Origin of the sequence: Enterobacter sp. 301B (assembly GCF_003850715.1) — a bacterium.
GTDB classification, from domain to species: Bacteria; Pseudomonadota; Gammaproteobacteria; order Enterobacterales; family Enterobacteriaceae; genus Enterobacter; species Enterobacter intestinihominis.
This window is the reverse complement of sequence record NZ_PQTC01000003.1, coordinates 1-115,088: the sequence shown is the minus strand read 5'-3', so window position 1 is coordinate 115,088 and position 115,088 is coordinate 1. Positions and strand designations below refer to the sequence as shown.

Annotated in this window: 108 protein-coding genes, 1 rRNA gene, 2 pseudogenes and 1 other annotated feature (1 of these 112 running past the window's edge); of the genes and pseudogenes, 45 read left to right on the top strand and 66 right to left on the bottom strand. The window is 55.5% G+C overall.

The genetic code is table 11. The annotated features are described in order from the left end of the window. From C3451_RS04760 to C3451_RS04745, 4 genes are all read right to left on the bottom strand, one after another. Positions 1-467 carry the 5' portion of a fimbria/pilus periplasmic chaperone gene (locus C3451_RS04760; protein WP_022646582.1) on the bottom strand. It extends 211 nt beyond the left edge of the window, so the window shows 467 of its 678 coding nt (coding positions 1-467); its start codon is at positions 465-467; its stop codon lies off the left edge, out of view. A 45-nt stretch (positions 468-512) separates the two neighbouring features. Next, positions 513-1,136, bottom strand: a complete 624-nt coding sequence (locus C3451_RS04755) for a common pilus major fimbrillin subunit EcpA (protein WP_003860995.1) — start codon at positions 1,134-1,136, stop codon at positions 513-515. Between the two features lie 227 nt (positions 1,137-1,363). Next, a complete protein-coding gene (locus tag C3451_RS04750) occupies positions 1,364-1,834 on the bottom strand; it encodes a hypothetical protein (RefSeq protein ID WP_045621005.1) in 471 nt (156 codons plus the stop codon). 18 nt (positions 1,835-1,852) lie between these two features. Continuing rightward, entirely contained in the window at positions 1,853-2,665 is an 813-nt protein-coding gene (locus C3451_RS04745; RefSeq protein WP_022646580.1) for a winged helix-turn-helix domain-containing protein, read from the bottom strand. Between the two features lie 374 nt (positions 2,666-3,039). On the opposite strand from C3451_RS04745, the gene C3451_RS04740 reads away from it, so the two are divergent. From C3451_RS04740 to C3451_RS04725, 4 genes are read left to right on the top strand one after another with little or no spacing between them, the layout of a single operon-like run. Continuing rightward, positions 3,040-3,624: a fimbrial protein gene (locus tag C3451_RS04740; RefSeq protein ID WP_045621004.1), complete on the top strand. Its 585-nt coding sequence runs from the start codon at positions 3,040-3,042 to the stop codon at positions 3,622-3,624. A 52-nt stretch (positions 3,625-3,676) separates the two neighbouring features. Further along, positions 3,677-4,369 (top strand): molecular chaperone, encoded by a 693-nt coding sequence (locus tag C3451_RS04735; protein WP_001223973.1) that lies wholly within the window; start codon positions 3,677-3,679, stop codon positions 4,367-4,369. Positions 4,370-4,384: 15 nt separating this feature from the next. Then, positions 4,385-6,877, top strand: coding sequence for a fimbria/pilus outer membrane usher protein (locus C3451_RS04730; RefSeq protein WP_045621003.1), 2,493 nt, complete (start codon positions 4,385-4,387; stop codon positions 6,875-6,877). Between the two features lie 15 nt (positions 6,878-6,892). After that, on the top strand, positions 6,893-7,957 hold the full coding sequence (locus C3451_RS04725; protein ID WP_124304240.1) for a fimbrial protein: 1,065 nt from the start codon (positions 6,893-6,895) through the stop codon (positions 7,955-7,957). Positions 7,958-7,963: 6 nt separating this feature from the next. On the opposite strand, the gene C3451_RS04720 is transcribed toward C3451_RS04725, so the two are convergent. Beyond that, a complete protein-coding gene (locus C3451_RS04720) occupies positions 7,964-8,599 on the bottom strand; it encodes a LuxR C-terminal-related transcriptional regulator (RefSeq protein WP_032622107.1) in 636 nt (211 codons plus the stop codon). A gap of 569 nt (positions 8,600-9,168) precedes the next feature. On the opposite strand from C3451_RS04720, the gene C3451_RS04715 reads away from it, so the two are divergent. Both C3451_RS04715 and C3451_RS04710 read left to right on the top strand, forming a co-directional pair. Next, entirely contained in the window at positions 9,169-9,789 is a 621-nt protein-coding gene (locus tag C3451_RS04715; protein WP_015570093.1) for a LuxR C-terminal-related transcriptional regulator, read from the top strand. Positions 9,790-9,865: 76 nt separating this feature from the next. Continuing rightward, positions 9,866-10,546 carry an EAL domain-containing protein gene (locus C3451_RS04710; RefSeq protein ID WP_045621001.1) on the top strand — a complete coding sequence of 227 codons (681 nt, stop codon included), beginning with the start codon at positions 9,866-9,868 and terminating at the stop codon, positions 10,544-10,546. An 18-nt stretch (positions 10,547-10,564) separates the two neighbouring features. Here C3451_RS04710 and nlpA read toward each other — a convergent pair. Together nlpA and C3451_RS04700 are read right to left on the bottom strand one after the other, a co-directional pair. Beyond that, positions 10,565-11,366 (bottom strand): annotated as a pseudogene (gene nlpA, locus C3451_RS04705) (lipoprotein NlpA). Between the two features lie 229 nt (positions 11,367-11,595). Beyond that, complete coding sequence (locus C3451_RS04700) at positions 11,596-13,080, bottom strand: MDR family MFS transporter (protein WP_223862221.1); 1,485 nt, start codon at positions 13,078-13,080, stop codon at positions 11,596-11,598. A 93-nt stretch (positions 13,081-13,173) separates the two neighbouring features. Here C3451_RS04700 and C3451_RS04695 point away from each other — a divergent pair, with 93 nt between their 5' ends. After that, a complete protein-coding gene (locus C3451_RS04695; RefSeq protein WP_045621037.1) occupies positions 13,174-13,821 on the top strand; it encodes a TetR/AcrR family transcriptional regulator in 648 nt (215 codons plus the stop codon). Here the strand turns inward: C3451_RS04695 and C3451_RS04690 are convergent. Beyond that, the gene (locus C3451_RS04690) at positions 13,818-14,237 is read right to left on the bottom strand and encodes a GNAT family N-acetyltransferase (protein ID WP_022646571.1); all 420 of its coding nucleotides are present in this window, start codon (positions 14,235-14,237) and stop codon (positions 13,818-13,820) included. The genes C3451_RS04695 and C3451_RS04690 overlap by 4 nt on opposite strands. 185 nt (positions 14,238-14,422) lie before the next feature. Between C3451_RS04690 and C3451_RS04685 the strand changes: the two genes are divergently transcribed. The 5 genes from C3451_RS04685 (at position 14,423) to C3451_RS04665 (ending at position 21,152) form a co-directional block, all read left to right on the top strand. Beyond that, a complete protein-coding gene (locus tag C3451_RS04685) occupies positions 14,423-14,992 on the top strand; it encodes a TetR/AcrR family transcriptional regulator (protein WP_022646570.1) in 570 nt (189 codons plus the stop codon). Between the two features lie 147 nt (positions 14,993-15,139). Beyond that, entirely contained in the window at positions 15,140-16,261 is a 1,122-nt protein-coding gene (locus C3451_RS04680) for an efflux RND transporter periplasmic adaptor subunit (protein ID WP_038414997.1), read from the top strand. After that, positions 16,261-19,371 carry an efflux RND transporter permease subunit gene (locus tag C3451_RS04675; protein WP_038414996.1) on the top strand — a complete coding sequence of 1,037 codons (3,111 nt, stop codon included), beginning with the start codon at positions 16,261-16,263 and terminating at the stop codon, positions 19,369-19,371. Before C3451_RS04680 ends, C3451_RS04675 begins: the two co-directional genes overlap by 1 nt. After that, positions 19,371-20,735 (top strand): TolC family protein, encoded by a 1,365-nt coding sequence (locus C3451_RS04670; protein ID WP_022646568.1) that lies wholly within the window; start codon positions 19,371-19,373, stop codon positions 20,733-20,735. The genes C3451_RS04675 and C3451_RS04670 overlap by 1 nt, the downstream gene beginning before the upstream one ends. A 120-nt stretch (positions 20,736-20,855) precedes the next feature. After that, positions 20,856-21,152: a YicS family protein gene (locus C3451_RS04665; protein ID WP_003861030.1), complete on the top strand. Its 297-nt coding sequence runs from the start codon at positions 20,856-20,858 to the stop codon at positions 21,150-21,152. Between the two features lie 50 nt (positions 21,153-21,202). Here the strand turns inward: C3451_RS04665 and C3451_RS04660 are convergent, their stop codons facing one another. Further along, positions 21,203-22,153, bottom strand: coding sequence for a LacI family DNA-binding transcriptional regulator (locus tag C3451_RS04660; protein ID WP_045620998.1), 951 nt, complete (start codon positions 22,151-22,153; stop codon positions 21,203-21,205). A gap of 293 nt (positions 22,154-22,446) precedes the next feature. Here C3451_RS04660 and C3451_RS04655 point away from each other — a divergent pair, with 293 nt between their 5' ends. The 6 genes from C3451_RS04655 to C3451_RS04630 all read left to right on the top strand — a co-directional run bounded on the left by C3451_RS04655 (position 22,447) and on the right by C3451_RS04630 (position 28,371). Beyond that, positions 22,447-22,761, top strand: a complete 315-nt coding sequence (locus tag C3451_RS04655) for a PTS sugar transporter subunit IIB (protein ID WP_003861034.1) — start codon at positions 22,447-22,449, stop codon at positions 22,759-22,761. A gap of 11 nt (positions 22,762-22,772) precedes the next feature. Next, positions 22,773-24,098: a PTS sugar transporter subunit IIC gene (locus tag C3451_RS04650; RefSeq protein WP_022646565.1), complete on the top strand. Its 1,326-nt coding sequence runs from the start codon at positions 22,773-22,775 to the stop codon at positions 24,096-24,098. A 17-nt stretch (positions 24,099-24,115) separates the two neighbouring features. Then, positions 24,116-25,492: a glycoside hydrolase family 1 protein gene (locus C3451_RS04645; protein WP_045620997.1), complete on the top strand. Its 1,377-nt coding sequence runs from the start codon at positions 24,116-24,118 to the stop codon at positions 25,490-25,492. A gap of 5 nt (positions 25,493-25,497) precedes the next feature. Beyond that, positions 25,498-25,800, top strand: coding sequence for a PTS lactose/cellobiose transporter subunit IIA (locus C3451_RS04640; RefSeq protein ID WP_014168006.1), 303 nt, complete (start codon positions 25,498-25,500; stop codon positions 25,798-25,800). A 138-nt stretch (positions 25,801-25,938) separates the two neighbouring features. Continuing rightward, positions 25,939-27,318, top strand: coding sequence for a carbohydrate porin (locus tag C3451_RS04635; RefSeq protein ID WP_045620996.1), 1,380 nt, complete (start codon positions 25,939-25,941; stop codon positions 27,316-27,318). A gap of 147 nt (positions 27,319-27,465) precedes the next feature. Further along, entirely contained in the window at positions 27,466-28,371 is a 906-nt protein-coding gene (locus tag C3451_RS04630; RefSeq protein WP_023305152.1) for an EamA family transporter, read from the top strand. A gap of 109 nt (positions 28,372-28,480) precedes the next feature. On the opposite strand, the gene nepI is transcribed toward C3451_RS04630, so the two are convergent. The 12 genes from nepI to C3451_RS04565 all read right to left on the bottom strand — a co-directional run bounded on the left by nepI (position 28,481) and on the right by C3451_RS04565 (position 40,336). After that, the gene (gene nepI / locus C3451_RS04625) at positions 28,481-29,671 is read right to left on the bottom strand and encodes a purine ribonucleoside efflux pump NepI (protein WP_023298972.1); all 1,191 of its coding nucleotides are present in this window, start codon (positions 29,669-29,671) and stop codon (positions 28,481-28,483) included. A 100-nt stretch (positions 29,672-29,771) separates the two neighbouring features. Next, positions 29,772-30,224: a DUF1198 domain-containing protein gene (locus tag C3451_RS04620; RefSeq protein WP_014830062.1), complete on the bottom strand. Its 453-nt coding sequence runs from the start codon at positions 30,222-30,224 to the stop codon at positions 29,772-29,774. Between the two features lie 151 nt (positions 30,225-30,375). Next, positions 30,376-31,380, bottom strand: coding sequence for an alpha/beta hydrolase (locus C3451_RS04615; protein ID WP_045620995.1), 1,005 nt, complete (start codon positions 31,378-31,380; stop codon positions 30,376-30,378). 161 nt (positions 31,381-31,541) lie between these two features. Then, entirely contained in the window at positions 31,542-32,933 is a 1,392-nt protein-coding gene (uhpT, locus tag C3451_RS04610; protein WP_023298970.1) for a hexose-6-phosphate:phosphate antiporter, read from the bottom strand. A 132-nt stretch (positions 32,934-33,065) separates the two neighbouring features. Further along, a complete protein-coding gene (locus tag C3451_RS04605) occupies positions 33,066-34,376 on the bottom strand; it encodes an MFS transporter (protein WP_023298969.1) in 1,311 nt (436 codons plus the stop codon). After that, complete coding sequence (gene uhpB, locus C3451_RS04600; protein WP_045620994.1) at positions 34,369-35,874, bottom strand: signal transduction histidine-protein kinase/phosphatase UhpB; 1,506 nt, start codon at positions 35,872-35,874, stop codon at positions 34,369-34,371. Before uhpB ends, C3451_RS04605 begins: the two co-directional genes overlap by 8 nt. Next, positions 35,871-36,464, bottom strand: a complete 594-nt coding sequence (gene uhpA, locus C3451_RS04595; protein WP_022646555.1) for a transcriptional regulator UhpA — start codon at positions 36,462-36,464, stop codon at positions 35,871-35,873. The genes uhpB and uhpA overlap by 4 nt, the downstream gene beginning before the upstream one ends. Positions 36,465-36,589: 125 nt before the next feature. Continuing rightward, the gene (gene ilvN / locus C3451_RS04590) at positions 36,590-36,877 is read right to left on the bottom strand and encodes an acetolactate synthase small subunit (protein ID WP_010426528.1); all 288 of its coding nucleotides are present in this window, start codon (positions 36,875-36,877) and stop codon (positions 36,590-36,592) included. 3 nt (positions 36,878-36,880) lie between these two features. Beyond that, a complete protein-coding gene (gene ilvB / locus C3451_RS04585) occupies positions 36,881-38,569 on the bottom strand; it encodes an acetolactate synthase large subunit (protein WP_045620993.1) in 1,689 nt (562 codons plus the stop codon). 171 nt (positions 38,570-38,740) lie between these two features. After that, complete coding sequence (ivbL, locus tag C3451_RS04580) at positions 38,741-38,839, bottom strand: ilvB operon leader peptide IvbL (protein ID WP_057979964.1); 99 nt, start codon at positions 38,837-38,839, stop codon at positions 38,741-38,743. A 107-nt stretch (positions 38,840-38,946) separates the two neighbouring features. Further along, entirely contained in the window at positions 38,947-39,426 is a 480-nt protein-coding gene (gene tssD / locus C3451_RS04575; protein WP_045620992.1) for a type VI secretion system tube protein TssD, read from the bottom strand. A 196-nt stretch (positions 39,427-39,622) separates the two neighbouring features. Continuing rightward, a complete protein-coding gene (locus tag C3451_RS04565) occupies positions 39,623-40,336 on the bottom strand; it encodes a hypothetical protein (RefSeq protein WP_038414986.1) in 714 nt (237 codons plus the stop codon). Between the two features lie 720 nt (positions 40,337-41,056). Here C3451_RS04565 and tisB point away from each other — a divergent pair. The 4 genes from tisB to emrD all read left to right on the top strand — a co-directional run bounded on the left by tisB (position 41,057) and on the right by emrD (position 43,913). Continuing rightward, positions 41,057-41,146 (top strand): type I toxin-antitoxin system toxin TisB, encoded by a 90-nt coding sequence (tisB, locus tag C3451_RS04560; RefSeq protein ID WP_022646551.1) that lies wholly within the window; start codon positions 41,057-41,059, stop codon positions 41,144-41,146. 64 nt (positions 41,147-41,210) lie between these two features. Beyond that, positions 41,211-41,657 (top strand): GNAT family N-acetyltransferase, encoded by a 447-nt coding sequence (locus C3451_RS04555; RefSeq protein ID WP_023298965.1) that lies wholly within the window; start codon positions 41,211-41,213, stop codon positions 41,655-41,657. A gap of 62 nt (positions 41,658-41,719) precedes the next feature. After that, the gene (locus tag C3451_RS04550) at positions 41,720-42,553 is read left to right on the top strand and encodes a DMT family transporter (RefSeq protein WP_023305144.1); all 834 of its coding nucleotides are present in this window, start codon (positions 41,720-41,722) and stop codon (positions 42,551-42,553) included. A gap of 175 nt (positions 42,554-42,728) precedes the next feature. Next, a complete protein-coding gene (gene emrD / locus C3451_RS04545; RefSeq protein ID WP_063139104.1) occupies positions 42,729-43,913 on the top strand; it encodes a multidrug efflux MFS transporter EmrD in 1,185 nt (394 codons plus the stop codon). Here emrD and C3451_RS04540 read toward each other — a convergent pair. Then, positions 43,819-44,904: pseudogene (locus tag C3451_RS04540) on the bottom strand (cellulase family glycosylhydrolase); the annotation flags it as partial. The gene emrD and the pseudogene C3451_RS04540 sit on opposite strands and share 95 nt — an antisense overlap. A gap of 97 nt (positions 44,905-45,001) precedes the next feature. Between C3451_RS04540 and dsdA the strand changes: the two are divergent. Continuing rightward, a complete protein-coding gene (dsdA, locus tag C3451_RS04535) occupies positions 45,002-46,288 on the top strand; it encodes a D-serine ammonia-lyase (RefSeq protein WP_045620991.1) in 1,287 nt (428 codons plus the stop codon). A 32-nt stretch (positions 46,289-46,320) separates the two neighbouring features. On the opposite strand, the gene C3451_RS04530 is transcribed toward dsdA, so the two are convergent. The 4 genes from C3451_RS04530 to C3451_RS04515 all read right to left on the bottom strand — a co-directional run bounded on the left by C3451_RS04530 (position 46,321) and on the right by C3451_RS04515 (position 50,039). Further along, positions 46,321-46,668, bottom strand: coding sequence for a DUF202 domain-containing protein (locus C3451_RS04530; protein ID WP_022646545.1), 348 nt, complete (start codon positions 46,666-46,668; stop codon positions 46,321-46,323). Next, complete coding sequence (locus C3451_RS04525) at positions 46,658-47,005, bottom strand: YidH family protein (protein ID WP_022646544.1); 348 nt, start codon at positions 47,003-47,005, stop codon at positions 46,658-46,660. Before C3451_RS04525 ends, C3451_RS04530 begins: the two co-directional genes overlap by 11 nt. A 92-nt stretch (positions 47,006-47,097) precedes the next feature. Then, entirely contained in the window at positions 47,098-48,420 is a 1,323-nt protein-coding gene (locus C3451_RS04520; RefSeq protein WP_045308261.1) for a 6-phospho-alpha-glucosidase, read from the bottom strand. Then, on the bottom strand, positions 48,417-50,039 hold the full coding sequence (locus tag C3451_RS04515) for an alpha-glucoside-specific PTS transporter subunit IIBC (protein WP_022646542.1): 1,623 nt from the start codon (positions 50,037-50,039) through the stop codon (positions 48,417-48,419). Before C3451_RS04515 ends, C3451_RS04520 begins: the two co-directional genes overlap by 4 nt. A 221-nt stretch (positions 50,040-50,260) precedes the next feature. Between C3451_RS04515 and C3451_RS04510 the strand changes: the two genes are divergently transcribed. Continuing rightward, on the top strand, positions 50,261-51,007 hold the full coding sequence (locus C3451_RS04510) for a GntR family transcriptional regulator (protein ID WP_022646541.1): 747 nt from the start codon (positions 50,261-50,263) through the stop codon (positions 51,005-51,007). On the opposite strand, the gene C3451_RS04505 is transcribed toward C3451_RS04510, so the two are convergent. The 3 genes from C3451_RS04505 to ibpA form a co-directional block, all read right to left on the bottom strand. Next, positions 50,975-52,636, bottom strand: a complete 1,662-nt coding sequence (locus C3451_RS04505; RefSeq protein WP_022646540.1) for a putative transporter — start codon at positions 52,634-52,636, stop codon at positions 50,975-50,977. The genes C3451_RS04510 and C3451_RS04505 overlap by 33 nt on opposite strands. 172 nt (positions 52,637-52,808) lie before the next feature. Next, the gene (gene ibpB / locus C3451_RS04500; protein ID WP_022646539.1) at positions 52,809-53,237 is read right to left on the bottom strand and encodes a small heat shock chaperone IbpB; all 429 of its coding nucleotides are present in this window, start codon (positions 53,235-53,237) and stop codon (positions 52,809-52,811) included. Between the two features lie 136 nt (positions 53,238-53,373). Next, positions 53,374-53,784, bottom strand: a complete 411-nt coding sequence (gene ibpA, locus C3451_RS04495) for a small heat shock chaperone IbpA (protein WP_003861094.1) — start codon at positions 53,782-53,784, stop codon at positions 53,374-53,376. After that, positions 53,778-53,852: a sequence feature (ROSE (Repression Of Heat Shock gene Expression) occurs in the 5'-region of heat shock genes and acts as an RNA thermometer to modulate expression.), on the bottom strand. Its footprint overlaps the gene before it by 7 nt. A gap of 247 nt (positions 53,853-54,099) precedes the next feature. Here ibpA and C3451_RS04490 point away from each other — a divergent pair. Beyond that, entirely contained in the window at positions 54,100-54,432 is a 333-nt protein-coding gene (locus C3451_RS04490) for a YceK/YidQ family lipoprotein (RefSeq protein ID WP_032622035.1), read from the top strand. Here C3451_RS04490 and C3451_RS04485 read toward each other — a convergent pair. From C3451_RS04485 to C3451_RS04450, 8 genes are all read right to left on the bottom strand, one after another. Next, the gene (locus tag C3451_RS04485) at positions 54,429-55,658 is read right to left on the bottom strand and encodes a DUF3748 domain-containing protein (RefSeq protein ID WP_074142895.1); all 1,230 of its coding nucleotides are present in this window, start codon (positions 55,656-55,658) and stop codon (positions 54,429-54,431) included. The genes C3451_RS04490 and C3451_RS04485 overlap by 4 nt on opposite strands. Before the next feature lie 51 nt (positions 55,659-55,709). After that, positions 55,710-57,047 (bottom strand): MFS transporter, encoded by a 1,338-nt coding sequence (locus C3451_RS04480; RefSeq protein WP_161177384.1) that lies wholly within the window; start codon positions 57,045-57,047, stop codon positions 55,710-55,712. A gap of 117 nt (positions 57,048-57,164) precedes the next feature. Further along, complete coding sequence (gene dgoD / locus C3451_RS04475) at positions 57,165-58,313, bottom strand: galactonate dehydratase (RefSeq protein ID WP_017694024.1); 1,149 nt, start codon at positions 58,311-58,313, stop codon at positions 57,165-57,167. Then, positions 58,310-58,927, bottom strand: coding sequence for a 2-dehydro-3-deoxy-6-phosphogalactonate aldolase (locus tag C3451_RS04470; RefSeq protein ID WP_022646535.1), 618 nt, complete (start codon positions 58,925-58,927; stop codon positions 58,310-58,312). The genes dgoD and C3451_RS04470 overlap by 4 nt, the downstream gene beginning before the upstream one ends. Beyond that, positions 58,911-59,789, bottom strand: coding sequence for a 2-dehydro-3-deoxygalactonokinase (locus tag C3451_RS04465; RefSeq protein ID WP_045620989.1), 879 nt, complete (start codon positions 59,787-59,789; stop codon positions 58,911-58,913). Before C3451_RS04465 ends, C3451_RS04470 begins: the two co-directional genes overlap by 17 nt. Further along, the gene (gene dgoR / locus C3451_RS04460; protein ID WP_003861109.1) at positions 59,786-60,475 is read right to left on the bottom strand and encodes a D-galactonate utilization transcriptional regulator DgoR; all 690 of its coding nucleotides are present in this window, start codon (positions 60,473-60,475) and stop codon (positions 59,786-59,788) included. Before dgoR ends, C3451_RS04465 begins: the two co-directional genes overlap by 4 nt. Before the next feature lie 226 nt (positions 60,476-60,701). Beyond that, the gene (gene yidA, locus C3451_RS04455) at positions 60,702-61,514 is read right to left on the bottom strand and encodes a sugar-phosphatase (protein ID WP_023305134.1); all 813 of its coding nucleotides are present in this window, start codon (positions 61,512-61,514) and stop codon (positions 60,702-60,704) included. Positions 61,515-61,627: 113 nt separating this feature from the next. Next, a complete protein-coding gene (locus tag C3451_RS04450; RefSeq protein ID WP_045620988.1) occupies positions 61,628-62,653 on the bottom strand; it encodes an NAD(P)-dependent alcohol dehydrogenase in 1,026 nt (341 codons plus the stop codon). A 110-nt stretch (positions 62,654-62,763) separates the two neighbouring features. On the opposite strand from C3451_RS04450, the gene C3451_RS04445 reads away from it, so the two are divergent. Further along, the gene (locus C3451_RS04445; protein ID WP_124304239.1) at positions 62,764-63,690 is read left to right on the top strand and encodes a LysR family transcriptional regulator; all 927 of its coding nucleotides are present in this window, start codon (positions 62,764-62,766) and stop codon (positions 63,688-63,690) included. Between the two features lie 43 nt (positions 63,691-63,733). On the opposite strand, the gene gyrB is transcribed toward C3451_RS04445, so the two are convergent. From gyrB to dnaA, 4 genes are read right to left on the bottom strand one after another with little or no spacing between them, the layout of a single operon-like run. Next, complete coding sequence (gyrB, locus tag C3451_RS04440; protein WP_023298951.1) at positions 63,734-66,145, bottom strand: DNA topoisomerase (ATP-hydrolyzing) subunit B; 2,412 nt, start codon at positions 66,143-66,145, stop codon at positions 63,734-63,736. A gap of 28 nt (positions 66,146-66,173) precedes the next feature. After that, the gene (recF, locus tag C3451_RS04435; RefSeq protein WP_022646527.1) at positions 66,174-67,247 is read right to left on the bottom strand and encodes a DNA replication/repair protein RecF; all 1,074 of its coding nucleotides are present in this window, start codon (positions 67,245-67,247) and stop codon (positions 66,174-66,176) included. Beyond that, positions 67,247-68,347 carry a DNA polymerase III subunit beta gene (gene dnaN / locus C3451_RS04430; RefSeq protein ID WP_003861122.1) on the bottom strand — a complete coding sequence of 367 codons (1,101 nt, stop codon included), beginning with the start codon at positions 68,345-68,347 and terminating at the stop codon, positions 67,247-67,249. The genes recF and dnaN overlap by 1 nt, the downstream gene beginning before the upstream one ends. Positions 68,348-68,351: 4 nt before the next feature. Further along, positions 68,352-69,746, bottom strand: a complete 1,395-nt coding sequence (gene dnaA / locus C3451_RS04425) for a chromosomal replication initiator protein DnaA (RefSeq protein ID WP_003861124.1) — start codon at positions 69,744-69,746, stop codon at positions 68,352-68,354. Between the two features lie 638 nt (positions 69,747-70,384). On the opposite strand from dnaA, the gene rpmH reads away from it, so the two are divergent. The 9 genes from rpmH (at position 70,385) to C3451_RS04380 (ending at position 77,904) form a co-directional block, all read left to right on the top strand. Next, positions 70,385-70,525, top strand: a complete 141-nt coding sequence (rpmH, locus tag C3451_RS04420; RefSeq protein ID WP_000831330.1) for a 50S ribosomal protein L34 — start codon at positions 70,385-70,387, stop codon at positions 70,523-70,525. 16 nt (positions 70,526-70,541) lie between these two features. Then, complete coding sequence (gene rnpA, locus C3451_RS04415) at positions 70,542-70,901, top strand: ribonuclease P protein component (protein WP_006808764.1); 360 nt, start codon at positions 70,542-70,544, stop codon at positions 70,899-70,901. Further along, positions 70,865-71,122, top strand: coding sequence for a membrane protein insertion efficiency factor YidD (yidD, locus tag C3451_RS04410; protein ID WP_001307474.1), 258 nt, complete (start codon positions 70,865-70,867; stop codon positions 71,120-71,122). The genes rnpA and yidD overlap by 37 nt, the downstream gene beginning before the upstream one ends. Before the next feature lie 2 nt (positions 71,123-71,124). Continuing rightward, positions 71,125-72,768, top strand: coding sequence for a membrane protein insertase YidC (yidC, locus tag C3451_RS04405; protein ID WP_023298949.1), 1,644 nt, complete (start codon positions 71,125-71,127; stop codon positions 72,766-72,768). A gap of 72 nt (positions 72,769-72,840) precedes the next feature. Further along, a complete protein-coding gene (gene mnmE / locus C3451_RS04400; RefSeq protein WP_045620986.1) occupies positions 72,841-74,205 on the top strand; it encodes a tRNA uridine-5-carboxymethylaminomethyl(34) synthesis GTPase MnmE in 1,365 nt (454 codons plus the stop codon). A gap of 111 nt (positions 74,206-74,316) precedes the next feature. Continuing rightward, a complete protein-coding gene (locus tag C3451_RS04395; protein ID WP_032622027.1) occupies positions 74,317-75,492 on the top strand; it encodes an MFS transporter in 1,176 nt (391 codons plus the stop codon). Next, positions 75,461-76,432, top strand: coding sequence for an HTH-type transcriptional regulator YidZ (gene yidZ / locus C3451_RS04390; RefSeq protein WP_022649883.1), 972 nt, complete (start codon positions 75,461-75,463; stop codon positions 76,430-76,432). The genes C3451_RS04395 and yidZ overlap by 32 nt, the downstream gene beginning before the upstream one ends. A gap of 122 nt (positions 76,433-76,554) precedes the next feature. Then, positions 76,555-77,301 (top strand): 4'-phosphopantetheinyl transferase, encoded by a 747-nt coding sequence (locus C3451_RS04385; RefSeq protein WP_045620985.1) that lies wholly within the window; start codon positions 76,555-76,557, stop codon positions 77,299-77,301. Between the two features lie 36 nt (positions 77,302-77,337). Further along, positions 77,338-77,904 carry an NADPH-dependent FMN reductase gene (locus C3451_RS04380; RefSeq protein WP_038414971.1) on the top strand — a complete coding sequence of 189 codons (567 nt, stop codon included), beginning with the start codon at positions 77,338-77,340 and terminating at the stop codon, positions 77,902-77,904. Positions 77,905-77,995: 91 nt separating this feature from the next. Here the strand turns inward: C3451_RS04380 and adeP are convergent, their stop codons facing one another. Then, positions 77,996-79,333: an adenine permease AdeP gene (gene adeP / locus C3451_RS04375; RefSeq protein WP_139152660.1), complete on the bottom strand. Its 1,338-nt coding sequence runs from the start codon at positions 79,331-79,333 to the stop codon at positions 77,996-77,998. A 165-nt stretch (positions 79,334-79,498) separates the two neighbouring features. Here adeP and yieH point away from each other — a divergent pair, with 165 nt between their 5' ends. After that, on the top strand, positions 79,499-80,164 hold the full coding sequence (gene yieH, locus C3451_RS04370) for a 6-phosphogluconate phosphatase (protein ID WP_022649879.1): 666 nt from the start codon (positions 79,499-79,501) through the stop codon (positions 80,162-80,164). Positions 80,165-80,250: 86 nt separating this feature from the next. Here the strand turns inward: yieH and phoU are convergent, their stop codons facing one another. From phoU to asnC, 20 genes are all read right to left on the bottom strand, one after another. Next, on the bottom strand, positions 80,251-80,976 hold the full coding sequence (gene phoU, locus C3451_RS04365; protein WP_003861153.1) for a phosphate signaling complex protein PhoU: 726 nt from the start codon (positions 80,974-80,976) through the stop codon (positions 80,251-80,253). Positions 80,977-81,002: 26 nt separating this feature from the next. After that, positions 81,003-81,776 carry a phosphate ABC transporter ATP-binding protein PstB gene (gene pstB / locus C3451_RS04360; RefSeq protein ID WP_003861154.1) on the bottom strand — a complete coding sequence of 258 codons (774 nt, stop codon included), beginning with the start codon at positions 81,774-81,776 and terminating at the stop codon, positions 81,003-81,005. 47 nt (positions 81,777-81,823) lie between these two features. Further along, positions 81,824-82,714 (bottom strand): phosphate ABC transporter permease PstA, encoded by an 891-nt coding sequence (gene pstA, locus C3451_RS04355; protein WP_022649878.1) that lies wholly within the window; start codon positions 82,712-82,714, stop codon positions 81,824-81,826. Next, a complete protein-coding gene (gene pstC / locus C3451_RS04350) occupies positions 82,714-83,673 on the bottom strand; it encodes a phosphate ABC transporter permease PstC (protein WP_022649877.1) in 960 nt (319 codons plus the stop codon). The genes pstA and pstC overlap by 1 nt, the downstream gene beginning before the upstream one ends. A gap of 127 nt (positions 83,674-83,800) precedes the next feature. Then, entirely contained in the window at positions 83,801-84,841 is a 1,041-nt protein-coding gene (gene pstS / locus C3451_RS04345; RefSeq protein ID WP_022649876.1) for a phosphate ABC transporter substrate-binding protein PstS, read from the bottom strand. A 278-nt stretch (positions 84,842-85,119) separates the two neighbouring features. Then, positions 85,120-86,949: a glutamine--fructose-6-phosphate transaminase (isomerizing) gene (gene glmS / locus C3451_RS04340; RefSeq protein ID WP_045620984.1), complete on the bottom strand. Its 1,830-nt coding sequence runs from the start codon at positions 86,947-86,949 to the stop codon at positions 85,120-85,122. Between the two features lie 240 nt (positions 86,950-87,189). Continuing rightward, the gene (gene glmU / locus C3451_RS04335; RefSeq protein ID WP_045620983.1) at positions 87,190-88,560 is read right to left on the bottom strand and encodes a bifunctional UDP-N-acetylglucosamine diphosphorylase/glucosamine-1-phosphate N-acetyltransferase GlmU; all 1,371 of its coding nucleotides are present in this window, start codon (positions 88,558-88,560) and stop codon (positions 87,190-87,192) included. Between the two features lie 138 nt (positions 88,561-88,698). Next, the gene (locus C3451_RS04330) at positions 88,699-89,118 is read right to left on the bottom strand and encodes a F0F1 ATP synthase subunit epsilon (RefSeq protein ID WP_006177560.1); all 420 of its coding nucleotides are present in this window, start codon (positions 89,116-89,118) and stop codon (positions 88,699-88,701) included. A gap of 20 nt (positions 89,119-89,138) precedes the next feature. Then, positions 89,139-90,521 carry a F0F1 ATP synthase subunit beta gene (gene atpD, locus C3451_RS04325; protein ID WP_003862362.1) on the bottom strand — a complete coding sequence of 461 codons (1,383 nt, stop codon included), beginning with the start codon at positions 90,519-90,521 and terminating at the stop codon, positions 89,139-89,141. A gap of 31 nt (positions 90,522-90,552) precedes the next feature. Then, complete coding sequence (gene atpG / locus C3451_RS04320) at positions 90,553-91,416, bottom strand: F0F1 ATP synthase subunit gamma (protein ID WP_003862364.1); 864 nt, start codon at positions 91,414-91,416, stop codon at positions 90,553-90,555. Between the two features lie 51 nt (positions 91,417-91,467). Beyond that, entirely contained in the window at positions 91,468-93,009 is a 1,542-nt protein-coding gene (gene atpA / locus C3451_RS04315) for a F0F1 ATP synthase subunit alpha (RefSeq protein WP_006808751.1), read from the bottom strand. A gap of 12 nt (positions 93,010-93,021) precedes the next feature. Further along, on the bottom strand, positions 93,022-93,555 hold the full coding sequence (gene atpH, locus C3451_RS04310; protein ID WP_003862369.1) for a F0F1 ATP synthase subunit delta: 534 nt from the start codon (positions 93,553-93,555) through the stop codon (positions 93,022-93,024). A 14-nt stretch (positions 93,556-93,569) separates the two neighbouring features. Continuing rightward, a complete protein-coding gene (atpF, locus tag C3451_RS04305; protein WP_003862370.1) occupies positions 93,570-94,040 on the bottom strand; it encodes a F0F1 ATP synthase subunit B in 471 nt (156 codons plus the stop codon). A 48-nt stretch (positions 94,041-94,088) separates the two neighbouring features. After that, the gene (atpE, locus tag C3451_RS04300) at positions 94,089-94,328 is read right to left on the bottom strand and encodes a F0F1 ATP synthase subunit C (protein WP_000429386.1); all 240 of its coding nucleotides are present in this window, start codon (positions 94,326-94,328) and stop codon (positions 94,089-94,091) included. 49 nt (positions 94,329-94,377) lie between these two features. Continuing rightward, complete coding sequence (gene atpB / locus C3451_RS04295) at positions 94,378-95,193, bottom strand: F0F1 ATP synthase subunit A (RefSeq protein ID WP_022649873.1); 816 nt, start codon at positions 95,191-95,193, stop codon at positions 94,378-94,380. An 8-nt stretch (positions 95,194-95,201) separates the two neighbouring features. Continuing rightward, on the bottom strand, positions 95,202-95,582 hold the full coding sequence (gene atpI / locus C3451_RS04290) for a F0F1 ATP synthase subunit I (protein WP_003862375.1): 381 nt from the start codon (positions 95,580-95,582) through the stop codon (positions 95,202-95,204). A gap of 616 nt (positions 95,583-96,198) precedes the next feature. Further along, positions 96,199-96,822, bottom strand: coding sequence for a 16S rRNA (guanine(527)-N(7))-methyltransferase RsmG (gene rsmG, locus C3451_RS04285; protein WP_022649872.1), 624 nt, complete (start codon positions 96,820-96,822; stop codon positions 96,199-96,201). A 105-nt stretch (positions 96,823-96,927) separates the two neighbouring features. Beyond that, entirely contained in the window at positions 96,928-98,817 is a 1,890-nt protein-coding gene (mnmG, locus tag C3451_RS04280; protein WP_022649871.1) for a tRNA uridine-5-carboxymethylaminomethyl(34) synthesis enzyme MnmG, read from the bottom strand. A gap of 374 nt (positions 98,818-99,191) precedes the next feature. Then, positions 99,192-99,641: an FMN-binding protein MioC gene (gene mioC, locus C3451_RS04275; protein WP_032626719.1), complete on the bottom strand. Its 450-nt coding sequence runs from the start codon at positions 99,639-99,641 to the stop codon at positions 99,192-99,194. 90 nt (positions 99,642-99,731) lie between these two features. Then, positions 99,732-100,190 carry a transcriptional regulator AsnC gene (gene asnC / locus C3451_RS04270; RefSeq protein ID WP_003862383.1) on the bottom strand — a complete coding sequence of 153 codons (459 nt, stop codon included), beginning with the start codon at positions 100,188-100,190 and terminating at the stop codon, positions 99,732-99,734. A 151-nt stretch (positions 100,191-100,341) separates the two neighbouring features. Here asnC and asnA point away from each other — a divergent pair, with 151 nt between their 5' ends. Further along, positions 100,342-101,334 (top strand): aspartate--ammonia ligase, encoded by a 993-nt coding sequence (gene asnA / locus C3451_RS04265; protein WP_003862385.1) that lies wholly within the window; start codon positions 100,342-100,344, stop codon positions 101,332-101,334. Here asnA and viaA read toward each other — a convergent pair whose 3' ends face one another. Both viaA and ravA read right to left on the bottom strand, forming a co-directional pair. Then, positions 101,335-102,786 (bottom strand): ATPase RavA stimulator ViaA, encoded by a 1,452-nt coding sequence (viaA, locus tag C3451_RS04260; RefSeq protein ID WP_045620982.1) that lies wholly within the window; start codon positions 102,784-102,786, stop codon positions 101,335-101,337. Continuing rightward, entirely contained in the window at positions 102,780-104,276 is a 1,497-nt protein-coding gene (gene ravA / locus C3451_RS04255) for an ATPase RavA (protein ID WP_022649869.1), read from the bottom strand. The genes viaA and ravA overlap by 7 nt, the downstream gene beginning before the upstream one ends. 222 nt (positions 104,277-104,498) lie before the next feature. Between ravA and kup the strand changes: the two genes are divergently transcribed. The 7 genes from kup to rbsR all read left to right on the top strand — a co-directional run bounded on the left by kup (position 104,499) and on the right by rbsR (position 112,419). Then, a complete protein-coding gene (gene kup, locus C3451_RS04250) occupies positions 104,499-106,367 on the top strand; it encodes a low affinity potassium transporter Kup (RefSeq protein ID WP_006808744.1) in 1,869 nt (622 codons plus the stop codon). A gap of 197 nt (positions 106,368-106,564) precedes the next feature. Further along, positions 106,565-106,984, top strand: a complete 420-nt coding sequence (gene rbsD, locus C3451_RS04245; RefSeq protein ID WP_003862392.1) for a D-ribose pyranase — start codon at positions 106,565-106,567, stop codon at positions 106,982-106,984. Positions 106,985-106,991: 7 nt separating this feature from the next. Then, on the top strand, positions 106,992-108,497 hold the full coding sequence (rbsA, locus tag C3451_RS04240; RefSeq protein ID WP_022649867.1) for a ribose ABC transporter ATP-binding protein RbsA: 1,506 nt from the start codon (positions 106,992-106,994) through the stop codon (positions 108,495-108,497). 4 nt (positions 108,498-108,501) lie between these two features. Further along, positions 108,502-109,467 carry a ribose ABC transporter permease gene (gene rbsC / locus C3451_RS04235; RefSeq protein ID WP_022649866.1) on the top strand — a complete coding sequence of 322 codons (966 nt, stop codon included), beginning with the start codon at positions 108,502-108,504 and terminating at the stop codon, positions 109,465-109,467. 27 nt (positions 109,468-109,494) lie between these two features. Continuing rightward, positions 109,495-110,385: a ribose ABC transporter substrate-binding protein RbsB gene (rbsB, locus tag C3451_RS04230; RefSeq protein ID WP_003862397.1), complete on the top strand. Its 891-nt coding sequence runs from the start codon at positions 109,495-109,497 to the stop codon at positions 110,383-110,385. A gap of 108 nt (positions 110,386-110,493) precedes the next feature. After that, on the top strand, positions 110,494-111,423 hold the full coding sequence (rbsK, locus tag C3451_RS04225) for a ribokinase (RefSeq protein ID WP_045620981.1): 930 nt from the start codon (positions 110,494-110,496) through the stop codon (positions 111,421-111,423). 3 nt (positions 111,424-111,426) lie between these two features. After that, entirely contained in the window at positions 111,427-112,419 is a 993-nt protein-coding gene (gene rbsR / locus C3451_RS04220) for a ribose operon transcriptional repressor RbsR (protein WP_074142893.1), read from the top strand. Here the strand turns inward: rbsR and mdtD are convergent. Together mdtD and C3451_RS04210 are read right to left on the bottom strand one after the other, a co-directional pair. After that, positions 112,385-113,818, bottom strand: coding sequence for a multidrug transporter subunit MdtD (gene mdtD, locus C3451_RS04215; RefSeq protein ID WP_023305119.1), 1,434 nt, complete (start codon positions 113,816-113,818; stop codon positions 112,385-112,387). The two genes, rbsR and mdtD, sit on opposite strands and share 35 nt — an antisense overlap. Further along, positions 113,815-114,522 carry a FadR/GntR family transcriptional regulator gene (locus C3451_RS04210; RefSeq protein WP_045620979.1) on the bottom strand — a complete coding sequence of 236 codons (708 nt, stop codon included), beginning with the start codon at positions 114,520-114,522 and terminating at the stop codon, positions 113,815-113,817. Before C3451_RS04210 ends, mdtD begins: the two co-directional genes overlap by 4 nt. 452 nt (positions 114,523-114,974) lie before the next feature. On the opposite strand from C3451_RS04210, the gene C3451_RS04205 reads away from it, so the two are divergent. Next, positions 114,975-115,088 (top strand): 16S ribosomal RNA (locus C3451_RS04205); the annotation flags it as partial.

Genomic DNA, 115,088 nt, shown 5'->3' with positions numbered 1-115,088 from the left:
GCCACATAGACGAAGTCGATCTTCTTATCACGGGGCTGAACCACCAGAATGGTGCTCACCACCGCGCGCGTCATCCCGGTACCGTTTTTTGGTGAACCGCTGTCCACCTCTTCGCTCACCCCTTCATCCGTGAAGGTAATGCGGTAGTAACGCTCTTTGTTATCGGCGTTTCCGTGATAGTAAAATTTGACAATATTGCTGGTACCGGCGGGCATTACCATGCGCGTGGGCGTCAGCAACAGTTCGTCCACTTTCTCCGGATTAATGACGATCCCTTCATCCATTGGGCTGCTGATCCGCTGTGCGCGAACAGAAACAATACGCACGCTGTCTGCTTCGTTTTTTATTTCCTTGGCGGTGGAGTCAGCATCCGCAGGAATAATGGTGGTGACTTTTCCCACATTAATGGCCAGCGCGGAGGAAGAGATAAATAATAAAAATAAGAAGGCGGATTTGAGGTTAAACATGCTATTTCCCTAAACAGGGGCTTGCGCCCCTGGATCGATCAGGCCTTAGCCCCAGGTTGCGCGGAACGCAACAGATACGGTCCCTTCCCACAGGCTGTTGGTCAGGTCTTTGAACTCTTTCGCAGTACCCGCGTTGTCCTGAGCGGAGTCAACGTAGAAGACGAATTTGTCCTGGCCGGTAATTTCGGTATCTGCCGCCGCGCCTGCGCTGGTGGTCAGGTTCCACAGGCCAGAAGAGACGCCGGTGTTAGAAGAAGAATCAACCAGCGTGGTCCATGCGGTTGATTTCGCCCCCACGGTGCCACCGATAGAGCCCAGGTCGTTACCGCCCCAACGCGCACCCACTTTCAGCTTGGTCGCTTCACCGCCCACGCTGAACAGCGTGTTGTTTGAATCGTCGAGGATAGCTTCGAGTTTGAAGCTGGTCGCCGTAGAGTGATCGCCACGGATAGCCACATCAAACAGACCGGTATCGGTGTTGAAAGATTTGGTATTGGCGCTGTAAACGAAGTTCAAAGCACGCGTTGGCGTAACAACCAGGTCGGATTCGCTGTCTTTGGTCGCGGTTGCCTGCCAGGTGGCAGAAGCCGTCGTTTCTGCTGCATTAACTGCGCTCAGGGCAGAAACAGACAGCAGGGAGCCCAGAACGATAGCGTTCAGTTTGTTCATTTATTTAGTCCTTCAAAAAAGAATCCACGTGTATAAAAAGGGGAGCCCCTTTTTCGAGGCGGAGTATAGACAGCCGCAAAATAACGAGGCAATACAGAAAAATTCACTCGCCGGAGAATAACAATAAAAATATAAATAAATTTCTCGTATCTTATTGTTACGTATTGAGTAAATCACTCAATTTCCCGAGCAATAGATAAATATCGATTTTTCAATAAAGAGAAATATCAGGACGTCGGAACAGCCACACACATCATTACAGGCAAAACCAGCCCCTTAATTAACCAGGCGTGCGGTTTAACGCGGGTAATATAGAAGAAGTTGATATTATCAAGTAACATTTCGTTTACAACGCCATCCGGTGCCGCATCATCTTCAGATTTATTCAGCTTTTTATTCTTAATATAAAAGATATTGCTTCCGTCGACTTTTTCCACGCTGAGCGTGTAATTTCTGTCAATCAGGTAGCTTTTGCCCTCTTTCTTGAGTACGCCTTTATGAATAACCGTCACAACATCTTTGTTGTTAAACAGGAAAAGCGTGGTTAGCGACATATCGGTTAACTCACCCGTGGAATAGGTTTTCCAGGAAATGGTATCTGACTGGCAGCCAAACCCCTCATCCTGCGTTCTGGTAAAATAGATCCACAACAACGCGATGGCAGACAGCGCCAGTACGATACTGAACAGTACACTCATTTTAGTCCTTGACATATTTTAACTCCCGGTCAGGCTTCTGTAAGAAATGCAGTTCTTATAATCGTCGATACTGTCCTGCTGATAACAGATGGCCAGGAAATAATTTTCTATCTGCGACTTTTTAAACCTGGAATAGTAAGCATCTGCAACCTGGTGTTGACAGTCGATATGTTGACTGGCAATGACCTCTTTTACGTGATTAAAGTAGTGCTGTCGCGGCTGATACATATTCTTATCGATCAGGTATACCGTACACCGGTCCACTTTACCGAGCAGATGCATATCAGAATCTTTCAGGCTCTCGGCATAGGAATCCCTTTGGTGCAACAGTAAAACAGCGGTGCCGATAACGGTAATCAGTAATAACGTGCAAAGAGAAATAAAGAGTCTGTGCAGCGATATTAATTGTTTAGGCGGATCGGCATCTTTCTTATGCGCTAGCGTATCGAATGCTTCAGAGGCAGATTGCTCACTAAGCGTTGAAACGACCGGCGGCCTGACCGTGTGATGTTCAATATGCGCGGCAAGGCTAAATCCCTTGCCACGTATCGTTTTTATCAGTAAAGGATCGCATCCTAAAGTACGAAATGCTTTTCTGATTTCACTTATGGCAACATTCAGACTTACCGAAGAACCAGAGAAACCATGATCCTCCCAGACCTTCTTTATCAGGTCGTCTCTGTCGAGAGTTTTACCATTATTGATGATAAGTTCATAAAGCAGACGACCCGCCTGGTTAGATAACTTAATGGATGACTCTTCCTCTCCATTAATCATGATCATACCGGTGTCGACTTCATAAAGCATTGTAAGATCAATGAGATACTTCATATTATTATTACGCCATTGTTAAAATTATGTGCATTTGCCAGGCAATAATAAGTCTAAAGTTTGTGTGGTCAAGTCGCGTGATATTAATTGAGAGATGAATTCATAAAGCTTCATTAATTAACAATTATTAAATCATTAATAAAAATATTCGAACTAACGCATTTAGGTTAAAACATTAAAAAAAACTAACTCGCAAGATTATAATCTTAAACTTTAGAAGTTGTTGGAATAATGTTTTGTTATGTACTTTTTTAGTGCAACATAATATCGTCAAAGCATTCTCCCGAGTCGCCATGCGTCTAGCCGGTACATCAGGGACATGTGTAGCCGATTAACATTCATTTTAAATAACACAAATCTTCATGGAGTTTATCATGTTCAAATCGATCATGACCGTATCACTGCTGGCCGCCGCTATTGCTTCTACCAGCGCAGTTGCCGCAGACAATTCAGCGGGTGGTATCATTAACTTTACCGGCGCTATTACCGATACAACCTGTACCATTAACGGCGGTAAAAGCGCGGACTTTACCGTTGCGCTTTCCCCTATTTCGGTAAAAGATGCAGGCACCACGGTTGGCCTGATCACTAAGAATAAAAAATCCATTGCGCTGACGTTCTCAGGTTGTTCACCAGCAGCCGGAACAACCGGTACCCCGCTGAAAGTGTATTTCTCCAGCGCGGATAATATTTCCACTGACGGTAAATACCTGCTGAATAACAGCGTGAACGAAAGCGATGCCAGTGTGGCACGTAATGTCGGTTTTGCGTTAGTGGAGCCAGGTTCGTCTACGCCAATTACCCTGAACCAGCCTTACACTACGGATATTATGGGTACAGCGACCGCGCCAGATTCCGAGACGCTGACGCTGGATGTTTATTACTATAAAACGAACGCCACTGCCGCCACCGTGGGCGAGTTAAGCTCCAACGTAACGTATACCATTTCCTACCTGTAATAATGATTATTCAGGCTCTGTTTTCGCAGAGCCTGTATTTAAGGTTGCAATCATGCGCAAGGCAATTTTGCTGGCAGGCTTACTGCTAAGCACCGGTCACTCATGGGCCAATATTGTCATTAATGGCACCCGTGTCCTTTATCCTGAAAATAACAAAGAGGTGATCGTCCAGTTAATGAATACGGGCGATGCGCCCGCTCTGGTGCAATCCTGGATAGATGACGGTGATATTAATTCCACGCCGGAAACAGCCAATGTGCCGTTTCTGCTGTCGCCGCCGGTGATAAAAGTTAACGAACATAATGGCCAACAGCTTCGTATTAAAAAGCTGCCGTCCAGCTTGCCTGCGGATCGCGAATCCGTCTTTTTCCTGAATGTCCTCGACATTCCGCCCAGACCTGAAAATCTGCAAAATCAGAATACCGTTCAGCTGGCGATTAAATCCCGTATCAAACTTTTTTACCGGCCCGCTGCGCTGAAAGGCACGCTGGATGACGCGGTGGCGAAACTGACGCTCGCCGCCGAAGGCGATCGCTTTCGCATTACAAATAACAGTCCGTTCCATATTACGGTCGCCAATATTTCGCTGGGTAAAACGAAATTGCTCCAGGAGTCCCCGATGGTTTCCCCGTTTGGGCAGCTGACGGTCGCCGCAAAAAATACGGTTAAGCGCGGACAAACCTTCCAGCTGATGTATGTGGACGATCTTGGCGCGTATAAAACCCGGACTTTCACCAGTCAGTGATCGGAAAGACTCACCATGAAAATGAAACAAAACAGACTCTGTCTGCTGGCAGTCTGCACGCTTCTGCTTTCGCATAAATCAGGGGCCGTCTCGTTTGATCCCTCCCTGCTTGCTGGCGCATCCGGTGAGTCCGATCTGTCTCGCTTTTCCGAAAACAACGCCATGCCTGCCGGCAATCAGGAGATGGATATCTACGTAAACGGCAGCTGGAAGGGACGTTATACCGTCATCTACGGCGAGCAGCGTGACGACATCCGCCTTGCCTGGAAAGATGCCCGGTCGCTTGGCATCAACACCACGTCCGTACCTGCGCCCGCCATTGCGCACGGGCAGGTGCAGCTGCGCGATCTGGTTCAGGGCGGTGAAGTCAAAACCAATACCAGCACCCTGAGTCTGGCGCTTACCGTTCCGCAGGCGGCCGTGCTGCGTACTGAAGAAGGTTACATTGCCCCCCAGTTTTGGGACGAGGGGATCCCGGCGCTGATGCTCTCGTGGAACACGACCTGGTATAACACCCACGCAAAAGGCGCTGCGAAAGACACAAATGATGATTTTTATGCCGGGCTGGATTCCGGCGCCAACCTGTTCGGCTGGCAGTTTCGTGACAGCAGCGCCTGGCGGAAAACGGCCAGCGGAGAGAGTAGCTGGCAGAATAATACCCGCTACCTGCGCCGTCCCCTGGCCTCGCTGAAATCCAACCTGACGCTGGGTGACTTTTATATTCCTGGCGATCTGTTTGATTCCCTGCGCGTGCGCGGCGTGTCGCTGGCGTCGGACATGAAGATGCGCCCAAATTCACAGCAGGGTTTTTCACCGGTGGTTCACGGCGTGGCACGGACGAACGCCCTGGTGAAAGTTATCCAGAATGGCAACGTGATCTATCAGGAGAACGTACCGCCGGGCCAGTTTACCCTCGACAGCATTCAGCCTACCGGCTCCGCGGGCGATTTGCTGGTGGTGGTGCGTGAAGCGGACGGTTCACAGCAGTCCTTCACGGTGCCGTTTTCCGCCGTGCCCGGGATGCTAAAAGAAGGGGTGAGTCAGTACAGCGTGGTGGCGGGTAAAGTGCACCAGAACACGCTCGATGCCGAACCCGCATTCATGCAGGCCACGCTGCGCTACGGGTTTAATAACCTCATCACCGGGTATACAGGAACGATTATTAGCGATAACTACCAGGCCGGGCTTGTCGGTACCGGGTGGAACCTTCCGTTTGGCGCGGTCTCGTTTGATGTCACCCACGCCAAAACCACCCTCCAGGATCGCACCAGCAGCGGTCAGAGTTATCGCGTGTCGTACAGCAAATTTATCGATACCACCGCCACCAACTTCACCCTGGCGGCCTATCGCTATTCCACTAAAGGCTATTACAGCTTCAGCGACGCGCTCTATTCGCGCGAAGGGTATCAGCGCCTGAGAGCGCAGTACGACGACTATGAAGATCGGTTTGGCGTTGCGCCCGACATGTCGCTAAGCACCTGGGATGCCCTGCGCGCGGCGCAGCCCAAGAATACCTTTACGCTTAACCTTAATCAGCGCCTGCTCAATAACTGGGGCACGGTATTTGTCTCCGGCACACAGCGCGATTACTGGAACTCACAGCAAACCACGCGCGAATACCAGATGGGCTATTCCAACGCCATCGGCCGCGCCAGCTATACCCTGTCGGCCAGCCGGGTACGGAACAGGGACAGTGAAGAAGAGACGCGCCTTTACCTCTCCCTCAGCCTGCCGTTCTCGCTGTTTGATAATAATGCCTGGATCACCTCCAGCCTGACGGCCAGCGATTCGCATTATGAGCAGAGCAATATCAGCATGAGCGGGAACGCGCTGGCATCGAACCGACTGAGCTACACCCTCTCCGGCAGTAATGCGCGGGGGGGTAAAAATGCGGCAAGCGTTAACGCCGCGTACCGTTCGAACTTCGCGACACTCGGTGGCTCTTACAGCGAATCCTCCGACTACCGCCAGACCGGGCTCAGCGGACGGGGAAGCCTGGTGGCCTACCCGTGGCACGTTCTCGCCTCAAACGAAACCGGCACAACCATGACTATCGTCGATGCGCCAAAAGCGGAGGGACTGATGGTGAACGGCGATGAAAGCATTATGACGAACCGCGATGGCGTGGCGCTGGTGCCTTACGCCACCCCGTATCGCAAAAACGCCATTACGTTATCGCAAACGGAAAACAGCGCTGGCGCGGAGGTGATCGGCAACATGGCTAACGTGGCCCCTTACGACGGGGCGGTGAGCTACATCCGCTTCGAAACCGACAAACGCCAGTCATGGGTACTTCATGCGACGCGTGCCGACGGCAAACCGCTGCCTTTTGGCACTGAAGTGCTTGATGAACACGGTGAATCTGTCGGGTATGTCGGCCAGGCCAGCGTACTGTATATCCGCGCTGAACAGCCGCCACGCGCGCTCAACGTGCATCTCCGGGGCGGGAAGTGCGAAATCTCCGCCCCAGCCTGGGGGCTGAACAGCCCCTCATCGGTTTGCCATTAATTACGGATTATCAAAATGTTACGATCATTCATATTCCTGCTCCTCTCCAGTATTAGTGGGATGAGCTATGCCACCTGCTCCGGCAGCAGCATCGTTTATGGCACACCGATTACCATTGATTTATCGGATAAGCTGAGCCCGGCCACGCCCACATGGACCGGCAGCTTCAGCACCCAGTACAGCGGCTCATTCAACTGTACGACAGGTAACAGTGAATTTTCTTACACGCCGATCCTCTCGACCGACAGCAAATACGCGACCATCCTCGGATTCAGCAATAACAAGTATATGGTGCGGGCGGAGATCACCAATCCCCCGGCCAATAAAACCCTGACTGCCAGCGGTAGCCATACGGCGTCTGAGCTGAACACACCGTTTACGGTTCGCTTCACCCTCGTTAACCAGAGCGGCACTACCCTGACGGGGGATACAGCGAACATGAGCGACGTTCTGTTCGTCAGCGACATGAGTGGGCTATCCTTCTGGGAAATCATCACCTGGCCAATCAATCAGGTCATCAAGATAGCGCAGTGGTTATTCAGCGGGTTCAAGTGGCCTTACGACAACCGCGATATGTTTGGTCAGCCGATGATCATCAAATACGCGCCAAAACTGACTACCTGTTCCTTTGATAATGCGGGGCTGACCGTAGCGCTGCCGACGCTCGGCATTCCCCAGCTCAGTGCATCCTCACAGCCGGGGCTGACGCTTTTTTTACTGAACATGAGCTGTCAGAACGTCGGGGTTAACGGCAATTCCGATCGGGCAATTGAGATGTTTCTGTCCAGCACGCAGCTGCTCTCAACCGACAGCTCAGTGCTGATCGACAGCAGCAGTAGCGCGGCGCAGGGCGTGGGGCTACGCCTGATAAAACGTGACGCCCCGCAAACGCCGGTGACCTTCTCTACCTCAACCACCAGCCGTGGCAACGCCACGATGATTTTCAGCGTGGCGGCTGGCGCGGCGCTGGACGAACATTTCACCCTTCCGATGGCGGCGTACTATTACGTGTGGGCGCCCGCCCAGGTGAGCCAGGGTAAGATCAATACATCGGCTACGCTGAATATTATCTATCCCTGATGTGAGCTATTTCTCCATCTTTCCAACCGCTTGCACATACTTAATCAGTTCGCTGTGGTTGGAAAGATTCAGCTTTTTCATCGCATTGTGCTTCTGCGTCGCAATGGTACTGACCGAACGGTTTCGATGACGGGCAATCTCCGTCGTTGAAAATCCTTCCACGATAAGATGGAGCACCTCCCACTCTCTGGCCGAGAGGATGGAGCGCGCCCGGGAACCGGACCGCATTACCCGCCTGAGCCACGAAGAGATCGACGGTGTTTGCCCGTCCGCCATGAGCAACGCGGGTAATTCCTTTTTCAGTTCAGTCAATTCATCCTGCTGACTGATGGTTAATTCAAATTTCATCTCCAGAACTTTTTTTAACAGCCCGTAAGGCAGCTCGGGCACCAACAGAACACGCCTGACGTGATGGGTTTTACATAAAGATGTAAAACGGCTGCTGACCTCCGCACTCCACTCTTTATGATTAAGCAGATAATTAAATTCAGTGAAGAAAACATCCACGTTATTATCCGCGACCGCCGCCAGCGCCTGTTCAGTGGAATCGACCTGAGTAATGTTCAGTACGTAATCGGGTAAAAGATCATGGAGCGCCCGGAATATTATCTCTTTAAATATATTTATTTTGTAAAACACCATTACCCTTACGATACGTTCAGTATTATTCATGTCTTTTCTAAATTCTCGTGACCGGAGGAAAATGATAATAGTTTATGTACTCACCACTCACAACCTCTTCGCGCCAGGATTTTATCCTTCTCAGGCTTAAAAATCTGAACAAGGACATTAAATTTATAGAAAAAATTCTATTTTATTCTGCACGCCGTTTCCTCTTGCAGATAAAGCCTTGTCGATAACCCTGCCGCGATCACAATTTTTCTTTCAGGAATAGCAGTAAACCACTGAAAAAACGGTGGATAAACCCCATCAATCAACCTTCTGATGCTTATTAACCGCCCATTCACAGAATAAAAATCTGGCATGAATATTATTAGAAGATTAAAACAATTGCATATACCATTAAAACCATTTTTCAATTTTATCTTCCTCTAATAATTGGCATCGGCTTTACTCGACGGTTTGTATTGGCTTACATTGATGCCATCGCATCGCGTTATTTAAAAAGTGCTCGCCATTCTTTTAATAAGAGAGTGCGAACCGCCATTTTCTCTTATATGGACTGTTTACTCAGCGAAAGGAGAATGCCAATGCAAAATAAAAAAACAATTCACGTTGCCGTTGTTGACAGCTGCGAATTCACGATGATTGGCCTGCAATCGCTCGGAAAGCGTGAGCCTGATGAAAAACACGACGTTATTTTCCATGGGTTTACCCATATCGAAGAACTTGCTATGAGTGAACAACTCTTTGATATCATCATTTATGATCCGTTGAATACGCGTCATTTCCGGGTGACGACGAATGACGACATTCTCTGTATTAAACAGAAACAAGTGACGGCGAAGATCTATATCTATTCGTTATCCGCTGGCTATTTGAAATTCAAACATGTTGATGGAGTAATCAGCAAAAGAGTCTCCCTGGGGGATATCAAAGCGCTGTGGCAAATACTGATGAGCCAGACGCCGCAAGAGTCTGGTCGTTACAACGTAGGCATGACTACCCGCTTACGCACCCCGGCGAGGCTGTCCAGCGAGGAGGCCAGCGTATTGCGCGGCTATTCCTGTAATCTCAAAACCAAGCAAATCGCCCGTCAGCTGGGGTGTAACGTCAGGCTGGTTTACTTTTATAAAAACAACGCCATGAACAAGCTTAAGGCCGTGCGTGGCCCCTCGTTTTACCAGAGCATTCGCTGGATCCTGAATTAAGAATTTGACCGTGTGTCGTTTGCCTTTTGTTCCCGTGTCCGCGGGAACCTTTTTTTCATTTCCTGAAGGCTGTTCCATGTATACCGTTCTTCCCTCTCCCCTGTTGCAACGTATCTCAGGGCTGCGATTCCAGCCGCTTGTCGATCTTCATTCGGGCCAGATGTTCGCGCATGAAGTTCTCGTGGAGATCCATAACGTCAATCTGGAGATATTGTTTGCTTCTCTGCCTTCCCGCAGCACACTGCAAATCTTCTTCTGGCAGGCCAACACCCTGTTACAGATACCCGCCCGGGACGCTTACTGGCTAAACCTTCCGGCAGAACACCTTCTCGACGAACGCGCTATCCGGTTGTTGCTGGCGTTACGCCATCAGCAGCGGTTAACGATTGAAATTCAGGATCCTCTCACCATCACACGGCTGAGCGAGGCTGAGCAACATCGTCTTCATGCCATGCTTGTTCGGTTAAAAGAGGCGGGATGGCAAATCTGGCTGGACGATTTAACCCGGGAGTTGGCTGAGGCGTTCGCGCGGCTTGCGCTGCCGCTGGATGGGGTAAAAATTGACCGTTCAGCGCTGCGCGAGCGCGCGCCGCTTGCCCCGTTTGTGCAGGAGGTCAGGGCAGGTATCGCGCAATCAATTCTTATCGAAGGCATCGAGAATTCGCGGGATCTGGCGCGCGCCCGCACGTCTGGCGCACAGTCTGGCCAGGGTTTTCTGTGGCCCGAAAGCCGCACCGATGCCCGCGTAACGCTGTGAGGGCCAGCTTACCGTGGCCTACCAGCCCGGCACCGCACCGCCGTTAAAAAGGGTCTCTGCCGCTTTCGCCACTTCCGGCGACTGATAGGACTGGATAAATTCCTTCACGTTTTCGGCGTCTTTGTTGTCTTCACGCGTGACCACTATATTCACGTAAGGCGAGTTTTTGTCCTCAATAAAGACGCTGTCATGTACCGGAGACAGCCCCGTTTGCTGAAGATAGGTGGTACTGATGATGGCCACATCCACTTTCGGATCGTCCAGCACGCGCGGCAGCTGCGCCCCTTCCAGCTCCATAATCTGTAAGTTTTTTGGGATTCGCGGTAATATCCAGCGCCGTTGGCAGCAGGCCAACATCTGGTTTAAGGGTAATCAGCTTCTCTTTTTGCAGCAGCAACAGCGCGCGGCCGAGGTTGGTGGGATCGTTTGGAATCGCAATGGTTGCGCCATCCTTCAGCTCCGACACCGATTTAATCTTTCGGGAGTAACCCGCCATCGGGAAGACGAAGGTATTGGCCACGGCGACCAGCGTGTAATTGTGCGCCTTGTTATCTTGTGCAAGGAACGGGCGATGCTGGAAGACGTTGGCGTCCAGTTCGCCCTGGTTGGTGGCATCGTTGGGTAGCAGCGAGCCACTAAAGCCCACCAGCTCAACATCCAGACCGTATTTCTCTTTTGCCACCTTTTTGGCGACTTCCGCCACGTCCTGCTCAGCGCCATTAATCACGCCGACTTTAATGTGTTTGGCATCATTGCCGCCTTGATCGCAACCTGCCAGCAGCAGGGCCGCGAGCACCAGAGCACTCAACTGAAATTTCACGAGACAGTTCCTTTCGACAGTGGTTTTGAAGACTATATCGACAACGAGACGGCAGGCTAAAAAACGAAAAGGAATCAGTAAGACGGTTAAGTTATATGCGGCCTGTTGCCGGGTGGCGCTGCGCTTACCCGGCCTACGTAACGGGCGAAGTGTAGGCCCGGTAAGCGTAGCGCCACCGGGCGATGGGCATCAGGCTACGGTAGTCCAGGCGCAAGCAGAACCGCTAACCTCACGCCTGCCGACGCAGCGGCGCTTCGCGCAAAAACCACGACAGCACAAACGCCAGCACCATAATCCCCGCCGCCAGCATAAACACCGCATGGATAGCCGAGCCGAACGCATCCAGATAGTCCAGACGCAGGGCATCAGGCAGATGGTGAATGGCAACGGGATTAAGTTCGCGCGGCAGTTCCGCCCCTTCCGGCAGCCTGTCGATCAGCCCTGATTGCAGAATATGGGTGAACACCGCGCCAAACAGCGCAACGCCAATCGCCCCGCCAATGGAACGGAACAGCGTCACCCCAGAGGTCGCTACGCCGTATTGATCGGCTGACACGCTGTTCTGCACCGCCAGCACCAGCACCTGCATCACCAGTCCCAGCCCCATGCCCAGCACGCCGGTAAACAGGTACAGCTGCCAGGTTGGGGAGGTGATTGAAATGCGCGTCAGTAACACCATCCCCACCACGCCGAGCAGCGTGCCGAGGATCGGGAACAGACGGTATTTCCCGGTGCGGCTGATGATGCGCCCGCTGATGATGGAGGTGAGCAACAGCCCGCCCATCAGGGGGATCAGCTGCAAGCCGGCCTGCGTTGGCGTGGCGTCTTTCACCACCTGTAAATAGAGCGGCAGGAACGTTACCGAGCCAAACAGGGACATGCCGATGATAAAGCCAATCAGGCTACAGAGCAGGAAGCTGCGGTCGCGGAAGAGCGACAGCGGAATAATTGGCTCCCACGCCAGCCGCTCTTCGTAGATAAACCCGGCGATCCCCGTCAGGCCGAAGGCCAGAATGCACCACAGCTGCGGGTCGTTCCATTGGCGGATCGTACCGCCCTCGGTGGTAAACAGAATGATGCACAGCAGCGCCATGCTGAGGTAAATCGCCCCCAGGTAATCAATCTCATGCTTGCTGCGCCGCGCGCTGCCGTGGAATACCGCGCCAATCACCAGCAGCGCAAACAGCCCCAGCGGCAGGTTGATGTAGAAAATCCAGCGCCAGGATGCATGCTGAACGATAAACCCGCCGATCAGCGGGCCTATCACCGTCGCCAGGCCAAACACGCCGCCAAACAGCCCCTGATAGCGACCCCGATCGGCAGGCGGGATCACGTCCGCCACGGCGGCCATGCTGATCACCATCAGGCCGCCGCCCCCCAGCCCTTGCAGGGCGCGCATCAGCACCAGCTGGGTCATGTTCTGCGCCAGGCCACACAGCGCAGAGCCCACCAGGAAAAGCACTATTGCGATTTGCAGGACGATTTTACGGCCAAACAGATCGCCGAATTTGCCATACAGCGGCACCACGATGGTCGAACTGAGGATATAGGCTGTCACCACCCAGGAGAGCTTATCCAGCCCGCCCAGCTCGCCGACGATGGTCGGCAGCGCGGTGGAGACAATGGTCTGATCCAGCGCCGAGAGCAGCATCACCAGCAGGAGTGCGCTGAACAGCAGCTTAATCGACGGCGCCTTTTTCGCAGGTTGAGTCATTACGTCAGACTCCATAAGAGATCGCTTGAAATTAATTAATCGAATAATTAATATTCAGGTAAGTTATGGATAAGATCAAGAGACAGCGTGACCGTGCCAGCACTAAAAGACAATTCTGAACCCCGCCGTCCCGGACGTCCGCGCGGCGGCAAGCGCGTTACCGCCAGCCGCGAACAGCTGCTGGACATCGCCCTGAACCTCTTCTCCCGCCAGGGGATCGCCAATACGTCGTTGAACGCTATTGCCCGCGAAGCCGGCGTGACGCCCGCCATGCTGCACTACTACTTCAACTCCAGAGAACAGTTGCTGGATGCGATGATTGAGGAGCGCTTCCTGCCGTTACGCGAGCGGATCGGGGCGATTTTCGCCGACAACCGGGATTCGCCGGTGCATGCCCTGACGGAAATGGTCAGGGTGCTGGCCGAACTGGCGGAAAAGTATCGCTGGTTTGCCCCGCTGTGGATGCAGGAGGTGATCGGCGAGATGCCGGTACTGCGTACGCATTTGCAGGAGCGCTTTGGCGATGAGAAATATCACACCACGCTGGCAACCATCAAAGGCTGGCAGCAGGAAGGAAAGCTGAATCCGGCGCTGGCCCCCGAACTGCTGTTCACGACGCTGCTGAGCCTGGTGCTGGTGCCTTTCTCTCGCATGCGCAATGACGAGAGGCTTAATGCCCTCTCGCCGGAGATCGTTGTGCGCCACGTGTTAGCCGTGATCGGCAACGGGATCGGTGGTTAAAGATCCCTGGTCAGATAGTGTCTCTGCATTCCCTGATAAGGGTAATCCTGCAAGGACATCTGCACCTGATAACCCTGTTTTTCATAGAACGGACGCGCCTGGAAGCTGACCGTATCCACCAGCGCGTGACGACACCCTTTACGACGGGCCTCCTCTTCAGCCGTTTTGATCAGCTGGCTGCCGACGCCCGTTCCCCTCACCCTGTCGCTGACCCACAGAAAGTCGATATTCAGCCAGTCGCCTTTACGTACGCCGATTAACCCGCCCAGCATGACGCCGTTGTCGTCCCGCACATATACGCCAATATCGCCACTAAACGTCGCCAGATCTAAATACTGCGCGTTATAGGCTCTTAGCCCCGTTAATAATTCTTCTTTTTCTTCAGCCGTGACTTTATCTGTAATGCTCAGGTGCATAAATCTCTCCTTATTTTCAGCGCAATCTGAATATCTCACAGCTTAACCTTCATAAAAACTCCTTATTTCCTCCATTGTTTAAACAAGGAAATATTCATTCAGTATGTAAATAAAAAAAACCTTTCCAATAGGCTCCGAAAACGTATAATGAGAACGATCATTCTCACTTTTTACGGTAGCCGACGATGAGCACAAAGCTGGAAGAACGACAAAAACTACGGCAGGACGAAATCATCACCGCCGCGCGCCGCTGCTTTCGCGCCAGTGGATTTCACGCTGCCAGCATGTCGCAGATCGCCAGCGAAGCCAGGCTCAGCGTCGGACAAATCTATCGCTATTTCAGTAACAAAGACGCGATCATTGAAGAGATGATCCGGCGCATTATCGACTCACGTATTGAGGAGATGCAGGGCAAAACCCTGGTTGAAGGGATGCCGCAGGCGCTTGCCTGGCGCCAGACGCTTAACGAAGATGATGACGCGCTAATGCTCGAAATGTCCGCAGAGGCCACACGTAATCCGCTGGTGGCAAACATGCTGATCGAAGCCGAAGCCCGCATGTTCGCCAACGCCTGTGAGCACCTGAAAAAGCAGTTCCCCCACCTGAGCGATGAGCATATTCGCTGCTGCGTGGAGATTACCGCCGTGATGATCGAAGGCACGATTTACCGTCGACTCACGCCTTTAAAAGTACCGTCAGAACAATTAGAGCCCATATACCAGAATATTTTAAATATGCTTTTCTCTGCGAAGTAATCGCATGTGAATAATTAGCGGAAATAAGTAATTTCCCTTTTTTCATTTCTGGCTCTGCCGGAGATGCGGGATCGCTGTGCTTTTAATTAGCCCTCCTCCCTGTTAAGCGATTAACAGGGCAGGCTTCGTTCACCCTGGAAAAAGATTATGAAAACCATAACAACCTCCATCGCAGCATTACTCCTCCTGACAGGGTGCGATAATGCGCAAACATCTGCTCCCCAGCGTCCTCTTCCGGAAGTGGGGATTGTCACACTCATGAGCCAGCCGGTGTCCGTGGTCAGCGAGCTGACCGGCCGCACCGCCGCCGCGATGAGCGCCGAAGTGCGCCCTCAGGTGGGCGGCATTATTCAGAAACGGCTCTTCACCGAAGGCGATACGGTCAAGGCCGGGCAGGCGCTGTATCAGATCGATCCTTCCAGCTACCGCGCCGCTTATGATGAAGCTGCCGCCGCACTGAAACAGGCGCAGGCGCTGGTGCAGGCCGACTGCCAGAAAGCCCGGCGCTATGCGCAGCTGGTTAAGGATGACGGCGTATCACGTCAGGATGCGGAAGACGCGAAGTCCACCTGCGCGCAGGACAAGGCCAGCGTCGAGTCAAAGAAAGCCGCGCTGGAAAGTGCCCGCATTAACCTCAACTGGACCACCGTCACCGCGCCGATTGCCGGACGTATCGGCATCTCCTCTGTGACCCCCGGCGCGCTGGTGACCGCCCAGCAGGATACCGCGCTGGCCACTATTCGCGGGCTGGACAGTATGTACGTCGATTTAACCCGTTCCAGCGCCGATCTGCTGCGATTACGCAAGCAAACCCTCGCCAGCAACAGCGATACGCTGAACGTGTCGTTGATCCTCGAAGACGGCAGCAGCTACAGCGAAAAAGGCCATCTGGCGTTAACCGAAGTGGCGGTGGATGAGTCTACCGGCTCAGTCACCCTGCGCGCCGTCTTCCCGAACCCGCAGCATCAGCTTCTGCCGGGCATGTTCGTCCGCGCCCGAGTGGATGAAGGCATCATGAATGACGCGATCCTCGCGCCGCAGCAGGGCATCACCCGCGACGCCAAAGGTACCGCCACCGCGCTGGTGGTGAACGCCAGCAACAAGGTCGAGCAGCGTCAGCTGGAGACGGGCGACACCTACGGCGATAAATGGCTGGTGCTGAATGGCCTGAAGGCGGGCGATAAGCTGATTGTGGAAGGCACCGACAAAGTCACCGCCGGGCAGGAAGTGAAAGCTGAAGAGATGAAAACCAACGGAGGAAACGCCTGATGTTTTCCCGTTTCTTCGTGCGTCGCCCGGTCTTTGCCTGGGTTATCGCCATTCTCATCATGCTCGCCGGGATACTGGCGATCCGCACGCTGCCCGTTGCGCAGTACCCGGACGTTGCCCCGCCGTCGATCAAAATATCCGCCACCTACACCGGCGCCTCCGCACAAACGCTGGAGAACAGCGTGACGCAGGTGATCGAGCAGCAGCTCACCGGGCTGGATAACCTGCTCTACTTCACCTCCACCAGCAGCTCGGACGGTTCGGTGAGCATCAACGTCACGTTTGAACAGGGAACCGATCCGGACACCGCTCAGGTACAGGTGCAGAACAAAGTCCAGCAGGCGGAATCACGCCTGCCGACCGAGGTGCAGCAGTCCGGGATCACCGTCGAAAAATCCCAGAGCAACTTCCTGCTGATCATGGGCGTATATGATAAAACCGACACCGCCAGCAGCTCGGATATCGCCGACTGGCTGGTGAGTAATATGCAGGATCCGCTGGCGCGCGTGGATGGCGTCGGCAGCCTGCAGGTGTTCGGTGCAGAATACGCGATGCGCATCTGGCTCGACCCGGCTAAGCTGGCGTCGTACTCGCTGATGCCCTCCGACGTGCAGAGCGCGATTGAAGCGCAGAACGTGCAGGTCTCCGCCGGTAAAATCGGTGCGCTGCCCTCGTCGAACGCCCAACAGCTGACCGCCACCGTTCGCGCTCAGTCGCGTCTGCAAACGGTCGATGAGTTCAAAAAAATCATCGTCAAGAGCGAGTCCAACGGTGCGGTGGTGCGCATCAGCGACGTCGCGCGCGTGGAGATGGGCAGCGAAGACTACACCGCCACCGCGAAGCTGAACGGCCACCCGGCGGCGGGTATGGCGGTGATGCTCTCGCCGGGCGCCAACGCGCTTAACACCGCCACGGCGGTAAAAGACAAGATCGCCGAGTTCAAAAAGTCGATGCCGGAAGGCTACGACGTGGCCTACCCGAAAGACAGCACCGAGTTCATCAAGATCTCCGTTGAGGACGTGATTCAGACCCTGTTCGAAGCCATTATCCTCGTGGTGGTGGTGATGTACCTGTTCCTGCAAAACATCCGCGCGACGCTGATCCCGGCGCTGGCGGTGCCGGTGGTGCTGCTGGGCACCTTCGGCGTGCTGGCGCTGTTCGGTTACTCCATCAACACCCTGACGCTGTTTGCCATGGTGCTGGCGATAGGACTTTTGGTGGATGACGCCATCGTGGTGGTGGAAAACGTCGAGCGTATTATGCGCGACGAAGGGCTGCCCGCCCGGGAAGCGACCGAAAAATCGATGGGCGAAATTTCCGGCGCGCTGATCGCCATTGCGCTGGTGCTCTCTGCGGTATTCCTGCCGATGGCCTTCTTCGGCGGCTCTACCGGGGTCATTTACCGTCAGTTCTCGGTCACCATTATTTCGGCGATGTTCCTCTCCGTAGTGGTGGCGCTGACCCTGACGCCCGCGCTGTGCGGCTCGATCCTGAATCACACCGCTCCGCACAAAAAGGGCTTCTTCGGCGCGTTTAACCGCTTCTACAGTAAGACCGAGCACGGCTATCAGAATAAGGTTCTGCGCGCCCTGCGCCGTTCCGGCGGCATGCTGGTGATCTTCGCCCTGCTCTGCGGCGCGATGGGGTTCGCCATGCTGAAACTGCCGGGCAGCTTCCTGCCAACCGAAGACCAGGGTGAAATCATGGTGCAGTACACCCTCCCTGCCGGCGCAACCGCAGTGCGTACCGCAGAGGTAAGCCGCCAGGTACGCGAGTGGTTCCTCACCAAAGAGAAAGCCAATACCGACGTGATCTTTACCGTTGAAGGCTTCAGCTTCAGCGGCAGCGGCCAGAACGCCGGGATGGCGTTCGTCTCCCTGAAAAACTGGTCAGAGCGTAAAGGCGAGGAAAACACTGCGCAGGCCATTGCCCTGCGCGCCACGCAGGAGCTGAGCGCCATCCGCGATGCCACCATCTTTGCGATGACACCGCCGGCAGTGGACGGTCTGGGCCAGAGCAACGGCTTTACCTTTGAGCTGATGGCGAGCGGCGGCACCGACCGCGACGCGCTGCTGAAACTGCGTAACCAGCTGATTGGCGAAGCGAATCAGGACAGCTCGCTGCACGCCGTGCGCGCCAACGATCTGCCGCAGATGCCGCAGCTTCAGGTGGATATCGATAACAACAAAGCCGTGTCGCTGGGGCTCTCCCTGAGCGACGTCACCGACACCCTGTCCAGCGCCTGGGGCGGCACCTACGTGAACGACTTCATTGACCGTGGCCGCGTGAAAAAGGTCTACATCCAGGGCGACAGCGACTATCGCGCGGTACCGTCGGATCTCAACAAATGGTATGTGCGCGGCAGCGACAGCACTATGACCCCATTCTCCGCCTTCGCCACCACCCGCTGGGAGTATGGCCCGGAAAGCCTGGTGCGCTACAACGGCTCGGCGGCGTATGAAATTCAGGGCGAGAACGCCAGCGGCGCCAGCTCCGGTACGGCGATGAGCAAAATGGAGCAGCTGGCGAATAACCTGCCGTCCGGCAGCACCTGGGCGTGGAGCGGTTTGTCGTTGCAGGAAAAACTGGCGAGCGGTCAGGCGATGAGCCTTTATGCCCTCTCCATCCTCGTGGTGTTCCTGTGCCTGGCGGCACTGTATGAGAGCTGGTCGGTGCCCATTTCGGTCATCCTCGTGATCCCGCTTGGGGTGCTGGGCGCGGCCATTGCCGCCTCCCTGCGCGGCCTGAGCAACGATGTCTATTTCCAGGTGGCGCTGCTGACCACCATCGGTCTGTCGTCGAAGAACGCCATTCTGATTGTCGAGTTTGCCGAAGCCAAAGTGGCCGAAGGCTACTCCCTGACGCGCGCCGCCCTGCGGGCCGCCCAGACGCGTCTGCGTCCGATCATCATGACCTCGCTGGCGTTTATCGCAGGCGTGACGCCGCTGGCGATTGCCACCGGCGCGGGGGCCAACAGCCGCGTGGCGATCGGCACCGGCATTATCGGCGGGACGCTGGCCGCGACGCTGCTGGCGATCTTCTTCGTTCCTTTATTCTTTGTACTGGTGAAACGTCTGTTCTCCGGTAAGCACGCAAACCGGAGGTCATAATGTTTCGTGTAACTGTTTTAGCGTTAGCACTGCTGAGCGCAGGCTGTGTGTCATTAGATCCCACGTATCAGCGCCCGGACGCACCCGTTCCGGCCACACTGCCCGGCGCGCACGGCGAAGCCAGCGCCGTGGTGAGCCAGTGGCAGCAGGTGATGAATGATGCGCGGCTGAAAAGCGTGGTGACGATGGCGCTCAACAGCAACCGCGACGTGCAAAAAGCGATTGCGGATATCGACGCCGCCCGTGCCCAGTATGGCGAAACGCGCTCGTCCCTGTTCCCGACGGTGGACGCGGAACTGAGCCACACCCGCAGCCGCACGCTGGCGAGCGGCGTCGCGACGAGCGACGAAGCCAACGGCACGGTCTCCAGCTTCGAACTGGATCTGTTTGGCCGCAACCAGAGCCTGTCGCGCGCCGCGCGTGAAACCTGGCTTGCCAGCGAGTTCACCGCGCAGAACACGCGCCTGACGATGGTCAGCGAGCTGACCACGGCCTGGGTGACGCTGGCGGCGGATAACAGCAATCTGGCGCTGGCGAAATCCACCCTGGAGAGCGCCGCGAACTCGCTCAAAATCGTCAAACGTCAGCAGGAAGTAGGTGTGGCAGCGGCCACGGACGTCAGTGAAGCGATGGCGGTTTACCAGCAGGCGCGCGCCAGCGTGGCGAGCTACCAGACGCTGGTGATGCAGGACAAAAACGCCCTTAACCTGCTGGCGGGCGATACGGTGCCCGAGAACCTGCTGCCCGGCACGCTGGAGAGCCTGAGCGATAACGCCATCACGCTGATCCCGGCGGGCGTCAGCTCCAGCGCGCTGCTGCGTCGCCCGGACATTCAGGAGGCGGAACATAACCTGCTGAGCGCTAACGCCAACATCGGCGCGGCACGCGCCAACTTCTTCCCGACCATTTCACTGACCGCCAGCGCGGGCGTCGGCAGCGATTCGCTGTCATCCCTGTTCAGCCACGGCATGAAGGTCTGGTCGTTCGCGCCGTCCATCACCCTGCCGCTGTTTAGCGGGGGCAACAATATGGCGCAGCTGCGCTATGCGGAAGCGGAGAAAAAAGGGTTAATTGCGACCTATGAGAAAACCATCCAGAGCGCGTTTAAGGACGTGGCCGACGCGCTGGCGCGGCGCGAAACGTTGAGCGAACAGCTTGATGCCCAGCGTGAATACGTGGCGGCGGAGCAAAAAACGCTGGATGTGGCGACGCGCAGTTACAAGGCTGGCGCGGGCGATTATCTGACGGTGCTCACCGCGCAGCGATCGCTGTGGTCGGCACAGGAATCACTGATTGCCTTGCAGCAAACCGACCTGGAAAACCGCATCACGCTGTGGCAATCGCTGGGTGGAGGGGTTCAGTAACGGCCTGAGAGGGCGATTCTCATACCAGGTGAAAAGTAAATTCATACTTTCGGCTGGAATCGCCTGCCTGAATGTAACGATACATTTCAGAGAAAGCCTGTGACTTTACCGGAGGTCTCAATGAAATCTGCACACCTGGTTTGCCTGCTCGTTTGCCTGATTTTCGCTGCGTTTGTTCACGCGCAGGAGAAGAGCGCTCCGGAGAAAGAGGCCCAGATAAAACAGCAGGTCCTGAAAGATGTGAAGAAAACCTGTACCCCGCAGAAAAAGCAGAGCGATAAGGCCTGGCAGGCGATGATTTTGTCGTCTGAGGCCAATCAGCTGCTGATCAAAAATGCCATCACCGCCGTGAAGCGTGACAACCTGGACGCCTACTGGGATGCAGTAAGTCAGGTGGATTGTATGGAAGATTACTGAGGGTTGAGCGCCGGGTGGCGGCTGCGCCTTACCCGGCCTACATCACATGTTTAACGCTTCCGCACATCCGGAATAATCAAATCCCCACGCAGAACGTAGGACCCGAGCATCTGCGTTTTCGCTGTCAGCCAGCTCACGATGCGCGCCGCCATGGCGTCCATGGAATACTCAATGGCCGGGATCACCGGAATACCCGGGAGATGCAGCGAACCGCCGAGGCTGAAGACCATGATATCTTCCGGTACCGATTTATTAAACGCCTGTAACTGCGGGATCACCCGCTGGGCTTCCTGCTCGTCTGCCACCAGCAGCGCGTTGAAATTCAGCGTGGACGCGTTGTTGAGTAATTCCTGAAGCGCAACGGACGATGAAGTCGCGTCCATAAACACGAGGTTGCGATTAAAGGGCAGGAAGTTTTTCTCCAGCGCATGTTTGTAACCCAGCAGCACCTGATCGGCAAAGCCGCTGCCGTGCGGGTGGATCAGTGCTATCTGGCGACGCCCCTGGCTGGTGAGATAGTTGCAGGCCGTTTCAGCCGCGAACGCGTGATCGAACTGAATGCTGTGGGCGTTATCGGCTTCCATACAGTCGACCAGAATGACGTTGTCCATGTCCACGTCCAGCGGGAAACGCGCGCCAATCACCAGAATGTCATCACATAAGCCGCAGGAGAGTTCTTCAAGGGCGTTCATCACTTCTGTTTTCGTGTGTGCGAAACGCAGCAGCAGATGTTTTTGATGCTGGCTGAGGTGTTTTTCCAGCGCGTACAGGTAACCGGTGGTCTGGTTAATGTTCTCCTGCGCGCAAATCACCCCAATGCAGCCCGTCGACTGGCTGAGCAGCGACTGGGCGATCACGTTGGGACGATAGTTCAGCTCATCCACCGCTCTCAGAACAGCCTGTCGGCTGGCTTCTTTAACGCCACGCGACCCGCTCAACACCCGTGATACCGTGGCTTTGGACACCCCGGCCAGACGCGATACATCGTTGATTGTAGACATCTCTCTCCCCTGTCAGACGCAACTGGCGTCTGTAATTTCCATCACCGCTACGGCTCACATTATAGCCAGAACGGAGTATATCCGTTTCCGTTTTCCATGGAAACCGATTTTCCGTTTCCACTCAATTTGATGTCAAAACAGCCAAATTATGTGACCCACATCCGGTTAATTAGCGTCATAAATAGTGGATATTGATGGTTGTCACACTTCTGTCTTTTATGAATGGAAACCGGTTTCCGTATCATGTCCAATCATCATCGCAATAACTTTTTACATTTTGAGGATGGTCGTCGATGTTCAAGATTATGCTGTGCTGCTCTGCCGGGATGTCCACCAGCCTGCTGGTCAGCAAAATGATCGATGTAGCAAAAGAACGGGGCTTGCCCGTGAAGATAGATGCGTATGGCGTATCCGAATTTGATACGCAGTTTCCGCACTATCAGGTGGTGCTTCTCGGACCGCAAGTGAAATACATGTTAAAGACACTCTCAGACAAGGCAGCGACGCAAGGCATACCGGTGCAGCCCATCGACATGATGGATTACGGCATGCAGCGTGGCGATAAAGTACTGGACTATGCTCTGTCGCTCATCGAAGCGGCACACTAAAAGGTGTTCACATGAGTTCGTTATATCAATCCATGGTCGCGGTGATTGAACAGTCAATTACGCCGCTGGCCGCGAAGCTCGGTCAGCAAAAGTATGTGATTGCCATCCGCGACGGCTTTACCGCCGCGCTGCCGTTTATGATCATCGGCTCGTTTATGCTGGTGTTTATCTTCCCGCCGTTTTCGGCGGATACCACCAACAGCTTCGCCCGCGGCTGGCTGGATTTCTCCGAGACCTACCGCGAACAGCTGATGCTGCCCTTTAACCTCAGCATGGGCGTGATGACCTTCTTCATCTCGGTGGGGATTGGGGCGAGCCTGGGACGTCAGTTTAACCTCGATCCGGTGATGTCCGGTCTGCTGGCCTTTATGGCCTTCCTGCTGGTCGCCGCGCCGTATGCCGACGGCAAAATTTCGACGCAGTATCTGTCGGGTCAGGGCATCTTCACTGCGCTTATCACCGCGATCTACTCCACCCGTGTGTACGCGTGGCTGAAGCAGAACAACGTCACCATCCGCCTGCCGAAAGAGGTGCCGACCGGCGTGGCGCGTTCGTTTGAGATCCTGATCCCGGTGATGGTGGTGATTGGTACCCTACATCCGCTGAACCTGTTCATTGAAGCGCAGACCGGGATGATCATCCCGCAGGCGATTATGCACCTGCTGGAGCCGCTGGTGTCTGCGTCTGACTCGCTGCCCGCGATTCTGCTCTCCGTTCTGCTGTGCCAGATCTTCTGGTTTGCCGGTATCCACGGGTCGCTGATTGTCACCGGCATCATGAACCCGTTCTGGATGGCGAACCTCTCTGCAAACCAGGCGGCGCTGGCGGCGGGCGCGGCGCTGCCGCACGTTTATCTGCAAGGTTTCTGGGATCACTACCTGCTGATTGGCGGCGTAGGCTCGACCCTGCCGCTGGCGTTCCTGCTGCTGCGCAGCCGCGCCACTCACCTGCGCACCATCGGCAAAATGGGCGTTGTGCCAAGCTTCTTTAACATCAACGAACCGATTCTGTTCGGCGCGCCGATCATCATGAACCCGATGCTGTTTATCCCGTTCGTGTTTGTTCCGCTGGTCAATGCCTGCCTGGCGTACGGCGCAACCAAACTCGGCTGGCTGGCCCAGGTGGTTTCGTTAACCCCGTGGACCACGCCCGCGCCGATTGGCGCCTCGTGGGCGGCGAACTGGGCGCTGAGCCCGGTGGTGATGTGCCTGGTCTGCATGGTGATGTCCGCCCTGATGTACCTGCCATTCCTGCGCGCCTATGAGCGTACGCTCATCAAAAATGAAGAGCAGAAAGCCCAGGCAACCGTCGGCACCGCTGAAACAGTTAGCAATTAAGTCAAAGAGGAAGGGTCATGAAATACGCATTTCCCTATAACTTCTGGTGGGGCAGCGCAAGCTCCGCTCTCCAGACGGAAGGGACACGAGAGGGTGAAACCACGTGGGACTACTGGTTTGCCCGCGAGCCGAACCGTTTTCACAACGGCGTGGGACCGCAGCACACCTCCACGTTTTATCAGCACTGGAAAACGGACATTCAGCTGTTGAAGCAGCTGAACCACAACAGCTTTCGCACCTCGATTAGCTGGGCGCGCCTGATCCCCGACGGTATCGGTGAAGTGAACCCGGACGCGGTCGATTTTTATAATCAGGTCATTGATGAGCTGAATGAACAGGGCATCACGCCGTTTATCACCCTGTTCCATTTCGACATGCCGATGGCGATGCAGGAGATAGGCGGCTGGGAAAACCGTGACGTAGTGGACGCCTACGCCCGCTATGCGCAGATCTGCTTCGAGCTGTTTGGCGACCGCGTGCTGCACTGGTTTACCTTCAACGAGCCGATCGTGCCGGTGGAAGGCGGTTATCTGTACGATTTCCATTACCCGAACGTGGTGGATTTTCGTCGGGCGGCGACCGTGGCGTATCACACGGTGCTGGCCCATGCGAAGGCCGTTCAGGCTTACCGCGCCGGGCATTACGCGGGGGAGATCGGCATCGTGCTGAACCTGACGCCGTCATACCCGCGTTCGCAGAACCCGGCGGACGTGAAGGCGGCGCATATCGCGGATCTGATGTTTAACCGTAGCTTCCTCGACCCGGTGCTGCGCGGGGAGTATCCGGCCGACCTGGTGGCATTGCTGAAATCTTACGATCATCTACCCGCCTGCAAGCCGGAAGACGGTTTCCTGATTGCGGAAGGGAAAATCGACCTGCTCGGCGTTAACTACTATCAGCCGCGTCGCGTGAAGTGTCGCGACAGCGCGGTGAACCCGCAGGCGCCGTTTATGCCGGAGTGGTTCTTTGATAGCTACGAGATGCCGGGCCGTAAGATGAACCCGTACCGCGGCTGGGAAATCTACGAGCCGGGTATTTACGATATTCTGGTTAACCTGCGCGACAATTACGGTAACCCCCGCTGTTTTATTTCTGAAAACGGGATGGGTGTCGAAAACGAGCAGCGCTTTATTGAAAACGGTCAGATAAACGATCGGTACCGCATCGAATTTATTTCTGAGCATTTAGCGTGGCTGCATAAAGGTATTAGCGAAGGCTGCAATTGCCTTGGCTACCATATGTGGACGTTTATTGATAACTGGTCGTGGTGCAATGCCTATAAAAACCGCTACGGTTTTATTCAGCTCGATTTGGAGACGCAGCAGCGCACCATTAAAAAAAGCGGAGAGTGGTTTGCCGCTACCGCCTTAAATAATTGCTTTGATAAAGAGTAAAAATGATGATCGCATTAGAAGAAGCCGTAATGGAAATTATCGTCAACGCCGGTCAGTCCCGCAGCCTGTGCTTCGAAGCGCTGCATGCGGCGCGCCAGGGCAACCTTGACGAAGCCAAAAGCCTGCTGCGTGAAGCCGATGGCTACGCGCGCCAGGCACACAAGATGCAGACCAAACTGATCGAGCAGGACGCGGGCGAAGCCCGCCAGCCGATGACCTTAATTATGGTGCACGCGCAGGATCATTTAATGAATTCGCTATTAGCGCGTGAATTATCTGAAGAGATTATTCATTTATATCAGAGATAGTCTATGGCGATATAATTTAATGTAATACCTCTGTACCTAAAACTAGAAATCCACTTGTTCTGATGATAGCGACATATTCTGTCAGATCGGAGCGGGATGGTTATTGTCTGAATAAAATTAAACTATATTGAGATAACCATGAATACGATTAAAAAACTTCCATTAACCATGGCGGTTATCGCCGCGCTTTGTCCAATTTCCGTGCTCGCGCAAGAATTTACGCAGGAGCAAATTGACGCCATTGTGGAGAAAGCGGTGGATAAAGCCCTGGCCGAGCGTCAGGCGAAAATGGATGCGGCGGTCGCGAAAAAAGCGGACGTCATCACCGAGCCGCAGAGCGCAGCGCAATCCCCGGACATGGCGATTCCGTTTGGCATCAAATTTACCGGCTACGCCCGCTACGGCGCACACTTCCAGGCCGCTGACCAGAAGTATGTGGCGGTGGACGGCTCCTACAACGGCGCATCCGCGATTGGTCGTCTGGGTAACGAAGGCAACGGCGGGGAATTCCAGCTCTCCAAGGCCTTCAAGGGTGATAACGGCGCCATCTGGGACATCAACGTGATGATCGACCACTGGGGCGACGAAGTTAACCTCAAAAAAGCTTACGCCGGGGTGACCAACATTATGGCCTCCAACCCGAACGCCTACTTTTGGGCCGGTCGTGACTTCCACCAGCGTCCGCAGCAGGGCATCAACGATTACTTCTGGATGAACCACGATGGCCAGGGCGCCGGGGTGAAGAACTTCAACATCGGCGGCGTGCAGTTCGACGTGGCTGCCGTGGCGGCGGTGGAATCATGTAGCCCGGAAGTGATGGAAGATGAAGCCAACCCGTCGCGCATCACCTGTACCGGCGGCTCCGGCACGGGTGACAAGGGCAACTACGCTGCCACCTCAAAAATCCACGGCATGAAGCTCGGCCCGATCGACCTGGAGCTGTACGCCAACTACGGTTTTGACTCCAAAGCCGTTGAGAGCGACGAGCGTCTGAACGCCTGGCAGGGCGGCGTGGTGCTGAGCCACACCAACGACAGCGGTGTGAACAAGGTGATCGCCCGCTACTCCGATAATTCGGACAACAGCGTGTTCAACAAAACCGAAGATCTGACCACGGTCTACGCCAGCTTCGAAGGGCTGTATAAATTCACCCAGGCCACGCAGGTGGAGTACATCCTCGCCTTCCACGACTATGACAACAGCCGTGATGACACCGACAACCGTAAGAACTACAACGCCATCGTGCGCCCGATGCACTGGTGGAACGACGTTCACTCCACCTGGCTGGAAGCGGGCTGGCAGCACGTAGATTACGACAACGGCGGCGACAACAAGGGCTGGAAGCTGACCCTGTCGCAGAACATGTCTATCGCCATGGGGCCGGAGTTCCGTCCGATGCTGCGCTTCTACGTGACCGGCGGCAAAGTGGACAACGAACGCACCGCGCGCGTGAACAACACCAAAGACGAAACGCTCGATGACTTCAACGTCGGCGCGATGTGGGAGGCGTGGTTCTAAGGTCAACAACATGCCGGGTGGCGCTACGCTTACCCGGCCTACGGTTTTCCCCCTCTCCCCGTGGGAGAGGGCCGGGGTGAGGGCATCAGGCCGCACACAACCATGCTATGCTGTTGGCCAATTAACGACAACATAACAGGGGAGAACATGGGTTCCACACGCAAAGGGATGCTCAACGTCCTGATCGCCGCCGTTTTATGGGGCAGTTCCGGGGTTTGCGCGCAGTACATCATGGAGAAAAGCCACATTTCTTCGCCTTACCTGACCATGGTTCGTCTGCTGTTTACCGGCGTGATCCTGCTGACGCTCTCCTTCGTTCACGGCGACAAGATTTTCTCGGTCATCAAAAACCGCAAAGACGCCCTCAGCCTGCTGTTTTTCTCACTGGTTGGCGCGCTCACCGTGCAGCTCACCTTCCTGCTGACGATTGAAAAATCCAACGCTGCGACGGCCACCGTGCTTCAGTTCCTGTCGCCAACCATCATCGTGGCGTGGTTCGCCCTGGCGCGGAAAACGCGTCCCGGCATATTTGTCTTATCCGCGATTTTGACATCGCTTGTGGGTACCTTCCTGCTGGTGACCCACGGCGATCCGACGTCGCTCTCCATCTCGCCTGCCGCACTGTTCTTCGGTATCGCCTCGGCGTTTGCCGCGGCGTTTTACACCACCTATCCATCAACGCTTATCGCCCGCTACGGCACGCTGCCGATTGTCGGCTGGAGTATGTTGATTGCGGGACTAATGCTGACGCCGTTCTACGCCGGACGCGGCACCACCTTCGCCATTGACGGCGGCCTGCTGCTGGCGTTTTTCTACCTGGTGGTGATTGGCACCGCGCTGACGTTCAGCCTGTATCTGAAGGGCGCGCAGATGATCGGCGGGCCGAAGGCAAGCATTTTGAGCTGCGCCGAACCCCTGAGCAGCGCGCTGTTGTCGGTGGTTTTGCTGGGGGTGGCATTCACCCTGCCGGACTGGCTGGGAACGCTGCTGATTGTGTCGTCGGTGGTGCTGATTTCGATGGATTCACGCAGAAGGGTTAAGGCATCGGCGTAGCCTGATGCCCTCACCCCGGCCCTCTCCCCAAAGGGGCGAGGGTGAAAAGACAGCACCGAGCAGTCCCCTCTCCCCTGCGGGGAGAGGGTTAGGGTGAGGGGAGAATTGACTACTTCGCCTTAACCTTCCCCGCCACCAGCAGCGCGGTCAGCAGCATCAGCGTACCGGAGATCACCAGCGGTGACGTCAGCCCCAGATGGTCGAGCGCTACGCCGCCCACCGCCGCGCCGCAGGTGTTCGCCAGCTGGATCACCGCCACCTGAATCGACCCGGCTTTTTCCGCCTGATCGGCAAGCGAGCGGGTGATCCACGTCGACCAGCCCACCGGCACCAGCGCAAAGGCAAAGCCCCAGACAATCGCAATCGCCGATGCGACCCACTTGTCGCTGCCCCACAGCACCAGCACCGCGGCACTGATCGCCAGCACCAGCGGCGCACCCGCCAGCGCCACCTTCAGGGAGCGCTTCAGGAACTGAGACGACAGTGAGGTGCCGACGAAGCTGGCGATACCGAAGCTCAGCAGCACCAGCGTCAGGCCATCCACGTCAAAGCCCGCCATGGTCATATACACCGGGCGAATATAGGTAAAGAAGGCAAACTGCCCGGCAAAGGCCATGAAGATGGCGGTCATCCCCGCCAGCACGCCCGGACGCTTGAGCAGCGCGAACATGTTCTGTTTGTGGTGCGCCGCTTCACCCGGCAGAGACGGTAGCGCTTTCCACACCCAGATAATGCACAGCACGCCCATCACTGCCGCCGCGTTAAAGACGTTACGCCAGCCGATAATCCCACCAAGGAAGCTGCCCAGCGGCGCGGCAATCACCAGCGCAATAGAGACCGCGCCGAAGATAACGGACAGCGCTTTTGGCACGGTGCGCGCGGGCACCAGGCGCATGGTCAGCGAGGCCGACATCGCCCAGAAGCCGCCTAACCCCAGCCCCAGGCAGGCGCGACCCAGCAGCAGCAGGGTGAAGCTTTCAGCGAAAGAGACCAGCAGGCAGGAGAGCGTCAGCAGCACGCTGAACAGAATGACCACTTTACGACGGTCAATGGTGCCAATCGCCTGGGTGATAAACAGGCTGGCGAACATCGCCACAAAGGCGGTGACGGTAACGGACTGCCCCGCCACGCCTTCGGAAATGCCCAGATCCTGCGCCATCGGCGTCAGCAGGCTGACCGGCAGAAACTCAACGGTGATCAGGCAGGCGACGCAAAATGCCACGGAGAAAACCGCCGACCAGTTGGGGCGAGACACCTCTTTGGCCTGCGGCGGAGTCGTGGGCTGGATATGTTCTGTCATGGCATCACCTGAGATAAAAACGTGCGGAAAAGTCGCGCAGTTTATCATCAAAAGTGTGACGGATTTAACGATTTGACAACTTTTGTGGTTTTAGAGGGGATCAGTGCAGATAAAACACACCTTCTTCCGGCAGAAATAGCTGGTTATAGCGCAGCTGGAAGGCGTTCAGCTCCTGCGGATCGGGCTCCATTTCGCGCATAAAGCCAAGTGCCAGTCGAATTTGCGCATCGGTAATGGGTGCGGCAAGGCGGGCTTTGCGCAGCATGCGGTGCCAGGTATGCAGGTTTTCTTCGCTGCCGTCGACAATGCAGACCTGCCAGATGAGCAGCACCTGCGCCGCATTTTGCAGATGTGCCTCGTCGGGGCGCTCAAGGTAGCGGATAAACTCATTGCCCGGCGTTTTACCGAACTGATCGATCATCGACTCGACTGGCATCGGGGTGATGCCCAGCCGCTCGCTTAAACGTTTGATGGCGCGGCGGGAGTCTGAGGTCAGGACACGAAATCCAACCACAAATACCACGGCAAGCGTTGCCAGCATTATCCAGACCATGCGTTCTCCTTAGACTAGCCGCCCATCATAGCGGGAAACGCAGCGCGTCAACAGCGGGAACGGCCAGAATAGTGAACCGAAAAAAGCTGGATAATTGCGATGAAAGCAATCCCGCGCAGGCGTGGCTGCGCGGGCTGTTGCTGGAGACCCGTCAGCGCGCCTGAAGCCCTTTCAGCAGCGCGTCGTGGAAACGTTCAGGATCCTGCATCTGCGGCGCGTGGCCCATGTCGTTAAACTCGACCAGCGTCGCGTGCGGAATGCGGTTCGCCGTCTCTTTGCCCAGCACCGCGTAATTGCCGAGCGTCTTGCGGATCTCCGGTGGGGCGAGATCTTTCCCGATGGCGGTATTGTCCTTCGTGCCGATCATCAATAATACCGGCATCTTCAGCTCGCTAAATTCATAGACAACCGGCTGGGTATAAATCATGTCGTAGAGCAGCGCCGAGTTCCACGCCACGCGCGCTTTACCCGGCCCGTTGTTCAGCCCGGCGAGCATGGTGACCCAGCGCTCGTACTCCGGCTTCCAGTCCCCGGCGTAGTAGGTGTTTTTCTCGTACTGACGAATACCGTCGGCGCTAACTTTCAGCTCGCGCTGGTACCACTGGTCGACCGTAATATGCGGCACGCCGCGCGCTTTCCAGTCTTCCAGACCAATCGGGTTTACCATCACCAGCTGCTCCACCTGCTGCGGCCACATCAACGCATAGCGGGTTGCCAGCATGCCGCCGGTCGAATGTCCTATAACCGTCACGCGCTCGACGCCCAGCGTTTTCAGCAGCGCGTGGGTGTTATCCGCCAGCTGCTGGAAGGTGTACTGGTAATGCTCCGGCTTGGTGGATTTACAAAAACCAATCTGGTCAGGGGCGATCACGCGATACCCACCAGCCGACAGCGCGCGGATAGTGCCGTCCCAGGTGCCAGCGCAGAAGTTTTTGCCGTGCATCAGCACCACGGTGCGGCCGTTGGGTTTTTCCGGTTTCACGTCCAGGTAAGCCATATCCAGAGGCTGGTTCTGCGAGGTAAAGGTAAAGTGTTTTACCGGCCAGCCGTAGTCAAAACCTTCCAGCTTCTCGCCGTAGGTGGGGGCATCTGCGGCCATTGCGGGGGACGCCAGCGCTATCAGCAGCGCCAGGCAGGACAATCGTCGGGTTAACATGCAAGCTCTCCGTTAGCAAAAGGGCTAAGGCTGCACGAAAGGCGGCAGCAAAAACACTGTAGAGCATAGAGAGGAGCGAGTGTGTAAAGCGGAGTAAAGGTAGGCCGTGCAAAATAAAAAAGCCCGGCATCACACACCGGGCAAAGAAGTTACCTGCACACTCAGGCTACTTTTAATTTCTGCGCACGATTCTCACGTCGGATCTTACGCTCTTCCAGCACCGCAACCATCGCCATCAGGACGATACAGCCAATCGCGGCGGCATCCAGCGCGGCGAAGGTGCCCGCCCAGCCGGTAAGGCCGAAAATCGGCGTGCCGTCGGCGATCATCCCCAGACCCAGCTTGGCGAAGCTGTCGCCGATCAGGTAGGCGAAGGTGCCCTTAATCCCATCGGCGGCGCCGATCGCTTTTTTCGGGACGAAGCCCACTGCCGCCACACCGATCAGTAATTGCGGACCAAACACCAGGAAGCCGAGCGCGAACAGGGACGCCAGGTAAATGTACTGGTTGCTGGCGTGCTGGTAGACGCCAAGGGTGGCGATAATCAGCGCCAGCGCGACGCAGGCCACCAGCGCGCGGCGGCCATTGGCGAGGTCGGAGAGCCATCCCCACAGCAGCGTGCCGACCAGCGCGCCCACTTCAAACAGGGTGAAGCCCTGAATCGCCACTTCTTTAGAAAGCTTCAGCTCCTGGAAGGCATACACGGTGGACCACTGGTCGATACCAATGCGCACCACGTACAGGAAGATGTTCGAGAAACAGAGCAGCCAAATCACTTTGTTTTTCAGCACGTACTCAACAAAGATCTGCCATTTGGACATCTCGTTTTCTTCGGTCTCTTTGTCCTCTTCGCTGATCTCTTCCCCGAACAGCTCTTCGGCTTTGCCGAGGCCGTACGATTCCGGGGAATCGCTGCCGTAGCGCAGGCCGATAAAGCCAACAATCAGGGCAATAATCGACGGGAAGATAAACATGCCGATGACGTGACCGTCGAACAGGTAGTTCGCGCCGAACAGCGCCACGCCTGCCGCACCCGCTCCGCCGAGGTTGTGGGAGATGTTCCACATGCCGAGGTACGACCCCCGCTTGCGGCGCGGCGTCCATTTGGTGATGGTGGAGTAGCTGCACGACCCGCCGGTGCTCTGGAAGAAACCGCTCAGGGCGTAAAAGGCGATCATCAGGAACAGGCTGACGGAGCCCGCGCCCATGCTGGCGCTGAAGCCGAGCATACAGATGGCAGAGAGGATCAGCATAAACGGCAGGAACTGCTTGGTGTTTTTGCCGTCCGCATAGTAGGAAACGACAGTTTTCCCCACGCCATAGGTGATGGAGAAGCCCAGGCCAATCATCCCCAACTGCGTCATGCTCAGCCCGTAGGTGGAGATCATGTCGTTCTGCGCGATGTTAAAGTTTTTGCGGATCAGGTACATGGTCAGGTAGCCGATGAAGACCACCAGATAGGACTGCATGAACGGTTTGAACCACATTTTGCGCCGCACATCGAGCGGCAGATCCAGGGTCGGCTTGCGCACCTGATTTAAGAAGGCCAGCATGACTGAGTTACTCCTGAGCTGATTTTTGCAGCATTGTAAAAACCAGCCAGGAGAGATGCCTGAGACAGCGTCCAGGTGAAACCGGGAAAATTTCTTAGTTTTGCGCGACTCGGCAGCAAAAGGTGAGGCGCGTCACGCTTCGCGCGGTGCCTGCGCGTGCAAAAACGGCAGCAACAGCAGGGCGGAGATGCCCGCCGCGATAGCGATCACCGCGAAGAACCCGCTCCAGTGCCAGATGTCGATCACCCGCGCCAGCGGCCAGCCGGAGAGCGATGCGCCGAGGTAGGCAAACAGCCCGACAAAGCCCGTCGCCGCGCCTGCCGCCTCTTTGTGGGAGCACTCTGCCGCCGCCATGCCGATCAGCATCTGCGGGCCAAAGACGAAAAAACCGATGGTGAAGAAGCACGCCGCCTGCATCACGTAGCTGGCGAACGGCATCAGCCACAGCGAGCCGACGGAGAGCAAAATTCCGGCGGCGAAAATCAGGTTCATCGGCCCGCGGTTGCCGTTGAAGAGCTTGTCCGAGCCCCAGCCCGCCACCAGCGCGCCGATAAACCCGCCCAGTTCAAACATGGTCACCGCCGAGTTGGCGGTCACCAGATCCACACCGAGCGTCTCGGACATATACAGGTTGCCCCAGTCGTTGATGGCCGCGCGCACCACGTAGACCAGCACGTAGCAGAGCGACAGCAGCCAGATGTAGGGGTTTTTCAGTACGTATTTGGTGAGGATCTGCTGGCGGGACAGCCCGGCCCCCTCCTGCTGCTGGGCGATCTCCATCTCGTCGTGCCGCCAGTCGCCCACTGGTGGAAGGCCGACGGTTTGCGGCCTGTCGCGCAGGCGCCAGCAGAGGAACAGCCCGGCGACAATCGCGAGGCCACCGGCAATCATCATCCCCGCACGCCAGCCGTAGTGCAGCGCGGCAGCCCCCACCACCATCGGGATCAGCGCCCCGCCGACGTTATGCGCGGTATTCCAGACGGCCCACCAACCGCCGCGCTCATTGCGCGAATACCAGGCGGTCAGCAGACGGGCGCAGACCGGCGCGCCCCAGCCCTGGAAAAAGGCGTTCAGCGCCCACAGCAGGGCGAAGGCCCACAGCGACGTCGAGAAGCCAAACAGGATGTTCACCACGCCGGTGGCGATCAGCCCAACGCCCATGAAATAGCGCGCATTGGAGCGGTCGCTGACGATGCCGGAGAAGAACTTCGACAGACCGTAGGTGATGTAAAACAGCGTCGCCAGCAGGCCGATATCGGTGCGCGCCATCACGCCGCTGGCGAGGATCTCCGGCGCGGCGGCGTTGAAGCTTTTGCGGGTGAAGTAGAACAGCGCGTAGCCGAGCCAGATAGTGACCAGGATATGACGTCGCCAGTAGCGGTAGCGGGCGTCGATTTCCGCTTTGTTGCCTAGCGGGGCGGCGCTGGCGGGGGTTTTAAACATGGTGCGTCCTTAACGGCAAACTGACGCTGACGCGCGTCCCGTGGGTGCAGGAGATTGTCAGCGTGCCGCCGAGCGCCTTCACGCGCTCGCGCATGCCCGCCAGGCCAAAGCCCTGTTGGCCGGATCCCGGCGGCAGGCCGCAGCCGTCGTCTTCAATCACCAGCATCAGGCGCTCGTCCTGATGCCAGCCCTGGATCGTGACCGCGCTGGCACTGGCGTGTTTGACGATGTTGTTCAGCCCCTCCTGACAGACGCGGAACAGCGTCACGCGCTGACCTTCGCTCAGGGTAGCTTCATTGATGCGCCAGTCGAGATGGCTGACTATCCCGCGGCTTTCCAGCTCCATCTCGCGCATCAGGGAACGCACCGCCTGCTCCAGGGACAGATCGTCAAGCTGGCGCGGGCGCAGCCGCCCTAACAGGCGGCGAACGGAGTCATAGACACCCAGCGAAAGCTGTTCGATATGCGCCCCGCCCTGCTTCACACCCGCGTTTTCTGCCGCCAGGCGCTGGACAATGCCCGCCTGGGTGCGGATGGCGGTGATGGTCTGGCCGATGTCATCGTGCAGCTCGCGGGCAACCTCCTGGCGCACGCTCTCTTCCGTCTCCAGCAGACGCTCCGCCAGACGGCAATTGCGCGCCAGCTCGGCTTGCAGAGACTGGTTCAGCTCGCGCAGGCGCTGGATGCCCGCCCCCAGCAGCAGCCCGGTCAGGCTCTGGGCCAGCAGCGAGAGCAACAGATCTACCGGATGATCGTGCCAGGTCTGGCTGGCGATCAGCGCGATGGCGTTCATTAGGGTCGCGATCAGCGCCCCCTGCCAGCCGTAGTGCCAGGCGAGGGCGATGATCGGCAGCGCCAGACAAAACGGCGTGAAGCGTGATAATTCAGCGGGCAGACCAAGCTGGAGCCACAGGCTCACTACAAACAGCAGCAGATACCAGATCAGGTGCCGGGCGCGCCAGTTCACCGGCTGGGAGACCAGCGCCGGGCCGAGCGGCTGCCAGACGGTGCTGGTGAGGTAATGCCAGAAAACCAGGCAGGTCGGGGCCAGCGTCAGGCCGCCGGTGAGGGTCAGCAGCAGGGCGTTGAGCACCTCCTTTTCGCCCACCCACGGCAGGGACTGCAACAGCGCGGCGGCAATCAGCGCTGCCCCCTGACGCAGCAGCGTGCGCCAGTCGCGCTGGTGACGGTAGCGGGAAATCAGGGCGACCGGGATAAGCGTGAGCAGGCTTCCGGTCATCAATAAAGGCAGATGCGCCAGCGCCACTTCCTGCGCCAGCCAGATCAGCATCAGCCACTCTGCGCCCAGCAAAACGGGCCAGTAGCCGCGCGGGCACTGAAGCATCAGTCCCAGACGCAGGCCAAAGGGGAACAGCAGCACCGCCAGCTCCGGGCGTTCCACCAGATGCAGGCTGATGCTCCACAGGCAGAACCATGCGGCGGAGAAGATAAAAAAGCTGGCGACGACGGCGATCAGCCGTGAAAAAACGGGACTCATTGCCAGCTGTCAAACATACGGCGCGCCAGCTCGACATCGTTACTGACGTTGAGTTTTTCCATCAGGTTGGCGCGATGAACGTGCACGGTTTTCGGGGACAGATCCAGCTCCGCGGCAATCTCTTTTACCGACATGCCCTGGGCAAGTTTCTCTGCCACCTGACGCTCGCGTCTGGTGAGCGGATCCTGCCGTCCCGCCGCCAGCTTGATGGCGATATCCGGCGTCAGGTAGCAGCCGCCGGTGGAGACGGTGCGCACGGCGGCAATCAGCTCGTCGGGGCTACAGCGTTTAGAGAGGAAGCCGCGCGCGCCCGCGTTGAGCGCCTGCTCGACCAGCGCCGGGCTGTCGTGGACCGAGAGCATAATGGTCGCCATCCCTTTCGGCAGCTGGCTTAACAGCTCCAGCCCGGAGAGATCCGGCATTGAGATGTCGCAGATACAGACCTGCACCCCGCGTCCCGGCAGGCCCGCCAGCGCCTCGCGACCGGAGCCAAACTCGGCCACGACCTGAAAATCCGGTTCGAGGTTTAAAAGCTGGGCAAAGCCGGAGCGGACGATAAGGTGGTCGTCGATAAGGGCGATGGTGGTCATGGTTTGATCCTGATGCGTGAACACGCCGGATGGCGGCGTAAACGCCTTATCCGGCCTACGTGTAACGTCCTTGCAGGCTGGATAAGCGCAGCGCCATCCGGCAAAAGCCTTTTACCTTAAGTGATTTACTCGAAAAACACCGCAATTTTGTTAAACATGGTGGGATCGGACTGGTTGCGTGCCACTTTGGTGACATCTTCCAGCTTGTCGATCTGCGCCATCATCTGCTCCAGACGCTGATCGTCGTTCACCAGTAGCCAAATGCGGCTGTGCTCGCTGCCCTGAATCGGCAGGCACAGAATGCCTTCCACGTTAAACGCACGTCGGGCAAACAGCCCACAGACGTGGGTCATGACGCCAGGGTGGTTGCGGACGGTGAGTTCCAGAATGACGTTATCATGTTGTTTCTGCATGGTTTATTCTCCCACCATCTCAGTATTTGCCGCACCCGGCGGCACCATCGGATACACTTTTTGTTGCGCGTCGATACGCACGTGGATCAGCGCCGGGCCCGGACGAGAAATCGCATCCTGCAACGCCGCGTGGGCATCTTCTTCGGCGTTCAGATCGCAGGTGTGCAGGCCAAAACCAGCGGCAATCTGCATGAAGTTGATCATCCCCGGATAGGTCGCCGCAAACACGCCCTGCTTATAGAACAGGCTCTGCTGCTGGTGTACCAGGCCCAGCGCCTCGTTGTTCATCAGAATGATTTTGACGTCTAACTGGTTTTCGGCTGCGGTGGCCATCTCCTGAATGTTCATCATCAGGCTGCCGTCACCGGAGAAGCAGATCACCTTACGGTCCGGGTTGGCGAGCGCCGCGCCAACCGCTGCTGGCAGGCCGAAGCCCATGGTGCCAAGGCCGCCGGAGGTCAGCCACTGGCGCGGGCGGTTAAGCGGATACGCCTGGGCAGTCCACATCTGATGCTGGCCGACGTCGGTGGTGATAATCGCGCTGTCATCCACGCAGGCGGCAACGGCGTTGATAAGGCCATAGTGGCTCAGCGGGTCGCCCTCGGTTGGGATAGCGCCCGGGAACTCGCGTTGCAGATCGGCCACCAGCTGGCGCCAGTCGGCGCGGTCGTTTGCCTCCGTCTGTGGGATCAGCTGTGCCAGCACCTCGGCCACGTCGCCCTGAATCGCCACGTGCGGCTGCTTGATTTTACCCAGCTCGGCGCGGTCGATATCCACATGAATGATTTTGGCGTTCGGGCAGAACTCCTCGGTTTTGCCAATCGCACGGTCATCAAAACGCGCCCCCATAACAATCAGCAAATCCGCCTCTTGCAGGATGTAGTTGGTGCTGCGCGCGCCGTGCATGCCCAGCATCCCTAAAGACAATGGGTGCGCTTTTGGCAGCATGCCGAGCGCCATCAGGGTCATGGTGGTAGGCAGGCTGGATTTTTCAGCGAACTGACGGATTTCATCCGCGGCGTTGATCGCCCCGCCGCCCAGATAGAGCACCGGGCGTTTCGCCGCGTTAATCATGGCGGCGGCATCGCACACGCTCTCAACCCTGAATTCCGGCGCCGGGGCACGCTTGCCCGGCTCGGGCAGGACGTCGATCTCAATTTCTGCGGTCTGGACATCCTTAGGAATGTCTATCCACACCGGACCCGGGCGGCCAGACTGGGCAATGCGAAACGCATCGCTGATCACCTGAGGCAGCTCGCTGATATCGCGAACTAAATAGTTATGTTTGGTGATGGGGATAGAGATACCGTAGGTATCCACTTCCTGGAACGCATCGGTACCGATCATCGAGGACGGCACCTGGCCGGTAATGCAGATCAGCGGAATGGAGTCGAGGCGCGCATCGGCGATGGCGGTCACCAGGTTAGTGGCGCCCGGCCCGCTGCAGGCCATACAGACCGCCGGTTTACCCTGGGTACGCGCCATGCCCTGAGCGATAAAGCCTGCGCCCTGCTCGTGGCGCGCCAGCACGTGGCGGATCTGTGTGCTTTGGCTTAACGCATCATACAGCGGCAGCACGGTCCCACCCGGGATGCCCGCAACGGTGGTGATGCCCTGTCGTTCCAGTAAATGAACAATCAGCTGCGCGCCTGTAAAACGCGTTTTTGTGGATGTTGTGCCCGAACTTGCCATGCTCCAGTCCTTTTCTTCTGAGCCAGCTTTACGCGTCGTAGTTCAGGTTGCAGATGCGTTGGCTGCGTTCCTGCAACCCGAACTACTTAGCGTATCCGGGAGGGGTCCTAAACGAAAAACCCCGCCCGGTTTGCGCCGGCGGGGTTTTGGATTCGTGTGTTGATCCAGTCCCTACGGCGCATTGCCGACGACCACCACCACACGCACGACGACCACTGCGGCAGGTTGCGCAGTTTTTAGTAGGGTCGAAGTGAAGATGGATGAAGTCATTGGGGACCTGTGTTTGGAATCATTGATAGAATTTATACAAACACAGGTTTTCGGATGTGACAATGGAAATATTTTCAACTGCGCAAAAATGCGTCAGGGATCACGTTTCAGTACGTTGCTCGCTCATTCCAGGCATCACTATAGATGACATTGCCGTCACAATGCTTCCAGGTGATTTTCTCGTAGCGTATAAGAACCGTTTCAAGGTGTGTTCCGGTGTTTGCGCCGGGATACAGGTCTGGTGTTATTGAGGTTATTTTCACATTCTCCAGAAGGATATTAAAATATTCCTGTTCTAAACCCGCCTCATTAATCTGATACATCTTAATAGTGGCTGACTTGAGCATTCTTCCCGTACTCAGCGCCCGAAATAAAATCGGGGTTACACGATCAAATTCCTTCTGAAACATGACGGGCATGTGTATGCGCGTGCCCGTTAATTTCCCGGTATTTCCGTCGACTGGAATGTTGACATTATGAGTGAACGATTTGAGTTCAATTGCACCTTCACGCTCTGACACAAGGCAAGGGCCAACCATGGGAGAACCATTTTCATCTGTTAAAAACAAATAAGCTGGGTTTGACATAAAAAATCCTTTTTATATGATTTAATCGTACTTATCAAGGTGGCCGAAAATTATCGGATGAACAATAATAAATACAATGATAGAAATGAATGTTAGTAATACCCAGCGGTCAGGCACCAACCACAGGAACAAGGAGGCGCACGCAAAAATATAAACAGGAAATAAAATATCCGTAAATAGAATTGATAACAGACTCTTAAACATGCTCCTTGCCCTTTAAGTCTTTATAAATTGCATCGAAATCCTTATAGAATCCCAACTGCACCTTCTTAATGAGTTCAGACAGGAAAGGCTCAAAAAAGTAGTAAAGCATCTCCAGTTGTGCGGCATAGAGGGTGGCGTAATACTTAGGGTCCAATGTTTTCAGGCGACGAGCAGCAAGAGCGCACTTCTGTTCCGTTCCAATCAATTGAAGTGCCATGACAACGTTAGGTACGCGGCGTGCAAGCCGTTCGACGACGATTTCAGATAGCAGGCCTGATTCGGAAAGGGATTTGGCCAGACCCCATGCTATTGCTAAACGTGCGGCCTTGCTGGTCGGTATGTTATTAACAAGCCCTGTTACTTTTGAATCTATCTTACGAACGCGATTGTGTTCATTCCCATTTTCTGAATCGGAAATAACACGTTCAAAATAAAGATAGAGCATGTGTGCTATTACATCGCGATAACGGTAAAGCGAGAGAATTGAGAGGTACATTCTCTTTTCTTCTGAGAGAAGCTCGTCACATACATCGTGATAGCTGGGGATTAAGCATGATGAGTACCAACTTACACGCTCAATTCCTGAGTAAATATCAGAGCCGATCCCCTTTAATGCTCTCCATGTTCCTGCAACACCTTGCTGTCCATAAATAGCCAACTGCCTGTCACTCTGGAACTTCATCTTTAAATAATCAGATGCTTGCATAATGTATCCACACAATTATTGCGGCTATAGGAATATACATTGAAAAGTCCAGAAATTCAAACCAGTAAAATTGCTTTACATAAACATTCACATAAATAATAAGTCAGTACGATTTTATTTATTAAGGTTATATACGAAACAACTTAATTACTTGAAGGGCATTAGCGGTTTATATTAGTTCACACACTTTTAGTTTAATCATTGCAAAATGAGTCTAATACCTATTTCTATAAAAAGAGTTGCATAAGCGATGCTATCCCGTTCACAACGAAGCTAAATAGCAGAAACCTCGCTTTTATAGCAGCCTTTTTATGGGCAGACCAGAAAACAAAAAACCCCGCCTAAGCGAGGTTTTTATCAGGGTTTTGCGGTTGGTTGCCGCAGAACACACTGTGTTACGTCAACGCGAAAAGTATACGCGATCGAAGACGAACGCGCAATTCCGGCACGGATTTTGACGTTTTTGAGTATGGATCGCCTTCCAAAATTTGTCCATAAAATACTGTTCATGCATACAGTATTTATCTATACTGAGGGTGTTCGCAGTGAGCGAGGGGGCCGCAGTTTACCGGCGCAACGAAGTCCTGGCTGAAACGGGTGGTGCCGTCAGTGCCTTAACCCCTGAAGTGAGCACACTGTGTTACGTCAATCCAGGTGCTGGCCACAGGCGGCGGAAAGGTACGCCAGCATCGTGCTCCTTTTAACCAAAAGGAGACGCGTATGAGCGTCGTGGATATGGTCATACTTGTCCTCAAACTCATTGTTGCTGTATTGCAACTGCTTGATGCTGTCCTGAAATACGTTAAGTGATTCAGGTTCAAGTCGCACCTGAGAGGGGCGGGCAACCGCCCCTCTTTAATAACGAGGGAATGCTATGTCGCGTCTGTTAATTGAGCCTGTTACGCCTGATGAACCGGGCTATATCGCCCTGAAGGCCGAGAGTATCGCGTTAAATTTCAATATGCTGCGCAGGCTGGAAGAGAACTGGCAGCGCGGTGAGAATCGCTTTAACGCGCCGGGTGAAAAGCTGCTGGGGGCGTTTCTTAACGGCAGGCTGGTGGGCGTGTGCGGTCTAAATCGCGACCCATTCAGCCAGCAGCCGCGCGCCGGACGTATTCGTCATCTCTACGTCAGCGAAAAGTGCCGTGGGCTGGGGATTGGAAAACAACTTTTGACCGTGGTGATGGCGGATGCCAGCATCTGGTTTGATTTTCTTAATACCCATGCGCCGGAAACCGCGTACGGATTTTATCATCGGGCGGGCTTCAGGCTGGTGTCAGACGAGCCCCGGGTGACGCACCGCCTTTTTTGCGCAGTGTAAGCGGCTGGCAGCCTCGACGGGGGAATGTTACAGTTGGATGACATTTCACCAACCGATCCGCCATGTCCATCACCGTTTTCTGCATTTTACTGTTCGCCGCACTGCTACATGCCAGCTGGAACGCCATCGTTAAAGCCGGAACGGACAAGCTCTACTCGGCGATCGGGGTCAGCGGTTCAGCCGCGCTTATTGCGCTGATTTTACTGCCTTTCTCTCCCCAGCCGACGGCTGCAAGCTGGCCTTATTTGTTCGTCTCCTGCGCGTTACAGGTGGTGTATACGGTACTGGTGGCAAAAACCTATCAGGTCTCCGACATGAGCCAGACCTATCCGCTGATGCGCGGTACCGCCCCGCTGCTGGTGGCGCTGATCAGTGTGCTGGCGCTTGGCGACCACCTCTCCTGGCTTGCCTGGTCCGGTATCGGCGTCATTTGCCTGTCAATTCTGGCCATGGCGATGAATGGCCGCATGCAGTCGCGCAAGGGGATCTGGCTGGCGCTGCTGAACGCCTGTTTTATCGCCGGGTATACGCTGGTGGACGGCACCGGCGTGCGGTTATCAGACTCGGCGCTGGGCTACACGCTCTGGACCTTCTTCATGAACGGCTTCTGCCTGCTGAGCTGGGCGATGGTAGCCCGCCGCCGCGAAGCGTCAGCCTATCTGCGCTTGCACTGGAAAAAAGGGCTGCTCGGCGGCGTCGGGACGATGGGATCTTACGGTCTGGCACTCTGGGCGATGACTCAGGCGCCGCTGGCGGTGGTCGCCGCACTACGTGAAACCTCTATTCTCTTCGGCGCATTCATCGCATTTGTGCTTTTAAAAGAGAAGGTTGTGGGCCTGCGCATCGCGGCGGCGCTGGGTATTGCAGCCGGTGCGGTCCTGCTGCGCCTGGCGTAATTCGCTGGCAACATTAGTTGCCGATCTTGTTTACAAATCCTGCCTTCACGCCTTCTGTCATTCATCACAGTAATGCTTAAATTGTCATCTCTCTGTGGTAGATTCCTCGCGCATTTATGGGAATGCGTAGTCACTTATTCTTTATTTATCTCTTTTGGCAAAAGTATTCAGCGACATGAAAAAGCAACGGAACGTGAACTTATTGTTGATGCTGGTGTTACTGGTGGCCGTCGGGCAGATGGCGCAAACCATCTACATTCCGGCGATTGCCGATATGGCAAAAGATCTGAGCGTCCGCGAAGGTGCGGTACAGAGCGTGATGGCAGCCTACCTGCTGACCTATGGCGTTTCACAGCTGGTTTATGGTCCCCTGTCCGATCGCGTCGGGCGTCGTCCGGTCATTCTGGTGGGCATGAGCATTTTCATGGTGGCGACGGTGATTGCCATTACTACGCACAGCCTGACCATCCTGATTGCCGCCAGCGCCCTCCAGGGCGTGGGCACCGGCGTCGGCGGGGTCATGGCGCGTACCCTGCCGCGTGATAAGTACCAGGGCACCCAACTTCGCCACGCCAACAGTCTGTTAAATATGGGCATTCTGGTCAGCCCGCTGCTCGCCCCGCTGATTGGGGGTCTGCTGGACACCGTCTGGTCCTGGCGCGCCTGTTACGCCTTCCTGCTGGTGCTGTGCATTATTGTCACCTTCAGCATGGCGCGCTGGATGCCGGAAACACGTCCGCAGGACGCGCCGCGCACGAAGCTCATCGCCAGCTACAAAACGCTGTTCGGTAATGGGTCGTTTACCTGTTATCTGTTGATGCTAATCGGCGGCCTGGCGGGCATTGCGGTGTTTGAAGCCTGTTCCGGCGTGCTGCTGGGCGCAGGTCTTGGCCTGAGCAGCATGGTGGTGAGCATTTTGTTTATTCTGCCGATCCCGGCGGCGTTCTTCGGCGCATGGTTCGCCGGACGTCCGAACAAACGCTTCTCTACGCTGATGTGGCAGTCAGTGATCAGCTGTCTACTGGCCGGGCTGATGATGTGGATCCCGGGGCTGTTTGACGTGATGTCGGTCTGGACGTTGCTCATCCCGGCGGCGCTGTTCTTCTTCGGCGCGGGCATGCTGTTCCCGCTCGCCACCAGCGGCGCAATGGAGCCGTTCCCGTTCCTCGCGGGCACGGCAGGCGCGCTGGTCGGCGGTTTACAGAATATCGGTTCCGGCGCGCTGGCCTGGCTTTCGGCTATGATGCCGCAGACCGGGCAGGCGAGTTTGGGCCTGCTGATGACCCTGATGGGGCTGCTGATTTTGCTGTGCTGGCTGCCGCTGGCGTCGCGCGTCCCGCATCACGAACAGCCGGTTTAACCGCATGATGGCCCGGCTTCTCGCCGGGCTTTTCACACACGGGCGCAATCATCGCCTGTAATAACGGCTCTGGCGCAGGCCGCCAGGCGCCCTCTTCCCCGTCGTAAAACTGGAAGTCCGCGTTAAGCGCATACGGGATTTTCGCCTTTTGCAGCTCGCAGGCCATAAAGTTGGCGAAGGCCATTTGCGAAGCGGTTGGCGTGAGGTGGTTTGACTCCCCCACGCCCCAGCCCCCGACCCAGCTAACGTGCCCGGTTTTTTGCTGCCAGTGCAGCGCGGCATTGATTCGGTTACGGATAGCCGCTTTCTCAGCCGCGGTTCCGGACGTCCACGGGTATTTGCCGTTCGTTTTCAGCGGACCCCAGGGGAAAATATGCCATTCCGCCAGCAGGTAATTCTGGCTGTGTGCGGGCAGCTTCAGGCTGGATAAATCCTCCGGCGCGGCGCGCAGACGAGGGGCGATAAAAATCATGCGGCTGGCATCAATGGCGTGAATGTCTTTGATCGCTTTCTCATACACCCGGTTGAGCGAAGCAACGTTGTGGTTGAGCTTGTCCGCCGGTTCGTAGATCAGGTCAAACCCCAGCAACGGCGAGCGCTGACCAAAATAGTGCGCCACGGCAATCCACCAGTTGATCACCGCTTTTTCGGTATCCGCTTTCGGATCGTTTTTATATTCATCGGCCTGATAGGCGATGATGGGGATGACGCCGTATTGCTCGCAGGCCTCCACCAGCTTACGCAGGTGAATCAGCCGCGCTTCCGTCGGTTCGCCCGCCACCCGAATACGGACATGATGTATGCCTTTCGCCTGGAAATCACGGACCACCAGCGGGTCGAATTCGCGTATACCGCGCTCGGTGCGGGCCCAGTCGACATCCATTCCGACGCCCAACATCTGCGCGTAATGGGCAGCCGTCAGGGGTGGCTCAGCGGCACAGGCCCAGCCGGAAGCGAGCGCTAACACGGTGACAATTAACGGCTTTAACACGACGCCCCTTGCAAATAATCAAATGCTTTACTCTGTATTTAGCATGCTTTTTCACAATTGGTGTAGAGTCAAAACGAACTAAATTCTGAGACAGATTATGAAAACGACTGACCTGACCGGCCTCATTGACCGGTTTCCGCTGCTGGCGGATTTGATTGCCCTGAAAGAGATCACCTGGCTTAATCCGAACACCACGACGCTGGCGGAAGGGTTGCCATATGTCGGGCTGACCAAAGCCGACGTGGACGACGCGCATGCACGCCTGAAACGCTTCGCGCCGTATCTGGCGAAAGCCTTCCCGGAAACGGCGGCAACGGGCGGGATTATCGAATCCGAACTGGTCGCTATCCCGGCGATGCAAAAGCGGCTGGAGAAAGAGTCCGGCAAGGCCATTCCAGGCACGCTGCTGCTGAAAAAAGACAGCCATCTGCCGATTTCCGGCTCCATTAAAGCGCGCGGCGGTATCTATGAAGTGCTGGCCCACGCGGAAAAACTGGCGCTGGAAGCCGGGTTGCTGAGCGTTGAAGATGACTACAGCATCATGCTGGAGCCACGCTTTAAAGCCTTCTTCAGCCAGTACAGCATCGCGGTGGGTTCAACCGGCAACCTGGGGGTGTCCATCGGCATTATGAGCGCGCGCATCGGCTTTAAGGTCACGGTGCATATGTCCGCCGACGCCCGCGAGTGGAAGAAAGCCAAACTGCGCAGCCACGGCGCGATCGTCGTGGAATATGAGCAGGATTATGGCGTGGCGGTGGAGCAAGGGCGCAAAGCGGCGGAAAGCGATCCAAACTGTTTCTTTATTGACGATGAGAACTCACGCACGCTGTTCCTGGGCTATGCGGTTGCAGGTGAGCGCCTGAAAGCGCAGTTTGCCGCGCAGGGGCGCGCGGTGGATGCTGAACATCCGTTGAATGTCTATCTGCCGTGCGGCGTCGGCGGCGGCCCCGGCGGCGTGGCGTTTGGCCTGAAGCTGGCCTTTGGCGATAACGTCCACTGTTTCTTCGCCGAGCCCACGCACTCCCCGTGCATGCTGCTGGGCGTTTACACCGGGCTGCACGATGAAATCGCGGTGCAGGATCTGGGTATTGATAACGTGACGGCGGCGGACGGTCTGGCGGTAGGTCGCGCGTCTGGCTTCGTGGGCCGCGCGATGGAGCGTCTGCTTGACGGGTTCTATACCCTCGCCGATCAAAGCATGTACGACCTGCTCGGCTGGCTGGCGCAGGAAGAAGGCATTCGTCTGGAGCCGTCGGCGCTGGCGGGGATGGCCGGGCCGGTACGCATAACGGCGAATGCTAACACTACACACCTGGTCTGGGCGACCGGCGGCGGCATGGTGCCGGAAGACGAGATGGCGAAATATTTAGCGAAAGGGAAGTAAATATGCCGGGTGGCGGCTGCGCCTTACCCGGCCTACAGGTGCAAAATTTGTTGAATGTGGGTGACCGCAAACAGCAGTGACAGCGACAGCACGGCCAGGGCGATAAGGAACTTATCCCGCACCGCCTTCGGCTGTACAAAGTCGCTCTGCGCCACGTCCATCAGGTTACGACTGCGGGTGTAGCGCCATAAAATGATGGCTACCAGCGCCAGCACAACAATGGAGATCCAGAATGGCGCCCCCGTGCGGTGCCAGTTGTGCTTAATGGCAAGCGCGATCAACGCACCATACCCAAGCAGCGTGCGCAGCCAGGCCAGCGAGGTTCGCTCCGGCTGAAGCCCGGGGTCCGCTTCCCGCCGCGCTTTGCGGCTATCCGGCATACAGCACCAGTAACATCACTACGCCCGCAACCATCAGCAAAATCGTACTGATGATGATCAAACCGCGCGTGTAGGGGAGATCCTGCTTCAGACGCATCGCCTTTTCATTTCTCAGCCAGCGCAGATAGCCATAAATCGCCAGCACGCCGGCAATCAGGCACAGCAGCAGGGCCAGCACTTCGCGAATCAACGGAGTGGCAAAATCGGGGGCGAGCTGATCAAGGCCGACGCCTGCGGCCAGAAAGCCCAGGGCGGTGCGGATCCACGCTAAGAACGTGCGTTCGTTAGCCAGTGAGAAGCGGTAGTCCGGCGCTTCACCGAGGCGGGAAATGTTCATGAAGGTTCCTTGTCGTGCAGCATGCAGGCTTCAGCATAGCGTAATTCAGCCAGGACAAGGAGACCGGCATCTGGCGATGCCGGTCAGAAAGATTAGTGCAGCTCTGGCCAGTAATCCTTATTAGCTTCAATCAGATCGTCCAGAATCGCCTTCGCCACCGATGCGCTCGGTACGGTTTTCGACAGGGTAATCGCCTGCCAGAGTTTCTGATACGAGCGCTGCTCCCAGGCGTCCACCACCAGTTTTTCCACCGCCACCTGCTGGCTCATGAGCCCTTTCTGGAAGTGAGGAATATCACCCACGGTCAGCGGCTCCGGTCCGTTGTGGCCGACCAGACACGGAATTTCTACCATCGCGTCGGCGTCAAAATTATGGATAGCCCCATTGTTAGGCACAATCAGCAACATGCGTTCCTGGGTATTAAAGGCAATCGCGGTCGCCAGATCGACGATGTACGATGCATGTTCGTCGATTTCCAGTTCACCGGCAGAAGAATGACCGGCTTCGATAATCGCCCGGCATGAACTGAATACATGCTTCTCACGGTGATCCATCACTTCATTGGCGCGGGTACGCTCCGGGTTGGAATGGGCGACCACATAGTCCGGGAACAGGTAATACTTCAGGTAGGTGTTCGGCATGGTGTCCGGATCCAGCGCCTGTACGTCTTTGGCCTTGGCGAAGGTATCGTTCCAGCTCGCTTCAGTATGCACATCTTCCGAAGGCGGAACATAACCGTTTTTCGCCACGTATTCGCGCAGCTTCGGCATCAGATCGTTTCCGTTCAGATCTTCAATCGACGTCCACCAGCCGAAGTGGTTCAGACCGTAGTAGCGCACGCGCATCTCTTTGCGGTCTTTCAGGCCGACGATTTGCGCCATACGGCCTTCAATGCCGATCGGCATGTCGCAGATGTTGAGGATTTTCGCGTTCGGACGCAGGCGGCGCGTGGCTTCCGCGACAATCGCCGCCGGGTTGGAGTAGTTCAGCATCCACGCGTTCGGGGAGTACTGCTCCATATAATCTACCAGCTCAAGCACGCCGCCGATGGAGCGCATGCCGTAGGAGATGCCGCCCGGCCCGCACGTTTCCTGGCCCAGCACGCCGTGGCGCAGCGGGATTTTTTCATCTTTTTCACGCATCGGGTATTTGCCCACGCGAATATGCGCCATCACGAAATCCACATCGGTAAAGGCTGCTTTCGGATCGGTGGTGTAACTAAATTCAATCTCAGGCGCCTGCTCCCTGAGGATGATTTTGCACGCCTCGGCGATAACCTCCTGACGTGCTCCGTCATTGTCATAGAACTTCAGCGCACGTAGCGGGAAACGGTCACGGTTGGCTAACAGCATCAGGACGATACCAGGCGTGAATGTACTGCCGCCGCCTGCAATAACAACTGAGAATTTTTTCATGATATAGCCTCTGTCAGAGTGGTTTGTTCGTTTGTTAAAGGGGTTTTCATCAGCGATTCCAGCTGGTCGCGCACCTGAGGAACGTGCAGACCGACAATCACCTGAATGCCGTTGCCGCGTCGCACCACACCGTGTGCGCCCAGGGCTTTGAAGACGTCGTCGCTTTGGGTTTTCGTCATATCCACCAGGGCGATACGCAGGCGGGTGGCGCAGTTATTGATACTTTCGATATTTGCTGCGCCGCCGAGCGCCTGTAAGAACCCAGCGGCCTGTCCGACCTGCTGGCTGGCTGCTGCCGGGGCGGTGGTTTGCCCACGCGCCGCCTTATAGTCGGCCTTGCTGTAGAGCTTGATTTCGCTCTCTTCCCGGCCCGGCGTTTTCAGATTCAGACGTTCGATAAGCGTCCTGAAGACCACGAAATAGAGAGCGGTGAAGCAGAGGCCGATGCCAATCTGGGTGAATACCGTCGAGGCGTGGTTATGGAACATCGGGATCCAGTTTTGTGGCAGGAACTGGTCCAGCAGACCGCCCCCCATGTTCCCCACCACCCCGAAGGTATACATCACCGTCGCCATCGTTGCGGCCAGCACGGCGTGGATAGCAAACAGCAACGGCGAGATAAACAGGAAGGTGAACTCCAGCGGTTCGGTAATACCCACCAGCACGGCGGTAAGCGTGGCCGGAACCAGCAGCCCCGCAACCTTGACGCGGTTTTCCGGCGACGCGGTGTACCAGATCGCCAGCGCAATCCCGACCGAGCCAAACACTTTCGAATTGCCGTGCAGGGCGAAGCCGCCTTCAGGGAACAGTGTTTTTAGCGGCACAGTGCTCTGGCTGAATTCCTGCAGGTGCTGCGCCCAGTAGACCTGAATGCCGCCCTCTACCGCCGCCGGGCCGAAGATAAACGGGCCGTAGACAAAGTGGTGCAATCCGGTTGGGATCAGAATGCGTTCCAGGAAGGTATAGACCCATACGCCTAGCGCACCGGCAGAGCGCAGGAACGCCTGCAGGGACTCAATGCCCATCTGCACTTTCGGCCAGCCCAGCAGCGTCAGCCAGGCGCAGGGGATCATCACGAAGAACGCGAGGATAACGACAAACGAGGTGCCCTGGAAAATCCCCAGGAAGACTGGCAACGGCTTGTCGAAAAATCGGTTATGGATGGCGGTGACGAGCCCGGAAATGATAATCGCCCCGATGATGCTGGTATCAAGCGTTTTGATTCCGGCAATCATCGCCAGCCCGCTGCCAGCAGTGGGTTCAGCAGAGAAGTCGACGCCAAAGAAGTGACCCCAGGTCATCCCCATCGCGTTGATAAAGTAGTTCCAGGTCAGAAAGCTAATCAGCACTGCCAGACAGGCGCGGCCCTGCGCCTGCTTTGCCAGGCCAATCGGTAAGCCGACAGCAAAAATCAGCGGCATATTGCGGAACACCGCCCAGCCGCCCTCTTCGATGATGTGAACAATCTGCGCGAACAGATGATCGGGGGCCGTTAAAGCTTCGCCGACAAACAGCGGGTTGCGAAGCATGATGGCGATTCCGACCACGATCCCGGCAAAGGGAAACAGTAAAACCGGGGTGAACATGGCGCCGCCAAAACGTTGTATTTGACTGAGCATTTTTAAATCCTCATGAAACAACCTGTAGGGGTAGAGGCCTTTATGATTTTTTACTGGCCTGAGGTGAGCATAAGAAGTTACTGATGCGGGAACATGGCGTGCCGCTGCGATTCGTGATCGCATTCATGGTTTTAATTTGACCAATCAGGTCTACTTTTGATAGCAAATATGGACAAGTTAAGACGTAATCCACGCCATAACGGGCGAGCAGAGGTCTACAGGTGATCTACAAATCTATTGCCGACAGATTGCGGCTACGGCTCAATTCGTCGGACTACAACATTGGCAGCCCGTTACCCGGCGAAAAAGCGCTGGCAAAGGAGTTTGGCGTAGCCCGGATGACCATCCGCAAGGCATTGGATCTGCTGGTAAGCTGGGGGCTGGTTGAACGTCGACACGGCAGCGGGACGTTCGTGGCGCGCAAAGACGTTCATCATGAAACGACTAACCTGACCGGGCTGGTGGAGGTACTGCGCCAGCAGGGGAAAGAAGTGCAGAGCAAGGTGTTGCAGTTTGAAGTGATGCCCGCGCCGCCCGCCATCGCCAGCCAGTTGCGGATTCAGGTTGATGAGCGGATCTATTTTTCAAGGCGGGTGCGTTACGTGGACGGAAAACCGCTGATGCTGGAGGACAGCTTTATGCCGGTGAAGCTGTTCCGCAATCTTTCCCTGGCGCATCTCGAAGGGTCTAAGTTTGATTACATCGAGAAGGAGTGCGGGATCACCATTAGCGGCAACTACGAGAGCCTGACGCCAGTGCTGGCAGATAAACAGCTGGCCGGTTATATGAATCTGCCGGAACAGACGCCGCTGCTGCGCATCACCTCTCTTTCCTACAGCGACAGCGGCGAGTTCCTCAACTATTCCGTGATGTTCAGGAACACCAGCGATTACCAGGTGGACTACCATCTGCGGCGTATCCACCCGGAAGACTTATTAGCCCATCCCCCAGAACAGCACCGCCAGTAGTTGCGGGGTGATAATGCGCAAAAACATCACCAGCGGATAGACCGTGGCGTAGGACAACGCCGCCGCGCCGCTGGTGGCGTGCAGGTTATTGGCGAACGCCAGGGCGGGCGGATCGGTCATGGAACCGGCCAGCATGCCGCACAGCGTGAGATAGTTCATTTTAGCGAACATACGCGCCAGTAATCCGACCGTTATCAGCGGGATGGCGGTAATGAATATGCCGTAGCCTACCCAGCTCATCCCTTCGCCGTTAACCAGGGTATCGACAAAATCGCCGCCGGATTTCAGTCCCACCACCGCCAGAAACAGCACGATGCCCAACTCCCGCAGCGCCAGGTTAGCGCTCGGCGGCATAAACCAGTAGAGCTTACCGATGGAGCCGATACGCCCGAGGATCAGCGCCATAATGAGCGGCCCGCCTGCCAGCCCCAGCTTCAGTGCTACCGGGAAGCCGGGCACGTACAGGGGGATGGAGCCAAGCATGACGCCAAGCCCGACGCCGATAAAGACCGGCAGCATCTGCACCTGCTGGAGTTTTTGCTGGGCGTTGCCCACCATGTTCGCTACGGCATCAATAGATGAAGGACGCCCGACGAGATTGAGAATATCACCGAATTGCAGGCTGGCATCCTGGCTGGCCACCAGCTCGACACCGGCGCGGTTAAGCCGGGAGATCACCACGTCATAACGCTCTTTAACCTGCAAATCGCGTATTTTCTTGCCCAGGACCTTCTCATTGGTCACTACCACGCGCTCCACGCGCATGTCCGTTCCACGGGTTGAGAGCGAGGTATCCACCTCCTGACCAATCACCAGCCGGGCATTGTTTAAATCCGCCGGTTGCCCTACCAGATGCAGGAGATCGCCGTGCTGAATGAGTGTGTCAGGTGAAGGCACCATCAGCGTGTCGTCACGTTTCAGGCGTGAACAGATAATAGTCGCGCTGTTCAGAATGGGGACATCCTGTATCGCCATATTATTCAGGTTGGGGTTTTCGACGCGAATGTTGATGGTTTTAATAAGCGCATGGCCGTTGGTCAGCGTGCTTTCATGCTCTTTCGCCTCCTGCTCGACGTTAATGCGGAACAGCACGCGCACCAGCCACATGGAGAGCAAAATACCGCAAATGCCAAACGGATAGGCCATGGCGTAGCTCATCCCCATCTGATCGACGACATCAGCAGGGATACCCAGATCGCGCAGAATTTGCTGGCCCGCCCCGAGCGCGGGCGTATTGGTTACGGCGCCGGAGAAGATGCCCAGCACGACGGGCAGCGGAATAGCGAAGAGTTTGTGCAGAATGGCGGTGACCAGCCCACCCATCACGACGATGCCGAAGGCAAAGAGATTAAGGCGTAAACCGGAGACGCGCAGGGAAGCGAAGAAGCCCGGCCCCACCTGAATACCGATGGTATACACAAAGAGGATCAGGCCGAACTCCTGGATGAAATGCAGCATATCGGCGCTGAGCACCCACCCAAGCTGGTCGGCAAAATGGCCGACAAAAATCCCGCCGAAAAGCACTCCGCCAATCCCAAACCCGACGCCGCGGATTTTGATATTCCCCAGCCATAGCCCCACTACCGCGACAAGGGCCAACACGCTGACGGTTAACGCGATATCACTCATGTTCCACATCCTGTGTATAACCTTAGTTATAACAGGGATTCTCTCAGAGCTGGCGGCGGTTGTATGGGTGATGGCGCACAAAAAAGCCCTGCCGGGGCAGGGCCTTGTGCGGTCTGTGAGCGTTGTCGGGTGGCGGCTGCGCCTAACCCGACCTACAGTTTCGGCGGGTTTGTTAACTGTTTAACGCCGGCCTGTCGCTAATGGCGATGCGCTGCGGCGCGATAGCTTCCGGCACGTTACGGGTGAGGTCAATATTCAGCAGCCCGTTAGTGAACGTCGCGCCAGAAACTTCCATATGGTCTGCCAGGGTAAAGCTCAGGCTAAACGGCTGAGTGACAAGCCCCTGATGCAACCATTTGGTCTCGGTGTCTGGTTTTTCCGGTGACCCTTTAACGGTCAGGCGCGTACCCTCAAGCTGGATGTCGAGATCTTCCTGACGAAACCCGGCCAGCGCAAGCGTGATGCGGTAGTGGTTATCATCGCTTTTTTCGATGTTGTACGGCGGAAACGTCTGCTGTTCGGTTGCGCTTTGCAGCGCGTTAGCCAGTTTGTCAAAACCGATCCACTGACGCAGCAGGGGGGAAAAATCATAGTTACGCATACTAAATCTCCTTCTGAGAAGCGAGTTCGGCACAGTTTATTTTTGTGCGCAGTTGTACCTGCAAACCCTTACGGATTCGCATATGCTCCCTTTACGGCAAGCAATTTCAGGTGGGCCGCAGCCGCGACCCGCTTAATTAATTGATTTCGATACGACGCGGTTTTTTCTCTTCCGGAATCACACGTTCCAGTTCGATAAACAACAGGCCGTTCACCAGGTTCGCGCCCTTGACGTGGATGTTCTCAGCCAGCTGGAACTTGCGTTCAAAGTTGCGCTCTGCGATGCCCTGGTAGAGGTAGGTTCGTTCTTTCTGCTCGCCCGCATGGGAGCCTTTCACCACCAGCAGATTGTCCTGCGCGGTGATCTCCAGTTCGCTCTCTGCGAAACCGGCGACAGCAATCGCAATGCGATAGTGGTTTTCGTCAACCAATTCAACGTTGTAAGGAGGATAGCCGTTGCTCTGGCTCTGGTTGTTTTCTAAGTGGTTGAACAGACGATCAAAACCAATGGCAGAACGGTATAGCGGAGAGAGATCGAAATTACGCATAGATAAAAACTCCTGGAATCAGCGAGAAAATGTAGCCTTCCACCATGGACAGGCTTCTGCTTCCCCGAACACCCATCAGGCGTGTCCGTTATCGGGTTACATTCTTAAAATGGGTCTGGATACGGCCTTTTCAAGCCTGTTGATGTGAGATTTTTTTGCACTTTGCTGGTTGTCGCATAGACTCAGGGGCACAGCACAAAGGGTTAAATTGCGATGGCGACCACAGTGCGGGAGTTTTGAGCTATCCATTTTGGACGCGCCTCGCTATAACCCTGAGTTGCAGGTCAATGCCGTGCTACTAATGATGACTGAGTGATGATGAGAAATGTTCTGATTAAGCTGGCGACGTTCAGCGGGGTTGTTTTACTTTGCGGGTGTTCGAGCGTGATGTCGCACACCGGCGGTAAAGAAGGAACATATCCGGGGACGCGCGCCAGTGCCGCCATGATCTCTGATGATGAGACAAACTGGGGTACCAAATCTCTGGCGATTCTTGATATGCCGTTTACGGCGGTTGCCGATACGCTTCTGCTGCCGTGGGATATGTTCCGCACCGACAGCTCAGTGCGTTCGCGCGTTGAGAAAAGCGAGCAGGAGACGCTGGCGACTAACTCCGTCATCCCGCCCGCAGAGATGACCCCGCGCTAATTCTGTGCGGTTTCCGTTAGCCACAGCTGGCGGAAACCGTCCTTCTCTTCCATCCACGCAATAAAACGTCCGTCCGGGGAAAACACCACAGCGTCAGCAGACGGCGGATTGCCGTGATCGGACGTCAAAAACGTCACCTCTCCGGTCTGCGCATCGCAGCAGGCAATGCGGCCTGCAAGCACAAATCCCAGCCCGTTGCCGGAAGGATGCCAGTTAAAGGCCGACTGAATATCGCTCTCAGCGTGGGTCAACTGACGCGGCTCACCGCCTTCAGGGGAGATAAGCCACAGCTGCACAATGCCGTTATCGTCCCGCATTAAAAACGCAATCTGCGTCCCCTGTGGATTGCTGCGCACCCAGTGGCGCGGCACGTTCACCAGCCCCGGATACGCCTTCTGATGGGTGAAGGTAAGGCGGCGTTGCATGACGCCCGCAGGCGGCGCGGGCATTGTATCCGGCGTCCCCTGCAACGGCGCATCGCCCGCCCGTTTCCAGCCCTGCTCGTCCTTGGGAAGGTCCACAATAAACAGTTCGGGCACTTTCTCGCCTTTCGCAGACACCGTATCGCCGATAAACGCCAGCCTGTCGTTGTCCACCCAGCCCTCTTCATAGGCGCGGTTGATCTCATCGCTGCCCGGTTGCGGGTTCGGCGTTGTCCGGCTTACCAGCACGCTCCAGAAGGTGCCAGCATATTCCCGCGGATGGTTCCCCTGTGGGTTTACCGGACCAAAAGGCGCCGCCACCCCGACGTTACGCAAATCCAGCTGCGGATCGCGCGCGTGCAGCACATGGTCGTTGTAGGTAAAGCTGACGAACTGCCCGTTCGGGCTAAAAACGTGAACGTGGCTGCCGCCACGCAGCGCCCCCGCCGTGTAAGGCGCGGTGATATCCATCGCATCAAGATTGCTCACCTGGCCGTTGTGCGCAATCACTCCCTGACGATGGTGAAAATCATACTGCCAGTCTGCATCCGGTTTTTTCGGGCCGTGGATAAAAACATATTTGTCCTGCGCCGGATGAGCGGTCACCACGCCGACATGCGCGCCGTCAGTCGCATGGTAGATCACCTCAACCTCGCCCGTAATGACATTGACCCGCTCAATGGTTTTACCGGTAAAAGACGCGCCGGACGGGCGGACATCATAGACAAGCCACTGGCTGTCTGGCGTCCAGATGTTGATGTTGGTGAGCTGGTGGTTGCGGGAAGCGAAGGTGATTTGTTTCATGAAAATACCCTGATGCGCGGTTATCGCATCAGGGTAAAACATCCGAAGGGATTAGCCTACTCGTTTCACGTCACCTACCAGCAGGATGTAGGAGAGCGCGCCGATCAGCGCCACGGCAGAGATATACACCAGAGCCGGACCAAAGCCGTAGTCCTGCGCCAGGTAACCGATGACCAGCGGCACGGTGATCCCGCCCAGGCCGCCAACGAAGTTGAATACGCCACCAGTCAGGCCAATCAGCCGCATCGGTGCCAGGGACGACACCAGCGACCAGGTGATGGAGGCAAAACCGTTCCCGAAGAACGCTACCGCCATCAGGGTCATGATCCACACTGGATCGTTGGTGTAGTTCGCTCCCATGATGCAGGTAGAGATCAGCAGTCCGCAGATAATCGGCGTTTTACGCGCAACGCCCAGTGAGAAGCCTTTTTTCACCAGCTTATCCGCCAGCCAGCCCGAGAGCAGGACGCCGAAAAACGCCGCAAGGAAGGGTACGGTGGTCATAAAGCCCGCCTTCAGCGCGGTTATCCCTTTTTCCTGGGTCAGATAGTTCGGGAACCAGGTGAGGAAGAACCACAGCGTGGAGGTCACCGCGAACTGGCCCAGATATACGCCCACCAGCTTACGGTGGAAGACCAGCTTCCAGTCCGCTCTGGTCAGCGGCTGGCGCGCCTCTTTTTTCACTGGCGCATCGCCGTCCACCAGACCGCCGCCGTCGCGGATGTAGTCCAGTTCGGCTTTGGTGATGCTTTTGGTCAGACGCGGCGGCTGATAGACCTTAAACCAGATTAACGACCAGATAATGCCGATCCCGCCGGTGACGATGAACACCCAGTGCCAGCTCAGCAGCTCCTGGATCCAGATTAACAGCGGCGTCAGAAACGCCAGACCAACAAACTGCCCGGAGGTGTAAAAACCAACAGCGGAAGCACGTTCGTGTTCAGGGAACCAACTGGTCACCATGCGGTTGTTGGTCGGGAACGCGGGCGCTTCAAACACCCCGGTGATGGCGCGCAGGCCTATCAGCGACATCAGCCCGGTGGCGAAGCCCTGGAACAGGGTCGCCACGGACCAGCCCAAAATAGCGATAAAGTAGGTCAGACGTGACCCCACGCGGTCAAGGAACCAGCCGCCGGGGATCTGGCAGAGCGTATACAGCCAGGCAAACGCCGAGAAGACGTAACCCATTTCCGCTTTGGTGATGCCAAACTCTTCCTGAATATGGGCCGATGCCACGGCGAGGTTGGCGCGGTCGACATAACAGATGACCACGGTAATAAAGATCATGATCAACGTCAGGTAACGACGACGCCCGGTTTTTGTAGCAGTAACTGGAATATCCATCGCAATCTGTCTCCAGATTTTGGGCATAGCGAAGCCGCTCACCATGCCCTGTAATTTACAGAGGGTTATATTTTTTCTATGTACGTTTTTTTTGCCCGGTGGCGCTTCGCTTACCGGGCCTACGAGAGAGTAGGCCGGATAAGCGTAGCGCCATCCGGCGATTTACCACTCGGCTACGGAACCGTCTTCAAGACGCCACAGTGGGTTACGCCAGTCCGGCGCACTTTTACTCAGCTCAATGACTTTGGCTTCGTCGATCTCCACGCCAAGGCCCGGCTTCGTTAACGGTTTAAAGAAACCACCTTCCATGCTGAAGTCTTCTTTGTTTTTCACAAAGTCGAGCAGCTCCGCGCCCTTGTTATAGTGTATGCCCATGCTTTGTTCCTGGAACACCGCATTGCGGGAGACGAAGTCGACGTGCAGGCAGGCCGCCAGCGCAATCGGCCCAAGCGGACAGTGCGGCGCCAGCGCCACATCGTAGGCTTCTGCCATGCCGGCAATTTTGTAGCATTCGGTGATGCCACCCGCGTGGGAGAGGTCCGGTTGGAGGATCGCAATGCCGCCCGCTTCCAGCACGCGCTTAAACTCGAAGCGCGAGAACATACGCTCCCCCGCCGCGATGGGAATGTGCGTCTGTTCAGCCAGTTTTGGATAGTATTCCGCCTGCTCGGCCAGAACAGGCTCTTCAATAAACAGCGGGCGATACGGCTCCAGCTCTTTAATCAGCACTTTGGCCATTGGCGCGCTGACGCGGCCGTGGAAATCCAGGCCAAACTCAATCTCGTTGCCGAAAGCCTCGCGGATTTGCGCCACGGTGTTCACCGCCCGGTCTACCGCGCGCGAGTTGTCGATAACGCCCATCTCTTCGCAGCCGTTGAGTTTGAAGGTGTCAAAACCGATGTTGCGCAGCTGCCGGATACCGTCGATCACTTCCGCAGGGCGGTCACCGCCCACCCAGCTGTAGGCTTTGATTTTGTCTCGCACCAGGCCGCCCATTAATTGCCAGACCGGGGCATTCAGCACTTTGCCTTTGATATCCCACAGCGCCTGATCGATACCGGCGATGGCGCTCATCAGGATCGGACCGCCACGGTAAAATCCCGCCCGGTACATGACCTGCCACAGGTCGTTGATGCGCGCCGGATCCTGGCCAATCAGGTATTCACCCAGCTCGTGAACCGCGGCTTCAACCGTACGCGCACGGCCTTCAATCACCGGCTCGCCCCAGCCAACCACGCCTTCGTCGGTTTCGATTTTCAGGAACATCCAACGCGGGGGTAAACGGTACGTGGTAAGTTTGGTTATTTTCATTGCACTGCCTCTCGATACGCTTTCACAAATGCTGCCGCCTGATGTGCGGTACGCTCAACGGGCTGTCCGGCACGATAGAGATCGCTGCCCAGCCCCGCGCCCGCACAACCTGCTTTTATCCACTGCACCAGGTTTTCCGGCGTGACGCCGCCCACGGCAAAGACCGGCACGCTGGCGGGTAAGACCGCTTTCAGCGCTTTGATGTAATCCGGACCAAAGGCCGACGACGGGAAAATTTTGAGAGACTGTGCGCCCGCATCGAGGGCGGCAAAGGCTTCTGTGGCCGTGGCGCAACCCGGGCATACGGTCATGCCGTAATCCACCGCCCGGCGGATCACCTCGGGGTTGATATTCGGTGTGACGATAAGCTTGCAGCCCATCTTCGCCAGTTCATCCACCTGCTCCGGCTGTAATACGGTACCAGCACCAATCAGCGCTTTATCACCGAACGCCTTCACAATTGCCGGAATGCTTTTTTCCCATTCCGGGGAGTTGAGCGGGATTTCCACCGCGTCGAACCCGGCGTCGATCACCGCGCCAACGTGCGCTAAGGCCTCACCGGGCGTGATACCGCGCAAAATCGCGATCAGGGGAAGTTCAGTTTGCCACTGCATGAACGATGCTCCTTATACCTGCCTGAAATGCCGTGTCGCCTTCCACCGCAGCAACATCCCGTCCGATAGCGTGGAACGCCTGGCGGTAACGAGACGTCAGCGATGAACCCGCGACGAGCGTGATGGCCTGCTGCCCGGCGAATGCGTCGCTCAGGGTGGCGACTTCGGCGCCAATCAGCAGGCCGGACAGAAATTCGCTGACCTGCTCGCGCGGAAGATTTCCCAGCACGTGCGAGGCGCGAACCTCAAAAAGTTGCGGCAAAACGGCAGGGGATGCGATCCCGCGCTCAAGCCCGGCGGCAAACGCTTCCGGCGAAGGGGTTTGCTCCGGCAAACCGGCCCCCACCAGCGAATGCTTAAGCAGCAAGTGGTGCAGTTCGCCGGTCATCACCGTGCGGAAATCATGAATTTGCTCAGCATCCGCCTGGACCCATTTGCAGTGCGTCCCGGGCATGACGTAGACAGAAGAAGGAGAAAGGGTGCGCGCCCCGAGCAGCTGCGTCTCTTCGCCGCGCATCACGTTATGGTTATCGTCGCGAGAGACGCATAAACCGGGAATAATCCAGACATTGTCGCCAACAGACGTTAACTGATCGCCAACGGCGGTGAAATGCACCGGAACCGACAGGTAAGGCGCAACCTTCCAGCCCACGTTACTGCCGACCATTCCGGCCATCACCACTGGCGTAGTACCGTCGCGCCAGTTTTGTGTCACCTCTGCTAACACCGCTTCGGGGGATTTACCGTTCAGGCGCGTCACACCTGCTTCTGATTGCCTGCTTTCCAGACACTGCTCCCCCTGGTAGAGCCAGGCGCGCAGATTGGTCGATCCCCAGTCAATTGCGATGTAGCGTGATGTCATGTGATTTCCTTCAACCTTCGTGTCGAGCTGGCGATCATGGTCAGTGCCGCCTGCTCTGCCGCATCGCCGTCCTGATGCCGTATCGCATCGAACAGCGCTTTATGTTCCTGAAGCGTTTTCGGCATGTTGGCCTCATCGCCCATCCAGGTACGTTCAAATACTGCTCGCTGTAGCGAGCTGATCGCCACGCTAAGCTGCTGTAACACCGGGTTATGCACCGACTGCAGTACCGCCTCGTGGTAGCGAATGTCCGCCTCGTTGAACGCCTCCCGATTCTGGTTATTGGCGATCATGTCGTTTAACGCCGACTCAATCTGTGCCAGGTCACCTGACGTTGCGCGCTCTGCCGCCCAGCGGGCGATGGCCGGTTCCACCAGATTTCGGACTTCGCTCATCGCGCCGATAAGCCGTGGGTCGTAGTCATTTTCCAGTACCCATTGCAGAACATCGGTATCGAGGTAGTTCCACTGGTTACGCGGCGCAACAAACGCGCCGCGATAGCGCTTCATTTCAATCAGCCGCTTCGCCATCAGCGAGCGGAACACTTCCCGGATGATGTTGCGCGAGGTTTCAAACTCCTCGCACAGTTCCGCCTCTGCTGGCAGCGGCGAACCGGGAACGTATTTGCCACCCACAATCTGAGTGCCCAGCGTGATGACAATGCGATCGGTTTTATTGAGTGTCATGGAGAGTCCTTGTGCTCTGTAAGTCCATCACTACTTTACCGCGACCGCTGAATTTCGCCTCACTTTTGCAGTACAAACGTGAGTCCTTTCGCCTTTGCCGTGGTGACAATGTAGTACAATCAGTTAATGTTGTACTACAATCCAGATCACAAAAAGAACAATTCGATAAATTCAGCGCCAAAAAAAGCCCCGGTTGATAACCGAGGCTGATGATTACAGACAGCTGTTAGGACAGGACAAATTTCTCAATCGCATAAGCCACGCCGTCTTCCAGGTTAGATTTGGTGACGAAGTTCGCCACTTCTTTCACCGACGGGATGGCGTTATCCATCGCCACGCCCATGCCTGCATATTCGATCATCGCAATATCGTTTTCCTGGTCGCCCAGCGCCATGATCTCCTCAGGCTTGATGCCCAGCGCATCGGCAAGCGATTTGACACCCGTGCCTTTATTGACGCGTTTATCGAGGATTTCGAGGAAGTACGGCGCACTTTTCAGCACGGTGTATTTCTCTTTTACCTCAGCCGGAATGCGTGAGATGGCTTTGTCGAGAACCGCAGGTTCATCAATCATCATCACTTTCAGGAACTGGGTTGCCGGGTCCATGTTTTCCGCTTCGCAGAACACCAGTGGAATGGTTGCAACGTAGGACTCGTGCACCGTGTAGTAGCTGATATCGCGGTTGGCGGTGTAAAGCGTATTGCGATCGAGCGCGTGGAAGTGAGAGCCCACTTCGCGGGAGAGCTTTTCCAGGAAACGGTAGTCATCATAGCTCAGTGCAGTTTGCGCCACCGTGCTGCCATCGGCTGCCTTTTGCACCAGAGCGCCGTTATAGGTGATGCAGTAATCGCCAGGCTGATTCATGTGCAGCTCTTTCAGGTAGCTGTGCACCCCGGCATACGGGCGTCCGGTGGTGAGCACCACGTTCACGCCTTTTTCGCGTGCGGCGGCGATCGCATTTTTAACGGCAGGAGAGATAGTGTGGTCTGGCAGCAGCAGCGTGCCGTCCATATCGATTGCAATGAGTTTGATAGCCATGAGGTCCCCGGGATAAATGAGTGCTATTTCATGCTAACGCGATTAAGCACACAAAAATAGAGCTACCTTGCGTAACAAAAAGCCCCTTTTATATTTATCCCGGGAACAAGAACTCACTCGCGGGTGAGAACGATTTTGCCAAACGCACCGCGATCCAGATGCTCAAGCGCCTGTTCCAGTTCGTCAAAACGATAGCGATGTTCAATCACCGGTTTTAACTCCGTGACATCAACAGCACGGACGAAATCTTCCAGCGCCCGGCGGTGTCCAACCCCAATCCCCTGAATGACCGGGGATTTCAGCAGCAGCTCGCCAGCAGGCAGGGAAATGTCCGTTCCGGCCAGCACGCCAATAACGGAGATACGCCCGTGAACGGCTACCGCGCGAAGGGAATGTCTCAGGTTCTCCCCACCCACGGTTTCGATAATGTGGTCGATGCCGCGATCCTGCGTCAGTGCCAGCGTATTTTCAGCCCAGTCGCCTTTCAGTCGGTTGATGCCCTGGCTGGCTCCCAGCTTTTTGGCTAGTGCCAGTTTTTCATCACTCCCCGACGTAACAATAACTTCTGCGCCGTGCGCTTTTGCTATCTGCAAAGCGAATAGCGCCACACCGCCCGTGCCTTGTACCAGCACCGATTGCCCGGCGCGTAAATGACCGCGCTCCACCAGCGCGAACCATGCGGTAAGCCCCGCGCAAGGAAGCGTGCTGGCCTCAGCGTCATCCAGGCTTTCCGGGGACGCCACCAGCGCGTTTTCACTTACAATCACATATTCGGCCAGCATGCCCTGGAAGTATCCACCGGACGTTTTATAGGGCAAATCGCGCGCGTCTGCCTGCGGCTTGCCGTCGATCCATTCCGGGAAGAAGGTTGAGATGACGCGTGCGCCGGGTTTGAAGCGCGTAACACCTTCACCAATGCTGTCCACCACGCCTGCCATGTCAGATGCTGGGGTAAACGGGAAGGAAAGCGGAATCGGCATCGTGCCTTCAATCACCATTTTATCCCGGTAGTTGAGCGCAACGGCATTAACCCTTACGCGAACCTCCCCCGGACCTGGCTGTGACACAGGCACCTGAACAAGCTGAAGGCTCTCGCGCCCAAGGGCGTTCATTGACCAGCGCTGCATTGTTTCTGTCATTTTTTCTCTCCTGCCATCAAATAAGCTTTAGGACTGACAGTCTACCGTTGACGCCTGGTCGCCAGTGGCGATAAATTTTCCCATAATTGATGACGCAGTGGATACAATCCATGACCGATACGCTGAAGGATATACCTGTATTTGTGGCCGCCGTTGAGGCGGGAAGTTTTGCGCAGGCCGCAGTCCGTCTGCATTTGTCGCGCTCGGCGGTAGGAAAAAGCATTGCTCGTCTTGAAGAGCGGCTGGGCGTACGTCTTTTCCAGCGTACCACCCGCAGCCAGAGGCTGACCGACAACGGCGCTCTGTTTTATGAACGCTGCCTTCGCGCGCTGGAGGAGATTCGGGGCGCGGAGTCGCTGCTTGAAACAGGGAAGCAGCAGGTCAGCGGCCGCCTGCGCGTCGCCATGCCGGTTCTGTTTGGTCGCCAGTGCGTCGCGCCACTGCTGATAGAACTGACGCAGGAACATCCTGGGCTTGAGCTTGAAATGTCATTCAGCGACCGCGTGGTGGATCTGGTAGAGGAAGGCTTTGATATGGCGGTACGTAACGGCACGCTGCAGGACAGCAGCCTGCTGGTCGCCAGAAGGCTGGGCGAGCATCGCATGGTGCTGTGTGCCGCCCCGGATTACCTGATGAAGAACGGCCAGCCAGAAAACGTTGCTGATTTACCCCACCACACTGCCATTAACTATCTGCGATCAGGCAGAGTGCTGCCCTGGCAGCTAATGGATAGCGAAGGGAGATCGCACACCTTTACTCCCCGCTCATCGCTCAATATGGATGATTTACAGGCAATCTGCGACGCTGCGCTGGCCGGACACGGCCTTGCGTGGTTGCCCTGCTGGATGGCCCGCAGAGAAATACATCAGGGAAAACTCATCCCGCTTTTAAAGCAGGCACCGGACGTGCGCTTCGACGTTCATGCAGTCTGGCAGCAGACGCCGCATCTGCCGCTGAGGGTTAGAATTGCTGTCGCTATGCTTGCCAGCCGTTTACCGTCAGTGATGTCGCTGGATATGCCTGCGCCCATAAAATAGCCGCGCTAAAAGCGCGGCCTGTTATCGTGCGGTATAACGACGATTAAATATCGATATTCGCCGCTTTCAGGGCGTTCTCTTCGATGAAGGCGCGACGTGGTTCAACCGCGTCACCCATCAGGGTAGTGAACAGCTGATCCGCTGCGATTGCGTCTTTAACGGTGACGCGCAACATGCGACGGCTTTCCGGATCCATGGTGGTTTCCCACAGCTGATCCGGGTTCATTTCGCCCAGGCCTTTATAACGCTGAATAGAGAGGCCACGACGGGACTCTTTCACCAGCCACTCCAGCGCCTGTTCGAAGCTGGCTACCGGCTGACGACGCTCGCCACGTTCGATAAACGCGTCGTCTTCGATCAGACCACGCAGCTTCTCGCCGAGGGTGCAGATACGGCGGTATTCCGGACCGGTAACAAACTCGTGCTCCAGCGGGTAGTCGGTATCGACGCCGTGGGTACGCACGCGGACGATCGGCTCGAACTGTTGCTCAGCGTTCTGCTGAACGTCGAACTTCCACTGGCTGCCGTGCTGCTCTTTCTCGTTCAGCTCGCTCACCAGGGTGTTCACCCAGCGGGTGACGGTCTGCTCGTCGCTCAGATCGGCTTCGGTCAGGGTCGGCTGATAAATCAGCTCTTTCAGCAGCGCTTTCGGATAGCGACGCTCCATACGGCCAATCATTTTCTGCGTGGCGTTGAACTCGGAGACCAGACGCTCCAGCGGTTCACCGGCCAGCGCTGGCGCGCTGGAGTTTGCGTGCAGGGTCGCACCATCAAGGGCGATCGCGATTTGGTACTGATCCATCGCCTCGTCATCTTTAATGTACTGTTCCTGCTTGCCTTTCTTCACTTTATACAGCGGCGGCTGGGCAATGTAGACGTGGCCGCGCTCAACGATTTCCGGCATCTGACGATAGAAGAAGGTCAACAGCAGCGTACGAATGTGCGAGCCGTCGACGTCCGCATCGGTCATGATGATGATGCTGTGATAGCGCAGTTTGTCCGGGTTGTACTCGTCGCGACCGATGCCGCAGCCGAGCGCGGTGATGAGCGTCGCCACTTCCTGAGAAGAGAGCATCTTGTCGAAGCGCGCTTTCTCAACGTTGAGGATTTTACCCTTCAGCGGCAGAATCGCCTGGTTCTTGCGGTTACGGCCCTGCTTCGCAGAACCGCCCGCGGAGTCCCCTTCCACGAGGTACAGTTCGGACAGCGCCGGATCGCGTTCCTGGCAGTCAGCCAGTTTGCCCGGCAGGCCTGCCAGGTCCAGCGCGCCTTTACGGCGGGTCATTTCACGGGCTTTACGCGCCGCTTCACGGGCACGCGCCGCATCGATAATTTTACCCACCACGATTTTCGCGTCGGACGGGTTTTCCAGCAGGTATTCGCTCAGCAGTTCGTTCATCTGCTGTTCAACCGCCGATTTCACCTCAGAAGAAACCAGCTTGTCTTTGGTCTGTGAGGAGAATTTCGGATCCGGCACCTTCACGGAGACCACGGCAATCAGGCCTTCACGGGCATCGTCGCCGGTGGCGCTGACTTTCGCTTTTTTGCTGTAGCCTTCTTTGTCCATGTAGGCGTTCAGGGTACGGGTCATCGCCGCGCGGAAGCCCGCAAGGTGCGTACCGCCGTCGCGCTGTGGAATGTTGTTGGTAAAGCAGTAGATGTTTTCCTGGAAACCATCGTTCCACTGCAGTGCCACTTCCACGCCGATACCGTCTTTTTCAGTAGAGAAGTAGAAGATATTCGGGTGAATTGGCGTTTTGTTCTTGTTCAGATACTCAACGAACGCCTTGATACCGCCTTCGTAGTGGAAGTGGTCTTCTTTGTTGTCGCGTTTGTCGCGCAGTCGAATCGACACGCCGGAGTTCAGGAACGACAGTTCACGCAGGCGTTTCGCCAGGATCTCGTACTCGAATTCGGTGACGTTGGTGAAGGTTTCAAGGCTCGGCCAGAAACGCACCATGGTACCGGTTTTGTCGGTATCACCGGTAACGGCCAGCGGTGCCTGCGGCACACCATGGGTGTAAATCTGGCGGTGAATTTTGCCTTCGCGCTGGATAACCAGCTCCAGCTTCTGCGACAGGGCGTTTACCACGGATACGCCTACGCCGTGCAGACCGCCGGAAACTTTATAGGAGTTATCATCGAACTTACCGCCTGCGTGCAGAACGGTCATGATAACTTCCGCAGCAGATACGCCCTCTTCCGGGTGAATACCGGTTGGGATGCCACGACCGTCATCGGTAACGGACACGGAGTTGTCCGCATGGATCGTGACCACGATGTCTTTACAGTGACCCGCGAGCGCTTCGTCGATAGCGTTATCTACCACCTCGAATACCATGTGGTGCAGACCGGTGCCGTCATCCGTGTCGCCGATATACATACCCGGGCGCTTACGCACCGCATCCAGTCCTTTCAGGACTTTGATACTGGAGGAGTCATAAGAATTCGACATCAACGTTTCTCGCTCATTTCAACTTGGGTTAATCCGTTATTTTACCCTTTTCCACGGTAAACATCTTCGAATTTTCGTCCGACATGTCCATAACGTGTTCAGCGCTAATGGCGCTGACGAAAACCTGCGACTGCGTGGCTTTTAAGCGGCTGGCAAGTAGCCCGCGCCGCGCGTCGTCAAGTTCCGAGGCAAAATCATCTATCAGGTACAGGCAGCGTCGCCCACTTTCGCGGGTGAGGAACTCCCCCTGCGCCAGGCGTAGCGCGCACATCAGGAGCTTCAGCTGCCCGCGCGACAGCGTGTCTTCCACCGGCGCACCGTCGGCACGAATGCGGAAATCCGCCTTGTGCGGGCCGTGCGCGGTGTAGGTCAACATGCGATCGCGCTCGAAGCTTCTCTCTAACACCTCGGCATAATCCGTCTCTTTTTCCCAGCCACGCTGGAAAGAGAAGGTGAGAGAGAACTCGGGTAAAAACTGTTTGCAGGTGTCGGCCATGTCTTCGGCGATACCTGCGCTGTATTCGGCACGCCAGCGGCTGATTTGTTCCGCAAGAGGAATTAATTCCATGTCCCACGGACGCAGCTGGGCGTAGCGCGTGACCTGGCGCAATGCGGCGTTACGCTGTTTAAGCAGACGCTTCAGATTGCTCCAGGCGTTAAAGAAACCGGCTTCATTGTGAAAGCATCCCCAGTCGAGGAACGCTCTTCTGTATTTGGGGCCGCCGTTGAGTAAAGTAAACCCCTCCGGCGTAATCAGCTGCATCGGCATCAGCAGTGCCAGCTCCGCCACCTTGTGGCCGTCGGTGCCGTCGATGCGCACCTTGCTGTCGCCCTGCTTGTCTTTGGTCAGGCCGATGGCAGTTTCCCGCTCGGCACCCTGTAAGCGCCCATGCAGCACAAACGCATCCTGCTCGTGGCGAATCACGCGACCAATCTGCAAACTGCGAAACGCCCGGCCATGACCGAGCGTATAGATGGCTTCCAGCACGCTGGTTTTGCCGCTGCCGTTCGCGCCAACCAGGAAATTAAAGCCAGGGGATAAAGCGAGATCCGCGCTCTCGATGTTGCGAAAGTCGCGGATCAACAGACGGGTGAGCGACATTACAGTCTCATTGGCATGACAACATAAGCAGCCGACTGTGATGCGGCATCTTCAATCTGTACGCTCGAAACGGAGTCAGTCAGCAGGATGCGAACGTTCTCGCATTTCAGTGCATTCAGCACATCCAGCACATAGCTGACGTTGAAGCCGATTTCCATCTCAGCCCCGGCGTAGGTGACGTCCAGAATCTCTTCTGCCTCTTCCTGCTCCGGGTTGTTGGCGGTGATTTTGATCTGGTTTTCACTCACGTACAGACGTACGCCGCGGAATTTCTCGTTGGAGAGAATAGCGGCGCGCGCGAACGCCTGCTTGAGGATGTCGCAACCTGCCTCCAGCGTTTTGTCCGGGTTCTTCGGCAATACGCGGCGATAATCCGGGAAACGTCCGTCTACCAGCTTCGATGTGAAGACAAAATCGCCCACGTGGGCACGAATATTGTTGCTACCGATCTGCACGCGCAGCGGGGTGTCGCCGCCGTCGAGCATACGCATCAGTTCAATTACGCCTTTACGCGGTACGATCACCGAATGGTTTGGCAGTGAATCGCCAATCGGCATAGAACAGACCGCCAGACGGTGACCGTCTGTAGCCACGGTACGCAGCTCTTCACCTTCGGTTTCGAACAGCATGCCGTTTAAGTAGTAACGAACGTCCTGATGCGCCATGGAGAACTGCGTGGCTTCAATCAGACGCTTCATCGTCGCCTGCGGCAGGGTAAATTCAACTTCGCTCTGCCAGTCATCCAGGTTCGGGAAGTCCGCAGCGGGCAGCGTGGAGAGGGAGAAACGGCTGCGGCCAGAGCGCACCAGCATGCGGTCGCCCTCCAGCTGCACGGCGATTTCAGCGCCTTCCGGCAGCCCACGGCAAATATCAAAGAATTTACGTGCCGGAACCGTGGTCGCGCCCGCGTCGTGCGGCTGAGTCAGCGTAACGCGCGCGATCATTTCCATTTCCAGATCTGTGCCGGTCAGCGACAGCGTACCGTCAGCGACCTGAAGCAGCAGGTTTCCAAGAATAGGCAGCGTAGGGCGGCCGCCTAATGGGCCACTCACCTGTTGCAGCGGTTTTAATAAATGTTCACGTTCAACGGTAAATTTCATAGCGTCACGATGATAATGTTCTGATTAAATTGGAAAAATCTTCTTTTATGTCGTGGCTTTCTTCGCGTAACTGCTCAATCTTGCGACAGGCGTGCAGCACGGTCGTATGGTCACGTCCACCAAACGCATCACCGATTTCCGGCAGGCTGTGATTGGTGAGCTCTTTTGCCAGCGCCATCGCCATCTGACGCGGACGCGCCACCGAGCGGGAACGACGTTTAGACAGTAAATCTGCCACTTTGATCTTGTAGTACTCAGCCACCGTCTTCTGAATATTGTCGATGGTGACCAGTTTTTCCTGCAATGCCAACAAATCGCGCAGCGCTTCACGCACAAAATCGATGGTGATCGCACGACCGGTAAAATTGGCGTTGGCGATAACGCGGTTCAGTGCCCCTTCCAGCTCACGAACGTTGGAACGCAGGCGCTTGGCAATAAAGAACGCCACTTCACCCGGCAGGCGAATGTCGTTCTCGTCGGCTTTTTTCATCAGGATCGCGACGCGGGTTTCCAGCTCCGGCGGCTCGATCGCCACGGTCAGGCCCCAGCCGAAGCGGGATTTGAGACGATCTTCAACGCCGTTGATCTCTTTTGGATAACGATCCGAGGTCAAAATGATCTGCTGATTGCCTTCCAGCAGGGCGTTAAAGGTGTGGAAAAACTCTTCCTGCGATCGTTCTTTATTGGCAAAGAACTGGATGTCATCGATCAGCAGCGCATCAACGGAACGGTAGTAACGTTTAAACTCTTCGATCGCATTGTTTTGCAGGGCTTTTACCATGTCCTGAACGAAGCGTTCGGAGTGCATATACACTACTTTGGCATTGGGCTTACGCGCCATAATGCCGTTGCCCACCGCATGCAGCAGGTGCGTTTTACCGAGACCCGTGCCGCCATAAAGGAACAGCGGGTTGTAAGCACCACCGGGATTATCGGCAACCTGGCGGGCCGCCGCGCGCGCCAGCTGGTTCGACTTACCTTCAACGAAGTTATCGAACGTGTGTTTCACGTTAACATTAGAGCGGTAGGTAGGCTCAGCGGGGGCTGGAACGTTATCCCAGCCCTGACGAGCCGGTGCAACGCGAGGCGCTGGAGCGGGCGCCGCCTGTGCAGGGGCTGCCACATTGACAACTTCACGAACGGTTTGGGTGACCGGCTTTGTGCCCACTTCAAAACGCAGCTGTGGGGCATCTGACCCGCAGAAATCGTTCAGCAGTCCATTGATGTTATTAAGGTATTTATCCCTTACCCAATCGAGCACGAAACGGTTTGGCGCGTACAAAGCCAGCGTGTTATCGCTCAGTTCCGCCTGCAATGGGCGGATCCACATACTGAATTCTGTGGCTGGTAACTCATCCTGCAATCGGGCAAGACACTGCTGCCAAAGCGAAAGTGACACGGCGGACTCCACTCGAACAATAAAAGAAAACTATTGAATATTCATGATTGTTGGCGCACATCGACATGACCCCATCAGGGTGATGTGCGAACCGCTATCTGCGGTTATACACGCTATCGTTGATACAGCCTGAACGATGTTGTGTTTATGTCCGGCCAGGATCGCTGGATCCCGATCAGGACCGCGGATCATAGCCTAAACTGAGCCAGAGATCTTCTGTTTCTCACAGATTCTTCCCGATTTATCCACAGGAAGATCCGGAATCGGGTAAGTGTAAACGATCCTGACGCGAGTGCCTCGCGATTTAGGCCGCATATTGGAAAATTTAATGAGCACAGACAATTTTGGGCTTAAATGATCTAACGAAGATCCAGGAGGATCCTTGCGCTTTGTTGGCGAGCCCGTATAATCCTCGACCCGGCGCGTGATGCTCATCTTCCTGCGTCGTTCGTTGCTCATTTTCCACGCGAAATCGTGCGGAAATACGCAGGGATTTAAGGAAAGAGAATTGACTCCGGAGTGTACAATTATTACAATCCGGCCTCTTTAATCACCCACGCTGAGGCGTTAGTCGTTCGAATCTCGTTCGGGTATACGCAAAAGTCAGTGAATTTATTCAAGTTTAGGTAGAAATCGCCATGAAACGCACTTTTCAACCGTCTGTACTGAAGCGCAACCGTTCTCACGGCTTCCGTGCTCGTATGGCTACTAAAAATGGTCGTCAGGTTCTGGCACGTCGTCGTGCTAAAGGCCGCGCTCGTCTGACCGTTTCCAAGTAATAAAGCTAACCCCTGAGTGGTTAAGCTCGCATTTCCCAGGGAGTTACGTTTGTTAACTCCCACTCATTTCACTTTCGTCTTCCAGCAGCCACTACGGGCTGGCACGCCGCAAATCACCATCCTCGGCCGCCAAAATTCGCTGGGGCATCCCCGCATCGGTCTCACAGTCGCCAAGAAAAACGTTAAGCGTGCGCATGAACGCAACCGGATTAAACGTCTGACGCGTGAAAGCTTCCGTTTACGTCAGCACGAACTGCCTTCAATGGATTTCGTGGTGGTGGCTAAAAAAGGGGTTGCCGACCTCGATAACCGTGCTCTCTCGGAAGCGTTGGAAAAATTATGGCGCCGCCACTGTCGCCTGGCTCGCGGGTCCTGATAGCCCTCATTCGGGTCTATCAACGCCTGATTAGTCCGCTACTCGGGCCACATTGCCGTTTCACGCCAACATGCTCAAGCTACGGAATTGAGGCATTGCGCAGGTTTGGAGTGATAAAAGGCAGTTGGTTGACGGTGAAACGCGTATTAAAATGCCACCCTTTACACCCAGGTGGAGACGACCCCGTCCCTCCAGGACCTTTTGATACCAGAGAACACTAACGATGGATTCGCAACGCAATCTTCTTATCATCGCTTTGTTGTTCGTGTCTTTCATGATCTGGCAGGCATGGGAGCAGGATAAAAATCCTCAACCCCAGCAGCAGACCACGCAGACCACGACCACCGCAGCGGGTAGCGCCGCCGACCAGGGCGTACCGGCCAGTGGCCAGGGGAAACAGATTACGGTTAAGACCGATGTGCTTGAGCTGACTATCAACACCCGTGGTGGTGATGTTGAGCAGGCGCTGCTGTTGACCTACCCGAAAGAGCTGAAGTCTACCGAACCGTTCCAGTTACTGGAAACCACGCCTGAGTTTATCTACCAGGCACAGAGCGGCCTGACCGGTCGTGATGGCCCGGATAACCCGGCGAACGGTGCGCGTCCACTGTATAACGTCGAGAATGACACCTTTGTGCTGGCTGATGGCCAGAACGAACTGGTTATTCCGATGACCTACACCGACGCGGCAGGCAACACCTTCACCAAAACCTTCACCCTGAAACGCGGTGAATATGCGGTGAACGTGGGCTACAGCGTACAGAACACCGGTGCGAAACCGCTGGAAATCTCTACCTTTGGTCAGCTGAAGCAGTCCATCAATCTGCCGTCTCACCGTGACACCGGAAGCAGCAACTTTGCGCTGCATACCTTCCGTGGCGCGGCTTACTCCACGCCAGATACCAAGTACGAGAAATACAAATTCGACACCATTGCCGATAACGAAAACCTGAACGTCAGCTCTAAAGGCGGTTGGGTCGCAATGCTGCAACAGTATTTCGCGACGGCGTGGGTACCGAATAACGACGGTACGAACAACTTCTACACCGCGAACCTCGGCAACGGTATTGCAGCCATCGGCTACAAATCTCAGCCGGTTCTGGTGCAGCCGGGTCAAACCGGTAAGCTGGCAAGCACCCTGTGGGTCGGCCCGGAAATCCAGGACAAAATGGCTGCCGTTGCGCCGCACCTGGATCTGACCGTTGATTACGGTTGGTTGTGGTTCATCTCTCAGCCGCTGTTTAAGCTGCTGAAGTTCATCCACAGCTTCCTGGGTAACTGGGGCTTCTCCATCATCGTTATCACCTTTATCGTTCGTGGCATCATGTACCCGCTGACTAAAGCGCAGTACACCTCCATGGCGAAGATGCGTATGCTACAGCCGAAGATTCAGGCTATGCGTGAGCGTCTGGGCGATGACAAACAGCGTCAGAGCCAGGAGATGATGGCCCTGTATAAAGCAGAGAAAGTGAACCCACTGGGTGGTTGCTTCCCGCTGCTGATTCAGATGCCAATCTTCCTTGCGCTGTACTACATGCTGATGGGTTCCGTTGAGCTGCGCCACGCGCCGTTCGCCCTGTGGATCCATGACCTGTCCGCACAGGACCCGTACTACATCCTGCCGATCCTGATGGGCGTGACGATGTTCTTCATCCAGAAGATGTCTCCGACCACCGTGACTGACCCGATGCAGCAGAAGATCATGACCTTTATGCCGGTCATCTTCACCGTGTTCTTCCTGTGGTTCCCGTCAGGTCTGGTGCTGTACTATATCGTCAGCAACCTGGTGACCATCATCCAGCAGCAGCTGATTTACCGTGGTCTGGAAAAACGTGGCCTGCATAGCCGCGAAAAGAAAAAGTCCTGATTCGGTAACTTAACGCTAAAATAAGGGCGGTCGATTGACCGCCTTTTTTATTTGTATTGAACGAGAGCAACCATGAGCCATAACGACACTATCGTCGCCCAGGCAACCCCACCGGGACGCGGTGGTGTAGGCATTCTGCGCATCTCCGGCCTGAAGGCGCGTGAGGTGGCCGAAGCGGTGCTGGGTAAACTGCCAAAGCCGCGCTACGCTGATTATCTGCCATTTAAAGATGCCGACGGCACCTCGCTGGACCAGGGCATTGCGCTGTGGTTCCCCGGCCCAAACTCTTTTACTGGCGAAGACGTGCTGGAGCTTCAGGGTCACGGCGGCCCGGTGATCCTCGACCTGCTGTTGAAACGTATTCTGACCCTGCCTGGCCTGCGCATTGCGAAGCCGGGTGAGTTCTCCGAGCGTGCCTTCCTGAACGATAAGCTCGACCTGGCGCAGGCCGAAGCGATTGCCGACCTGATCGACGCCAGTTCCGAACAGGCAGCCCGCTCCGCGCTGAACTCGTTGCAGGGGGCATTTTCCGCACGCGTGAATCACCTTGTGGAAGCACTTACTCACCTGCGAATCTATGTTGAAGCGGCTATCGACTTCCCGGACGAGGAGATTGACTTCCTTTCTGACGGCAAAATCGAAGCCCAGCTCAACCAGGTGATGAGCGATCTGGATGCCGTTCGCGCCGAAGCGCGCCAGGGCAGCCTGCTGCGTGAGGGCATGAAGGTGGTGATTGCTGGTCGCCCCAACGCCGGGAAATCAAGCCTGCTGAACGCTCTGGCGGGCCGTGAAGCGGCGATCGTGACCGACATAGCCGGCACCACCCGCGACGTCCTGCGCGAGCATATCCATATCGACGGCATGCCGCTGCACATCATCGATACCGCTGGCCTGCGCGATGCGAGCGATGAAGTCGAGCGTATCGGTATCGAACGCGCCTGGCAGGAGATCGAGCAGGCCGACCGCGTGCTGTTTATGGTGGACGGCACCACGACCGACGCCGTTGACCCGGCTGAAATCTGGCCAGACTTTATCGCCCGTCTCCCGGCCAAACTGCCGATCACCGTGGTGCGCAATAAGGCCGACGTTACCGGCGAAACGCTGGGCATCAGCGATGTGAATGGCCACTCACTTATTCGTCTGTCGGCCCGTACCGGGGAAGGCGTGGAAGCCCTGCGTAACCACCTCAAACATAGCATGGGTTTTGACACCAGCATGGAAGGCGGCTTCCTGGCGCGTCGTCGTCACTTGCAGGCGCTGGAAGAGGCGGCTCGCCACCTTGAGCAGGGCAAAGCCCAGCTGATCGGCGCTTGGGCCGGCGAGCTGCTGGCGGAGGAACTGCGTCTGGCGCAGCAGAACCTGAGCGAGATCACCGGGGAGTTTACGTCGGACGATCTGCTTGGACGAATTTTCTCAAGCTTCTGTATTGGTAAGTAATTCCCGATAGAACATGGTGATTTCCTCCAGGGAAATCACCATTGTCCCAATGGCAACTCGCTTAATCCCCCCATGCCCCCTATCCTGCTTGCCTGCATCTATGGGGGATTTATGGCTCGTTTTCTGTTTTGTAGTTTCGCATTAGTTCTGCTGTATCCGTCCGGCATTGATATGTATCTGGTGGGGCTACCGCATATTGCACGCGATCTGGGTGCCAGCGAGGCGCAACTGCACATCGCGTTTTCGGCCTACCTCGCGGGAATGGCGTCGTCGATGGTATTTGCCGGGAAAATCGCGGACAGAGCCGGCCGTCAACCCGTCGCCATTACGGGGGCGGTTATCTTTACGCTGGCATCGGTACTGTGTTCAATGGCTCAGGAAAGCACAATGTTCCTGTCAGGGCGCTTTATCCAGGGCATTGGCGCGGGCGGCTGTTACGTGGTGGCGTTTGCCATTCTGCGCGATACCTTGAGCGCCCAGCGCCGCGCCAGGGTGCTGTCGATGCTGAACGGCATTACCTGCATCATCCCGGTGCTGGCACCGGTTGTAGGCTACCTGATCATGCTGAAATTTCCATGGCAGAGCCTTTTCTGGACCATGGCCACAATGGGCGCCATCGTCTTTATACTGTCCGTGACGGTGTTGAAAGAGACCCATCCCGGTTCGCAGCAGACGCACCACGCTGCTACCATTCATCCGGCTGAAAAGCTTCTGAATCGCTTTTTCCTGAGCCGCCTGGCCATCATCACGCTCAGCGTGGCGGTGATCCTCACCTATGTAAACGTTTCCCCGGTGTTACTGATGGAGACGATAGGCTTCGATCGCGGTGAGTATTCGACGGTGATGGCGCTCAATGCGATGGTCAGCATGGCGGTTTCATTCTCGATGCCCTTTGCGCTCAATATCTTCCGCCAGCGCACGCTGATGCTCGCTTCACAGACGCTGTTTCTCGCCGCAGGCGTAATTCTGGCGACCGCCACCTCACATGCGCTGATGCTGGTGGGTATGACCCTGATCTGCGCCGGATTCTCCGGCGGCTTCGGCGTGGCGATGAGTCAGGCGCTTGGCCCGTTCTCACTGCGGGCAGGCGTGGCAAGCTCGGTGCTGGGCATTGCGCAGGTCTGCGGTTCGTCGCTGTGGATTTGGCTGGCGGCGGTGATCGGCCTTAACGCGCTGAATATGCTGATCGGGGTTCTGATTGGCTGTAGCATACTCTGCATTACCTTACTTATGGTCATCCAGCCCGCGGCGCACTATGAAGAAGCCCATCAGCAGTCTCGATCTTAATCTTTTACTTTGCCTGCAGTTGTTGTTGCAGGAGCGCAGCGTCACCAAAGCCGCGAAGCGAATGAACGTGACGCCGTCCGCGGTGAGTAAATCGCTGGCGAAGCTGCGCGACTGGTTCGACGATCCGCTGTTTGTGAAAACGCCTTTAGGGCTACTGCCCACGCCGCTAACGGTGAGTCTGGAACAGGATCTGGCCGACTGGATGCAGATTGGCAATCAGATCGTCGATAAATTCCACCATAGCTCTCCAGGCGGGCTCAAGTTTGTGCTCGCCGCCGAAACGCCGCTGATGCTGATTCGCTTTAACACCCTGCTGGAGCAGGTGAATGAGCGCTACCCACAGGCGACGGTGAAGTTGCGCCAGTGGGATTATGATTCGCTGGACGCCATTACGCGCGGAGAGGTCGATCTCGGTTTTACCGGCCGCGAAACGCACCCGCGCTCCCGCGAGCTGCTAAAGCTGATGCCGTGGTTTATTGACTACGAAATCCTGTTCAGCGACCGTCCGTGCGTCTATCTGCGAGAAGATCATCCGGCACTTCACGAAGCGTGGAACCTTGAGACGTTTCTGCGCTACCCGCATATCAGCATCTTCTGGGAGCGCAGCGATACCTGGGCGCTTGATGAAGTGCTAAAAGAGATGGGCCGGGAGCGCAACGTCGCCATGAGCCTGCCCGGCTTTGAACAGTCGATGTTTATGGCGGCTCAGCCGGACCACAACTACATTGCCACTGCGCCCTACTACTGCCATCACTACAATCAACTCCACCAGCGTAATCTGGTCTGCCTTCCCATTCCCATCGATGAGGCGCAGGCAGAAAAGCTGACCGTACCCTTCACGCTAATCTGGCATAAGCGGAACAGCCATAATCCGAAAATTATCTGGCTGCGCGAAACTATAAAAGCCCTGTATACCGCGCCAGGTCAGGTTTTTGCCTAAGATAATGTAAAGTTCGGTCCTCAGGCTTCTCTTATTTCTATTTACTGATTAAAACAGAAGCTGAGTTAAGCGATAATCATGTAACCGTTTAACCGACTACGACCATTATCAGGGAGCGAAAAATGGCTACGCACTTTGCACGAGGAACATTAACGGAAGGGCATCTCGTATCGGCCAGAATTTCTTCAGCCTGTCACAGTGAGGCGCTCAAACTACCTGAACACCGCAGGACGCGGTTTTTAGCCTCCAGAGCGCTCCTCGCAGAACTGCTTTTTATGCTGTACGGCACCAGCGAACTACCGGACATACTCACCCAGCCAGAAGGTCGCCCGGTTTTTGCGGACCCGGCACTCCCCCATTTTTCCATTGCGTATACCGGCAACATTGTTGGCGTCGCGCTGACGACTGAAGGTGATTGCGGCCTGGATATGGAGCTGCAACGCGTCACGCGCAGCTTCCATGGTGCTAACGCGCTCGATGAATACCCGCTCTCCAGCAATGAAAAGCTGTGGATACGTAACCAGAACGATCCCGTTGAAGCCAGAGCGCAGCTTATTACCCTTCGCCAGAGCATCCGTAAACTGAGCGGCGCGGCATCAGACGACGCCAGCCTGTTGCAGCTGCTTCCCGGCTCCGGACGCCTGCGCGCGACAAAAGCCTCGCTGGTAGAGGCGCTCAGCGACGCTGAGGACGTACTGATCTGGTCCGTTGCGGTGAGCCCCGCCATCGAACGGCTGAAAATCTGGGAGTTTGACAGTATTCGCGGTTGGCGTAGTCTTCCGGATGTACCTGAGCGCGCCAACGAGCCCGCCGCGCGCCTGATGCGATTAACCAGTTTACCGGTAGAAAAAGCATACACCCATAGCTGATCCGTCCAGGGTCATCATGATGAAACAGGAGTAATCATGTCTGATACGTTGAAAGTTGTTACGTTACTGGGAAGCCTGCGCAAAGGTTCGTTTAACGGGATGGTAGCGCGCACGCTGCCACAGCTGGCGCCTGCGGGAATGGAGATCAGCGCCCTGCCGTCTATTGGCGACATCCCGCTTTATGATGCTGACGTTCAGCAGGAAGAAGGGTTCCCGCACAGCGTGGAGGCGATAGCCGAGCAGATCCGTCAGGCTGATGGTGTAGTGATTGTAACGCCAGAATATAACTACTCGGTTCCGGGGGGTCTGAAGAACGCGATTGACTGGTTATCCCGTTTACCGGAGCAGCCGCTGTCAGGCAAACCGGTGCTGATCCAGACCAGCTCAATGGGCGCCATCGGCGGTGCGCGCTGCCAGTATCACCTGCGACAGATCCTGGTGTTCCTGGATGCGATGGTGATGAACAAGCCGGAATTTATGGGCGGCGTGATTCAGAACAAAGTCGACCCGCAGACGGGTGAAGTGGTGGATCAGAGTACGCGTGATCATCTCTCTGGTCAGTTGACTGCGTTTGGGGATTATATTAAGCGGGTTAAAAGCTGATAAAAAAGCCCGGTGGCGCTAGCGCTTACCGGGCCTACACTCATCAGTAGGTCAGGTAAGCGAAGCGCCACCTGACACCACAAACCGCACCTTAGTGCGCGTCAATAAACACAATCTTGAGCACAAACAGCAGCGCCACAATCATCACGCACGGGCTGAGTTCGCGGAAACGGCCGGTACCGATCTTCATCACACAGTACGAGATAAAGCCCAGCGCGATACCTTCGGTGATCGAGAAGCTGAACGGCATCATCACCGCGGTAATAAACGCCGGAACGGCTTCCGTCAGATCTTCCCACTTCACGCGCGCCAGGCTCGAGGTCATCAGCACGCCGACGTAGATCAGCGCGCCAGCTGCCGCGTACGGTGGCACCATCCCCGCCAGCGGAGAGAGGAAGATCACCAGCAGGAACAGCAGACCCACGACTACCGCCGTCAGGCCAGTACGGCCGCCCACGGACACGCCGGAAGAGGATTCAATGTAAGCGGTAACAGACGAGGTGCCGATGAAAGAACCCGCAACGGACGAGATGCTATCCACATACAGCGCCTGCTTCATGCGCGGGAATTTGCCTTTCTCGTCCGCCAGACCCGCTTTGTCCGTCACGCCAATCAGCGTACCGGAGGAGTCAAACAGGTTGACCAGCATGAAAGAGAAAATCACTCCGGCCAGACCCAGGTTCAGCGAGCCCGCCAGATCAACGTGACCAATCACGGTAGAAACGCTCGGTGGCGCAGAGACAATACCGCTGTAATGCACGTCACCCAGCATCCAGCCCAGCAGCGTGGTCACGATGATAGAGACCAGCACCGCAGCGTGGATGTTACGCGACGCCAGGATCGCGATAATAAAGAAGCCCAGCACGCCCAGCAGCACGCTGTGAGAGGTCAGGTTACCAATACTCACCAGCGTTTCCGGGTTCGCCACGATTACGCCAGCGTTTTTCAGCCCCATCATGCCGATAAACAGACCGATACCGCTGGTGATACCCACGCGCAGGCTCACGGGAATGTTCGCAATCATCCAGTAGCGCACACGGAAGATGGTCAGCAGCAGCAGGCCGACCGCGCCCCAGAAAATAGCGCCCATCCCGACCTGCCACGGCAGGCCCATCGCCTGAACCACCACGAACGCAAAGAACGCATTCAGACCCATTGCCGGGGCCAACGCCACGGGCAGATTAGCGAAAACGCCCATCAGGATGCTGCCAAGCGCCGCGATCAGACAGGTGGTAACAAAGACGGCGCTGGTGTCCATGCCAGCCACGCCCAGAATTTGCGGGTTAACGAAAACGATATAGACCATCGTCAGGAAGGTAGTAAAACCGGCGATCACTTCGGTGCGTGCCGTTGTGCCGTGCTCGCGCAGTTTGAACACGCGCTCAAGCAGCCCCTGACCAGATGTCTGGGTAGTGTGTTGTTGACTCATCATCAATTTCCGAACAAGGAGGGAAAATTCGTCGCTATCCTATACCAAAATGCGACAATAGTGGCGGTTACGGGATACTTTTTTCATTGATTTTGCTTATACGGCAACGATTGCGTCTCGTTAAACTGTCGTACGTAAACGTTAAACTTGTTAAAAGGGAAAGGCATGTCCGGAATTGAAGCGGTATTTTTCGACTGTGACGGTACGCTGGTCGACAGTGAGGTCATTTGTTCCCGCGCGTATGTCGCCATGTTCCAGGAATTTGGCATTACGCTCGATCTCGAAGAGGTGTTTAAACGCTTTAAGGGCGTGAAGCTGTACGAGATCATCGACATCATTAACGAAGAGCACGGGGTGGATCTGGCGAAAGCGGATCTGGAACCGGTGTACCGCGCCGAGGTCGCACGCCTCTTCGACGCCGAGCTGGAAGTTATCGCCGGCGCTAACGCGCTGCTGGATGCGATGACGGTGCCGATCTGCGTGGTCTCTAACGGCCCGGTCAGCAAAATGCAGCACTCACTCGGCAAGCTGGACATGTTGCACCACTTCCCGGAAAAACTGTTCAGCGGCTACGATATCCAGCGCTGGAAGCCGGATCCGGCATTGATGTTCCACGCGGCGAAGGCGATGAACGTCAACGTGGAGAACTGCATCCTGGTGGATGACTCGTCTGCGGGCGCGCAGTCGGGGATTGATGCGGGGATGGAGGTGTTTTACTTCTGCGCCGATCCGCACAACAAGCCGATCGATCATCCAAAAGTGACGACCTTTACAGACCTGGCGCAGCTGCCGGAATTGTGGAAGGCGCGCGGGTGGGATATTACTCGCTGAAAAAAACAAAGCCGGATGGCGCTAACGCTTATCCGGCCTACAAGGATCGTAGGGCGGGTAAGCGATAGCGCCACCCGCCACACACATCACTCTTTCGGATCTTTACCCGCCAGCAGCTTGTCCAGCTCGTCGCCGCCCACGTGACGGAAATCCTGTCCCTTCACGAAGTAGAAGATGTATTCGCAAATATTCTGGCAGCGGTCGCCAATACGCTCAATTGAGCGCGCGCAGAACAGCGCGGTCAGCACGCTTGGAATGGTACGGGAATCTTCCATCATGTAGGTCATTAGCTGACGCACTATGCCTTCGTATTCCTGGTCAACTTTCTTATCTTCACGGTAGATACGGACCGCTTCGTCCAGATCCATGCGCGCGAAAGCGTCCAGCACATCGTGCAGCATCTGCACGGTGTGGCGACCGAGAGACTCCAGGCTCACCAGCAGCGGCTGGTGCTGCTGGGAGAATTTCTCCAGCGCGGTGCGGCAGATTTTATCCGCCACGTCACCAATACGCTCCAGCTCGGCGATAGTTTTGATGATCGCCATTACCAGACGCAGGTCGCTCGCGGTTGGCTGACGCTTGGCAATGATGCGCACGCACGCTTCGTCGATGGCGACTTCCATCATATTGACGTTGTGATCGCCTTCGATAACGCGCTTCGCCAGCTCGCTGTCCTGGTTGTGCATTGCCGTAATCGCATCAGAAAGCTGCTGCTCGACCATGCCGCCCATGGTCATCACCTGGGTGCGAATGCTTTCCAGCTCTGCGTTAAACTGGCCGGAAATGTGTTTATTAAGATTGAGGTTGTCCATGGTTTCTCCACATGCACTAAGGCAAATCAACCGTAGCGGCCAGTAATATAATCTTCGGTTTGTTTCTTCGCAGGACGGGTGAACAGCGCGTCCGTATCGCTGAACTCAATCAACTCGCCCAGGTACATAAACGCCGTGTGGTCAGAACAACGGGCAGCCTGCTGCATGTTGTGAGTGACGATCACCACGGTGTAATCCTGCTTCAGCTCGGTGATCAGCTCTTCGATACGCCCGGTTGAGATCGGGTCCAGGGCTGAGCACGGCTCATCCAGCAGCAAGACTTCCGGGCGAATGGCGATACCGCGCGCAATGCACAGACGCTGCTGCTGACCACCGGAGAGAGAGTACCCGCTCTGGTGAAGTTTATCTTTGGTTTCGTTCCATAATGCGGCCTTGGTCAATGCCCACTGCACGCGCTCGTCCATATCCGCACGGGAGAGCTTCTCAAACAGACGCACACCAAAGGCGATGTTGTCATAGATCGACATCGGGAACGGCGTGGGTTTCTGGAACACCATCCCCACTTTCGCACGCAGCAGGGCGATATCCTGGGTATTGGTCAGGATGTTGTCACCGTCCAGTAGAATTTCACCTTCTGCGCGCTGCTCCGGATAGAGCGAATACATTTTGTTAAAGGTGCGCAGCAGCGTGGATTTACCACAGCCAGACGGACCGATAAATGCCGTGACCTGGTTCTTCGCGATATCCAGGTTGATATTCTTCAGGGCATGGAATTTGCCGTAGTAGAAGTTCAAATCACGAACCTGAATCTTACCCGGGGCAGTATCAACCATACTCATTGACTCATTTCCTCATTCGGCGCCGCGATGTGCCGCGCCGTAAAAATTTAACCGTGTTTCTGCTTCGCGAAAATGACGCGCGCCAGAATGTTCAGCAACAGTACGCAAAGGGTGATGATCAGCACCCCGGCCCAGGCCAGCTGCTGCCATTCCGCGAATGGGCTCATCGCAAATTTAAAGATCGTCACCGGCAGGTTGGCGATCGGCTGCATCATGTCCGTACTCCAGAACTGGTTGGAGAGGGCGGTAAACAGCAGCGGTGCGGTTTCACCGGCGATACGGGCGATAGCCAGCAGGATACCGGTCATGATCCCCGAGACGGACGCTTTCAGGGTGATCGCCGAAATCATTTTCCATTTCGGCGTGCCCAGTGCGTAAGCCGCTTCACGCAGGCTGTCCGGCACCAGTTTCAGCATGTTTTCAGTGGTACGAATAACGATAGGCACCTGCAACAGCGCCAGCGCAATCACACCCGCCCAGCCGGAGAAGTGTTCCATTTGCGCCACCACGATGGTGTAAACAAACAGACCTACCACAATCGACGGGGCAGAAAGCAGAATGTCGTTAATAAAGCGGATGACTTCAGCGATCCAGGACTTGCGGCCATACTCCGCCAGATAGATACCCGCCATGATGCCCAACGGCGTACCGAAAACGGTCGCCCACAGGATCAGCAGGCCGCTGCCCGCCAGGGCGTTTGCCAGACCACCACCCGCCGTGTTTGGCGGCGGCGTCATCTCGGTGAACAGCGCCAGGGACATTCCATCAATACCACGGGTGATGGTGGACATCAGGATCCAGATCAGCCAGAACAGGCCGAACGCCATCGTGGCCATGGAAAGCGTCAGCGCAATGCGGTTTTTAATCCGGCGCTTTGACTGCATTTTGCGACGAGATTCCGCAAGCTGAGCGGTGTTTTGCATGTCGAGAGTCGCCATTAGCGTGCCCCCTCGTTTTTAGCCAGACGCATAATCATCAGCTTGGAGATAGCCAGCACAATAAAGGTAATAACAAACAGGATCAGACCCAGTTCCATCAGCGCTGCGACGTGCAGCCCGGATTCCGCTTCGGCAAATTCGTTCGCCAGCGCAGAGGTAATACTGTTCCCCGGCATGTAGAGCGACACGCTGTCGAGCTGGTAGGTGTTGCCGATGATAAAGGTCACCGCCATGGTTTCACCCAGCGCGCGGCCTAAGCCCAGCATGATGCCGCCGATCACCCCATTTTTGGTGAACGGAAGGACGATGCGCCAGATAACCTCCCAGGTGGTGCAGCCGATGCCGTAGGCCGACTCTTTCATCATCACCGGGGTTTGTTCGAAGACATCGCGCATGACCGCCGCAATGTACGGAATAATCATGATGGCGAGGATCACGCCAGCCGCCAGAATACCGATACCGAATGCCGGGCCAGAGAACAGGGCCCCCACAAACGGAACGGCGGAGAGAACATTACCCACCGGCTCCTGGAAGTACGTCGCAAACAGCGGAGCAAAGATAAACAGGCCCCACATGCCGTAAACGATACTTGGGATGGCCGCCAGCAGTTCAATGGCGATACCCAGCGGACGTCGCAGCCAGCCTGGTGCCAGCTCCGTCAGGAACAGGGCAATACCGAAGCTTACCGGCACCGCAATCAGCAGAGCGATAAAAGAGGTCACCAGCGTGCCGTAAATCGGCACCAGCGCACCGTAGATATCGTTCGGCGCATCCCACTCTTTGGTCCACAGGAAGGCGAAACCAAATTTTTGAATGCTCGGCCAGGAGGAGAAAATGAGGGACACGATAATGCCGCCCAGCAGCAATAGCACAATCAGCGCAGCCAGTTTCACCAGCGCGCTGAAAATCATGTCACCTTTTTTACCCGGAGGGTTAAATGCAGGCTTGGTTGCAGCCATAAATTACTCTTCTTTATGAGACGTCTTACGAATATGCCCGGTGGCGCTGGCGCTTACCGGGCCTACAGGATGAACCGTAGGGCGGGATCGCTGCGCGCCACCCGCCATCTTCGTCAAAAATATCCTGTTAGTACAGCGCTTTACCGCTGCTGTCTTTCACGTTGGTTTTCCATGCAGCACGGATCTGCTCAACCACGCTGTCTGGCAGGCTGGCGTAATCCAGGTCATTCGCCTGTTTGCCGCCGTTTTTGTATGCCCAGTCAAAGAACTTCAGCACTTCAGCACCCTGCTCAGGCTTCTTCTGCTCTTTGTGGACCAGAATGAAGGTGGTAGACGTGATAGGCCATGCATCGTCGCCTTTCTGGTTGGTCAGGTCCTGCGCGAAGGATTTGCTCCAGTCAGCGCCTTTTGCGGCGTTAGCGAAGTTCTCTTCGGTCGGGCTAACCGGTTTGCCGTCAGCAGAAACCAGTTTGGTGTAAGCCAGGTTGTTCTGCTTCGCGTAAGCGTACTCTACGTAGCCGATAGAGCCAGGCAGACGCTGTACGAAGGCAGCGATACCGTCGTTGCCTTTACCGCCCAGACCGGTTGGCCAGTTAACGGTAGAGCCGGAACCGACTTTAGATTTCCACTCTTCGTTCACTTTCGCCAGGTAGCTGGTGAACACGAAAGAGGTACCAGAGCCGTCAGCACGACGAACCACCGCGATATTCTGCGAAGGCAGCTTAACGCCCGGGTTCAGTTTGGTGATGGCTTCGTCATCCCATTTTTTGATTTTGCCCAGGTAGATATCACCCAGGGTTTTGCCGTCCAGCACCAGCTCGCCTGATTTCAGGCCAGGAATGTTAACAGCCAGCACAACGCCGCCGATCACGGTCGGGAACTGGAACAGGCCTTCCTGATTCAGTTTCTCATCAGACAGCGGAGCGTCGGATGCGCCGAAATCAACGGTATTCGCGGTAATTTGTTTTACGCCACCGGAGGAGCCGATACCCTGATAGTTGACCTTGTTACCGGTCTCTTTCTGGTAGGTATCCGCCCATTTGGCATACACCGGCGCAGGGAAGGTTGCACCAGCGCCAGTCAGGCTTGCTGCTGCGAAAGCAGAGAAAGCGCTCAGAGATAAGGTCGCGGCGACAACAGTTGCGACAGTGGTACGCATAACTTTCATAATGTCTCCTGCAAGGATTTCGTAAATCATTGTTTAAGTGGCTACGATGAGCAAAATAGGACAAACAGGTGACAGATAAATGTACGAAATATGACAGTTTTATGACAAAGAAAATTTCACTTAAAATTAAGCAAAAATCCATAAATAAATCATAAACTTAATGATTATTATGACAGCTTGTTTTCAGTAATATTTTCTTTATGTGACACTGATAAAATAGCTGAAAATGACGGATTGTCATAAAAAAAGGCTCCACCGGATGGCGGAGCCTGGAAGGATTATTCTACGGTAACGGACTTCGCCAGATTTCGCGGCTGGTCAACGTCGGTGCCTTTGATCAGCGCGACGTGGTAAGCCAGCAGTTGCAGCGGTACGGTGTAGAAGATCGGCGCAATCACCTCTTCCACATGCGGCATCTCGATGATGTGCATGTTGTCGCTGCTGGCGAAACCGGCATCTTTATCCGCAAAGACGTACAGTACACCACCACGGGCGCGCACCTCTTCGATGTTAGATTTCAGTTTTTCCAGCAGTTCGTTGTTCGGTGCCACCACGATAACCGGCATATCCGCGTCGATCAGCGCCAGCGGACCGTGTTTCAGCTCGCCTGCCGCGTAGGCTTCCGCGTGGATGTAGGAGATCTCTTTCAGCTTCAGCGCGCCTTCCAGCGCGATAGGGTACTGATCGCCACGGCCCAGGAACAGAGCGTGGTGCTTATCAGAGAAATCTTCAGCCAGCGCCTCAATGCGCTTGTCCTGAGACAGCATCTGCTCGATACGGCTCGGCAGCGCCTGGAGACCGTGAACGATGTCATGCTCAACGGAAGCATCTTCGCCTTTCAGACGCGCCAGCTTCGCCACCAGCATCAGCAGAACGGTCAGCTGCGTGGTGAACGCTTTGGTGGAGGCCACGCCGATTTCGGTGCCCGCTTTGGTCATCAGCGCCAGATCGGATTCACGCACCAGTGAGGAGCCCGGTACGTTACAGATGGCCAGCGAACCCAGGTAACCCAACTCTTTAGACAGACGCAGCGCCGCCAGGGTATCGGCCGTTTCGCCAGACTGGGAAAGAGTGATCATCAGGCTGTTACGGCGCACAGCGGATTTACGATAGCGGAACTCAGATGCGATTTCGACGTCGCACGGCACGCCCGCCAGGGATTCAAACCAGTAGCGAGAGACCATACCGGAGTTGTAAGAGGTACCGCAGGCCACGATCTGAATGTGCTCGACTTTGCTCAGCATTTCGTTGGCATTGGCGCCCAGCTCGCTCAGATCCACTTCACCATGGCTGATGCGCCCGGTCAGGGTGTTTTTAATGGCGTTTGGCTGTTCGTAGATCTCTTTCTGCATGTAGTGACGATAAGCACCTTTGTCGCCCGCGTCGTATTGCAGGTTTGATTCGATTTCCTGGCGCTTAACCTGCTCGCCTTTCGTGTCGAATACGGTCACGCTGCGACGTGTCACCTCGGCAATGTCGCCCTCTTCCAGGAAGATAAAGCGACGGGTAACCGGCAGCAGCGCCAGCTGGTCGGAAGCGATAAAGTTTTCACCCATGCCCAGACCAATCACCATCGGGCTACCGGAACGCGCGGCCAGCAGCGTGGACGGGTCACGGGAATCCATGATCACCGTACCGTAAGCACCACGCAGCTGAGGGATAGCGCGCAGCACCGCATCACGCAGTGTACCGCCCTGTGCCAGCTCCCAGTGCAACAGGTGAGCAATCACTTCGGTGTCGGTTTCAGAGACGAAGGTATAGCCGCGCGCTTTCAGTTCTTCACGCAGCGGTTCATGGTTTTCGATAATGCCGTTATGCACCACCACAATGTGTTCAGACACATGCGGGTGTGCGTTGCCTTCAGATGGCTCACCGTGAGTCGCCCAGCGGGTATGCGCAATACCGGTGCCACCATGCAGCGGATGTTCCTCCGCCGCCTGGGCCAGCATCTGCACTTTACCGAGACGACGCAGACGGGTCATATGACCTTCTGCATCGACGACAGCCAGACCGGCTGAGTCATAACCACGGTATTCCAGACGACGTAAACCTTCGAGAAGGATTTCAGCAATATCACGCTGCGCAACTGCGCCAACAATTCCACACATAGTTAGATTTCCTGATTATGGCGTTATGCCATGCGTTGTCGCTGACCTGTATTTGCCCTTTCCGGGCACCCCGAGCCTTGTAGAGAGTGGGGTTATTTTTATGGGTACTGCTGGTGGGGGGAGGATTATGTTATCCCCTCACCCCAGCCCTCTCCCCATAGGGGAGAGGGTGAAAACCGCACCATTCAGTTCCCCTCTCCCCTATGGGGAGAGGGTCAGGGTGAGGGGTGTATATTGTCGTTACTCTTTCTTCACCGGGCGTTTCCAGCCCTGCTTGTGTACCTGCGGAACGCGGCTTAACACCAGCTCGTTCTCGGCCACATCGCGCGTAACGGTTGTCCCGGCGGCAATGGTCACGCCTTTGCCCACGGTAACAGGCGCCACCAGCTGGGTATCGGAACCTACAAACACGTCATCACCGATGATGGTTTTAAACTTATTGGCACCGTCATAGTTACAGGTAATCGTCCCTGCACCGATGTTTACGTTGTCGCCAATTTCCGCATCGCCCAGATAGGTCAGATGACCGGCTTTCGAGCCTTTACCGAGACGTGCTTTTTTCATTTCCACGAAGTTACCTACATGAGCGCCTTCCAGCAGCTCAGCGCCCGGGCGCAGACGCGCAAACGGGCCGATGGTACAGGCGGAATCCAGACGCGCATCTTCTACCACGCTGTACGGGCTGATTTCGCAGTCGTCACCGATCACGCTGTTTTTAATCACACAGCCGGTGCCGATTTTGACGCGGTTGCCCAGCGTGACGTTACCTTCCAGGATAACGTTAGTATCTATTTCAACATCGCGCCCGTGGTTCAGCGTGCCACGCAGATCGAAACGCGCCGGATCGCGCAGCATAACGCCCGCCAGCAACAGTTTTTCTGCCTGCTCGGACTGGTAAATACGCTCCAGGCGTGACAGCTGTAGACGGTTGTTTACCCCGTCCGTTTCGCTGATACGCGCCGGATGAACGGCGGCAATCTCACGCCCTTCCAGGTACGCCATCGCAATGATGTCGGTGATGTAGTATTCACCCTGCGCGTTGTTATTATTGAGTTTGGACAGCCAGCGCTTCATATCCGCACCGTTCGCAATCAGGATGCCGGTGTTGATCTCCTGAATCTGACGCTGTTCGTCAGTGGCATCTTTATGCTCAACAATCCCGGTTACCTTGCCGTTTTCACGCGTAATGCGGCCATAGCCGGTTGGATCGTCCAGCACGACGGTTAACAACCCAATGCCACCCTGCGGTTTGGCTTCACGCAGGCGAGTGAGGGTTTCAACGGAGATCAGCGGTACGTCGCCGTAGAGCATCAGGATGTCTTCATCATCAGCGAAGAAGGGTGCAGCCTGCTGCATTGCATGACCCGTACCCAGCTGTTCTGCCTGAAGCACCCAGTTGAGATTGTCGTCACGCAACGTTTTTTTCAGCAGATCGCCGCCATGTCCATAAACCAGATGCACCTGGCTGGCGCCTAATTCATTAGCTGCATCAATAACATGCTGCACCATTGGCTTTCCTGCCAGTGTGTGGAGCACTTTAGGCAGATCGGAATACATGCGGGTACCTTTGCCTGCGGCAAGGATCACCACGCTCATCGCACTGTTTAACATACGCATCCTGACGGTAGTTTGTGTGAGAAGTAAAAACGTTTGATGCTTAAAATTCTACATCTTTTTCATCATGAATTAAGGCCGAAAAAAAAAGCCAGCCTGGGATCCAGACTGGCTTTTGTGCTTTTCAAGCCGGTGTTACATCGCTTTTTTGGTCAACTCGATAACGCGCAGTTTCGCGATCGCTTTGGCCAGCTCCGCAGACGCCTGAGCGTAATCCACGTCACCATGAGAGCTGCTAATGTGCTCTTCAGCCTTACGCTTCGATTCCAGGGCTCGCGCTTCGTCGAGATCCTGGCCACGAATAGCGGTATCGGCCAGAACGGTCACACTGCCTGGCTGCACTTCAAGAATGCCGCCGGACAGATAGATAAACTCTTCATGACCGAACTGTTTAACGATGCGGATCATACCAGGCTTAATGGCGGTGAGCAGCGGTGCGTGACCCGGGAAAATACCCAGTTCACCTTCACTACCCGTTACCTGGATTTTCTCGACCAGACCAGAGAACATTTGTTGCTCTGCGCTGACGACGTCCAGGTGGTAAGTCATTGCCATATCACCCTCCGATTAAGGCGTTAAAGTTTTTTGGCTTTTTCCACGGCTTCTTCGATGGAACCAACCATGTAGAACGCCTGCTCTGGCAGGTGATCGTATTCGCCTTCCATGATGCCTTTAAAGCCACGGATGGTGTCTTTCAGGGAAACGTATTTACCTGGAGAACCGGTGAATACTTCCGCAACGAAGAACGGCTGGGACAGGAAGCGCTGGATCTTACGCGCACGTGCTACCACCAGTTTGTCTTCTTCAGACAGTTCATCCATACCCAGGATGGCGATGATGTCTTTCAGTTCCTGGTAACGTTGCAGCAGGGACTGTACGCCACGCGCGGTGTCGTAGTGTTCCTGGCCAACAACCAGTGGATCCAGCTGACGGCTGGTAGAGTCCAGCGGGTCAACGGCCGGGTAGATACCCAGAGACGCGATCTGACGGCTCAGTACCACGGTTGCATCTAAGTGAGCAAAGGTGGTGGCTGGAGATGGGTCAGTCAAGTCATCCGCAGGTACGTATACCGCCTGAACGGAGGTGATAGAACCAGTTTTGGTAGAGGTGATACGTTCCTGAAGAACACCCATCTCTTCCGCAAGCGTAGGCTGATAACCTACCGCTGAAGGCATACGACCCAGCAGTGCAGATACTTCAGTACCGGCCAGGGTGTAACGGTAGATGTTATCAACGAACAGCAGAACGTCACGGCCTTCGTCACGGAACTTCTCAGCCATCGTCAGGCCAGTCAGCGCAACGCGCAGACGGTTTCCTGGTGGCTCGTTCATCTGGCCGTAAACCAGGGATACTTTATCCAGAACGTTGGAGTCGGTCATTTCGTGGTAGAAGTCGTTACCCTCACGAGTACGTTCACCAACACCCGCAAACACGGAGTAACCGGAGTGCTCGATCGCGATGTTACGGATCAGCTCCATCATGTTTACGGTTTTACCTACACCCGCACCACCAAACAGACCAACTTTACCGCCCTTCGCGAACGGGCACATCAGGTCGATAACTTTGATGCCGGTTTCCAGCAGTTCCTGAGAGCTGGACAGCTCTTCGTAGGAAGGTGCCGCGCGGTGGATAGCCCAACGCTCTTCTTCACCGATGTCGCCTTTCATGTCGATTGGTTGACCCAATACGTTCATGATACGACCCAGTGTTGCTTTACCTACCGGGACTTCGATCGGGTGCTCAAGGTCTTTCACTTCCAGACCACGACGCAGACCGTCGGAAGAACCCATGGCGATGGTACGCACGATACCGCCGCCGAGCTGCTGCTGAACTTCCAGCACCAGGCTCTCGTTACCATTTTGTACCTCAAGCGCGTCGTACACGCGTGGTACGGCGTCCTGAGGGAACTCGACGTCCACCACGGCGCCGATTACCTGGACAATCTTTCCAGTAGCCATCTTGAATCCTCTACGTAATTCGTAAACCTGGTTAAACCGCGGCGGCCCCCGAGACGATCTCGGTGAGTTCCTGAGTAATGCTGGCCTGACGAGCTTTGTTGTAAACCAACTGCAGCTCTTTAATCAGGCTGCCGCCATTATCGGTCGCGGCTTTCATCGCCACCATTCGTGCGGCCTGCTCGCTGGCCAGGTTTTCTACAACGCCCTGATAAACCTGAGATTCAACGTAACGACGCAGCAGGGTATCCAGCAGCGGTTTCGGATCGGGTTCATACAGGTAATCCCAGGCTTTCTGTTTCAGCTCGTCATCTTCTGATGCCGGTAACGGCAGCATCTGAGTGAGCGTAGGCACCTGAGACATGGTGTTAATAAATTTGTTGCTGACAACGTACAGTCTGTCCAGACGGCCTTCATCGTAGGCCTGCAACATCACTTTAACCGGGCCGATCAGTTCGGACAGGGACGGGTTATCACCCATACCGGTCACCTGAGCGACAATGTTGCCACCAACGGAGTTAAAGAAAGAGACGCCTTTAGAGCCAATCAGTGCCAGATCGCACTGAACGCCTTTATCGGACCAGCCTTTCATATCCGCCAGCAGTTTTTTGAACAGGTTAATGTTCAAGCCGCCACACAGACCACGGTCAGTCGACACCACCAGGTAGCCCACGCGCTTAACGTCGCGTTCTTCCAGGTAAGGGTGCTTATATTCCAGATTACCGTTTGCAAGGTGACCAATCACTTTGCGCATGGTCTCTGCATAAGGACGGCTGGCCGCCATGCGATCCTGCGATTTACGCATTTTGGAAGCGGCGACCATCTCCATCGCTTTAGTGATCTTTTGCGTGTTCTGGACGCTTGCGATCTTACTACGTATCTCTTTTGCGCCGGCCATGAGCTTCTCCTCAATGCCAGACGGCTTGTCCTGAGACAAGCCGCCGGACGATTACCAGGATTGGGTTGCTTTGAAGGAATCGAGGATAGCTTTCAGCTTGCCTTCGATTTCGTCGTTATAGCCACCGGTCTGGTTGATCTCTTGCATCAGCGGAGCGTGATCACGGTCGACGTAAGCCAGCAGAGCGGCTTCGAAGCTACCGATTTTCGCCAGTTCCACATCTTCGAGGTAACCGCGTTCAGCCGCGAACAGTACCAGGCCCTGCTGAGCAACAGACATTGGCGCGTACTGTTTCTGCTTCAGCAGCTCGGTCACTTTCTGACCGTGGCTCAGCTGTTTACGGGTTGCTTCGTCCAGATCGGATGCGAACTGAGAGAACGCAGCCAGTTCACGATACTGTGCCAGCGCGGTACGGATACCACCGGACAGTTTCTTGATGATCTTGGTCTGAGCAGCACCACCCACACGGGATACGGAGATACCCGGGTTAACCGCCGGACGAATACCGGAGTTAAACAGGTTGGTTTCCAGGAAGATCTGACCATCGGTAATGGAGATTACGTTGGTCGGAACGAACGCAGAAACGTCACCCGCCTGGGTTTCAATGATCGGCAGAGCGGTCAGAGAACCTGTTTTACCCTTCACTTCACCTTTGGTGAAGTTCTCGACGTATTCCGCGTTAACGCGGGAAGCACGCTCCAGCAGACGAGAGTGGAGGTAGAATACGTCGCCCGGGAATGCTTCACGTCCTGGTGGACGACGGAGCAGCAGGGAAACCTGACGATAAGCAACAGCCTGTTTAGACAGGTCATCGTATACGATCAGCGCATCTTCACCGCGGTCACGGAAGTATTCGCCCATTGCGCAACCAGCGTATGGTGCCAGGTATTGCAGTGCAGCAGATTCAGACGCGGTAGCTACCACAACGATGGTGTTAGACAGTGCGCCGTGCTCTTCCAGTTTACGAACCACGTTGGAAATGGTGGACGCTTTCTGGCCGATAGCCACGTACACACATTTGATGCCGGAATCACGCTGGTTGATGATGGCGTCGATTGCCATCGCGGTTTTACCGGTCTGACGGTCACCGATGATCAGTTCACGCTGACCACGACCGATTGGGATCATGGCATCAACGGACTTATAACCCGTCTGCACTGGCTGATCAACGGACTGACGGTCGATAACGCCTGGTGCGATAACTTCGATTGGAGAGAAGCCATCGTGCTCAACCGGACCTTTACCGTCGATTGGCGCACCCAGGGTGTTAACAACGCGACCCAGCAGGCCACGGCCAACCGGCACTTCCAGAATACGGCCAGTACACTTAACCTTCATGCCTTCGGCAAGGTCAGCGTATGGACCCATCACAACGGCACCTACGGAGTCGCGCTCCAGATTCAGTGCGATAGCGTAACGGTTACCCGGCAGGGAAATCATCTCACCCTGCATACAATCGGCCAGGCCGTGGATGCGGATAACACCGTCACTTACAGAAACAATAGTACCTTCGTTGTGAGCTTCACTCACAACACTGAACTGAGCAATGCGCTGCTTGATCAGTTCGCTGATTTCGGTGGAATTCAGTTGCATGCTCCAGTCCCCTTAAGACTGCAAGACGTCTGCAAGGCGCTCAAGACGGCCGCGTACGCTGCCATCAATGACCATATCACCCGAACGGATGATTACGCCTGCCATTACAGACTTATCGATTTTGCAATTCAGCTTAACTTTGCGTGACAGACGTTTTTCCATCGCGGCGGTGATTTTCGCAAGCTGTTCATCACTCAGTTCAGTCGCGGAAGTTACTTCAACTTCAGCGGTAGCTTCACTAAGGGCACGTAAGTGCTCAAACTGCTCGAGAACATCCGGGAGCACACGGAGACGACCATTTTCCGCCATCACCTTAATCAGGTTCTGGCCGTTGGCATCCAGTTGCTCTCCGCACACGGCGATAAACGACGCGGCGAGGGTTTCAGGCGCTAACGCACCAGAAAGCAACTCGGCCATTTGTTCGTTTTTCGTCACCTCAGCGGCAAACGCCAGCATATTCTGCCAGCGATCGACATTTTGGTGTTCGACAGCAAAGTCAAAAGCTGCTTTGGCGTAGGGGCGAGCTACCGTAACAAATTCAGACATCAGCCCCTCCCTCCTTACAGTTCAGCGACAAGTTTGTCCACGATGTCGCTGTTAGCAGCTTCATCCACGGAACGTTCGATGATCTTCTCGGCGCCAGCAACAGCCAGAATCGCAACCTGCTTACGCAGTTCTTCACGAGCACGTTTACGCTCAGCTTCAATTTCAGCCTGAGCCTGTGTCACGATCTTAGTACGTTCCTGTTCTGCTTCAGCTTTGGCTTCGTCCAGGATCTGAGAACGGCGTTTGTTAGCCTGTTCAATGATTACCTGAGCTTCAGCTTTCGCTTTTTTCAGCTGGTCTGTCGCGTTGGCCTGTGCAAGGTCCAAATCTTTCTTAGCGCGTTCTGCGGAAGCCAGACCGTCAGCAATTTCTTTCTGACGTTTTTCGATGGCAGCCATTAAAGGCGGCCATACATACTTCATACAGAACCAGACAAAGAGAATAAACGCGATGGCCTGGCCGAGGATTGTTGCGTTCATGTTCACAGCACAATACCTCTTAAATTTCTGTGGCTTGGGGTTTTAAAACAACTACTACGCGACAGCAAACATCACGTACAGACCCAGACCTACAGCGATCATTGGGATTGCATCCACCAGACCCATAACGATAAAGAACTGAGTACGCAGCAGAGGAATCAGATCAGGTTGACGCGCTGCGCCTTCCAGGAATTTGCCCCCGAGGATGCCGATACCGATCGCAGCACCGATAGCCGCCAGACCCATCATCACAGCGGCAGCCATGTACAGCAGATCCATATTCAGGTTTTCCATGACAGTCTCCAGTTTGTTTCAATTAAAACGTAGTAGTGTTGGTAAAAAATCAGTGCTCTTCAGACGCCATCGACAGATAGACGATCGTCAGAACCATGAAGATAAAGGCTTGCAGCGTAATGATCAGGATGTGGAAAATGGCCCATGGCACATTCAGAATCCACTGTGACCACCACGGCAGAAGACCCGCGATCAGAATGAAAATCAGCTCACCCGCATACATGTTGCCGAACAGTCGCAGACCCAGTGAAACAGGTTTGGACAGCAGGCTAACGCCTTCCAGGATCAGGTTGACCGGAATAAACGCCCAGTGGTTGAACGGCTGCAAGGTAAGCTCTTTCACAAAGCCGCTTACGCCTTTCATTTTGATGCTGTAGAAAAGAATCAGGATAAATACGCCCAGCGCCATCGACAGGGTGATGTTCACGTCGGCAGACGGAACCACGCGCAGGGCAGGCAGACCGAAGACATGCTCGCCGATCCACGGCAGGAAATCGATAGGCAGAAGGTCCATCAGGTTCATCAGGAAGACCCAAACGAACACGGTCAGGGCCAGCGGAGCAATCAGCTTGCTCTTACCATGGTACATGTCTTTGACGCTGCCATGGACGAAGCCGATGATCATCTCGATGAACGTCTGGAATTTCCCTGGAACACCGCTGGTCGCTCGTTTAGCAACACCGCGGAACATGGCCAGGAACAGAAGACCCAAAACCACCGAGAAGAACATGGAGTCGATGTTGATCGTCCAGAAGGTGGCCGGGGGGTTATGTGGATCCACCAGCGAGAATGTACGCAGGTCCAGCTGAAGGTTATTCAGATGGTGACCTATGTAATCCTGCGGCGTCATATTTTCTGAAGCCATGATGCCTTTTACCCTTTGTTATTGATTACAGCTGGAGCCAGAACTTGTACCACCAGCACCAAAACCCACGTTGCTATCAGCGGCATGAATACCACTTTCAAAACCGCCAGCGCCATCACCAGTAGAGCAAAGGTCAGCAACACCTTACACACTTCGCCGAGAGCGAAGGACCAGGCCACGCGGCCTTTGGCGGGTGTATGCGCCTGATGACGCCAGGCAAAAATCATAAACAACACGTTTGGCAGAACCACCGCCAAACCTCCGCACGCGGCGGAGATGCCCCAGAAGGGGTCTTTGAGGCTAAACAGCAGTCCACTTGCTATCACAGCCAGAAACTGAATGAACAGAAGCTTACGAGCAACGTTTCTACTCAAGAGCGACACAGACATCACGTTTTTACTCCTGCTCCCTTCGAGGTATGCCGCGTGTCGTATAAAACGTCCTTTAAGGCTCAGAGTCAAGCATCAAAAAGCGGTCAAATTATACGGTGCGTACCCGTGATTTCAAACATTAAGTAGCGAAAAGGTGAATAAATGTTTAAATATTTTTCCCCAGTCCTATTTTTCAACTTTTGAACTCAGTGCCAACCTTCAGGCAAAACTGCAAACAGCGCGGAAACGTTGGTGATAAAGCGTGCACGAGATCACAAAATACACATTTGCGATAAAGTGGTATTTATCAAAGACGTAAAACGATTTATTTCATCCGATTGAAATTAAAGCAAAAAAATCGCAACTATTTTTAAAACAGAGCCGTATACAACAAAAACCTTTTATTGACATTCTTAATAAATATTTAACATTTCATTCTTGTTGCCTTTACCCACTTTTAGCAGGCTGATATTTTCATGGTTGACTATCTTCAGGGTGAACGAATCACTTCAGGTTAACCATAAGAAAATCCATGGTGACAACAAGGTTAAATTAACTACGGCCAAATCAGACTGGATGTGCTGCTTTTTAACACCATCAGAACAGCACAAATTCCACATTTTTTATTAATTTTTTAAAATGTGTTTGGCTTAATTATCACCAGATGACGCTCACCTTCGAGCTGAGGGATCTGGAGTTTTTCAATGGATTCCACTGCAAAACCGTCCGGAAGCTGCTCTATTTCGTCCCCCGGAAGTTGCCCTTTCAGCGCATAAAAACGGCCCTTATCCGCCGGCAGGTGTTTGCACCAGCTCACCATGTCATTGAGTGAGGCAAACGCGCGGCTGATAACGCCGTCAAACGGTGGCTCTGCCGGGAACTCCTCTACCCTGCTCTGCACGGGCGTGATGTTTTCCAGCTTCAGCTCATGCTGAACCTGTCGTAAAAAGCGTACGCGCTTGCCCAGACTGTCCAGCAGCGTGAAATGACTCTCCGGTCGAACAATAGACAACGGAACGCCCGGCAAGCCCGGACCGGTGCCCACGTCGATAAAACGTTCACCGGTAAGATACGGCGCCACAACGATGCTATCGAGAATATGGCGAATCAGCATCTCGTTGGGATCGCGTACGGAGGTGAGGTTGTACGCTTTATTCCATTTGTTCAGCATATCGACATAGGCCACCAGCTGATTTTTCTGGTGATCGGTGAGCGAAATACCTGCCTGTTCCAGCAGACGAGAGAGTTTATTGAGCACGGTGGATACCTGTTAAGAGATTTTTCGCCCGGTGGCACTGCCGCTTACCGGGCCTACGATTAAGTAGGGCGGGTAAGCGAAGCCACCCGCCAAAAGCAATGTTAATTACGCGCTGCGGCGCAGCATACCCTGCTTTTTCAGCCACACCAGCAGAATCGAAATTGCGGCAGGTGTGACACCGGAGATACGTGAGGCCTGGCCAATCGACACAGGTTTGTGATCGTTCAGCTTAGCGATCACTTCGTTGGAAAGCCCCGTCACCTGACGATAGTCCAGCATTTCCGGCAGCAGCGTATTTTCGTTGCGCTGCTGTTTTTCGATCTCATCCTGCTGACGCGCGATGTAACCTTCGTATTTCACCTGAATCTCGACCTGTTCAGCCGCTTCAGCGTCTTCAAGGCCCGGTGCGAACGCGGTCAGTTTGACCAGATTCTCGTAGGTGACTTCAGGACGGCGCAGCAGATCTTCACCACTGGCTTCGCGCGAAAGCGGCGCAGTTAAGTGAGCGTTCACTTCAGCAGCAGTTTCCGCCTGCGGATTCACCCAGGTGGTTTTCAGGCGCTGACGTTCCTGTTCGATACGCTCCAGCTTCTCGTTGAAGCGCGCCCAGCGTTCGTCATCCACCAGACCCAATTCGCGGCCCACCTCGGTCAGACGCAGATCGGCATTGTCTTCGCGCAGCATCAGGCGATATTCCGCACGAGAAGTAAACATGCGGTACGGTTCTTTTGTCCCCAGCGTGCAGAGATCGTCGACCAGAACGCCCAGGTAAGCCTGAGAACGCGCCGGTGCCCAGCCCTCTTTCTCGGCAGAGAAGCGGGCTGCGTTCAGACCGGCCAGCAGCCCTTGTGCGGCAGCTTCTTCGTACCCGGTGGTGCCGTTAATCTGGCCTGCGAAGAACAGACCCTGGATGAATTTGCTTTCCAGCGTCGGCTTCAGGTCACGCGGATCGAAGAAATCGTACTCAATAGCGTAGCCAGGACGAACGATCTTCGCGTTTTCCATCCCCTGCATTGAACGCACAATCTGCATCTGCACGTCGAACGGCAGGCTGGTGGAGATGCCGTTCGGGTAAATTTCGTTCGAGGTCAGCCCTTCAGGTTCGAGGAAGATCTGATGCTGGTTACGATCGGCAAAGCGCATCACTTTATCTTCGATCGACGGGCAATAACGTGGGCCGATCCCTTCGATCACGCCGGCGTACATTGGGCTGCGATCGAGGTTGCTGCGGATCACGTCATGGGTTTTTTCATTGGTGTGCGTGATGTAGCACGGCACCTGCTGCGGATGTTGCGCCGCATTGCCCATGAACGAGAACACCGGCATCGGGTTATCACCGTGCTGCTGTGCCAGTACGCTGAAATCAATGGTACGCGCATCAATTCGCGGCGGCGTACCGGTTTTCAGGCGGCTTACGCGCAGCGGCAGCTCACGCAGACGACGAGACAGCGGAATCGACGGCGGATCGCCCGCACGGCCACCGCTGTAGTTGTCCAGACCAATATGGATTTTACCGTCCAGGAATGTCCCGACCGTCAGCACCACCGCTTTTGCGCGGAACTTGAGACCCATCTGGGTCACGGCGCCAACAACACGATCGTTTTCCACGATAAGATCTTCTACAGCCTGCTGGAAGATCATCAGGTTCGGTTGGTTTTCCAGCGCGGTGCGCACAGCCTGACGGTAAAGCACGCGGTCTGCCTGTGCACGGGTGGCGCGAACAGCCGGACCTTTACTCGCGTTTAGTATCCTAAACTGAATGCCCGCATGATCGATCGCTTTCGCCATCAGGCCGCCAAGTGCATCCACTTCTTTTACCAGGTGTCCTTTCCCAATGCCGCCAATCGCCGGATTACAGGACATTTGTCCCAGCGTGTCGATATTGTGTGTCAAAAGCAGGGTCTGCTGACCCATTCGCGCTGCGGCCATTGCGGCCTCAGTGCCTGCGTGACCCCCGCCAATGATGATGACGTCAAAAGGATCCTGATAAAACATGGTGGTCTGCCTCGCGTAAAGCGGTTTGAAAATGGATTGAAGCCCGGGCCGTGGATTCTACTCAACTTTAGTCTTTCGAGAAAGCATTGGGGTCCTGGGCTATTAAAAAGAAGATCTTTTTATTTAGAGATCTGTTCTATTGTGATCTCTTATTAGGATCGCAGACCTTTGTGGATAAGTCCGATCCTATAAATAAAATCATGCAGTTAGGAAGGATCGTTTGCTGTGAATGATCGGTGATCCTGGACCGTATAAGCTGGGATCAGATCGCCACTTTACACACAGGTCAAAAACTAAACTAACGTTGTTCTTTGGATAACTACGGGTTAATACGAGCTTTTAACCAGAGTTATCCACATCTGATCGCACGATCTTTAATCGTTTTTGAGTAAATTTTTCCATTCCGCGAGCCAGATCTCAGCTGGATCTTCGGGAATATCATGATCGAGGATGTTGATCTTCAGTGTTTCACCCAGCTGTTTTGCTCCGCAGGCGGTCACCGCAGCTTCTACTTTCTCTATGGCGCCACAGAAAGTGTCATATTCACGGCTGCCGATCCCTACAGCGCCAAACCGGACGTTTGCCAGATCGGGCTGTTGTTCCAGCAGTTCGTCATATAAAGGTTGCAGGTTATCCGGCAGATCGCCCGCGCCGTGCGTGGAGGTGATCAGCAGCCAGACCCCGTCAGTCGGGAGATCTTCCAGCAGCGGTCCGTGCAGCGTTTGTGTAGAAAAGCCCGCGTCTTCCAGCTTCTCAGCCAGATGTTCCGCTACATATTCCGCACCGCCCAGGGTGCTGCCGCTGATAAGAGTAATGTCCGCCATTGATCGCTCGCTCAGATAAAGAGGCGGCCATTGTACGCTGTGAACGAGCTGGGATCTACCTGTGGAAAATGTGGGAATGAAATTGCCCGATCACGGGCGGATAGTACGCATGATCGGGTTTTGCAGGGAGATCAGGGTTTCGGTGGACTGAATTTCATCGATTGTTTGGATCTTGTTGATAAGTACCTGCTGGAGGGCGTCGATGGATCGGCACATGACCTTTATAAAGATGCTGTAGTGCCCGGTGGTGTAGTACGCCTCAGTGACTTCATCCAGCGCGTTCAGCTTCTCCAGCGCGGAGGGGTAATCTTTGGCGCTTTTCAGAATAATGCCAATGAAGCAGCAGACGTCGTAGCCGAGTTGCTTCGGGCTGACATCAATGCGTGCGCCGGTGATGATCCCGGCCTGCTTCATTTTCTCTACGCGAACGTGAATGGTCCCCGGGCTGACGCCAAATTGTTTCGCCAGTTCGGCATACGCGGTGCGTGCGTTGGCCATGAGCGCTTCCAGAATGCCGCGGTCCAGATTGTCGATCTGATAATTTTCCATAGGTTTTTCTTATGAAGATTAATGATTCCTTCTATTCTAGCGCCTTATTTTAACGAATCAAAAGTGAAGGTGGCTTTTTGTTGATGGGTTATTGAATTAAGCGCCTGTTCTGTTGCTTAATCAGTATCAACAGGACGCAGGAGTATAAATAATGAAAACCGCTTACATCGCAAAACAACGCCAGATCAGTTTCGTTAAATCCCATTTTTCTCGCCAGCTGGAAGAGAAGCTTGGCCTTATTGAAGTGCAGGCGCCGATTCTGAGCCGCGTGGGTGACGGGACGCAGGATAACTTGTCTGGTTGCGAAAAAGCGGTACAGGTAAAAGTGAAAACACTGCCAGACGCCCAGTTCGAAGTGGTTCATTCCCTGGCGAAGTGGAAGCGTCAAACCCTGGGACAACACGACTTCAGCGCGGGCGAAGGGCTTTACACGCATATGAAAGCCCTTCGCCCCGATGAAGACCGCCTCTCCCCCATTCACTCTGTCTACGTTGACCAGTGGGACTGGGAGCGCGTAATGGGTGACGGCGAGCGTCACGTCGGTACACTGAAATCCACCGTTGAGGCGATCTACGCCGGGATCAAAGCGACCGAAGCGGCCGTGAGCAAAGAGTTTGGTCTGGCACCGTTCCTGCCGGAAACGATCCACTTTGTTCACAGCCAGGAGTTGCTGAGCCGTTTCCCGGATCTGGATGCCAAAGGCCGTGAACGCGCGATCGCCAAAGAGCTGGGCGCGGTATTCCTGATCGGCATTGGCGGGAAATTGTCTGATGGTAAACGTCACGACGTCCGTGCGCCGGATTACGATGACTGGAGCACCGTGGGCGAGAGCGAATATGCCGGTCTGAACGGCGATATTCTGGTCTGGAACCCGGTTCTGGAAGATGCGTTTGAACTCTCTTCGATGGGGATCCGCGTGGATGCTGAAGCACTGAAGCGTCAGCTGGCCGTGACCGGTGATGAAGATCGTCTGCAACTGGAATGGCACCAGGCGCTGCTGCGCGGTGAAATGCCGCAGACCATCGGCGGTGGTATTGGCCAGTCTCGTCTGACCATGCTGCTGTTGCAACTGTCCCATATCGGTCAGGTACAGTGTGGGGTCTGGCCGCAGCAGGTACGTGAGAGCGTCGGTTCTCTTCTTTAATTAACGTCGCCAGCGTCTGAGCAGGCGGCTACGCAACCCGGTATCAAAGCGCCAGATGTGATCGAAGATGCGCATGATGCCGGGTTTTCCATGTGCAGACATCGCCACGGCATGGAAACGGTGCTGGTGCACGCGCTGCATCTCCTTCACTTTATTCACGACGTCGTCCGGCAGCCGCTGGGCAATAAAATCGGAAATCACCACCGCATCCGCGTCGTACCAGTCTCCGCCCTGCATGCGCTCAATGATGCTGCGAAAACAGCTGGCCAGATCGGTGCCGCCGCGAAAGCGCTGGCTTAAAAAGCGGATCGCCTGCTCCAGCCCCTGTGGGCTGGTCAGTTCATACCCCACCACTTCGCTGGAAAATAACATGATGTAGCAGCGACGACGATCGGCGAGCGCCACGCGCATCAGAGCCAGGCAGAACGCTTTTGCACACTGCTCGTTAAATCCCCCCATCGATCCGGACGTATCTACGCAAACAATGAATGGACCGCGCGGTTGCTCATCAAAGTCCTGATGCACCACCGGGCGCTGGCTGATTTTTTCGCGCCAGGCTTCGCCATGCAACCGATAGGTAAGAAGCTGTTTTTCCACCAGACGGCGATAAAACTCATACTCCAGTTCGGTCATTCCCAGCGTGCTGAGTTCCGTAGGCAACAGGCGCAGGATATCATCGCTTTGCTGTAAGCCGTCCACCTGCTCCGGTACGGTGGACGGCTCGCGTACCAGCGTACGAAAGGTTTCCATCGGCGCATCTTTCTTTGGAACTGACCTGGCCTCCCGGGAACGACCAAGCTGTTCAGCAAGCTTCATCAGCTCCGGCTGTTGTGCCAGAAAGTCGCCGTACTTCACGATCAACTGATAATCGCCACGTTTTAACTGACCGGCACTCATATCCCAGAGTCGACCGGCGGCGTTTTCATTCTCCACCAGCACCTGTTCTAGCTGGCCGCTTAACGTCATCCGCTCCTGAACTTCGCTTAACAGCTGTTCGCGCTCTTCGTCCAGCAACTGCTGGTTGAGAGAGGTGGCCTGAACGACAAGACTGAGCCGCCAGCGCTGTAAAAACAGCGTATGCAGGGCGGGAGTAAAGCTGGGGTTGTCCGTGACCAGCGCTCTGGCCTGGCTGGCAAACGGAGAGTGAACGTTATCTAGCAGCGTCAGGGTTTGCTGTATCTGGGCAATAAACTGCGGCGTTGAAAGCCGCTGGCACTGCTGGTAACCAGCCACTTCCTCTGTCAGTTCCGGCGGGACTTCCGTCTCCTTAAACCGCTGGCGCAGGTTATCGCGCCAGCGGGGAAGATCGTCCGTCATTGCCTTTCTGAGCTTCGGGAATTTTTCAAAGAAGGCCGCCAGCTGCGGTGAAGCGAGCAGGGTAATGACGACCTCTTCGATCAACCCTTCCTCGCTAACCGCCAGCATGACGTTAAGCGTGTCCAGCGTTAGCATTGACGCGCCTGTTTAATCTGCGCGCTGACATCCTGCAAGCTGGCTTCAATGCGACCTAACCAGTCGCTATGGATAAAGAGGCATTTCTGCTGCTCGCTGAAGCGCGTGTGCTGCTGATGCCATTCGTTATCCAGCGCTTCGAGCTGCTGTTTGATCTCCTCCGGAAGACTGTCAGAGGCCGTGCCCGGCAGCGCCAGGCGCGATCCCTGAAGGCTGACGTCGCGGATCACAAGGTGCTGGCTGCTGTCGACTTCCATCGACAGCGGCTGTGCAAAGCCGATACCGTTGAGTTTACCGCGGATCTCGCCGCCCTTATCCAGCCACTGAACCAGCGCAACGCGTTCGATCGTCACGTGCACCACCTGCATATCATGAAGCTTCAGCGGCTGCTGAAGAAGAAGTGTGAGCGAGGCGTCAGTCAGCTCGGCTGGCAGTTCATAGTGCGGTTTACGGGCAAACATCCCGCCAAGACGGTTCACCTTCAGCGCGGTTTTGTCACTTTGCTGCTGCTGAAGCTGAAGACGACGTTGGGCAATCGCCCCCAGTTGATTAAGCATGGATTGCTGACCCCACGCGTGCCCGGTCATCAAAACGTCCAGCTGCTGCTGCATCAGATTCATCCCTTCTGCGTCGTGCCACAGACAGTCTTTCAGCAGGATTAGATCGATGGGGGCGACAGCATCGCGGCCGCTGAACAGGGCGCTTGCCTGAAGCAGACGAATGGCTTTTTTCCAGCGACGGTCGGAGACGTACGGCGCGGAGGGCAATAAATCAAGCTGCTGGCGCAGCATGAAGATCAGCTCAAAGACGGCATCGGGCAGCTTAATTTTGCCTATCTCTTCCTGCCACTGGTCATACTCTTCGTCCGTGACCTGTAATGATGGTGCCACCGGATTTTCGTTTTCGTCCTGCTGGCTTACCAGCATTGAGCGGAAGTTCGATTTGTCCTGGACTTTATCCAGCCACAGGCGGATCAGCATGCGGTCATACAGCGCTTCAAGGCTGCTGTCGGCTTCGGGAAGTTCGTTAGACGCGGCCACCAGCAACCGCATGGGGATCTTCTCTTCGCTCGCGCCGTTGCGGAAGCGGCGTTCGTTGATTGCCGTCAGCAGGGTATTCAGAATGGCCGGGCCGGCTTTCCAGATCTCATCAAGAAAGACGATTTCCGCTTCCGGGAGATAGCCCGCCGTCAGACGTTCATAGCGTCCCTCATCTTTTAACGCCTGAATGGAGAGCGGGCCGAAAACTTCTTCCGGCGTGGAGAAACGCGTCATCAAATACTCGAATGCGCGAGCGTTCTGGAAAGCGAATTTGAGGCGGCGTGCGATCAGACTTTTGGCAATGCCCGGCGGACCCAGCAGAAACACGCTTTCCCCGCTCAGCGCCGCCAGTAAACAGAGGCGAATGGCGTGGCTACGCTCGTATAGGCCTTTCTCCAGCGCACTGCTGAGGCGGGAAATTCTTTCTGCTAATAAATGTGAGTGAGCCATAATAGTTTTGCATCCTTTCGCCGTCGTGGCGGCTAATTGAAGCGAGTATAGACGTTTCGGTCTGGCCAGGTAATAGGCTGAAGTGCGGCGCTATTTTCTTTGCGCTACATTAATGCGGCTGCATTTAGGGGTACGATTTTGCATTGAATCGTGCATACTGTGCGCTTTTTGTGGGCCAAGGGACTAAGCACACATTTGTTATTCAAACGAAAAGACTAGTCTATGAGCACTGATAATAAGCAATCATTACCCGCAGTAACGCTTGCAGCGATCGGGGTTGTCTACGGTGATATCGGCACCAGCCCGCTTTATACGCTTCGTGAATGTTTGTCCGGTCAGTTTGGTTTTGGTGTAGAGCGTGACGCCGTATTTGGTTTCCTCTCGCTCATCTTCTGGCTGCTGATCCTGGTGGTCTCCCTTAAGTATCTCTCTTTCGTTATGCGGGCTGATAACGCGGGCGAGGGCGGTATTCTGACCCTGATGTCCCTTGCTGGGCGCAATACGTCTGCAAGAATGACCTCCGTGCTGGTCATCATTGGCCTGATTGGCGGCAGCTTCTTCTATGGGGAAGTCGTGATTACGCCAGCGATTTCGGTGATGTCGGCCATAGAGGGGCTGGAGATTGTCGCGCCACAGCTTGATACGTGGGTGGTGCCACTCGCTATTATCGTGCTGACGTTGCTGTTTGCTATACAAAAACACGGTACCGGGCTGGTGGGTAAGCTGTTCGCGCCTATTATGCTGGCCTGGTTCCTGATCCTGGCGGCGCTGGGCTTACGCAGTATTATCGCCAATCCGGATGTCCTGCATGCGCTGAACCCAATGTGGGCGGTGCATTTCTTCCTGGAATATAAAGTGGTGTCGTTTGTGGCGCTGGGCGCGGTAGTGCTTTCCATTACCGGTGTTGAAGCGCTGTATGCAGATATGGGCCACTTCGGGAAACTCCCAATTCGCGTCGCCTGGTTTAGCGTTGTTCTGCCTTCACTGGTGCTGAATTACTTCGGCCAGGGCGCGCTGCTGCTTGCCCATCCTGAAGCGATTAAAAACCCGTTCTTCCTGCTGGCGCCGGACTGGGCGCTGGTTCCGATGCTGATCCTGGCGACGCTGGCGACGGTCATTGCCTCTCAGGCTGTTATTTCCGGCGTATTCTCCCTGACGCGTCAGGCCGTGCGTTTGGGTTATCTCTCCCCAATGCGCATTATCCATACCTCTGAGATGGAGTCAGGCCAGATCTACATTCCGTTCGTCAACTGGCTGCTCTATTTCGCGGTGGTGATTGTTATCGTCAGCTTCGAGCACTCCAGTAACCTGGCGGCGGCGTACGGTATCGCGGTGACCGGAACGATGGTGTTGACCTCTATTCTCTCCACCACCGTGGCGTACCGTAACTGGCACTGGAATAAGTTCCTCGTGGGGCTGATCCTGGTTGGCTTCCTCTGTATCGACGTACCGCTGTTCTCTGCGAACCTCGATAAGATTGTCTCCGGTGGCTGGCTGCCGCTGACGCTGGGTCTGGTGATGTTCATCGTGATGACGACGTGGAAGAGCGAACGTTTCCGCCTGCTGCGTCGTATGCATGAGCACGGTAATTCTCTGGAGGCGATGATCGCCTCGCTGGAGAAATCCCCGCCGGTGCGTGTGCCGGGTACGGCGGTGTATATGTCTCGTGCGCTGAACGTGATCCCGTTTGCGCTGATGCATAACCTTAAGCACAACAAAGTGCTGCACGAGCGCGTGATCCTGCTGACGCTGCGCACCGAAGATGCGCCGTATGTTCACAACGTGCGACGCGTACAGATTGAGCAGCTGTCGCCAACCTTCTGGCGCGTGGTGGCAAGCTACGGCTGGCGCGAAACGCCGAACGTGGAAGAGGTATTCCACCGCTGCGGTCTGGAAGGGCTGAGTTGCCGCATGATGGAGACATCGTTCTTTATGTCGCACGAGTCGCTGATCATCGGCAAGCGCCCATGGTATCTGCGCCTGCGCGGCAAGCTGTATCTCATCCTGCAACGTAACGCCCTGCGTGCGCCTGACCAGTTTGAGATCCCGCCTAACCGCGTGATTGAGCTGGGGACGCAGGTCGAGATTTAAGTCCTTTTAAAAAATGCCGGGTGGCGCTGCGCTTACCCGGCCTACCAGATCCTCAACATACCCGCCAAAATCACCTCAATATTTCACTTAGCGAAACGTTTCGACGCCGATCACAAATCCGTTACGTCATGATGGTTTTCTGAACACTTCTGCGGCTACACTGTTTTTAGCGAAACGTTTCGCTAGTGGAGCAAAAAATGAAGAAAGGCACAGTACTCAACTCAGAAATATCATCGGTGATTTCCCGTCTTGGGCATACCGATACGCTGGTGGTTTGCGATGCAGGCTTACCGGTTCCGCGCAGCACAACCCGTATCGATATGGCGTTAACGCAGGGCGTACCCTCGTTCATGCAGGTACTGGAAGTCGTGACGGCGGAGATGCAGGTTGAGGCGGCCATTCTCGCGGCGGAAATCAAACAACATAATCCGCAACTCCACGAAACGTTGCTCAGCCACATTGAGCAACTGCAACAGCACCAGGGAAACACCATAGAAATTCGTTACACAACTCACGAGCAGTTCAAACAACAAACCGCAGACAGTCAGGCGGTGATTCGCAGCGGGGAGTGTTCCCCGTATGCGAATATCATTCTCTGTGCTGGCGTCACCTTCTGAGGCCATCATGGACGCATTACTGCAACTCAAAGGGATCGATAAGTCGTTCCCGGGCGTTAAAGCCCTCTCTGGCGCGGCGCTGAACGTCTATTCCGGGCGTGTAATGGCGCTGGTGGGCGAAAACGGCGCCGGCAAATCCACCATGATGAAAGTGCTGACCGGGATCTATCAACGCGATGCCGGTTCGCTGCTGTGGCTGGGTAAAGAGACCACCTTCAACGGCCCGAAATCCTCTCAGGAAGCGGGCATTGGCATCATCCACCAGGAGCTGAACCTGATCCCGCAGCTCACCATTGCGGAGAACATCTTCCTCGGCCGTGAGTTCGTGAACCGGTTTGGCAAAATCGACTGGAAAACCATGTATGCCGAAGCGGACAAACTGCTGGCGAAGCTGAATCTGCGCTTTAAGAGCGACCGACTGGTGGGCGACCTTTCCATCGGCGATCAGCAGATGGTGGAGATCGCGAAGGTGCTGAGCTTCGAGTCGAAGGTCATCATTATGGATGAACCGACCGACGCCCTGACCGATACCGAAACCGAATCCCTGTTCCGCGTGATCCGTGAGTTGAAATCCCAGGGGCGCGGCATTGTCTATATCTCTCACCGCATGAAAGAAATTTTCGAGATCTGCGACGACGTCACCGTCTTCCGCGACGGGCAGTTCATTGCCGAGCGTGAAGTGGCCACGCTGACCGAAGATTCGCTGATTGAAATGATGGTGGGACGTAAGCTCGAAGACCAGTATCCGCGTCTGGACAAAGCGCCAGGAGAGATCCGCCTGAAGGTGGATAACCTCTGCGGGCCGGGTGTGGATGACGTCTCCTTTACCCTGCGCAAGGGCGAGATCCTTGGCGTCGCGGGCCTGATGGGCGCGGGACGTACCGAACTGATGAAAGTGCTCTATGGCGCACTGCCGCGCACCAGCGGCTACGTTACCCTTGACGGCCATGAGGTGGTCACCCGCTCGCCGCAGGATGGCCTGGCGAACGGCATTGTCTATATCTCCGAAGACCGTAAGCGTGACGGCTTAGTGCTGGGCATGTCGGTAAAAGAGAACATGTCCCTGACCGCGCTACGCTATTTCAGCCGCAGCGGCGGCAGCCTGAAACATAAAGATGAGCAGCAGGCGGTCAGCGATTTTATCCGTCTCTTTAACGTTAAAACCCCATCGATGGAGCAGGCGATTGGCCTGTTGTCCGGCGGTAATCAGCAGAAAGTGGCGATTGCCCGCGGGTTGATGACTCGCCCGAAAGTACTGATCCTCGATGAGCCAACTCGCGGCGTTGACGTGGGCGCGAAAAAAGAGATCTATCAGCTGATTAACCAATTCAAGGCCGACGGTCTGAGCATCATTCTGGTCTCTTCCGAGATGCCAGAAGTATTAGGCATGAGCGATCGCATTATCGTCATGCATGAAGGGCATCTCGGTGGTGAATTCACTCGCGAGCAGGCCACCCAGGAAGTTCTGATGGCTGCCGCTGTGGGCAAGCTTAATCGCGTGAATCAGGAGTAAGAAGATGACTACCCAGGCTGTTTCTGGTCGCCGCTATTTCACAAAGGCATGGCTGATGGAACAAAAATCGCTGATTGCCCTGCTGGTGCTGATCGCGATTGTCTCGACCATGAGCCCGAACTTTTTTACCGTTAATAACCTGTTCAATATTCTTCAGCAGACCTCCGTCAACGCCATTATGGCGGTGGGGATGACGCTGGTGATTTTGACCTCGGGTATCGATCTGTCCGTCGGTTCCCTGCTGGCGCTCACCGGTGCGATTGCCGCGTCGATTGTCGGTATTGAGGTCAACGCGCTGGTGGCCGTTGCTGCTGCGCTGGCGGCAGGTGCGGCAATTGGCGCGGTAACCGGCGTGATTGTGGCAAAAGGCCGCGTACAGGCGTTTATTGCCACGCTGGTGATGATGCTGCTGCTGCGCGGCGTCACCATGGTGTACACCAACGGTAGCCCGGTGAATACCGGCTTTACCGAAAACGCCGATCTATTTGGTTGGTTTGGTATCGGACGCCCGCTGGGTATCCCGACGCCAGTCTGGATCATGGCTATCGTCTTCCTGGCGGCATGGTACATGCTGCATCATACCCGTCTGGGTCGTTATATTTATGCGCTGGGCGGTAACGAATCGGCAACGCGTCTGTCCGGTATTAGCGTCAACAAAGTTAAAATTATCGTTTACTCCCTGTGCGGTCTGCTGGCATCTCTGGCGGGCATCATCGAAGTGGCGCGCCTCTCTTCCGCGCAGCCAACAGCGGGTACGGGCTATGAGCTGGATGCCATCGCGGCAGTGGTTCTGGGTGGTACGAGCCTTGCGGGCGGTAAAGGTCGCATTGTTGGGACATTGATCGGCGCACTGATCCTCGGTTTCCTGAATAATGGCTTGAATTTGTTAGGTGTTTCCTCCTATTACCAGATGATCGTTAAGGCAGTGGTGATTTTGCTGGCGGTACTGGTAGACAACAAAAAACAGTAACTGACGACACTACAGGACATCTTAGATATGAACATGAAAAAACTGGCTACCCTGGTTTCTGCTGTCGCGCTGAGCGCAACCGTAAGTGCTAACGCCATGGCGAAGGACACCATCGCGCTGGTTGTCTCTACCCTGAACAACCCGTTCTTCGTCTCCCTGAAGGATGGCGCGCAGAAAGAAGCAGACAAACTGGGTTACAACCTGGTGGTGCTGGATTCTCAGAACAACCCGGCGAAAGAGCTGGCTAACGTTCAGGACTTAACCGTTCGTGGTACCAAAATCCTGCTGATCAACCCAACCGATTCCGACGCGGTCGGTAACGCCGTGAAGATGGCAAACCAGGCGAAGATCCCGGTAATCACCCTGGACCGTCAGGCGACCAAAGGCGACGTTGTTAGCCATATTGCGTCTGATAACGTACTGGGCGGCAAAATCGCCGGTGACTACATCGCGAAGAAAGCAGGTGAAGGTGCGAAAGTGATCGAGTTGCAGGGTATCGCCGGGACTTCCGCGGCCCGTGAACGTGGTGAAGGTTTCCAGCAGGCTGTAGCGGCGCATAAATTCAACGTGCTGGCGAGCCAGCCGGCAGACTTCGACCGTACAAAGGGTCTGAACGTCATGCAGAACCTGCTGACCGCGCATCCTGATGTGCAGGCGGTATTCGCACAGAACGACGAAATGGCGCTCGGTGCGCTGCGTGCGCTCCAGACTGCGGGTAAATCAGATGTGATGGTTGTCGGATTTGACGGCACGCCGGATGGTGAAAAAGCAGTAAATGATGGCAAACTGGCTGCGACCATTGCTCAGCTGCCTGAGCAGATTGGCGCGACTGGCGTGCAAACTGCCGATAAAGTGCTGAAGGGCGAAAAAGTTCAGGCCAAATATCCTGTTGACCTGAAACTGGTCATTAAGCAGTAAAGGCGATTCAGGCAGTCGCTGGCTGCCTGAGGGACACCAAATAAAAGAAAAGTGTGGCATACGCCACCGGGTAATACCGGTGGCGCTCTCAGATGGACACCTCAATACATGAAAACCGCAGGCAACCTCGTCGTCCTTGGCAGTATCAATGCCGATCACATTCTTAACCTTGAAACGTTCCCCACTCCGGGCGAAACCGTCACCGGCAATCAGTATCAGGTGGCGTTCGGCGGTAAGGGTGCAAACCAGGCAGTTGCCGCCGGACGCAGCGGGGCAAATATCGCGTTTATCGCCTGTACGGGTGATGACGATACCGGCGAGCGCGTACGCAAACAGCTGGCAAGCGACAACATCGACATCGCACCCGTCAGCGTGGTTGCAGGGGAATCTACCGGCGTGGCGCTGATTTTCGTCAATGCGGAAGGTGAGAATGTCATCGGTATTCATGCGGGGGCTAATGCCGCGTTAACGACTGAACGCGTCGAAGCGCAGCGTGGGATCATCGCCGGAGCGGAAGCCCTGCTGATGCAGCTGGAGTCACCGGTTGAAAGCGTACTGGCCGCTGCGAAAATTGCGCATGAAAATCATACGTCTGTCGTACTTAACCCGGCGCCTGCCCGTGTATTATCAGACGAGCTGCTGGCGCTGGTGGATATCATCACCCCGAACGAAACCGAAGCGGAAAAGCTGACGGGTATCCGTGTCGGAAATGATGACGATGCCGCGCGTGCCGCGCTTGCGCTGCATGATAAAGGCATCGGCACCGTGATCATCACCCTCGGCAGCCGTGGGGTGTGGGCTAGCGTCAATGGCGAAGGCCGTCGCGTACCGGGCTTTAAGGTCAAAGCCATTGATACCATCGCCGCAGGTGACACCTTCAACGGTGCGCTGGTAACGGCGCTGCTGGAAGGAAAAGCAATGGATGACGCGATTCGCTTCGCGCATGCCGCCGCCGCGATTGCGGTGACGCGTAAAGGCGCTCAGCCTTCTGTTCCATGGCGTAAAGAGATTGATGAATTCTTAAGTCAGCAGGGGTAACGCTTGGCCACAATGAAAGATGTCGCCCGTATGGCGGGCGTTTCTACCTCGACTGTCTCCCACGTTATCAATAAGGATCGCTTCGTCAGCGAGGCGATTCGGGAGAAAGTTGACGCTGCAATTAAAGAACTCAACTATGCGCCGTCTGCGCTGGCCCGCAGCCTGAAGCTTAACCAGACGCGCACCATCGGCATGCTGATCACCGCCAGTACCAACCCTTTTTATTCTGAACTGGTGCGCGGCGTGGAGCGCAGCTGCTTCGAGCGCGGCTACAGCCTGGTGCTGTGCAATACCGAAGGCGATGAGCAGCGCATGAACCGAAACCTGGAGACGCTGATGCAAAAACGCGTCGACGGGCTGCTGCTGCTCTGTACCGAAACGCATCAACCCTCGAAAGAGATCATTCAGCGCTACCCTTCTATTCCTACGGTCATGATGGACTGGGCGCCGTTCGATGGCACCAGCGATCTGATCCAGGATAACTCGCTGCTGGGTGGCGATATGGCGACCCAGCATCTGATAGATAAAGGCCATACCCGCATCGCCTGTATTACCGGCCCGCAGGATAAAACCCCGGCGCGCTTGCGTCTGGAAGGCTATCTTTCGGCCATGGAACGGGCGGGGCTTGCCATTCCTGATGGCTATCGCATCACCGGCGATTTCGAATTTAACGGTGGATTTGAAGCAATGCAGAAACTGCTGGCGCAAGAGTCGCGCCCGCAGGCGGTGTTTATCGGTAACGATGCGATGGCATTCGGAGCTTATCAGGCGCTGTATCAGGCGGGATTACGTGTTCCGGACGACATGGCGATCGTCGGTTACGATGATATCGAACTGGCGCGCTACATGACGCCGCCGCTAACTACCATCCATCAGCCGAAAGATGAACTGGGTGAGCTGGCCATTGATGTGTTGATCCACCGTATGGCCCAGCCCACGCTGCAACAGCAACGTTTGCAGCTTACTCCTGTTCTGATGGAACGCGGTTCGGTTTAGCCTTCTCTTTGTGACGCTCTTTAATCAGGTTCCGGCCGTCTTTTGGTTTTAACAACATAAAGACCACCGCCGATACCACGGTAAGCGCGCCCATGGTGATAAAGGTATAGTGGAACTGCTCAACGGTATTTGTACCGTCAAACCCTTCATAAAACCGCAGTACCGCCGCGCTCACGGCAACCCCGAGGCTGATCGACAGCTGTTGAGTGACCGCCAGTACGCTGTTGCCGCTGCTGGCATTCTCGTCGGTGAGGTCCCCAAGGGTGATGGTGTTCATCGACGTAAACTGCGTCGACATGGCCATACCCAGCACAAACAGCGGCAGGATCAGCATCCAGATGGGTAACGCCGCAGATTGCAGGGAGAACTGCGCAATCATCAATCCAATAAAGATCGTCACGCCAACCAGCGTCTTACGATAGCCAAACCAGCGCAGCACCTGCGTGACCGTCGATTTTGCCAGAATTGAGCCCATCGCTGTGGGGGCCATCATGCAGCCAGCAATCAGGGCCGGATAGCCGAAACCGACCTGGAGCATCAGCGGCATCAGGAACGGTACGCAGCCCGTGCCCAGACGCGAGGCAATATTGCCCGCGATCCCGACGGAAAACGTTCGGGTGTTAAACAGAGATAAAGAGATAAGCGGTGTCGGATGGCGACGTGCATGACGGATATATAGAAGGAACAGCAGAATACCGCTAAGAATGATGGCCAGCGCCAGCCACGTCGCTACGATTTTCTCGCCAAACAGCTCCATCCCGCTGGAGAACAGGACCAGGCTCAGGCCAAACAGGAAGAAGCCGCCCATATCGAAGCTGCGTCGTGGTGTGGTGAAGTTCGGCATATATTTGCGGGCATAGATTAGCCCTGCCACACCAATCGGAATATTAATCAGGAAGATCCAGTGCCAGCTTGCCCAGGTCACCAGTACGCCGCCGAGAACCGGGCCAAGTATCGGGCCGACCAGCCCCGGCATAGTCACAAAGTTGAGCACCGGGAGCAGTTCGCTGCGCGGATAGGCGCGCAATAACGCCAGACGCGCGACGGGCATCATCATCGCGCCGCCTATCCCCTGTAGAACGCGGAAGATAACCAGTTCCGTCAGAGAGGTAGAAAGGGCGCAAGCCAGAGAACCGAGGGTGAACAGCGTCACCGCCAGCATAAACACTTTGCGCGTGCCGAAACGATCGGCCAGCCAGCCGCTGACCGGAATGAGCATCGCCACCGTCAGGGTATAACTGATGATGGCGGATTGCATCGCCAGTGGGGAGCGGTTAAGGCTTTGGGCTATTGCGGGAAGGGCGGTATTGAGGATAGTGGCATCCAGTGCCTGCATAAAGAACGCCATGGCTGCAATCCACGGCAATCCGGCCATACTGCGTGCTTTTTTCTCTGTCATTTATTTACCTGCTGGTGGGTTGGCGCCGCCAGCAACGCCTGGCACTCACTCAGGGCTCGCTGCCCGTCGCTTTCCTGAATGGCATCGACTATCGCCTGATGCAGATCCAGCTTCACCACCTCATCCTGTGTGATAGAGGCAAAGTAAGTGTGGTACACCGAATGGAATAAAGAAGCAAAGGAGGTCAGGAAAGGATTTCCGCTCATATTATAGATATGTTCATGCCAGGCCATATCGACCTCTATCCAGCGCTCGCGGTTAAAGTGCTTTTTCAGATCCACCATCTCTTCCATAAAAGTATTGAGCTGCGCTTTTTGCTCTGCTGTGCCGAGCGTGGCGGCAAGCAGACAGGCCTGAGGCTCAAGACTGCTGCGCATGACCAGAAAGTGATCGACGACCTGATTAAAGTTATCTTCGGTCATCCACCAGGTGAGTAACTCCTGATCGAGAAAGTTCCAGTTCCCCTGAGGCATAACGCGGGTGCCAATGCGCGGGCGTGGAAGCACCATCCCTTTCGCCGTTAATGTTTTTACCGCTTCGCGAACGGCGGTACGGCTTACACCAAACTGATCCCCCAGCTCCATCTCGCTGGGCAGGATGCTACCTGGGGCATATTTACCCGCTAAGATCAGCTGAGCCAGCTTTTCTGCCAGCACATAGGACAGGTTTTTTTGAGCTGCCAGCTGTTGAGCGCTTAATGGCATCGCTTTTATTCCTTAAATATTGATGCGGCTAATTATGCCATCTCAGGGGTGATTGTGGTTGCAGATACACCAATTAGAACAATTTGTAGCTTGATCTCATCGCTTTTGGTGAAAAAAAACACGGTCAGAAACTTTTTTTAAATTACCTCTTGTCACTTCAGAAGAACTCCCTATAATGCGCCTCCACTGACACGGAACAACGGCACGCAAGCCGCCGGGTCAGCAGAGAAAAGCAAAATAAACGCTTGACTCTGAAGCGGGGAAGCGTAATATGCACACCCCGCGCCGCAGCGAAAACGTAGCGGCACTGCTCTTTAACAATTTATCAGACAATCTGTGTGGGCACTCAAAGTGACATGGATTCTTAACGTCCTCGGACGAAAAATGAATACCAAGTCTCTGAGTGAACATACGTAATTCATTACGAAGTTTAATTCACGAGCATCAAACTTAAATTGAAGAGTTTGATCATGGCTCAGATTGAACGCTGGCGGCAGGCCTAACACATGCAAGTCGAACGGTAACAGGAAGCAGCTTGCTGCTTTGCTGACGAGTGGCGGACGGGT

What these genes read in the sequence shown, in the direction of transcription:
- yieH (WP_022649879.1), top strand. Translation starts at nt 79,499, where the DNA reads ATGTCCGGAATTGAAGCGGTATTTTTCGACTGTGACGGTACGCTGGTC.
- rbsK (WP_045620981.1), top strand. Translation starts at nt 110,494, where the DNA reads ATGAAAACCGCAGGCAACCTCGTCGTCCTTGGCAGTATCAATGCCGAT.
- C3451_RS04670 (WP_022646568.1), top strand. Translation starts at nt 19,371, where the DNA reads ATGTTTCGTGTAACTGTTTTAGCGTTAGCACTGCTGAGCGCAGGCTGT.
- C3451_RS04715 (WP_015570093.1), top strand. Translation starts at nt 9,169, where the DNA reads ATGCAAAATAAAAAAACAATTCACGTTGCCGTTGTTGACAGCTGCGAA.
- dnaN (WP_003861122.1), bottom strand. Translation starts at nt 68,347, where the DNA reads ATGAAATTTACCGTTGAACGTGAACATTTATTAAAACCGCTGCAACAG.
- C3451_RS04710 (WP_045621001.1), top strand. Translation starts at nt 9,866, where the DNA reads ATGTATACCGTTCTTCCCTCTCCCCTGTTGCAACGTATCTCAGGGCTG.
- C3451_RS04740 (WP_045621004.1), top strand. Translation starts at nt 3,040, where the DNA reads ATGTTCAAATCGATCATGACCGTATCACTGCTGGCCGCCGCTATTGCT.
- ibpB (WP_022646539.1), bottom strand. Translation starts at nt 53,237, where the DNA reads ATGCGTAACTATGATTTTTCCCCCCTGCTGCGTCAGTGGATCGGTTTT.
- C3451_RS04330 (WP_006177560.1), bottom strand. Translation starts at nt 89,118, where the DNA reads ATGGCAATGACTTACCACCTGGACGTCGTCAGCGCAGAGCAACAAATG.
- C3451_RS04660 (WP_045620998.1), bottom strand. Translation starts at nt 22,153, where the DNA reads ATGTCTACAATCAACGATGTATCGCGTCTGGCCGGGGTGTCCAAAGCC.
- C3451_RS04665 (WP_003861030.1), top strand. Translation starts at nt 20,856, where the DNA reads ATGAAATCTGCACACCTGGTTTGCCTGCTCGTTTGCCTGATTTTCGCT.
- glmU (WP_045620983.1), bottom strand. Translation starts at nt 88,560, where the DNA reads ATGTTAAACAGTGCGATGAGCGTGGTGATCCTTGCCGCAGGCAAAGGT.
- yidC (WP_023298949.1), top strand. Translation starts at nt 71,125, where the DNA reads ATGGATTCGCAACGCAATCTTCTTATCATCGCTTTGTTGTTCGTGTCT.
- yidD (WP_001307474.1), top strand. Translation starts at nt 70,865, where the DNA reads ATGGCGCCGCCACTGTCGCCTGGCTCGCGGGTCCTGATAGCCCTCATT.
- emrD (WP_063139104.1), top strand. Translation starts at nt 42,729, where the DNA reads ATGAAAAAGCAACGGAACGTGAACTTATTGTTGATGCTGGTGTTACTG.
- pstS (WP_022649876.1), bottom strand. Translation starts at nt 84,841, where the DNA reads ATGAAAGTTATGCGTACCACTGTCGCAACTGTTGTCGCCGCGACCTTA.
- C3451_RS04380 (WP_038414971.1), top strand. Translation starts at nt 77,338, where the DNA reads ATGTCTGATACGTTGAAAGTTGTTACGTTACTGGGAAGCCTGCGCAAA.
- dgoR (WP_003861109.1), bottom strand. Translation starts at nt 60,475, where the DNA reads ATGACACTCAATAAAACCGATCGCATTGTCATCACGCTGGGCACTCAG.
- uhpB (WP_045620994.1), bottom strand. Translation starts at nt 35,874, where the DNA reads ATGAGTCCCGTTTTTTCACGGCTGATCGCCGTCGTCGCCAGCTTTTTT.
- ravA (WP_022649869.1), bottom strand. Translation starts at nt 104,276, where the DNA reads ATGGCTCACTCACATTTATTAGCAGAAAGAATTTCCCGCCTCAGCAGT.
- C3451_RS04650 (WP_022646565.1), top strand. Translation starts at nt 22,773, where the DNA reads ATGAGTTCGTTATATCAATCCATGGTCGCGGTGATTGAACAGTCAATT.
- phoU (WP_003861153.1), bottom strand. Translation starts at nt 80,976, where the DNA reads ATGGACAACCTCAATCTTAATAAACACATTTCCGGCCAGTTTAACGCA.
- C3451_RS04210 (WP_045620979.1), bottom strand. Translation starts at nt 114,522, where the DNA reads ATGCCATTAAGCGCTCAACAGCTGGCAGCTCAAAAAAACCTGTCCTAT.
- pstB (WP_003861154.1), bottom strand. Translation starts at nt 81,776, where the DNA reads ATGAGTATGGTTGATACTGCCCCGGGTAAGATTCAGGTTCGTGATTTG.
- dgoD (WP_017694024.1), bottom strand. Translation starts at nt 58,313, where the DNA reads ATGAAAATAACCAAACTTACCACGTACCGTTTACCCCCGCGTTGGATG.
- C3451_RS04445 (WP_124304239.1), top strand. Translation starts at nt 62,764, where the DNA reads ATGACCGATACGCTGAAGGATATACCTGTATTTGTGGCCGCCGTTGAG.
- C3451_RS04755 (WP_003860995.1), bottom strand. Translation starts at nt 1,136, where the DNA reads ATGAACAAACTGAACGCTATCGTTCTGGGCTCCCTGCTGTCTGTTTCT.
- C3451_RS04555 (WP_023298965.1), top strand. Translation starts at nt 41,211, where the DNA reads ATGTCGCGTCTGTTAATTGAGCCTGTTACGCCTGATGAACCGGGCTAT.
- atpH (WP_003862369.1), bottom strand. Translation starts at nt 93,555, where the DNA reads ATGTCTGAATTTGTTACGGTAGCTCGCCCCTACGCCAAAGCAGCTTTT.
- C3451_RS04690 (WP_022646571.1), bottom strand. Translation starts at nt 14,237, where the DNA reads ATGCACCTGAGCATTACAGATAAAGTCACGGCTGAAGAAAAAGAAGAA.
- C3451_RS04470 (WP_022646535.1), bottom strand. Translation starts at nt 58,927, where the DNA reads ATGCAGTGGCAAACTGAACTTCCCCTGATCGCGATTTTGCGCGGTATC.
- tssD (WP_045620992.1), bottom strand. Translation starts at nt 39,426, where the DNA reads ATGTCAAACCCAGCTTATTTGTTTTTAACAGATGAAAATGGTTCTCCC.
- C3451_RS04700 (WP_223862221.1), bottom strand. Translation starts at nt 13,080, where the DNA reads ATGACTCAACCTGCGAAAAAGGCGCCGTCGATTAAGCTGCTGTTCAGC.
- kup (WP_006808744.1), top strand. Translation starts at nt 104,499, where the DNA reads ATGAGCACTGATAATAAGCAATCATTACCCGCAGTAACGCTTGCAGCG.
- C3451_RS04645 (WP_045620997.1), top strand. Translation starts at nt 24,116, where the DNA reads ATGAAATACGCATTTCCCTATAACTTCTGGTGGGGCAGCGCAAGCTCC.
- rbsB (WP_003862397.1), top strand. Translation starts at nt 109,495, where the DNA reads ATGAACATGAAAAAACTGGCTACCCTGGTTTCTGCTGTCGCGCTGAGC.
- rbsC (WP_022649866.1), top strand. Translation starts at nt 108,502, where the DNA reads ATGACTACCCAGGCTGTTTCTGGTCGCCGCTATTTCACAAAGGCATGG.
- C3451_RS04685 (WP_022646570.1), top strand. Translation starts at nt 14,423, where the DNA reads ATGAGCACAAAGCTGGAAGAACGACAAAAACTACGGCAGGACGAAATC.
- C3451_RS04730 (WP_045621003.1), top strand. Translation starts at nt 4,385, where the DNA reads ATGAAAATGAAACAAAACAGACTCTGTCTGCTGGCAGTCTGCACGCTT.
- atpI (WP_003862375.1), bottom strand. Translation starts at nt 95,582, where the DNA reads ATGTCTGTGTCGCTCTTGAGTAGAAACGTTGCTCGTAAGCTTCTGTTC.
- viaA (WP_045620982.1), bottom strand. Translation starts at nt 102,786, where the DNA reads ATGCTAACGCTGGACACGCTTAACGTCATGCTGGCGGTTAGCGAGGAA.
- C3451_RS04745 (WP_022646580.1), bottom strand. Translation starts at nt 2,665, where the DNA reads ATGAAGTATCTCATTGATCTTACAATGCTTTATGAAGTCGACACCGGT.
- C3451_RS04485 (WP_074142895.1), bottom strand. Translation starts at nt 55,658, where the DNA reads ATGAAACAAATCACCTTCGCTTCCCGCAACCACCAGCTCACCAACATC.
- mnmG (WP_022649871.1), bottom strand. Translation starts at nt 98,817, where the DNA reads ATGTTTTATCAGGATCCTTTTGACGTCATCATCATTGGCGGGGGTCAC.
- C3451_RS04385 (WP_045620985.1), top strand. Translation starts at nt 76,555, where the DNA reads ATGGCTACGCACTTTGCACGAGGAACATTAACGGAAGGGCATCTCGTA.
- C3451_RS04450 (WP_045620988.1), bottom strand. Translation starts at nt 62,653, where the DNA reads ATGACAGAAACAATGCAGCGCTGGTCAATGAACGCCCTTGGGCGCGAG.
- C3451_RS04635 (WP_045620996.1), top strand. Translation starts at nt 25,939, where the DNA reads ATGAATACGATTAAAAAACTTCCATTAACCATGGCGGTTATCGCCGCG.
- dsdA (WP_045620991.1), top strand. Translation starts at nt 45,002, where the DNA reads ATGAAAACGACTGACCTGACCGGCCTCATTGACCGGTTTCCGCTGCTG.
- C3451_RS04725 (WP_124304240.1), top strand. Translation starts at nt 6,893, where the DNA reads ATGTTACGATCATTCATATTCCTGCTCCTCTCCAGTATTAGTGGGATG.
- mdtD (WP_023305119.1), bottom strand. Translation starts at nt 113,818, where the DNA reads ATGACAGAGAAAAAAGCACGCAGTATGGCCGGATTGCCGTGGATTGCA.
- C3451_RS04520 (WP_045308261.1), bottom strand. Translation starts at nt 48,420, where the DNA reads ATGAAAAAATTCTCAGTTGTTATTGCAGGCGGCGGCAGTACATTCACG.
- C3451_RS04515 (WP_022646542.1), bottom strand. Translation starts at nt 50,039, where the DNA reads ATGCTCAGTCAAATACAACGTTTTGGCGGCGCCATGTTCACCCCGGTT.
- rbsA (WP_022649867.1), top strand. Translation starts at nt 106,992, where the DNA reads ATGGACGCATTACTGCAACTCAAAGGGATCGATAAGTCGTTCCCGGGC.
- C3451_RS04605 (WP_023298969.1), bottom strand. Translation starts at nt 34,376, where the DNA reads ATGTTTAAAACCCCCGCCAGCGCCGCCCCGCTAGGCAACAAAGCGGAA.
- C3451_RS04620 (WP_014830062.1), bottom strand. Translation starts at nt 30,224, where the DNA reads ATGGTCTGGATAATGCTGGCAACGCTTGCCGTGGTATTTGTGGTTGGA.
- C3451_RS04395 (WP_032622027.1), top strand. Translation starts at nt 74,317, where the DNA reads ATGGCTCGTTTTCTGTTTTGTAGTTTCGCATTAGTTCTGCTGTATCCG.
- atpB (WP_022649873.1), bottom strand. Translation starts at nt 95,193, where the DNA reads ATGGCTTCAGAAAATATGACGCCGCAGGATTACATAGGTCACCATCTG.
- asnC (WP_003862383.1), bottom strand. Translation starts at nt 100,190, where the DNA reads ATGGAAAATTATCAGATCGACAATCTGGACCGCGGCATTCTGGAAGCG.
- uhpT (WP_023298970.1), bottom strand. Translation starts at nt 32,933, where the DNA reads ATGCTGGCCTTCTTAAATCAGGTGCGCAAGCCGACCCTGGATCTGCCG.
- asnA (WP_003862385.1), top strand. Translation starts at nt 100,342, where the DNA reads ATGAAAACCGCTTACATCGCAAAACAACGCCAGATCAGTTTCGTTAAA.
- rbsD (WP_003862392.1), top strand. Translation starts at nt 106,565, where the DNA reads ATGAAGAAAGGCACAGTACTCAACTCAGAAATATCATCGGTGATTTCC.
- pstC (WP_022649877.1), bottom strand. Translation starts at nt 83,673, where the DNA reads ATGGCTGCAACCAAGCCTGCATTTAACCCTCCGGGTAAAAAAGGTGAC.
- mioC (WP_032626719.1), bottom strand. Translation starts at nt 99,641, where the DNA reads ATGGCGGACATTACTCTTATCAGCGGCAGCACCCTGGGCGGTGCGGAA.
- nepI (WP_023298972.1), bottom strand. Translation starts at nt 29,671, where the DNA reads ATGACAGAACATATCCAGCCCACGACTCCGCCGCAGGCCAAAGAGGTG.
- C3451_RS04465 (WP_045620989.1), bottom strand. Translation starts at nt 59,789, where the DNA reads ATGACATCACGCTACATCGCAATTGACTGGGGATCGACCAATCTGCGC.
- ibpA (WP_003861094.1), bottom strand. Translation starts at nt 53,784, where the DNA reads ATGCGTAATTTCGATCTCTCTCCGCTATACCGTTCTGCCATTGGTTTT.
- ilvN (WP_010426528.1), bottom strand. Translation starts at nt 36,877, where the DNA reads ATGCAGAAACAACATGATAACGTCATTCTGGAACTCACCGTCCGCAAC.
- C3451_RS04675 (WP_038414996.1), top strand. Translation starts at nt 16,261, where the DNA reads ATGTTTTCCCGTTTCTTCGTGCGTCGCCCGGTCTTTGCCTGGGTTATC.
- gyrB (WP_023298951.1), bottom strand. Translation starts at nt 66,145, where the DNA reads ATGTCGAATTCTTATGACTCCTCCAGTATCAAAGTCCTGAAAGGACTG.
- tisB (WP_022646551.1), top strand. Translation starts at nt 41,057, where the DNA reads ATGAGCGTCGTGGATATGGTCATACTTGTCCTCAAACTCATTGTTGCT.
- atpD (WP_003862362.1), bottom strand. Translation starts at nt 90,521, where the DNA reads ATGGCTACTGGAAAGATTGTCCAGGTAATCGGCGCCGTGGTGGACGTC.
- C3451_RS04530 (WP_022646545.1), bottom strand. Translation starts at nt 46,668, where the DNA reads ATGCCGGATAGCCGCAAAGCGCGGCGGGAAGCGGACCCCGGGCTTCAG.
- adeP (WP_139152660.1), bottom strand. Translation starts at nt 79,333, where the DNA reads ATGAGTCAACAACACACTACCCAGACATCTGGTCAGGGGCTGCTTGAG.
- C3451_RS04505 (WP_022646540.1), bottom strand. Translation starts at nt 52,636, where the DNA reads ATGAGTGATATCGCGTTAACCGTCAGCGTGTTGGCCCTTGTCGCGGTA.
- C3451_RS04480 (WP_161177384.1), bottom strand. Translation starts at nt 57,047, where the DNA reads ATGGTGAGCGGCTTCGCTATGCCCAAAATCTGGAGACAGATTGCGATG.
- C3451_RS04550 (WP_023305144.1), top strand. Translation starts at nt 41,720, where the DNA reads ATGTCCATCACCGTTTTCTGCATTTTACTGTTCGCCGCACTGCTACAT.
- uhpA (WP_022646555.1), bottom strand. Translation starts at nt 36,464, where the DNA reads ATGACCACCATCGCCCTTATCGACGACCACCTTATCGTCCGCTCCGGC.
- glmS (WP_045620984.1), bottom strand. Translation starts at nt 86,949, where the DNA reads ATGTGTGGAATTGTTGGCGCAGTTGCGCAGCGTGATATTGCTGAAATC.
- ivbL (WP_057979964.1), bottom strand. Translation starts at nt 38,839, where the DNA reads ATGACTTCATCCATCTTCACTTCGACCCTACTAAAAACTGCGCAACCT.
- C3451_RS04735 (WP_001223973.1), top strand. Translation starts at nt 3,677, where the DNA reads ATGCGCAAGGCAATTTTGCTGGCAGGCTTACTGCTAAGCACCGGTCAC.
- C3451_RS04750 (WP_045621005.1), bottom strand. Translation starts at nt 1,834, where the DNA reads ATGAGTGTACTGTTCAGTATCGTACTGGCGCTGTCTGCCATCGCGTTG.
- yidZ (WP_022649883.1), top strand. Translation starts at nt 75,461, where the DNA reads ATGAAGAAGCCCATCAGCAGTCTCGATCTTAATCTTTTACTTTGCCTG.
- recF (WP_022646527.1), bottom strand. Translation starts at nt 67,247, where the DNA reads ATGTCGCTCACCCGTCTGTTGATCCGCGACTTTCGCAACATCGAGAGC.
- ilvB (WP_045620993.1), bottom strand. Translation starts at nt 38,569, where the DNA reads ATGGCAAGTTCGGGCACAACATCCACAAAAACGCGTTTTACAGGCGCG.
- C3451_RS04655 (WP_003861034.1), top strand. Translation starts at nt 22,447, where the DNA reads ATGTTCAAGATTATGCTGTGCTGCTCTGCCGGGATGTCCACCAGCCTG.
- C3451_RS04680 (WP_038414997.1), top strand. Translation starts at nt 15,140, where the DNA reads ATGAAAACCATAACAACCTCCATCGCAGCATTACTCCTCCTGACAGGG.
- C3451_RS04565 (WP_038414986.1), bottom strand. Translation starts at nt 40,336, where the DNA reads ATGCAAGCATCTGATTATTTAAAGATGAAGTTCCAGAGTGACAGGCAG.
- rpmH (WP_000831330.1), top strand. Translation starts at nt 70,385, where the DNA reads ATGAAACGCACTTTTCAACCGTCTGTACTGAAGCGCAACCGTTCTCAC.
- C3451_RS04640 (WP_014168006.1), top strand. Translation starts at nt 25,498, where the DNA reads ATGATCGCATTAGAAGAAGCCGTAATGGAAATTATCGTCAACGCCGGT.
- yidA (WP_023305134.1), bottom strand. Translation starts at nt 61,514, where the DNA reads ATGGCTATCAAACTCATTGCAATCGATATGGACGGCACGCTGCTGCTG.
- C3451_RS04615 (WP_045620995.1), bottom strand. Translation starts at nt 31,380, where the DNA reads ATGTTAACCCGACGATTGTCCTGCCTGGCGCTGCTGATAGCGCTGGCG.
- C3451_RS04630 (WP_023305152.1), top strand. Translation starts at nt 27,466, where the DNA reads ATGGGTTCCACACGCAAAGGGATGCTCAACGTCCTGATCGCCGCCGTT.
- C3451_RS04525 (WP_022646544.1), bottom strand. Translation starts at nt 47,005, where the DNA reads ATGAACATTTCCCGCCTCGGTGAAGCGCCGGACTACCGCTTCTCACTG.
- C3451_RS04720 (WP_032622107.1), bottom strand. Translation starts at nt 8,599, where the DNA reads ATGGTGTTTTACAAAATAAATATATTTAAAGAGATAATATTCCGGGCG.
- atpA (WP_006808751.1), bottom strand. Translation starts at nt 93,009, where the DNA reads ATGCAACTGAATTCCACCGAAATCAGCGAACTGATCAAGCAGCGCATT.
- pstA (WP_022649878.1), bottom strand. Translation starts at nt 82,714, where the DNA reads ATGGCGACTCTCGACATGCAAAACACCGCTCAGCTTGCGGAATCTCGT.
- atpE (WP_000429386.1), bottom strand. Translation starts at nt 94,328, where the DNA reads ATGGAAAACCTGAATATGGATCTGCTGTACATGGCTGCCGCTGTGATG.
- atpG (WP_003862364.1), bottom strand. Translation starts at nt 91,416, where the DNA reads ATGGCCGGCGCAAAAGAGATACGTAGTAAGATCGCAAGCGTCCAGAAC.
- mnmE (WP_045620986.1), top strand. Translation starts at nt 72,841, where the DNA reads ATGAGCCATAACGACACTATCGTCGCCCAGGCAACCCCACCGGGACGC.
- C3451_RS04490 (WP_032622035.1), top strand. Translation starts at nt 54,100, where the DNA reads ATGATGAGAAATGTTCTGATTAAGCTGGCGACGTTCAGCGGGGTTGTT.